This is a genomic window from Streptomyces sp. NPDC049887, from assembly GCF_040656535.1.
Taxonomy (GTDB): Bacteria; Actinomycetota; Actinomycetes; order Streptomycetales; family Streptomycetaceae; genus Streptomyces.
On sequence record NZ_JBFAMM010000007.1, the window covers coordinates 121,952 to 237,294 of the forward strand.

At 70.1% G+C, this 115,343-nt stretch carries 97 protein-coding genes and 4 pseudogenes (1 of these 101 cut by a window edge); 50 read left to right on the plus strand and 51 right to left on the minus strand.

Going from position 1 to position 115,343, the window contains the following annotated elements; all coding sequences use genetic code 11:
• Positions 1–113 precede the first annotated feature (113 nt).
• From AB0J10_RS11280 to AB0J10_RS11295, 4 genes are all read left to right on the plus strand, one after another.
• Entirely contained in the window at positions 114–1,370 is a 1,257-nt protein-coding gene (locus AB0J10_RS11280) for a glycosyltransferase (RefSeq protein WP_363060182.1), read from the plus strand.
• Positions 1,371–1,396: 26 nt separating this feature from the next.
• Complete coding sequence (locus AB0J10_RS11285; protein WP_363060521.1) at positions 1,397–2,998, plus strand: phospholipid carrier-dependent glycosyltransferase; 1,602 nt, start codon at positions 1,397–1,399, stop codon at positions 2,996–2,998.
• Between the two features lie 29 nt (positions 2,999–3,027).
• Complete coding sequence (locus AB0J10_RS11290; protein ID WP_363060523.1) at positions 3,028–4,221, plus strand: glycosyltransferase family 2 protein; 1,194 nt, start codon at positions 3,028–3,030, stop codon at positions 4,219–4,221.
• 71 nt (positions 4,222–4,292) lie between these two features.
• Positions 4,293–6,698, plus strand: a complete 2,406-nt coding sequence (locus AB0J10_RS11295; protein ID WP_363060525.1) for a galactose oxidase-like domain-containing protein — start codon at positions 4,293–4,295, stop codon at positions 6,696–6,698.
• Positions 6,699–6,882: 184 nt separating this feature from the next.
• On the opposite strand, the gene AB0J10_RS11300 is transcribed toward AB0J10_RS11295, so the two are convergent.
• Positions 6,883–7,560: a hemolysin III family protein gene (locus tag AB0J10_RS11300; protein WP_363060184.1), complete on the minus strand. Its 678-nt coding sequence runs from the start codon at positions 7,558–7,560 to the stop codon at positions 6,883–6,885.
• Between the two features lie 194 nt (positions 7,561–7,754).
• Between AB0J10_RS11300 and AB0J10_RS11305 the strand changes: the two genes are divergently transcribed.
• The gene (locus AB0J10_RS11305; protein ID WP_363060186.1) at positions 7,755–9,590 is read left to right on the plus strand and encodes a phosphoenolpyruvate carboxykinase (GTP); all 1,836 of its coding nucleotides are present in this window, start codon (positions 7,755–7,757) and stop codon (positions 9,588–9,590) included.
• Positions 9,591–9,872: 282 nt separating this feature from the next.
• On the opposite strand, the gene AB0J10_RS11310 is transcribed toward AB0J10_RS11305, so the two are convergent.
• The 3 genes from AB0J10_RS11310 to AB0J10_RS11320 all read right to left on the minus strand — a co-directional run bounded on the left by AB0J10_RS11310 (position 9,873) and on the right by AB0J10_RS11320 (position 12,769).
• Positions 9,873–10,172 carry a hypothetical protein gene (locus tag AB0J10_RS11310; RefSeq protein WP_363060188.1) on the minus strand — a complete coding sequence of 100 codons (300 nt, stop codon included), beginning with the start codon at positions 10,170–10,172 and terminating at the stop codon, positions 9,873–9,875.
• Positions 10,173–11,056: 884 nt separating this feature from the next.
• Positions 11,057–11,443, minus strand: coding sequence for a hypothetical protein (locus AB0J10_RS11315; protein WP_363060190.1), 387 nt, complete (start codon positions 11,441–11,443; stop codon positions 11,057–11,059).
• 114 nt (positions 11,444–11,557) lie between these two features.
• Positions 11,558–12,769 (minus strand): pyridoxal phosphate-dependent aminotransferase, encoded by a 1,212-nt coding sequence (locus AB0J10_RS11320; protein ID WP_363060192.1) that lies wholly within the window; start codon positions 12,767–12,769, stop codon positions 11,558–11,560.
• 147 nt (positions 12,770–12,916) lie between these two features.
• Here AB0J10_RS11320 and AB0J10_RS11325 point away from each other — a divergent pair, with 147 nt between their 5' ends.
• Entirely contained in the window at positions 12,917–13,549 is a 633-nt protein-coding gene (locus AB0J10_RS11325) for an alpha-ketoglutarate-dependent dioxygenase AlkB (protein WP_363060194.1), read from the plus strand.
• 118 nt (positions 13,550–13,667) lie between these two features.
• Here the strand turns inward: AB0J10_RS11325 and AB0J10_RS11330 are convergent, their stop codons facing one another.
• From AB0J10_RS11330 to AB0J10_RS11345, 4 genes are all read right to left on the minus strand, one after another.
• Positions 13,668–14,189 (minus strand): hypothetical protein, encoded by a 522-nt coding sequence (locus AB0J10_RS11330; protein ID WP_363060196.1) that lies wholly within the window; start codon positions 14,187–14,189, stop codon positions 13,668–13,670.
• Between the two features lie 255 nt (positions 14,190–14,444).
• Entirely contained in the window at positions 14,445–15,851 is a 1,407-nt protein-coding gene (locus AB0J10_RS11335) for a cytochrome P450 (RefSeq protein WP_363060198.1), read from the minus strand.
• On the minus strand, positions 15,848–16,090 hold the full coding sequence (locus AB0J10_RS11340; protein ID WP_363060200.1) for a DUF397 domain-containing protein: 243 nt from the start codon (positions 16,088–16,090) through the stop codon (positions 15,848–15,850). Before AB0J10_RS11340 ends, AB0J10_RS11335 begins: the two co-directional genes overlap by 4 nt.
• On the minus strand, positions 16,087–16,881 hold the full coding sequence (locus AB0J10_RS11345; protein WP_363060202.1) for a helix-turn-helix transcriptional regulator: 795 nt from the start codon (positions 16,879–16,881) through the stop codon (positions 16,087–16,089). The genes AB0J10_RS11340 and AB0J10_RS11345 overlap by 4 nt, the downstream gene beginning before the upstream one ends.
• A 105-nt stretch (positions 16,882–16,986) precedes the next feature.
• On the opposite strand from AB0J10_RS11345, the gene AB0J10_RS11350 reads away from it, so the two are divergent.
• The 3 genes from AB0J10_RS11350 to mptB all read left to right on the plus strand — a co-directional run bounded on the left by AB0J10_RS11350 (position 16,987) and on the right by mptB (position 19,956).
• The gene (locus tag AB0J10_RS11350; protein WP_363060204.1) at positions 16,987–17,508 is read left to right on the plus strand and encodes an ATP-binding protein; all 522 of its coding nucleotides are present in this window, start codon (positions 16,987–16,989) and stop codon (positions 17,506–17,508) included.
• A 12-nt stretch (positions 17,509–17,520) separates the two neighbouring features.
• A complete protein-coding gene (locus AB0J10_RS11355) occupies positions 17,521–18,174 on the plus strand; it encodes a hypothetical protein (RefSeq protein ID WP_363060206.1) in 654 nt (217 codons plus the stop codon).
• 198 nt (positions 18,175–18,372) lie between these two features.
• Entirely contained in the window at positions 18,373–19,956 is a 1,584-nt protein-coding gene (mptB, locus tag AB0J10_RS11360; RefSeq protein WP_363060208.1) for a polyprenol phosphomannose-dependent alpha 1,6 mannosyltransferase MptB, read from the plus strand.
• Positions 19,957–21,137: 1,181 nt separating this feature from the next.
• Here mptB and AB0J10_RS11365 read toward each other — a convergent pair.
• From AB0J10_RS11365 to AB0J10_RS11375, 3 genes are all read right to left on the minus strand, one after another.
• Positions 21,138–21,968, minus strand: a complete 831-nt coding sequence (locus tag AB0J10_RS11365; protein WP_363060210.1) for a glycoside hydrolase domain-containing protein — start codon at positions 21,966–21,968, stop codon at positions 21,138–21,140.
• A 742-nt stretch (positions 21,969–22,710) separates the two neighbouring features.
• Positions 22,711–22,896: a hypothetical protein gene (locus AB0J10_RS11370; protein ID WP_363060212.1), complete on the minus strand. Its 186-nt coding sequence runs from the start codon at positions 22,894–22,896 to the stop codon at positions 22,711–22,713.
• Positions 22,897–23,401: 505 nt separating this feature from the next.
• The gene (locus tag AB0J10_RS11375) at positions 23,402–23,611 is read right to left on the minus strand and encodes a hypothetical protein (protein ID WP_363060214.1); all 210 of its coding nucleotides are present in this window, start codon (positions 23,609–23,611) and stop codon (positions 23,402–23,404) included.
• A gap of 305 nt (positions 23,612–23,916) precedes the next feature.
• On the opposite strand from AB0J10_RS11375, the gene AB0J10_RS11380 reads away from it, so the two are divergent.
• Complete coding sequence (locus AB0J10_RS11380; RefSeq protein WP_363060216.1) at positions 23,917–26,199, plus strand: N-acetylmuramoyl-L-alanine amidase; 2,283 nt, start codon at positions 23,917–23,919, stop codon at positions 26,197–26,199.
• A gap of 211 nt (positions 26,200–26,410) precedes the next feature.
• Here AB0J10_RS11380 and AB0J10_RS11385 read toward each other — a convergent pair whose 3' ends face one another.
• Positions 26,411–27,694: an amino acid deaminase gene (locus tag AB0J10_RS11385; protein WP_363060218.1), complete on the minus strand. Its 1,284-nt coding sequence runs from the start codon at positions 27,692–27,694 to the stop codon at positions 26,411–26,413.
• Positions 27,695–28,341: 647 nt separating this feature from the next.
• Positions 28,342–29,736, minus strand: a complete 1,395-nt coding sequence (locus AB0J10_RS11390; protein ID WP_363060220.1) for a M14 family metallopeptidase — start codon at positions 29,734–29,736, stop codon at positions 28,342–28,344.
• A 181-nt stretch (positions 29,737–29,917) separates the two neighbouring features.
• On the opposite strand from AB0J10_RS11390, the gene AB0J10_RS11395 reads away from it, so the two are divergent.
• Positions 29,918–31,195: an Nramp family divalent metal transporter gene (locus AB0J10_RS11395; RefSeq protein WP_363060222.1), complete on the plus strand. Its 1,278-nt coding sequence runs from the start codon at positions 29,918–29,920 to the stop codon at positions 31,193–31,195.
• A gap of 147 nt (positions 31,196–31,342) precedes the next feature.
• On the opposite strand, the gene AB0J10_RS11400 is transcribed toward AB0J10_RS11395, so the two are convergent.
• Both AB0J10_RS11400 and AB0J10_RS11405 read right to left on the minus strand, forming a co-directional pair.
• A complete protein-coding gene (locus AB0J10_RS11400) occupies positions 31,343–33,040 on the minus strand; it encodes a glycoside hydrolase family 18 protein (protein WP_363060224.1) in 1,698 nt (565 codons plus the stop codon).
• Between the two features lie 168 nt (positions 33,041–33,208).
• Complete coding sequence (locus AB0J10_RS11405) at positions 33,209–33,655, minus strand: hypothetical protein (RefSeq protein ID WP_363060226.1); 447 nt, start codon at positions 33,653–33,655, stop codon at positions 33,209–33,211.
• A 640-nt stretch (positions 33,656–34,295) separates the two neighbouring features.
• Between AB0J10_RS11405 and AB0J10_RS11410 the strand changes: the two genes are divergently transcribed.
• The 8 genes from AB0J10_RS11410 to AB0J10_RS11445 all read left to right on the plus strand — a co-directional run bounded on the left by AB0J10_RS11410 (position 34,296) and on the right by AB0J10_RS11445 (position 41,598).
• A complete protein-coding gene (locus AB0J10_RS11410) occupies positions 34,296–35,156 on the plus strand; it encodes a hypothetical protein (protein ID WP_363060527.1) in 861 nt (286 codons plus the stop codon).
• A 112-nt stretch (positions 35,157–35,268) separates the two neighbouring features.
• Positions 35,269–35,979: a Flp pilus assembly protein CpaB gene (gene cpaB, locus AB0J10_RS11415; RefSeq protein ID WP_363060228.1), complete on the plus strand. Its 711-nt coding sequence runs from the start codon at positions 35,269–35,271 to the stop codon at positions 35,977–35,979.
• A 4-nt stretch (positions 35,980–35,983) separates the two neighbouring features.
• Positions 35,984–37,225 (plus strand): AAA family ATPase, encoded by a 1,242-nt coding sequence (locus AB0J10_RS11420; RefSeq protein ID WP_363060230.1) that lies wholly within the window; start codon positions 35,984–35,986, stop codon positions 37,223–37,225.
• A 182-nt stretch (positions 37,226–37,407) separates the two neighbouring features.
• Entirely contained in the window at positions 37,408–37,767 is a 360-nt protein-coding gene (locus tag AB0J10_RS11425) for a TadE/TadG family type IV pilus assembly protein (protein WP_363060232.1), read from the plus strand.
• Positions 37,768–37,769: 2 nt separating this feature from the next.
• Positions 37,770–38,156, plus strand: a complete 387-nt coding sequence (locus AB0J10_RS11430) for a TadE/TadG family type IV pilus assembly protein (protein ID WP_363060234.1) — start codon at positions 37,770–37,772, stop codon at positions 38,154–38,156.
• A gap of 63 nt (positions 38,157–38,219) precedes the next feature.
• Entirely contained in the window at positions 38,220–39,560 is a 1,341-nt protein-coding gene (locus tag AB0J10_RS11435) for a CpaF family protein (protein WP_363060236.1), read from the plus strand.
• A gap of 174 nt (positions 39,561–39,734) precedes the next feature.
• A complete protein-coding gene (locus tag AB0J10_RS11440; protein ID WP_363060238.1) occupies positions 39,735–40,676 on the plus strand; it encodes a type II secretion system F family protein in 942 nt (313 codons plus the stop codon).
• A 31-nt stretch (positions 40,677–40,707) separates the two neighbouring features.
• Positions 40,708–41,598 (plus strand): DUF5936 domain-containing protein, encoded by an 891-nt coding sequence (locus AB0J10_RS11445; protein ID WP_363060240.1) that lies wholly within the window; start codon positions 40,708–40,710, stop codon positions 41,596–41,598.
• On the opposite strand, the gene AB0J10_RS11450 is transcribed toward AB0J10_RS11445, so the two are convergent.
• Complete coding sequence (locus AB0J10_RS11450) at positions 41,553–41,900, minus strand: hypothetical protein (protein ID WP_363060242.1); 348 nt, start codon at positions 41,898–41,900, stop codon at positions 41,553–41,555. The genes AB0J10_RS11445 and AB0J10_RS11450 overlap by 46 nt on opposite strands.
• Here AB0J10_RS11450 and AB0J10_RS11455 point away from each other — a divergent pair.
• From AB0J10_RS11455 to AB0J10_RS11495, 9 genes and pseudogenes are all read left to right on the plus strand, one after another.
• Positions 41,899–43,320 carry a histidine kinase gene (locus tag AB0J10_RS11455; RefSeq protein WP_363060244.1) on the plus strand — a complete coding sequence of 474 codons (1,422 nt, stop codon included), beginning with the start codon at positions 41,899–41,901 and terminating at the stop codon, positions 43,318–43,320. The two genes, AB0J10_RS11450 and AB0J10_RS11455, sit on opposite strands and share 2 nt — an antisense overlap.
• 13 nt (positions 43,321–43,333) lie before the next feature.
• Positions 43,334–43,450: pseudogene (locus tag AB0J10_RS11460) on the plus strand (PT domain-containing protein); the annotation flags it as partial.
• Positions 43,444–43,752, plus strand: a pseudogene (locus AB0J10_RS11465) (hypothetical protein); the annotation flags it as partial. The pseudogenes AB0J10_RS11460 and AB0J10_RS11465, both read left to right, overlap by 7 nt.
• Positions 43,646–44,695: a response regulator transcription factor gene (locus tag AB0J10_RS11470; RefSeq protein ID WP_363060529.1), complete on the plus strand. Its 1,050-nt coding sequence runs from the start codon at positions 43,646–43,648 to the stop codon at positions 44,693–44,695. The pseudogene AB0J10_RS11465 and the gene AB0J10_RS11470, both read left to right, overlap by 107 nt.
• A 254-nt stretch (positions 44,696–44,949) precedes the next feature.
• Positions 44,950–45,183, plus strand: a complete 234-nt coding sequence (locus AB0J10_RS11475; protein ID WP_363060246.1) for a hypothetical protein — start codon at positions 44,950–44,952, stop codon at positions 45,181–45,183.
• On the plus strand, positions 45,183–45,767 hold the full coding sequence (locus AB0J10_RS11480) for a pilus assembly protein TadG-related protein (protein ID WP_363060248.1): 585 nt from the start codon (positions 45,183–45,185) through the stop codon (positions 45,765–45,767). Before AB0J10_RS11475 ends, AB0J10_RS11480 begins: the two co-directional genes overlap by 1 nt.
• Positions 45,768–45,798: 31 nt before the next feature.
• Entirely contained in the window at positions 45,799–46,392 is a 594-nt protein-coding gene (locus AB0J10_RS11485; RefSeq protein WP_363060250.1) for a hypothetical protein, read from the plus strand.
• Positions 46,392–47,054 carry an OmpA family protein gene (locus AB0J10_RS11490; protein WP_363060252.1) on the plus strand — a complete coding sequence of 221 codons (663 nt, stop codon included), beginning with the start codon at positions 46,392–46,394 and terminating at the stop codon, positions 47,052–47,054. The genes AB0J10_RS11485 and AB0J10_RS11490 overlap by 1 nt, the downstream gene beginning before the upstream one ends.
• Before the next feature lie 445 nt (positions 47,055–47,499).
• Positions 47,500–48,558, plus strand: a complete 1,059-nt coding sequence (locus AB0J10_RS11495) for a helix-turn-helix domain-containing protein (RefSeq protein WP_363060254.1) — start codon at positions 47,500–47,502, stop codon at positions 48,556–48,558.
• A gap of 56 nt (positions 48,559–48,614) precedes the next feature.
• On the opposite strand, the pseudogene AB0J10_RS11500 reads toward AB0J10_RS11495, so the two are convergent.
• Positions 48,615–48,857: pseudogene (locus tag AB0J10_RS11500) on the minus strand (AraC family transcriptional regulator); the annotation flags it as partial.
• Positions 48,858–49,070: 213 nt separating this feature from the next.
• On the opposite strand from AB0J10_RS11500, the gene AB0J10_RS11505 reads away from it, so the two are divergent.
• From AB0J10_RS11505 to AB0J10_RS11515, 3 genes are all read left to right on the plus strand, one after another.
• Complete coding sequence (locus AB0J10_RS11505; protein WP_363060256.1) at positions 49,071–51,422, plus strand: Tox-REase-5 domain-containing protein; 2,352 nt, start codon at positions 49,071–49,073, stop codon at positions 51,420–51,422.
• Between the two features lie 17 nt (positions 51,423–51,439).
• Positions 51,440–52,168 (plus strand): Imm52 family immunity protein, encoded by a 729-nt coding sequence (locus tag AB0J10_RS11510; RefSeq protein WP_363060258.1) that lies wholly within the window; start codon positions 51,440–51,442, stop codon positions 52,166–52,168.
• A gap of 69 nt (positions 52,169–52,237) precedes the next feature.
• Positions 52,238–53,398: a mannosyltransferase family protein gene (locus tag AB0J10_RS11515; protein ID WP_363060260.1), complete on the plus strand. Its 1,161-nt coding sequence runs from the start codon at positions 52,238–52,240 to the stop codon at positions 53,396–53,398.
• Positions 53,399–53,433: 35 nt separating this feature from the next.
• Here the strand turns inward: AB0J10_RS11515 and AB0J10_RS11520 are convergent, their stop codons facing one another.
• Positions 53,434–53,805: a DUF192 domain-containing protein gene (locus AB0J10_RS11520; protein ID WP_363060262.1), complete on the minus strand. Its 372-nt coding sequence runs from the start codon at positions 53,803–53,805 to the stop codon at positions 53,434–53,436.
• Between the two features lie 112 nt (positions 53,806–53,917).
• Here AB0J10_RS11520 and AB0J10_RS11525 point away from each other — a divergent pair, with 112 nt between their 5' ends.
• Both AB0J10_RS11525 and AB0J10_RS11530 read left to right on the plus strand, forming a co-directional pair.
• On the plus strand, positions 53,918–54,841 hold the full coding sequence (locus AB0J10_RS11525) for an A24 family peptidase (protein WP_363060531.1): 924 nt from the start codon (positions 53,918–53,920) through the stop codon (positions 54,839–54,841).
• A 350-nt stretch (positions 54,842–55,191) separates the two neighbouring features.
• On the plus strand, positions 55,192–56,688 hold the full coding sequence (locus tag AB0J10_RS11530) for a DUF2079 domain-containing protein (protein WP_363060264.1): 1,497 nt from the start codon (positions 55,192–55,194) through the stop codon (positions 56,686–56,688).
• A 363-nt stretch (positions 56,689–57,051) separates the two neighbouring features.
• Here AB0J10_RS11530 and mgrA read toward each other — a convergent pair whose 3' ends face one another.
• On the minus strand, positions 57,052–58,089 hold the full coding sequence (gene mgrA, locus AB0J10_RS11535) for an L-glyceraldehyde 3-phosphate reductase (RefSeq protein ID WP_363060266.1): 1,038 nt from the start codon (positions 58,087–58,089) through the stop codon (positions 57,052–57,054).
• 111 nt (positions 58,090–58,200) lie between these two features.
• Between mgrA and AB0J10_RS11540 the strand changes: the two genes are divergently transcribed.
• The 4 genes from AB0J10_RS11540 (at position 58,201) to AB0J10_RS11555 (ending at position 63,508) form a co-directional block, all read left to right on the plus strand.
• The gene (locus AB0J10_RS11540) at positions 58,201–58,962 is read left to right on the plus strand and encodes an isoprenyl transferase (RefSeq protein WP_269728657.1); all 762 of its coding nucleotides are present in this window, start codon (positions 58,201–58,203) and stop codon (positions 58,960–58,962) included.
• 579 nt (positions 58,963–59,541) lie between these two features.
• Positions 59,542–60,864 carry a PhoH family protein gene (locus tag AB0J10_RS11545; RefSeq protein WP_363060268.1) on the plus strand — a complete coding sequence of 441 codons (1,323 nt, stop codon included), beginning with the start codon at positions 59,542–59,544 and terminating at the stop codon, positions 60,862–60,864.
• Between the two features lie 392 nt (positions 60,865–61,256).
• A complete protein-coding gene (locus tag AB0J10_RS11550; RefSeq protein ID WP_363060270.1) occupies positions 61,257–61,958 on the plus strand; it encodes a transglycosylase SLT domain-containing protein in 702 nt (233 codons plus the stop codon).
• A 176-nt stretch (positions 61,959–62,134) separates the two neighbouring features.
• Complete coding sequence (locus AB0J10_RS11555) at positions 62,135–63,508, plus strand: AI-2E family transporter (protein WP_363060272.1); 1,374 nt, start codon at positions 62,135–62,137, stop codon at positions 63,506–63,508.
• Positions 63,509–63,677: 169 nt separating this feature from the next.
• Here the strand turns inward: AB0J10_RS11555 and AB0J10_RS11560 are convergent, their stop codons facing one another.
• Together AB0J10_RS11560 and AB0J10_RS11565 are read right to left on the minus strand one after the other, a co-directional pair.
• Positions 63,678–64,211 carry an alkyl hydroperoxide reductase gene (locus tag AB0J10_RS11560; RefSeq protein WP_026165483.1) on the minus strand — a complete coding sequence of 178 codons (534 nt, stop codon included), beginning with the start codon at positions 64,209–64,211 and terminating at the stop codon, positions 63,678–63,680.
• Between the two features lie 2 nt (positions 64,212–64,213).
• Positions 64,214–64,768 (minus strand): peroxiredoxin, encoded by a 555-nt coding sequence (locus AB0J10_RS11565; protein ID WP_363060275.1) that lies wholly within the window; start codon positions 64,766–64,768, stop codon positions 64,214–64,216.
• A gap of 138 nt (positions 64,769–64,906) precedes the next feature.
• Here AB0J10_RS11565 and AB0J10_RS11570 point away from each other — a divergent pair, with 138 nt between their 5' ends.
• A complete protein-coding gene (locus tag AB0J10_RS11570) occupies positions 64,907–65,884 on the plus strand; it encodes a LysR substrate-binding domain-containing protein (protein WP_363060277.1) in 978 nt (325 codons plus the stop codon).
• 185 nt (positions 65,885–66,069) lie between these two features.
• Here AB0J10_RS11570 and AB0J10_RS11575 read toward each other — a convergent pair whose 3' ends face one another.
• On the minus strand, positions 66,070–66,276 hold the full coding sequence (locus AB0J10_RS11575; RefSeq protein WP_363060279.1) for a hypothetical protein: 207 nt from the start codon (positions 66,274–66,276) through the stop codon (positions 66,070–66,072).
• Positions 66,273–67,166 carry an SPFH domain-containing protein gene (locus AB0J10_RS11580; RefSeq protein ID WP_363060533.1) on the minus strand — a complete coding sequence of 298 codons (894 nt, stop codon included), beginning with the start codon at positions 67,164–67,166 and terminating at the stop codon, positions 66,273–66,275. The genes AB0J10_RS11575 and AB0J10_RS11580 overlap by 4 nt, the downstream gene beginning before the upstream one ends.
• Positions 67,167–67,481: 315 nt before the next feature.
• Here AB0J10_RS11580 and AB0J10_RS11585 point away from each other — a divergent pair, with 315 nt between their 5' ends.
• Positions 67,482–69,776 carry a transglycosylase domain-containing protein gene (locus AB0J10_RS11585; RefSeq protein WP_363060281.1) on the plus strand — a complete coding sequence of 765 codons (2,295 nt, stop codon included), beginning with the start codon at positions 67,482–67,484 and terminating at the stop codon, positions 69,774–69,776.
• A 179-nt stretch (positions 69,777–69,955) separates the two neighbouring features.
• Here the strand turns inward: AB0J10_RS11585 and AB0J10_RS11590 are convergent, their stop codons facing one another.
• From AB0J10_RS11590 to AB0J10_RS11610, 5 genes are all read right to left on the minus strand, one after another.
• Entirely contained in the window at positions 69,956–71,419 is a 1,464-nt protein-coding gene (locus AB0J10_RS11590; RefSeq protein WP_363060283.1) for a catalase, read from the minus strand.
• Positions 71,420–71,535: 116 nt separating this feature from the next.
• Complete coding sequence (locus AB0J10_RS11595; protein WP_363060285.1) at positions 71,536–73,425, minus strand: ATP-binding SpoIIE family protein phosphatase; 1,890 nt, start codon at positions 73,423–73,425, stop codon at positions 71,536–71,538.
• Between the two features lie 410 nt (positions 73,426–73,835).
• The gene (locus AB0J10_RS11600) at positions 73,836–74,501 is read right to left on the minus strand and encodes a DUF402 domain-containing protein (protein ID WP_363060287.1); all 666 of its coding nucleotides are present in this window, start codon (positions 74,499–74,501) and stop codon (positions 73,836–73,838) included.
• A 71-nt stretch (positions 74,502–74,572) separates the two neighbouring features.
• A complete protein-coding gene (locus AB0J10_RS11605; RefSeq protein WP_363060289.1) occupies positions 74,573–75,979 on the minus strand; it encodes a class II fumarate hydratase in 1,407 nt (468 codons plus the stop codon).
• Positions 75,980–76,249: 270 nt separating this feature from the next.
• Positions 76,250–77,941: a fumarate hydratase gene (locus tag AB0J10_RS11610; RefSeq protein ID WP_363060291.1), complete on the minus strand. Its 1,692-nt coding sequence runs from the start codon at positions 77,939–77,941 to the stop codon at positions 76,250–76,252.
• Positions 77,942–78,175: 234 nt separating this feature from the next.
• Here AB0J10_RS11610 and AB0J10_RS11615 point away from each other — a divergent pair, with 234 nt between their 5' ends.
• On the plus strand, positions 78,176–78,877 hold the full coding sequence (locus AB0J10_RS11615; RefSeq protein ID WP_363060293.1) for a DUF1707 domain-containing protein: 702 nt from the start codon (positions 78,176–78,178) through the stop codon (positions 78,875–78,877).
• A gap of 136 nt (positions 78,878–79,013) precedes the next feature.
• Positions 79,014–79,364, plus strand: a complete 351-nt coding sequence (locus tag AB0J10_RS11620) for a WhiB family transcriptional regulator (protein ID WP_363060295.1) — start codon at positions 79,014–79,016, stop codon at positions 79,362–79,364.
• A 121-nt stretch (positions 79,365–79,485) separates the two neighbouring features.
• Here AB0J10_RS11620 and glpX read toward each other — a convergent pair whose 3' ends face one another.
• A complete protein-coding gene (gene glpX, locus AB0J10_RS11625; RefSeq protein ID WP_138053405.1) occupies positions 79,486–80,517 on the minus strand; it encodes a class II fructose-bisphosphatase in 1,032 nt (343 codons plus the stop codon).
• Positions 80,518–80,643: 126 nt separating this feature from the next.
• Here glpX and AB0J10_RS11630 point away from each other — a divergent pair, with 126 nt between their 5' ends.
• Entirely contained in the window at positions 80,644–81,198 is a 555-nt protein-coding gene (locus AB0J10_RS11630) for a DUF4245 domain-containing protein (protein WP_363060297.1), read from the plus strand.
• A 429-nt stretch (positions 81,199–81,627) separates the two neighbouring features.
• Here the strand turns inward: AB0J10_RS11630 and AB0J10_RS11635 are convergent, their stop codons facing one another.
• From AB0J10_RS11635 to xseA, 3 genes are all read right to left on the minus strand, one after another.
• Positions 81,628–82,218: a malonic semialdehyde reductase gene (locus tag AB0J10_RS11635; protein WP_363060299.1), complete on the minus strand. Its 591-nt coding sequence runs from the start codon at positions 82,216–82,218 to the stop codon at positions 81,628–81,630.
• 237 nt (positions 82,219–82,455) lie between these two features.
• Positions 82,456–82,737 carry an exodeoxyribonuclease VII small subunit gene (locus AB0J10_RS11640; RefSeq protein ID WP_363060301.1) on the minus strand — a complete coding sequence of 94 codons (282 nt, stop codon included), beginning with the start codon at positions 82,735–82,737 and terminating at the stop codon, positions 82,456–82,458.
• A gap of 103 nt (positions 82,738–82,840) precedes the next feature.
• Positions 82,841–84,052 (minus strand): exodeoxyribonuclease VII large subunit, encoded by a 1,212-nt coding sequence (gene xseA / locus AB0J10_RS11645; protein ID WP_363060303.1) that lies wholly within the window; start codon positions 84,050–84,052, stop codon positions 82,841–82,843.
• 408 nt (positions 84,053–84,460) lie between these two features.
• On the opposite strand from xseA, the gene AB0J10_RS11650 reads away from it, so the two are divergent.
• Positions 84,461–85,450 carry a 4-hydroxy-3-methylbut-2-enyl diphosphate reductase gene (locus AB0J10_RS11650; RefSeq protein WP_363060305.1) on the plus strand — a complete coding sequence of 330 codons (990 nt, stop codon included), beginning with the start codon at positions 84,461–84,463 and terminating at the stop codon, positions 85,448–85,450.
• A 118-nt stretch (positions 85,451–85,568) separates the two neighbouring features.
• Complete coding sequence (ppgK, locus tag AB0J10_RS11655; protein ID WP_269728636.1) at positions 85,569–86,312, plus strand: polyphosphate--glucose phosphotransferase; 744 nt, start codon at positions 85,569–85,571, stop codon at positions 86,310–86,312.
• 142 nt (positions 86,313–86,454) lie between these two features.
• Here ppgK and AB0J10_RS11660 read toward each other — a convergent pair whose 3' ends face one another.
• Positions 86,455–87,108, minus strand: a complete 654-nt coding sequence (locus AB0J10_RS11660; protein ID WP_363060307.1) for a DUF6542 domain-containing protein — start codon at positions 87,106–87,108, stop codon at positions 86,455–86,457.
• Positions 87,109–87,290: 182 nt separating this feature from the next.
• On the opposite strand from AB0J10_RS11660, the gene ychF reads away from it, so the two are divergent.
• The 4 genes and pseudogenes from ychF (at position 87,291) to AB0J10_RS11680 (ending at position 90,652) form a co-directional block, all read left to right on the plus strand.
• Positions 87,291–88,379 (plus strand): redox-regulated ATPase YchF, encoded by a 1,089-nt coding sequence (gene ychF, locus AB0J10_RS11665; RefSeq protein WP_363060309.1) that lies wholly within the window; start codon positions 87,291–87,293, stop codon positions 88,377–88,379.
• A gap of 955 nt (positions 88,380–89,334) precedes the next feature.
• A pseudogene (locus tag AB0J10_RS11670) lies at positions 89,335–89,451 on the plus strand (DNA-binding protein); the annotation flags it as partial.
• Positions 89,452–89,486: 35 nt separating this feature from the next.
• Entirely contained in the window at positions 89,487–89,873 is a 387-nt protein-coding gene (locus AB0J10_RS11675) for a hypothetical protein (protein WP_363060311.1), read from the plus strand.
• Positions 89,874–90,034: 161 nt separating this feature from the next.
• Positions 90,035–90,652 (plus strand): site-specific integrase, encoded by a 618-nt coding sequence (locus AB0J10_RS11680; protein WP_363060313.1) that lies wholly within the window; start codon positions 90,035–90,037, stop codon positions 90,650–90,652.
• 140 nt (positions 90,653–90,792) lie between these two features.
• Here the strand turns inward: AB0J10_RS11680 and AB0J10_RS11685 are convergent, their stop codons facing one another.
• The 7 genes from AB0J10_RS11685 to AB0J10_RS11715 form a co-directional block, all read right to left on the minus strand.
• A complete protein-coding gene (locus AB0J10_RS11685) occupies positions 90,793–91,146 on the minus strand; it encodes a hypothetical protein (protein WP_363060315.1) in 354 nt (117 codons plus the stop codon).
• Between the two features lie 440 nt (positions 91,147–91,586).
• Entirely contained in the window at positions 91,587–92,138 is a 552-nt protein-coding gene (locus AB0J10_RS11690; protein WP_363060317.1) for a hypothetical protein, read from the minus strand.
• 29 nt (positions 92,139–92,167) lie between these two features.
• The gene (locus AB0J10_RS11695) at positions 92,168–94,336 is read right to left on the minus strand and encodes a DUF6571 family protein (protein WP_363060319.1); all 2,169 of its coding nucleotides are present in this window, start codon (positions 94,334–94,336) and stop codon (positions 92,168–92,170) included.
• Between the two features lie 67 nt (positions 94,337–94,403).
• Positions 94,404–94,832: a hypothetical protein gene (locus AB0J10_RS11700; RefSeq protein ID WP_363060321.1), complete on the minus strand. Its 429-nt coding sequence runs from the start codon at positions 94,830–94,832 to the stop codon at positions 94,404–94,406.
• Positions 94,832–96,235 (minus strand): type VII secretion-associated serine protease mycosin, encoded by a 1,404-nt coding sequence (mycP, locus tag AB0J10_RS11705; protein WP_363060323.1) that lies wholly within the window; start codon positions 96,233–96,235, stop codon positions 94,832–94,834. The genes AB0J10_RS11700 and mycP overlap by 1 nt, the downstream gene beginning before the upstream one ends.
• Positions 96,236–96,252: 17 nt before the next feature.
• The gene (locus AB0J10_RS11710) at positions 96,253–97,812 is read right to left on the minus strand and encodes a hypothetical protein (RefSeq protein WP_363060325.1); all 1,560 of its coding nucleotides are present in this window, start codon (positions 97,810–97,812) and stop codon (positions 96,253–96,255) included.
• A gap of 30 nt (positions 97,813–97,842) precedes the next feature.
• Positions 97,843–98,265 carry a hypothetical protein gene (locus AB0J10_RS11715; RefSeq protein WP_363060327.1) on the minus strand — a complete coding sequence of 141 codons (423 nt, stop codon included), beginning with the start codon at positions 98,263–98,265 and terminating at the stop codon, positions 97,843–97,845.
• A gap of 362 nt (positions 98,266–98,627) precedes the next feature.
• Between AB0J10_RS11715 and AB0J10_RS11720 the strand changes: the two genes are divergently transcribed.
• On the plus strand, positions 98,628–98,786 hold the full coding sequence (locus AB0J10_RS11720) for a hypothetical protein (protein WP_363060329.1): 159 nt from the start codon (positions 98,628–98,630) through the stop codon (positions 98,784–98,786).
• A 1,259-nt stretch (positions 98,787–100,045) separates the two neighbouring features.
• Here the strand turns inward: AB0J10_RS11720 and AB0J10_RS11725 are convergent.
• From AB0J10_RS11725 to AB0J10_RS11775, 11 genes are all read right to left on the minus strand, one after another.
• On the minus strand, positions 100,046–101,446 hold the full coding sequence (locus AB0J10_RS11725) for a DUF6177 family protein (protein WP_363060331.1): 1,401 nt from the start codon (positions 101,444–101,446) through the stop codon (positions 100,046–100,048).
• On the minus strand, positions 101,443–105,441 hold the full coding sequence (eccCa, locus tag AB0J10_RS11730) for a type VII secretion protein EccCa (protein WP_363060333.1): 3,999 nt from the start codon (positions 105,439–105,441) through the stop codon (positions 101,443–101,445). The genes AB0J10_RS11725 and eccCa overlap by 4 nt, the downstream gene beginning before the upstream one ends.
• A complete protein-coding gene (locus AB0J10_RS11735) occupies positions 105,438–106,550 on the minus strand; it encodes a hypothetical protein (RefSeq protein WP_363060335.1) in 1,113 nt (370 codons plus the stop codon). Before AB0J10_RS11735 ends, eccCa begins: the two co-directional genes overlap by 4 nt.
• Before the next feature lie 10 nt (positions 106,551–106,560).
• On the minus strand, positions 106,561–107,925 hold the full coding sequence (locus tag AB0J10_RS11740) for an EsaB/YukD family protein (protein WP_363060337.1): 1,365 nt from the start codon (positions 107,923–107,925) through the stop codon (positions 106,561–106,563).
• 13 nt (positions 107,926–107,938) lie between these two features.
• Positions 107,939–108,211 (minus strand): hypothetical protein, encoded by a 273-nt coding sequence (locus tag AB0J10_RS11745; RefSeq protein ID WP_363060339.1) that lies wholly within the window; start codon positions 108,209–108,211, stop codon positions 107,939–107,941.
• A 34-nt stretch (positions 108,212–108,245) separates the two neighbouring features.
• Positions 108,246–109,106: an immunity 49 family protein gene (locus AB0J10_RS11750; RefSeq protein WP_363060341.1), complete on the minus strand. Its 861-nt coding sequence runs from the start codon at positions 109,104–109,106 to the stop codon at positions 108,246–108,248.
• Positions 109,107–109,118: 12 nt separating this feature from the next.
• The gene (locus AB0J10_RS11755) at positions 109,119–111,593 is read right to left on the minus strand and encodes a hypothetical protein (RefSeq protein ID WP_363060343.1); all 2,475 of its coding nucleotides are present in this window, start codon (positions 111,591–111,593) and stop codon (positions 109,119–109,121) included.
• A complete protein-coding gene (locus AB0J10_RS11760; RefSeq protein ID WP_363060345.1) occupies positions 111,590–111,979 on the minus strand; it encodes a DUF6507 family protein in 390 nt (129 codons plus the stop codon). The genes AB0J10_RS11755 and AB0J10_RS11760 overlap by 4 nt, the downstream gene beginning before the upstream one ends.
• A 53-nt stretch (positions 111,980–112,032) precedes the next feature.
• Positions 112,033–112,344 carry a pore-forming ESAT-6 family protein gene (locus AB0J10_RS11765; protein WP_363060347.1) on the minus strand — a complete coding sequence of 104 codons (312 nt, stop codon included), beginning with the start codon at positions 112,342–112,344 and terminating at the stop codon, positions 112,033–112,035.
• 23 nt (positions 112,345–112,367) lie between these two features.
• Positions 112,368–112,700 (minus strand): hypothetical protein, encoded by a 333-nt coding sequence (locus AB0J10_RS11770; protein ID WP_363060349.1) that lies wholly within the window; start codon positions 112,698–112,700, stop codon positions 112,368–112,370.
• Between the two features lie 772 nt (positions 112,701–113,472).
• Entirely contained in the window at positions 113,473–114,621 is a 1,149-nt protein-coding gene (locus tag AB0J10_RS11775) for a threonine synthase (protein ID WP_363060351.1), read from the minus strand.
• 190 nt (positions 114,622–114,811) lie between these two features.
• Between AB0J10_RS11775 and AB0J10_RS11780 the strand changes: the two genes are divergently transcribed.
• Positions 114,812–115,343, plus strand: partial view of a S8 family peptidase gene (locus tag AB0J10_RS11780; protein ID WP_363060353.1) — the beginning only. Its footprint extends 1,043 nt past the window's final position; 532 of the gene's 1,575 nt are visible here — the first part of the coding sequence; it begins with the start codon at positions 114,812–114,814; its stop codon lies beyond the right edge, outside the window.

Consider the following 115,343-nt stretch of genomic DNA (forward strand, 5'->3'; position numbering starts at 1 on the left):
TGCGGCGGGTCCGCGCTGCGGTCCCGCCGCGCCCGCGCAGGGGGGTTCAGGGGCAGGAGCGCGGTGGGCGAGGGGGCCTGCCGTGGCGGTCGCCCCTGTCGTTGGGGGGCCAATTGCTCACGTCCTTGTTCATCGGCGCCATCTCCTTGGCGCTCTTCTGGATGGCGGCGTTCACACTCTGGTGGCAGATGCACGCCTGGCGCACACCGGAGACGCTCGCTTCGACACGCTTCGAGAGCCCGGCGGGCACGGAGGGACTGTCGTTCTCCTTGCTGCTGCCCGCCCGGCACGAGCAGCTGGTGCTGGAACACACCATCGGCAGGCTGCTGGAGTCCAGCCACCGCGACTTCGAGATCATCGTCATCGTCGGGCACGACGACCCGGAGACCACGGAGGTCGCCGCGCGGGCCGCGTCCCGCGATCCCGACCGGGTACGGGTCGTCGTCGACACCCATGAGACCAAGAACAAACCGAAGGCCCTCAACACGGCCCTCCCGCACTGCCGCGGGGACGTCGTCGGGGTCTTCGACGCCGAGGACCAGGTCCACCCGGAACTCCTGGCCCATGTCGACCACGCCTTCACCGCCACCGGCGCCGACGTCGTCCAGGGCGGCGTCCAGCTGATCAACTTCCACTCCTCGTGGTACGCGCTGCGCAACTGCCTGGAGTACTTCTTCTGGTTCCGTTCCCGTCTCCACCTCCATGCCGCCAAGGGCTTCATCCCGCTCGGCGGCAACACCGTCTTCGTCCGCACCGACGTGCTGCGCGAGGCCGGCGGCTGGGACCAGAACTGCCTGGCCGAGGACTGCGACCTCGGCGTGCGCCTGTCCAGCCGCGGCAAGAAGGTCGTCGTCGCCTACGACGCCGACATGGTCACCCGGGAGGAGACCCCCGGCACGCTGATGTCGTTGCTGAAGCAGCGCACCCGCTGGAACCAGGGCTTCCTGCAGGTGTACCGGAAGAGGGACTGGCGGCAACTGCCCACACTCGGGCAGCGCATGCTCGCCCGCTACACGCTGATGACCCCGTTCATGCAGGCGTTCACGGGCGTGGTCATCCCCGTCAACGCCGCCGCCGCACTTCTCCTCGACGTGCCGGTCGGCGTCGCCTTCCTCACCTTCCTGCCGCTGATCACGGCGATGGTGACCTTCGTCTTCGAGATCGTCGGACTGCACGACTTCGGAACCCAGTACGGGCTGCGGGTCCGTTTCCCGCACTACCTCAAGCTCATCGCCGGCGGCCCCTTCTACCAGGTGCTTCTCGCGGGCGCGGCCGTGCGGGCCGTGTGGCGCGAGCAGCGCGGCCGCAACGAGTGGGAGCTGACCAGCCATGTCGGCGCGCACCTCACCCGAGAGGACGTCCCCGCGTGACCTCCACCCTCACGGCGGCGCCACCGGTGGCGGCCGCCCGCTCCGCCGATCCCGCGAGACGCCTCACCGTCCGGCCCGTCGTCCGCTTCCGGTCCTCCCGGCCCGACCTGCTGCTGTGCGCTGCGCTGCTGACCGCGATCCTCCTGGTGCAGGGCTGGAACATCCAGCACTTCCCGACCCTCAGCGACGACGAGGGCACCTACCTCGCCCAGGCGTGGGCGGTCCAGCAGGGCGAGGGCCTGGCCCACTACACGTACTGGTACGACCATCCGCCGCTCGGCTGGATCCAGCTCGCCGGTCTGACCTGGATACCCTCGCTCGTCGCACCGGACGCGATGACGGTGGCCACGATGCGCGGGGCGATGCTGCTGATCAGCGCGGCCTCCGCGGTCCTGCTCTACGTGCTGGCGCGGCGGCTCTGGCTGCCTCGCTGGGCGGCCGGGCTGGCGATGGTCCTCTTCGGGCTCTCGCCGCTGTCCGTGGTCCTGCAGAGGGAGATCTTCCTCGACAACCTCGCCGTGATGTGGATGCTGCTGGCGTTCTGCCTGGCGGCCTCGCCCAGCCGGCATCTGTGGCACCACTTCGGGGCCGGGCTCGCCGCCGCCACCGCGGTGCTCACCAAGGAGACGATGCTGGTCGTCCTTCCCGCGCTGCTGGTGACGATGTGGCGCTTCAGCCACCGGGACACCCGTAAGTTCGCGGTCACGGGCGCCGTCACCGCCTGCGCCCTGATCGGCTTCTCCTACCCGCTGTTCGCGCTCCTCAAGGGCGAACTGCTGCCGGGCGAGGGCCATGTGTCGCTGTGGGAGGGCATCACCTACCAGATGAGCCGGCCCGGCTCGGGGTTCGTCCTCAGCGAGGGGACCGGCTCGAACGGCGTGCTCCGGTCCTGGCTCTACTACGACCGGGTGCTGCCGATGGGCGGGCTCGCCGGCGCCGCGCTGCTCCTCCTCACACTCCGCTGGTCGGTGACCGCGCGGGCGCTCGCCGGGCCCGCGCTGGCCGTGGCCATCCTGGCGGCCGTCGCGATGCGCCCGTCGGGCTACCTGCCCGCGATGTACGTCATCCAGGCGCTGCCGTTCCTGGCACTGGTGCTGGCGGGCGGGGCGGCGAGTGTCGGGCACGCGGTGCTCAGCCGGTGGCGCCGTCCCGGAGAGGGACGGCCGCTCACGCTCGCCCGCCGGTCCGCGGCCGCCGTGCTCGCCCTCGCCGCGGCCGTGTACGTCGTGCCGCGCTGGTACGACGGCGACCGCACCGCGATGACGGCCGACGCCAACGCCCCGTACCGGGCCGCCGCGCAGTGGCTGAGCACCGAGGTCGACGAACCCGCCCGCACCCGGGTGCTCGTCGACGACGCCCTCTGGCTCGACCTGGTGCACGCCGGGTACCAGCCGGGGCTCGGGGCCATCTGGTTCTACAAGGCCGACCTCGACCCGGCGGTGACGAAGACCATGCCGCGCGGCTGGCGGGACCTGGACTACGTGGTCGCCTCGCCGACGGTCCGCCGCGACGCGCGCGATCTGCCCAATGTGCGGGCCGCGCTGGAGCACTCCACGCCCGTCGCCGTCTTCGGCGAGGGCGAGGACCGTATCGAGATCCGCGAAATCGGGGGAGCTGACCACACGTGACGAGCCATCACACACCTTCGGCCGATGGACTGGGGTTCAGTCCGGGAGCGTTCGAGGGCACGCTCGGCGAGACCGCGGGGGTCGCCGAACCGGCGGCCGTCACCGTGGTGATCCCGACCTTCAACGAGTCGGCGAACGTACGGGAACTGCTGCACCGGCTCACCGACTCCGTGCCGGCGCGGCTCCCCTGCGAGGTCGTGTTCGTCGACGACTCCTCCGACGACACCCCGGCGGTGATCGCCGAGGCGGCGCAGGACTGCCCCTTCCCCGTCACGGTCATCCACCGGGACTCGCCCGACGGCGGACTCGGCGGCGCGGTCGTCGAGGGGATGAAGGCCGCGGGGTCGGACTGGATCGTGGTCATGGACGCCGACCTCCAGCATCCGCCGTCCCTGGTCCCCGACCTCGTCGCCACCGGCGAGAAGGAGTCCGCCGACCTCGTCGTCGCCAGCCGCTATCTGCCCGGCGGCAGCCGCGCGGGGCTCGCGGGCGGCTACCGGGTTGCGGTCTCCCGCGGCGCGACCTGGCTCGCCAAGGGCCTCTTCCCGCGGGCCCTGCACGGCATCAGCGACCCGATGAGCGGCTTCTTCGCCATCCGCCGGTCCGCGGTGACCGCCGAAGCGCTGAAGCCGCTCGGCTACAAGATCCTGCTGGAGCTGGCCGTGCGCTGCCGGCCGGGCGGGGTCGCCGAGGTGCCGTTCGTCTTCCAGGACCGGTTCGCCGGCGAGTCCAAGTCGACGGCCAGGGAGGGCCTGCGCTTCCTGCGGCACCTGGTCGGGCTGCGCACCGCCGCACCGCTCGCCCGGATGGCCGCCTTCGGGCTCATCGGGCTCACCGGCTTCGTCCCCAACCTGCTTGCGCTGCACGCGCTGGTGACCGCCGGTCTTCACTATCTGCCCGCCGAGATCCTCGCCAACCAGTTCGGCGTGCTGTGGAACTTTCTCCTCATCGAGGTGCTGCTGTTCCGCGACCGGCGCCACCACCGCCACTGGGCCGACCGCGTGGGCCGGTTCGCGCTGCTCGCCAACGCGGACCTGGTGCTGCGGATCCCGCTGATCGCCCTGCTCGTCGGGCAGTTCCACCTGGCCGTGCTGCCCGCCACCACGCTCGCGCTGCTCACGACGTTCGTCCTGCGCTTCGCCGGGACCGAGGCGCTCGTCTACCTGCCGCGCGGAGGCCGCTCCACAAGGAGCCGTACCGGTACAGCAAGGAGCACCAGTTGAAGCCACCCGGACGTACCCGCAGACCCACCGGCCGTACCCGCAGGACGACCGCTCTGCTGGCCGTCGCCGCCATGACCGCGGGCCTGCTGCTCGCCGCACAGCAGCCGGCCACCGCGGGGCCCAACCTCGTCAAGAACCCCGGATTCGAGACACCCGGCAGCGGCGACATGCCCTTCTGCTGGGCCAAGTCGGGCTGGGGGGACAACGACTTCACCTTCACCACCACCGCGGACGCACACAGCGGCTCCGCCGCGATGAAGGTCGAACTGACCCGTCGGGTGGACGGCGACCGCAAGGCGCTCATCACGGAGTCCGCCGCCTGCGCCCCGCACGTCGTCCCGGAGCGCCAGTACGACCTGTCCTTCTGGTACAAGTCGACGACCCCGGACACGGCCCTCACCCTCTTCCGCCACGACACCACCGCCGGCTGGCAGTACTGGACCGACCTGCGCACCCTTCCCATGGAGGGGGACTGGACCCGCAGCGAGGTCCGCACCCCGGCCATCCCACCGGACACGGACCAGATCACCTGGGGCGTCTCCGTCTTCGGCACCGGGAGCGTCACCACCGACGACTACGCGATGGAGGAGGTCGCGCCGCCGCCACCCGACCCGGTGTGCACGGCCACGGCCGAGGAGTGCGCCAAGGGCCGGTGGGACGTCATGCCGACGCAGAACCCGGTGCGCTCGGTGCACTCGGTGGTGCTCCACGGGGGTACCTCCCAGGCCGGAGGCCCTGGGGGAGGCAAGGTGCTCCTCATCGCCGGCTCCGGGAACGACCCGGGGATGTTCGAGGCGGGCACCTTCACCTCCGCCCTGTACGACCCGGTGGCCGGGACGTACGAGAACATCCCGACGCCCGCGGACATGTTCTGCGCCGGGCACGTCCAGCTGTCCGACGGGCGGGTGCTGGTGATGAGCGGCAACAAGGGCTATCCGTCGGCCGACGGCTCGATCGGCTACCAGGGCCTGAAGGACTCGTACATCTTCGACCCGCAGACCGAGACCTACACGCGGACCAACGACATGAACGGGGGCCACTGGTACCCGTCGGCGACGATCCTCGGCAACGGTGACGTCATCTCCTTCGGCGGGCTGAAGGAGGACTCGACGGGCAATGTGACGGCGGAGAAGTTCTCGGCCGCCGAGAACAAGTGGCTGCCGCTCCACCAGGTCAACCAGACCTGGTCGTTCTGGGGCCTGTACCCGTCGATGATCCTGATGCAGGACGGCCGCCTCTTCTACTCCGGCAGCCATGTCTTCGGCAACGGCACCCCGGGCACCGGCGCCTCGATCTACGACTACGACGCCAACACCATCACCGACGTGCCGGGTCTGCGGAACAAGGACCAGCGCGACGAGAGCGCGAGCGTGCTGCTCCCCCCGGCGCAGGACCAGCGGGTCCTCACCATCGGCGGTGGCAACAACGAGACCAACCCGGCCGCCAACCGGCTCACCGACATCATCGACCTCAAGCAGCCGAACCCGCAGTACACGGCCGGTCCGCCGCTGCCTCAGGGCCTCGTCGACCAGGGCCAGGGCAAGCGAGCGCAGACCGGTGACGAGGGCAAGATGTTCGTCTCCGCGGTGCTGCTGCCCGACGGCAAGGTGCTGGAGACCGGCGGCGGTCTGCACGACCGGGCGGACCCGGTGTACGAGGCGTCCTTCTTCGACCCGGTGACCGACACCTACCAGGACGGCCTCGCGGCCGACCCGATCCCGCGCACGTACCACTCGTCGGCGTTCCTGCTGCCGGACGGCCGGGTGATGGCCGTGGGCGACAACCCCGGCAACGGCACCTACAACCACAACGTGTCGATCTACACCCCGCCGTACCTGCTGAAGGGCCCTCGTCCGCGCATCACTTCGGTGATCGACGGCGAGTGGCAGTACGGCGACACCCAGCGGATCACCGTGGACCGGCCGATCGCCAGGGCGGAGCTGATCCGCCCCGCCGCGGTCACCCACTCCTCGGACCCCAACCAGCGGTTCGTGGACCTTCCGATGAGCGTGGTGGACGACCGGACGATCGACCTGAACGTCACCAGCAACCCCAACCTCGCCCCGCCCGGCTGGTACATGCTCTTCGGCGTCGACGCCGCCGGGATCCCGTCGGTCGCCGAGTGGGTGCACCTGGGTGCCCCGCCCGCGGCGGCGCGGGCCGCGTACGACGCCCCCTCGGCGCACGTGCACGACTTCGCAGGGGATCTCGCCAAGTCCCCGAAGAAGAACGGCAAGAAGCGCGCCTCGGCCCCGGTCGGCTCGAAGATCGCGGGCTGTGACCGGCACTACGGCTCGGCCGGCGTCTGTGTGCCGCTCACCTTCCCGGCGCCGGTGAAGGCGACGACCAAGTCCCGCTGCGACTGGCTCACGGCGCACGGCTATGCCCGGCTGAAGGTCAACGGCAAGGACGACCCGCTCCGGCTCGACCCGGACCGGGACGGCCGGACCTGCGGGAAGGGGGACCTGAGGAGGTAGCCGGTCCTCCCGCGCCCGGAGGACGGCCCGTCCCCCGGGCGTGACGAGGGGACCGTCCAGGAGCGCGGCCGGGTCGTCCCGCCGGTCGCGCTCCGCCCGGTCGAGCGCGGCCTCGAGCAGGGCGGCCGCCACCGTCGGGCACCGGCCACCGACGTGTACGGTCCGTGGCGCCCCTCGGCCTCGCTCAGGCGTGCTGGTAGGCGACCAGGGAGATCCCCACGTAGTGGACGACGAAGGCGGCCAGGGTGAAGGAGTGGAAGACCTCGTGGAAGCCGAACCAGCGCGGTGACGGATTCGGCCGCTTCATCCCGTAGACGACCCCGCCGGCGCTGTACAGCAGCCCGCCGACGATCACGAGCACGAGGACGGCGATGCCGCCCTTGCGCATGAAGTCGGGCAGGAAGAAGACCGCGGCCCAGCCCATCGCGATGTAGCAGGGCGTGTAGAGCCACCGCGGCGCGCCGACCCAGAACACCCGGAAGGCGATTCCGGCAACCGCTGCCGCCCAGACCGCCCACAACAGCACCCGCCCGGTGGAGTCCGGCAGGAGCAGCAGGGTCAGCGGGGTATACGTACCGGCGATGATCAGGAAGATGTTCGCGTGGTCGAGCCGGCGGAGGACGGCCGTCGCGCGGGGGCCCCAGGTGCCCCGGTGGTAGAGCGCGCTCACACCGAAGAGCAGACAGGCGGTGACCACGTAGATGCCGCAGGCGATCCTGCCGCGGGTCGAGTCCGCGAGTGCCGTCAGCACGATTCCCGCGATCAGTACGGCGGGAAACATCCCCGCGTGCAGCCAGCCCCGCAACCGCGGCTTCACCGGCGGTGGATCGATCTCGTGCACGTCGGGCGGAGCTGCAGTCATGGCGGCATGCTACCTACGGGGCCGTAGGTGACGGACCCCGAGTGGCAATGCTCACGTGAGAGGTCCTCTGGACATATGGGCACCGGACACGGATGATCAGATGAGTGCGGTCGGCACCGGATGAGCAGCTACGAAGCATCCGGGTCGCAGCCCCCACGGGGCAACAACCTCAAACCCCTCTTTTAGGAGCAATCGTGGCGCGCGACATCGCGGCTCCCAGCACGGCACCCACCAACCACCAGGAACTGATCGCCTGGGTCGACGAGATCGCAGCTCTGACGCAGCCGGACAGGGTGGTCTGGTGCGACGGGTCCGAGGCCGAGTACGACCGCCTGGCCGAGGAACTGGTCGCCAAGGGCACGTTCCGCAAGCTGGACCCGATCAAGCGCCCGAACTCCTACTACGCCGCCTCCGACCCGACGGACGTGGCGCGCGTCGAGGACCGGACCTTCATCTGCTCCGAGAAGGAGGAGGACGCCGGCCCGACGAACCACTGGAAGGCCCCCGCCGAGATGCGGGACGTCTTCACCGGTGAGAAGGGCATCTTCCGCGGCTCGATGAAGGGCCGGACGATGTACGTCGTCCCCTTCTGCATGGGACCTCTCGGTTCGCCGCTCTCCGCGCTGGGCGTCGAGATCACCGACTCCGCCTACGTCGCCGTCGCCATGCGCACCATGACCCGGATGGGTCAGGCCGTCCTCGACGAGCTCGGCTCCGACGGCTTCTTCGTGAAGGCCGTCCACACCCTCGGCGCACCGCTGGAGCCCGGCCAGGAGGACGTGCCCTGGCCGTGCAACTCCACGAAGTACATCTCGCACTTCCCCGAGACCCGTGAGATCTGGTCCTACGGCTCCGGCTACGGCGGCAACGCCCTTCTCGGCAAGAAGTGCTACGCCTTGCGCATCGCGTCCGTCATGGCCCGCGACGAGGGCTGGCTCGCCGAGCACATGCTCATCCTCAAGCTGACCCCGCCGCAGGGTGAGTCGAAGTACGTCGCCGCCGCCTTCCCGTCGGCCTGTGGCAAGACCAACCTGGCCATGCTGGAGCCCACGATCTCCGGCTGGACCGTCGAGACCATCGGCGACGACATCGCCTGGATGCGCTTCGGCGAGGACGGCCGCCTCTACGCGATCAACCCCGAGGCCGGCTTCTTCGGCGTCGCGCCCGGCACCGGCGAGCACACCAACGCCAACGCCATGAAGACCCTGTGGGGCAACGCGGTCTTCACCAACGTGGCGCTCACCGATGACAACGACATCTGGTGGGAGGGCATGACGGAGGACACTCCGGCCCACCTGACCGACTGGAAGGGCAACGACTGGACGCCGGAGTCCGGCGTCCCGGCCGCCCACCCGAACGCCCGCTTCACCGTCCCGGCCGCGCAGTGCCCGATCATCGCGCCGGAGTGGGAGGACCCGAAGGGCGTGCCGATCTCGGCGATCCTCTTCGGCGGCCGTCGTGCCTCCGCCGTCCCGCTGGTGACGGAGTCCTTCGACTGGCAGCACGGTGTCTTCCTGGGCGCGAACGTCGCCTCCGAGAAGACCGCCGCCGCCGAGGGCAAGGTCGGCGAGCTGCGCCGCGACCCGTTCGCGATGCTCCCCTTCTGCGGGTACAACATGGGCGACTACATGGCCCACTGGATCAAGGTCGGGCAGGCCGCCTCGGCGCGGGGCGACCAGTCCAAGCTCCCGAAGATCTACTACGTGAACTGGTTCCGCAAGAACGACGCCGGCAAGTTCGTGTGGCCGGGCTTCGGCGAGAACAGCCGAGTGCTGAAGTGGATCGTGGAGCGCCTGGAGGGCAAGGCCGAGGGCGTCGAGACCGCCATCGGCATCCTCCCCACCCGGGAGTCCCTGGACACCGACGGCCTGGAGCTGGCCGACGAGGACCTGGACTTCCTGCTCAAGGTCGACGCGGACGTCTGGCGCGAGGAGGCCGCGCTGGTCCCCGAGCACCTCAACACCTTCGGTGACCACACCCCGAAGGAGCTGTGGGACGAGTACCGCGCGCTGGTGGCCCGACTGGGCTGAACCCCCACTCGGAGCTGAGACCGGGGCCCGCACCGTACAACGGCGTACGGAGCGGGCCCCGGCCTTTTCGGGAAGGAAGCAGCCAGGTGCGCTTCGGCCGTTCCCCCGCTGCGCGAGCCGGACCGCACGTGGTGCACACACATGTGCCGTGCCCGGACGGTGACGGGCACGGCACTGTGTGGACCGTCCGGCTACCGACGGTTAGCCGTGCCGGCTCTTGGCGATCTCTCCAGGAGCGCCGGGGAGGGCCCTGTCGCTCTGGCAGGTACTCATGGCGCGTGTCTACGGCTCTGTGAGCTCGACCCAGGGCTCGTCCCAGACGAAGGTGCCTCCCTGGATGTCACCGTGCGTCTCCCACACCTCGTTGTCGAGTGTGAGCACCTTCGCGTAGGCCGAGTTGCCCTGAGCGGTGATGGACACGGAGCATGGGTCTTCGGGGAAGCCGGTGTTCGGGGCTCCGTCGCTGATGTTCTGCCAGACGTAGGGCCCGGTGGCCTCGAAGGTGACCCCGTCACCGTCCAGGTCCACCCCGCCGTCGTGGGGACGCCGGCCGACGAAGTAGCTCCCGTCGGTGGTGAGCAACGCGCTGAACTCCTCGGAGGCGCTGGGTGCGTAGCTGTCGATGTCGACACACGCTCCGGTTCCGGGAGGTCCGGGAGGTCCGGGAGGTCCGGGAGGTCCGGGAGGTCCGGGGGGCCCGGGGGGCCCGGGGGGTCCGTCCTTGCCCCGGCACTTGTCTCCTCGGTCCAGCAGGACGTTGGGGCCCGCCTGGATATAGCACTTCTCGGCGTCCGGAGAAGCGTCTTCCGTGGATACCGGCGCCTCGTTGCTTGGCGCCGCTGCCATCGCAGGGCTGGTAAGACCCAACATCACGAGTGCCAGCGACGTCACCATGCCGCCGACGAGGCGTCTGCGCCCGTACGGTTGTGGGCCCAGCCCGGATCCAGTCCTGAACTCAGGACTCATAAAACGACCTTCCTTCTTGAGAACGACCTTTTCACGCGCGAGGTGAGTGGTGCAGTGCCTGCGTCGCCCAAAGGCTCAAGGGGTGAGCGTCGTCCGTGCTTCGCCACCCGGTCCGGAGGCCCTGCGGTGTGCCGTCCGCCATGATTCGGCCGTGTCTCGAGTGCGTGGTGACAGGCGCGCCGATCGATCGACTCATCAGCCGTGTCGCGACCGTCCGAACGGGTGGGACACCGGTGCTCGAAAACGCCCTCTGGGCTGCCTACGTGCTCGGGTCGCGACCGGCGCGAAGGTTGATCACTACATGAAGCCGCCTGCTCAGCGGAGATCCTGCGTCATCGGACGCACGCCGCGGCGGGGGCCTCAGACCGCACTGGGCCGGGGCCTCGGCTATGGGCGGCGGATGCCGTGCCGCGAGCCGCGGGTCGTCGGCTGCGTCATGAACGGCATGGTGAAAGGAGGGCGCCCGGTCCGCGCGTCTCGTGGCACGCGGACCGGGGCCGTCAGGGGGCGCCGACCAACCGCGTGTCGCGCAGGGCGGCGGTGTGCGCGTCCATCCGCTCGGCGGCGAGGATCGCGGCGGCGGTGTCGGCGCGCGAGGCGGCGACCACCAGGGCGCGCCCGGCGAGGGCCAGGGCGCGGCGGTGCAGGGCGGCCGGGTCGGCGTCGGTGCGTCCGGCATGGCGGACGGGCGGAGTCCCACGCAGCCGGCCGACCTGCTCGGCGATGCGCTCGGCATCGGCGAGCAGGCCGAGTTCGTCGGTGACGGCGAGGAGCGCGGCGAGATGCCCGGCGAGCTGGATGTCCAGCTCCTCCTCGCGGGTGCGATGGGGGAAGTCCGACTCGCCGGCCATCGAGTGCACCGACTTGGAGCGGATCGGTTCGTACATGGGACGGCCTCCTGCAGTAGCTCTGGAGCCATCCTAGCTTAGATCGCGTCTAAAGTTGAGTGGCGTCCGGAAGCTGGGGGTTCCGGATCGATCACGCCCCGGAGGCCCCCGCCGTCAGGGTTGGCTGTAGCCGTCCAGGAAGTTCCCGATCCGGGTGACCGCGTCCGCCAGGTCCGTCGCGTTCGGCAGGGTGACGATCCGGAAGTGGTCCGGTTCGTGCCAGTTGAAGCCCGTCCCGTGGACGACCATGATCTTCTCCGCCCGCAGCAGGTCCAGTACCATCTGCCGGTCGTCCTTGATCTTGTAGACCTGCGGGTCGAGCCTCGGGAACAGGTAGAGCGCGCCCCTGGGCTTCACGCACGTCACGCCCGGGATCCGGGTCAGCAGGTCGTACGCCGCGTCGCGCTGCTCCAGCAGTCGCCCGCCCGGCAGCACCAGCTCCTCGATCGACTGCCGTCCCTGGAGGGCGGCGGCCACCGCGTGCTGGGCGGGCATGTTGGCGCACAGCCGCATGTTCGCCAGGATCGTCAGGCCCTCGATGTACGAGGCGGCGTGCCCCTTGGGTCCGCAGACCGCGAGCCAGCCGCTGCGATAGCCCGCGACCCGGTAGTTCTTCGACATGCCGTTGAAGGTGAGGACCAGCAGGTCGGGCGCGATCGCGGCCGTCGGGGTGTGCGTGGCGCCGTCGTAGAGGATCTTGTCGTAGATCTCGTCCGAGCACACCACCAGCCGGTGCCGGCGGGCGATGTCCGCGAGTTGCCGCAGCATCTCGTCGTCGTAGACGGCGCCGGTGGGGTTGTTGGGATTGATGATCACGATCGCCTTGGTGCGGTCGGTGATCTTCCGCTCGATGTCCGCGAGGTCCGGCATCCAGTCGGACTGCTCGTCGCACCGGTAGTGCACGGCCGTCCCGCCGGAGAGCGACACGGCGGCCGTCCAGAGCGGATAGTCCGGCGCCGGGACCAGTACCTCGTCCCCGTCGTCGAGCAGTGCCTGCATCGACATCTGGATCAGTTCGGAGACGCCGTTGCCGAGGTAGATGTCCTCGACGGAGAGCGGGATGCCCTTGGTCTCGTAGTGGCTCATGATCGCGCGCCGCGCGCTCAGGAGGCCCTTCGCGTCGCCGTAGCCGTGGGCGTCCCCCACGTTCCGCAGTATGTCCTCGAGGATCGCCGGCGGGCACTCGAACCCGAAGGCGGCGGGGTTCCCCGTGTTCAGCTTGAGGATGCGGTGCCCGGCGGCCTCCAGTCGCATCGCCTCCTCGAGCACCGGGCCGCGGATCTCGTAACAGACGTTGGCGAGCTTGGTCGACTGGATCACCTGCATGACGTGAGCTTACGGGCCCGCCGCGGGACGCGCTCCGTGTTTTGGGACACCCTCGGGGTCGGCGGGGCCGGGGCGGGGGCCGGTCGGGAGGGCGGGCAGGCGCTTCTCGAATAGCTCATCTGTTCGGTTTCCCGGTACTCTGGAGGCATGCCGTCAGTCCATCTCCAGGCTTCGCTCTTCGACCAGACCGACGAGATCCGCCTCGGCCCGCTGACGGACGTCCGCCGCACGGTGCTCGGCCAGGGCGCCTGGCTCGACGTCCTGCCCGGCTGGCTGAGCGGCGCCGACGCGCTGTTCCGGGAACTGGCGGACGGCGTCCCCTGGCGCGCGGAGCGGCGGCAGATGTACGAGCGCGAGGTCGACGTGCCCCGGCTGCTCGCGTACTACCGCGAGGGCGACACGCTGCCCCACCCCGTCCTGGCCGAGGCCCGCGACGCACTCGGCGCGCACTACGCGAACGAACTCGGCGAGCCCTTCGTGACGGCCGGGCTCTGCTACTACCGCGACGGCCACGACAGCGTCGCCTGGCACGGCGACCGCATCGGCCGAGGCTCCCGGGAGGACACGATGGTCGCCATCCTCTCCGTCGGGACCCCGCGCGACCTCGCGCTCCGGCCCAGGAGCGGCCACGGCCCCACGGTCCGCAAGGCCCTCGGCCACGGCGACCTCGTCGTCATGGGCGGCTCCTGCCAGCGGACGTGGGAACACGCCGTGCCCAAGACCAGCCGGGCGGTGGGCGCCAGGATCAGCGTCCAGTTCCGGCCGCGCGGGGTGAACTGAGCGCTCGGGCGGGCCAGGGCGGGGATGACGGAAGGGCCCGTCGCCGGGGCCGGATTGCGGCGGGCGACGGGCCCTTCCTCTTCTCCTCCGCCCGGCCGGAACCGGGCCGCCGGGGCGGTCAGACGGGAGTGTTCGGAATCTGCGTGAACCCGGGGGAACATGCAGTGGCGATGTTCGCCGAGTTCAGGGGCGTGGCGTTCGAGACCTCGCACTGGGCCTGGTAGATCTTTCCGCTGCCGGCCAGCAGGGTGACGAAGAGATGACCGGGGTCTTCCTCCGTCACGGAAACGGCGGTGTCCTCCGTGCAGTCCGGAGCCCCGGGGACGAGCTTGAGGGGGATCCACTCTCCGAGGTTCCTGCTGTCGTTGAGGTAGGCGTCACCCCGCCGGTTCGTCGTCGCGCGGAACACCGTTTCGAACAGATCGGCGCCCGAATAGTCCACGACGGTGGAGCTGATGTCGCGCTCGGTGCGCTCGCAACGTCGCCCGTCCATGACGCCGATCCCGTCGAACATGTCATCGACGCGGATGATCGACACGGGGACTTCGTCCGCCGCTGCGGACGGTGCGGTGACGAGTCCAGCGAGGACGATCCCGGTCGCCGCAGGAATGCTTCCGACGGCCAAAGCAAGCTTTCTCATACTGCCCTTCCTCTCGACACGTGCGAGGTCCGGCGGACATGCGGGAGAGAGGGACGAGCCGGTGCACCTTCGAGCGAATGCAGACCGGCGCGTCGTCCCCGAGGGGGACAATTCCCGCACGACCTTCACGGCCTCGTCCGCCGTCGACTATCCGCGTCCGCGAGGGGAAGGTTCAGGCGCCGCTCCGAGCCGTCACTCAGGTGCACACTGCCCTGCCCCGAACGGGCCAGGGCAGTGCCGCGGCGGCGAGTATGGTCAGACGCGGCGCAGACGGCAGCGCGCCGGGCCCTTCGGGCGCAGGGTGATGCCCGCGTCGACCGGGACCTGCTGGTCCACCGCCTCCAGTTCGTACGCGCTCAGGACCATGGCGAGCGCGAGTACCGACTCCAGCATCGAGAAGTGCTGGCCGATGCAGGCGCGCGGCCCGCCGCCGAAGGGGAACCAGGCGTAGCGCGGGCGGTCCTTCTCCGCGCCGGGGGCGAAACGCTCCGGGTCGAAGCGGTCCGGGTCCTCCCAGTAGCGCGGGTGCCGCTGCGTCACCCACGGCGCCACGACCACGTCCGCCCCGGCCGGGATGGTGTGCCCGTCCACGACCGCGTCCGCGACCGCGCGGCGGCCGATGACCGGCGCGGCCGGATAGAGCCGCATCGCCTCCTTCAGCACCTGGGTGAGGTACGGCAGCGCGTTCAGGTCGTACGCCTCGGGCGTGCGGCCCCCCAGGATGCGCACGGCCTCCGCGCGCGCCCGGGACTGCTGCTCCGGGTGCCGGGCGAGCAGATGGAGCGCGAACGCCAGCGAGGTGGCCGTCGTCTCGTGCCCCGCGAGCAGGAAGATCAGCACCTGGTCCCGGATCTCTGACGCGTCCAGGGCCCCGTCCGCGGAGCTCTCCTCGGAGTTCTCCTCGGATCTCTCCGCGGATCTCTCCGCGGATCTCTCCGCCCGGGCGAGCAGTGTCAGGAGGTCGTCGCCCTTGGCCGCGTCCCCCTCCGCGCGCCGCTCCTCGATGATCCGGTCGCAGACCCCGTACAGCTCCTCCATCGCGGCCGCGGCCCGCCGGTTGCCGGGAGTGGGCCAGTCGCGGGGCGGGTTGACGGGGGAGTACCCGCGCCGCAGCGTGTACTCGCCGATGACCGGGAAGCAGCGCTCGACGACGGGCACGGCCGCCTCGACGTCCGTGCCGAACAGGATGCGCGCCACCGCCCGCAGGGCCAGCCGGGTCATCTCGTCGACGACGTCCACCGTTCCGTCGGGGGCGGTCGACCACCGGTCCAGGAGCCCGGCGGTCTCGTCGGTGACGGCGGCGGCGTAGCCGTCCACCCGCTTGCGGGTGAACAGCGGCTGCATCAGCCGCCGTTGCCGGAGGTAGTCCTCGTCCTGGCTGGTGAGCAGCCCGTTGCCGAAGGACTCCCGGACCTCCTGGTAGAAGGCGTTGTCCTTGCGGAAGTTGGCCGAGTCGGTCGCCAGGATCTGCTGGGCGCCCTCCGCGGAGAACACCGCGTACAGCTCCATCCGCAGTCCGGGAGGACCGGCGGTGAAGCGGACGACGTCGCCGTGCGCCCGGCGGGCGGCGAGATAGGTGCCGAGGGAGTCCCGCTTGAGGTCGAACATCGACCCCAGCAGGGGCAGACCGGCCGGACCGGGTACGCGCGTGCTCGTCGTCATGCCCCGACACCGCCGAGGAACCGCGTCCACGCGGCACCGGCAACGGCGAAGCGCGGGCCGTCCTCGCCGAGCTTGGAGTCGCGGATGTGGACGCTGTGGGGGCAGGCGGCCATCTCGACGCAGGCGCCGCCCTGGTCATCGCTGTGACTGGACTTGCGCCAGTCGAGGGCGACTTCGACGCAGGCGCTTCCCTGGTCGTCGCTGTAGCTGGACTTGAACCACGTGAGTATGTCGCTCATAGCTCGTCGGCCACCTTTCTGATGAACTCGGCTGAGTCCTCGACACAGAGGGCGTGCCTGCGGATCATGTCATGACGCTGGGTCAGCTCACTGATCTTGGTGTGTTCCGCGTAGAGCGCGCTGGTCGTCTGTCCTTCCGCGAAGGCGTAGCGCTCATGGTCGGGAGTCTCCAGCAGGACCAACGGGCCCGCCAGTGCCAGGCCGCTGCATCGGCCCATGGGCAGGGCCTGGACGGAGACGTTCCGCAATTCGGCTGCTTCGAGCAGTCGTAGGAGCTGTCGTTTCATCGGCTCGCCGCCGCCCACCATGCTGCGCAAGGCCGCTTCGTGCAGCACAAAGCTGAACATGGTGCTCGACCTGCGCGACAGTGCCTCCTGCCGCCGAAGCCTGGCGCCCACCCGCTCTTCGACCGTCTCGTCGTCCAGCGGCGGGCAGCTCTCGCTGATGAGAGCACGTGCGTACTCCTCGGTCTGAAGCAGCCCGGGGATCAACAGGGGCTCGTACCAGTGGAGCGCGATCGCCTCGGCCTCGATCGCCATGTACTCCTGCGATCGCGCCGGAAACGGCTCCGGCTTCAGGAACTCCAGCGCCGCCAGCAGCTTCCCCTGCGCCCCGCACATCTGGTCCGCCACCTGGAGCAGCCTGGCGCTCGGCTTGCGGCGCCCCTGCTCCATCGACTTCACCGTCTCGTACTCGTAGTTGGCCTCCTTGCCGAGCTCCTCGCGGCTGACGCCCGCCTCCGTGCGCCACAGTTTGATCTGGTTGCCGCAGTACCGCCAGGTCTCCGTCATGGTTGTTCGCCCTCCCCGTCCCAGGTGTACGCGTCGGGTACAACCACCGTGCGTACTCATGTCGTTACTTCATCAGGCCGGGGCGGCGCCAGCAGCGTATGAGCCATGAATCAGCACATCGAGTGGCGGCTGCCCCGCAGCCCGCGCAGCGCGGGCCGGGCCCGTGCGTTCCTGGCCGAGCAGTCGCGGGAGTGGAAGCTCCCCGACGAGGTGGCGGAGACGGCCGTGCTGCTGCTCAGTGAGCTAGTGACCAACGCCTGCCGGCACGCCCGCGTCCCGCCCGGCCGTGAGGTGCGGGCGCGGTGCGTGCTGGGGAGCGACGGTGTGCTGAGGGTCGAGGTGTCGGACGCGAGCGAGGTGCTGCCGTGCCCGCGTACCGCCGGACCCGGCGACGAGGCGGGACGCGGACTCGCGCTGGTCGCCGCGCTCGCGGACGCGTGGGGTGCCCACCCCCGGGAGTGCGGCATCGGGAAGACGGTCTGGTTCGAGATCGGCGACGGCGTGCGGGGGCGCTCCGGGTGTGCTGATCTGGAGGGAGTGGACGACGCGCGTCACGACCCGGGCCCGCCTCTCGGCGGGCCCTGGCCCGCCACCACGGTTCCCGCAGCCGTGGACGACGGGCCGTGACAAGGAGGAGCCATGTCCGACCCGGCGAAGCGTTCCCGGCACCTGAGCGGCATGCGCGACGAGCGCTATGGCGAGGTCGTGCTGATCTCGCCGGACGGGAACGGCGGCCTCAAGGGCGCCGTCTACAACACCTACGGCCTCAACGACTGCCCCCTCGACAAGTGGAACGCGCTGGACGCCGGCGCCCTGGCGGCGCAGTTCGGCGTCCCCGCCGTCTTCCTGAACGGCCCCCGGTTCTGGACGATCGACGAGGTCACCACGTACAACTGGGGCGACGTCGAGAAGTTCGACGGCCTGGAAGCCCGCTGGGCCGCCGATGTCCGCATCCCGCCGGGCGTCGACGTCTCCGCCGGTACGGGCAAGAAGCACTACGTGACCACCACGGTGGACCGGGACACCGAGTACGTGCTGAAGGCCGGCAGGCCCGTGTACGCGCTCGATGACTCCGACGGCCGGACGTTCGTGCTGCAGGCGTACTCCCACACCGTGGACCCGGGCCAGACGATGGCCTCCCTGGCCTCCCTGGGCGACCGGTTGCGGCTGCCGGACGGTTGGCGGTTCCGCACCCACACCCCGAACGAGGACATGCACGTCAGGACGGCGGACAAGAAGGCCACCGTCGTACAGGACGAGCTGGAGAACACGTACATGCTCCACGCCCGCTGAGCGGCCCCGGCTGCTGGTCGGCCCGGTCCCGAGTACGGTCCGTGAGCGGCCGGCGGACCCGCGCGGACGGCCCCGTGAGCGGCCCGCCGAACCCGCGGGCAAGAGCGCTGTAGGCTCGGCAGTCCTTGCGACCCGGCTGGGTGCCCGGCTGCGACCCGGCGCCGGCCGGCCGATCTGGTGGGGACGGACCTGCTGCTCATGTGGATGCGGAGTGCGGCCGGCGCGCGCCGGCTGGGTACGGCCGGGGCGCTGGCCGTGGCGGCCGGGGGTACGGTCGCCGGAGCCCTGCCGGTGCGCGAGCCATGGGGGCTGTGGGGCACGTATGGGTCCGTCGTGACCACGTCGGGCGCCGTCCTCGCGTACACCGGGCTGACGCTGCTGGTGCTCGCCTGGTGGGCGTACGGCAGGCTGCTCGCCGGTGGCCGGGGCCCGGGCGTCCGGTACACCCTCGTCACCCTCGGCTGGTGGGCCGCGCCGCTCTTGCTCGCGCCACCGCTGCACAGCGCCGACGTCTACAGCTACATCGCCCAGGGCGCGATGGTCCTCGAGGGCCACGACGTGTACGCGCACGGGCCGTCGGTGCTCGGCCCGGACTCGTCCGGAGCCGACGCGGCGGCGAGCGTCGGCGGGCACTGGACGGACACCCCGGCGCCGTACGGTCCGCTGTTCCTGCTGCTGGCGAAGGCCGTGGTGGCGGGTACGGGCGGCACCCTCGTGCCCGCCGTGCTCGGGATGCGGCTGCTCGCCGTCGCCGCGCTCGTCCTCGTCGCCTGGGCGGTGCGCGGTCTGGCCGTCGAGTGCGGGGCGGAGCCGTCCCGGGCGCTGTGGCTGGCCGTGCTCAACCCGCTTCTGCTGCTGCATGTCGTCGGCGGTGCGCACAACGACGGCCTGATGATCGGTCTCATGCTTACCGGGGTGCTGCTGGCGCTGCGCGGACGGCCGCTGACGGGCAGCGCGGTGGTCGCCCTCGCCGTGATGGTCAAGTCCCCGGCGGCGCTCGCCCTGCTCTTCATCGGGCTGATCGTGGTGCGCCGGGGCGAAGGGCCCTTGGCACGGCGCCTGGTGAAGGGCCTGACCGGATCCGCGCTGGTGGCCGCCGCCGTCGTGGCCGCGGCGTCCCTGCTCGGCGGCACGGGCTTCGGCTGGCTGCGGACGCAGAGCGTCGCCGGGACCATACACACGCCCCTGTCGATCACCAGTGACCTGGGGCAGGGCGCGGGTCTCGCGGCGCGGGCCCTCGCGGGTGCCGAACTCGACGCTGTGAAGGGCGCGGTGCAGACGATCGGCCTCGCCGCCGCGCTCGCGGTGATCGCCTTCCTCGCCTTCAGGACGGTGTCCCCGTGGCGCGGTCGCCGGCCTCTCGATCCGGTGTACGGCCTGGGGATGTCGCTGCTGGCGCTGGTGGCGCTCTCACCGATGGTGCAGCCGTGGTACCTGCTGTGGGGGACGGCAGCCGTCGCGGCGACGGTACCCGCTCGGGAGTCCCCGGTCGTCCGGGTGCTGATGGTGCTCTCCGCCGGGCTGGTGTACGAGACGGCCCCCTCGGGACACACCCCGTCGTACGGTTTCGTGCTGGGTGCGATCGCCTGCGCGGTGGCGCTCGTCGCCCTGCGGCGGGATACCGGGGGCCCGGGTCTCACCGGGCCCGACGGACCCGGGGGACGGGGAGGTGTCCAGCCGGGTGGCTTCGGCCCGGGCGTCACCGTGGACGGAAGCCCTGCCTCACCGGCACCGGCAGCCCCGCGCGCCCCGGGCCGTCCGCGCGCTTCCCGTCTCCGCTGACGGACGTGCCCCAGGGCGTCCCCCGGCTCTCGGGTCAGGAGGCGTCACCGCTCTGCCGGTGCTTCCTGCCGACGTACCCGACAGCTCCCCACAGGCCCAACAGGACGGCGGATCCGATGAGGCTCACGGGAGGGTGGGCGAGTGTAACGGCAAGAATCAGGACGATCATCGCCATGGTTCCCCAGTGTGAAAGAAGCGCCTGGTCGATCCTCAGCAGGAAACGAGTGGTGGCGTGTTGCCGTACTGGTTCTTCCCTCACGTTTACTCCTGCGATCGAGCCGAAGCTGATGGGGCGTCGGCCTGTTGGTCGGGTGTGATCGAGAGCGGGGGCGTGCGCGGCAGGCGCCTGCCGCGCAGGAGGATCTGCGGCTGCGCGTCGTGGAGGCGACGGGGTGGGGTCGGGTGCGGATGTATGGCCAGGCGGCGGAGATGTTCGGCTGGTTCAGCGGCCCATACGCCGCTGCATCATCCAATAGGAACCTGTCGGGCCCGGCTCGGCAAGAGCTGCCTTGCTTCGTAGGGCTGGTGCGGTCGTCGGAGTTCCCGTCATCCCCGCTCCCTGTCCATAGGTAGCCGGTCACGCGGTGGATCAAGGTTGAGGCAAGCGAGAGGCTATATAGGAAAGCAACGGTCGACCCGCAGGTAGTCTGCGAGCCGAACTACTAGACGTTTCCCTCAATGTGAGGACTTCTTTCGCCGTGCACGGCGAATATCGCGCTTGAGCGAACGGAATCCGTCGCGCAGGTTGATGTACTCGAGGAATGCTCCCACCGCTCTTGCGATTCCTCTCAGAGCACGCAGCGCAGAGCTCGCAATGTCCTCCATGTGCTCCCCTCTGCAAGGTAGATGGCTGCGCCGGCCGTGCGGCCGGCGCAGCCGCTTGGGTCAGGTGCGGCTACCGCGCCCTCGGTATCCGGTGTAGCGTCGGCAGACGTCTTGCCTCCCCCGGTACGTCAGTTGCGAGTTGCACTCTCGCAAGTACCGCAACTTTCGGATGTATTCGCGCGTGTAGCGGTACGTACCGTATCCGCCCCAGGCCATGCCGGCACACCTGGCTCCGGTTCGCCGGTTGCGTGAGCAGGTTCGGTAGGCACGCCGCAGGAGGGGTGGGCCGAATGAACTACTGACTCAGGACACGAGCGATGAACGCGAGGGCTCGATTGGCTTTCAGTAGCTTTCGGTCAGCCGACGATGGCGACCGGGGCGTCCCAGGCGTTGCGGTCGACGTTGATGGTGTGACCGCCCCGGGTCTCCTTGCTGTTGGCCTTGTACTGGTGGCCGCGGCTGTGGTCGGTGTACAGCTTCGGGTTCCAAGGCCAGTCCTTGGTGGTGGTCTCCTGGCCGTTCCACAGGGCGTACCAGAGGTTGCCCGGCAGGTCGGTGCGGTCCTTGGCGGTGGCGATCGCCTTGGCGCTGGAGGTGCTGAAGCCGTAGAGACCGGCGCGATAGGTCTTGGCGCGCAGGGTCTTGGTGAAGGAGCGGACGTAGGCGAGGGTGGCGTCGTTGCAGGCCTTGTCGGCGATGTCGTACGACTCCATGTTGAGGTAGATCGGGCTGCCGGGCTTCATCCCGAGCGCCGCGGCCCTGGCGATCGCGTCGTTGGCGTTGGCGGCCCCGACCGAGGTGGCGGTGGACGCGGTGAACCGCTCCTTGTTGAGGCTCTTCTGGCAGGGCGGCTGGGCGCCGACGTACAGGGGGATGATCCGCCAGCCGAGCGTGTCGACCGACTTCACCCAGGGCTTGGTGAGGTTGGGCTGGGCGCAGCCGCGGTTCTTGCCGCCGATGTAGACGGCGACGCCGCCGTAGTAGGCGTTCTTCTTCCAGGCTGTCATCGCGGCGAGCGAGGGCGCCGTGCAGGCGTCGAACGCCCGGCCGGTGTAGGTCTTCTGCGCGGGCCACGCGGGCGCGGCCATCGAGGTCTGCGCCGCGATCCCGGCACCGGCGACGACGGCGACGCCGGTCGCCGCCAGGGCGATGTAACGGGCCTTTTTGGACAACCGGTGCTTCGACACTTCCCCACCCCAAACGACATCGGACTCCGGCTCTCCGGAACCGCTCAGACTATATCGACAATGCGGAACCACCGCGACTAGCCAGGGGGCGCCTATGCTGCGGTGGATGCCTTAATAGATCGGTTGCTTCGGGCGAGATGCTGCGTGAATGAATCCTGCCGGATGATGCTGAACCTGAGAACAGGAGAACGCGGAATCCTTTTGGCGTGAGCCGAGGAGTCCGCGTGCGGGCCAGCGACATCGGCGCTTCATAGTGTCCGCATTTTGTCTCGTCCACGCCGCCCGCTGGCGCAACGCACGGCTCGCGCCCGCAGGGGCGTCTGTGCAGCGATACAACCGCAGGCGCGGAGAGATTCGCATGGAAAAGGAGATCGGTCTCGCATCTCGCAGGCATGAGTGGCGACAGGGGGCAGCAGAACTGCAGAAACTTCACAGCTCATGAGCCCGACACGTTCGCCAGGCTCACGAGCTTTCTCAGATGCCATTTTTGGCGGACAGCAGCGGATTTCTGCCGGCTATGGGTTCACCGCGTCCGCTCGCCCAGTACTGGCCGTCCTCACTTCGCCTCGTGATGCGCTCAAAGAACCAAGCGCCAGCAGGCGCGATGCATGGGCAGGTGAAGACTGCCGCCGCTGGGCCTCTCCCCGACATGGTCCGGAAGGCGATTGCAACCAGGAAGCCGAGTGCTCCCCGCGCTGAAAGATCTCAGTGACGATCCGGGCGGGCTCGCCGGACTTTAACCTCAAAGACTCTGCTGTTCTTGCATCCGCCGCGATTGGATCACGCGCCGGATTCCCTCGACTGCAAATCCTGTGCCTGCCAGGATGGCGAAGATCGAGTACGGGACGGTGATGATAACTTCAGACACGTAGAGAACCAGAAGCGCGACCCCTGCGGCGATGAATCCGCATGCGGTCAGTTTTTTCATGATGACTCCTCGGATGAGTGGATTGCGGGTCAAGGGGCAGGGGACTAGGCCCCCTTCCCCTGGACTGGATCGATTAACTGCATGCTCAGGTCATGGTCCTCCAGAACCGCATGTCCCGGAGGAGCGCCAGCCGCTGTACGTACTCGCCTATCGGCGGCGCCACCGAACGTGCCTGACATGCCCACCTTGATGGCATTGGTCCAGGTGTGGCCGAAGAAGCCTCCTGCGGCTCCCCGTCCGGCCGCCGCGGCGGTGCCTCTCCAGGTCCTTCTTTCTGAGCTGCCCCAGTAGCCCATGGCACCTACAGCGGCTCCGGCCGCCAGTCCGCAGACGATGGACACGGCCTCATCCCGGAGCCGCAGCCACGCCGACACCGATGGCGCCGACCTTCCAGACGGTGCGCCAGCCACCCCAGCGTACGAACCGAAAGTTGGTGGTCACCCGGGAAGCGGCGTCGGTGCCCGTGGCGCCGGGCGGCCGCTGCTTGATGACGCGGCCCTGCGTCTTACTCGTTGACCGTCCATGAACGGGCCGTCACCGAGGTGCCGGAGGACACCAGGGTGGTGCCGCCGGACTTCAGGTCGGCGGTGAGGTCGGTCCGTCGTAGCGGGTCGAACTCCTCCAGCTCACGGGTGCCAGTCTCGTCGTAGACCGACTTGGTGGCCAGCAGGTCGGCCCGCTCGGAGCTGTCGTCATGATTCCTCGGTCTCTTCATCGCAAGTGGGCACTGCCTGTGCAGTGCATGTGTGACCGTGCAGAGATCCAAGAGGGGCCCAAACCATCTCAACTGGCCTCTGCCAGAGTGGTTTTGAGCACCGAGATCGTGTGATCGACATCGACTTGTGATGAAGATCCGTAGTCCGCTGCCCGGAATCAGGACGTTCATGCCTCTTCGGCGCCTCCTGGGTGCAGGCGCCGGCGCGTGACGGTGTACGTTCTCGCTCTGCAGGGGAGGGGGTGCGGTCACGGTCGCACCCATATCGCCCATTGCCGGGCGTTTGTGGATGAGGGGTGGGCTGAATGAAGCGGCGTCGGCTATGGGGCACGGCGGCCACTGCCGTCGTAGGGCTGACCGGAGTGCTGGTCTTCCAGCAGGTGACCGGCGGTTCGGGAAGCGAGAGCCAGGCGGACGGCATGCCCGGCCCCGTCAAGGCCCAGTCCCGGACGGAGCGGCTGACGGCGAGCGACGACGGCCGCTCCGCGGCTCTGCCGCAGCGCGACACCGAGCGCTTCAGCATGCTGGGTGTGACGTGGACCGATCCCGCGGCGCGCTTCGCCGGTACGGTCGAGGTCCGCACCCGGTCGGTGGATTCCGGCGAATGGTCACGCTGGCTCCGGCTCGAGGGTGACAGTGGGCAGGGCGAGCGTGGTGCCGTGCGTGGTGGCACCGAGCCTGCCTGGGTCGGCGCGTCGAACGGTGTGGAAGTGCGCGTACGCGCTGGGGCGTCGACGACGTCCGGTCTTCCCGCGGGGCTGCGGCTGGACATGGTCGACCCCGGAAGCGGCAAGGTCACCGGAATGGAGCCGGCGGCATTCTCCGTCGAGGAGACCGAAGAGCCCACGCCCACGGACTCGCCGTCGGACGGGGTCGAGACCTCGCCCTCGCCGGAGGCATCTCCCAGCGGCGAGCCGCCGACCACTCCTCCCGCCGGCGAGCCCTCCGCGAGCGAGTCGCCGGCCCCGTCCGAGACGCCGAGCAGTTCCCCGCCGCCGTCCGAATCCGCGTCCGGGACGCCGAGTCCCACTTCCACGGTGAGCGTGCCGCCGGCGCCTCCGTCGACGGCGCCGCAGCCGCCGATCACGTCTCGGGCCGGCTGGGGTGCGGACGAGTCGATCAGTCCGGAGGAGCCGGGCTATCTGCCCGGCGAGAAGATCAAGGCAGTGGTGGTGCACCACACCGCCGAGTCGAACTCCTACACCTGCGACCAGGCCCCGGCGGTCGTGCGCGGCATCTACGCCTACCACGTCAAGCAACTCGGCTGGAAGGACCTCGGCTACAACTTCCTCGTCGACAAGTGCGGCACGGTCTACGAGGGCCGCAAGGGCGGCGTCGACCGGCCCGTGATGGGCGCGCACGCCTACGGCTTCAACTCCGAGACCACCGGCATCTCCGTCCTGGGCACCTACACCGACACCGCCCCCTCGCAGGCCGCCATGGCCTCCGTCGCGCGGATCGCCGCATGGAAGCTCGGCCAGTACGGCGTGGACCCGACCGGCACCACCACCCTCACCGCGGGCGCGGACGGCCGGAGCTACACCGGCAAGACCTGGGCAAGCGGCGCAAAGCTGTCCTTCCCGGTCATCCACGGCCACCGCGACGGCTACAACACCCAGTGCCCCGGCGACGCTCTCTACACCCAGCTCGGCACGCTCCGCTCCTGGGCCGGCGGGCCCGTCACCGGCCTGGCGATCAAATCGATCACGGGCGCCGGGGTGTCCGGGACGACGTACTACACCAAGGCGTCCGTGACCGTGAACTGGTCGGCCACCACACCGTCCTCGCTGATCTCGAAGTACGAGCTGCTCGTCGACGGCAAGGTCGCCGCGACCACCGCGGGCACCGCGACCTCCGCCAAGGCCACCCTCGCCGCCGGCACCCGCAAGGTCAGCGTCCGGGCCGTCCACCAGTCCGGCAGGACCGCCACCTCCGCCGCGGCGACCGTCGTCGCGGAGACCACCGCCCCCACCTTCTCCACCAAGCCCTCCCTCGCCCTGCGCACCGGCACCGTCAACACCACCGCCGTCCCCCTCACCCTCAGCTGGAAGGCCACCGACACCGCCGCGCTGAAGGAGGTACGCCTGACCGCACCCCTGGCCAAGACGTACGGCCCCTCCACGTACAGCGCCGCCCACACGGCGAAGTCGGGTGCGGCGACCACCTGGTCCATGACCGCCCACGACCAGGCCGGGAACACCGCCACCGCCGCGGTCACCGGCACCCCGGTCATCCTCCAGGAGACCTCGGCCGTCAAGACCGGCACCTGGACCACAAAGTCGTCCAGCAGCTACCTGGGCGGCAAGTCCTACTCCAGCTCCGCCAAGAACGCGAGCCTGAGCTGGACCTTCACCGGCAGGTCCGCGGCCTGGGCGGTCTCCCGTGCCTCCAGCTCCGGACAGGCGTACGTCTATGTCGACGGCGTCAAGGCAGCCACGGTCGACCTGAAGTCGTCCACCACCAAGTACCGAGACGCGATCTGGACCAAGACCTGGACCACCAGCGCCAAACACACCATCAAGATCGTCGTCGTCGGCACCAGCGGCCGTCCCACCATCACCACCGACGGCCTCGTCTACCTCAAGTAGCCGCCCGGCACGGCCACCCCGGTACCGCGCCCGTCGGGCCGGGGTGGCGAACGTGCACCTGCTGCCACCCCCGTCGCCGGTCGACGGGGACGCGGGTGTCCTGTGTCGGGGTTCCCGCGCGTGCGAGGGGGCCGTCCGCCGTGCCGGAGCGTGCCGTGGATCAGTGCGTGCGGGATGCAGGCCGAAGGACGGGCGGGGTCCGGAAGGCGGATCAGAAGAAGGTGCGGATGTAGTCCGTGACCGTGCCGTCCGCCTCGACCACCGGGATCAGCTGCCACTTGTCGAACGACGTGCACGGGTGCGACAGGCCCATCCCCACCCAGTCCCCGACCTCCAGGTCGGCGTCCTCGTCCGTCCGCAGCCAGGCGTGCTGGTCCGACAGTCCGGTGACGGCGATGCCGGCGGCCGGGCGCACCGACCCGTCGCGGGCGTCCCGGACGACCTGGGCCACGGGAAGGTCGAGGTCGTACGCGGCGTCGCGTTTGCCCGCGTTGGCGAACGCCTGCTGCCCGGAGGGCCGGGACAGGACCTGGGCCCAGAGCCGGAACGCCGGCTCCAGCGCGCCCTCTTCGGGCACCCGGTTGAACGGCGTCAGCTGCCTGTAGCGGCCGTCGTCGTGGGAGACGTACGCACCGGAGCGCAGCAGCCTGAGCACCGGGCGGGACAGTTCGGGAAGCTCCGCGAACACCTCGGCGACCGTGTCGAACCAGGCGCTGCCGCCGGCACTGACCACGATCTCGTCCGTGGCCGCGAAGCGGCCGTCCTCGTCCAGGGTGACGGCCAGTGAGACGAGCCGGTGCAGCCAGTCGCGCACCCGCTCGGGCGTCGCGTCCGGGACCTCGCCCTCGTAGCCCGCGACACCGACCAGCCGCAGGTTCGCCGCCGCGTCGACCGCGCCGGCGACGGCCGCGCAGTCGGCGTCGCTGCGGGCACCGGTGCGCGCGCCTTCGCCGGCGCCGAGTTCGACCACGACGTCCACCGGCCTGGCGGTGCCGCGCAGCGCCTCGTCCATCAGCTCCACTCCGCGCACGGAGTCGACGTAGCAGATGAACCGGAAGTCCGGGTCCCGCTCCAGCTCACCGGCGAGCCAGCGCAGTGCCACCGGGTCGACGAGTTCGTTGGCGAGGAAGACGCGCCGGATGCCGTGGGCGCGGTAGACGCGGAGCTGGTGCGGGACCGCGGCGGTGATGCCCCACGCCCCGCGTTCGAGCTGGCGGGCGAACAACTGCGGCGACATGGAGGTCTTGCCGTGCGGGGCGAACGCGAGGCCGTGGCGCTCGGCGTAGGTCTCCAGTACTGCGAGGTTGTGTTCCAGGGACTCCGCGGAGAGGGCGAGCACGGGAGTGGTGAAGCCACCGGTGAAGAGGTTGCGCCGCTGGGCGGCCAGCTCGCCGACGGTGAGGCCCTCGGCGTCCGGCGGGAGCGCCTTGAAACGGTGGTCGACGATCTCGCGGGCGAGCCGGTCGAGCCCTTCGACGGTGTTGTCGGCGGGCATGGTGTGCCTCCTCCGCATGGGGTTGCCTGCTGCGCGACGCCGGTCCGATCGTCGCGCAGCACGTTCGGACCGGCCGACACCCCGGCGGGGTGCCGGGGGCAGTGGACCCATCAGACCAGGCCGCGGCCGCCGTGGGCGCGTCAGGGGTAGGCGGACAGCACACTGGGCGCGGTGGTGTCGTGTGCCGGGTGTCGCCGGGGAGGCCCGGTTCCGTATCGGTTCTCGCGTCGCCGCCCTCGCGCACGCGGTCGGCACCTGGTCCGTACGCGGCCCGTGCCTGGCGGGTACGTGGTCGGCACCTGGCCCGTGCGCAGTCCGTGCCCGGTCGGCGCCCGGCAGGCGTCGAGGCCCGGAGCCAGGCCCACGTCCGGTTCGCCCCTGGCCGCTCCCGGACCGCCCCGTCGTCGGGCACTAAGACGACCCGCCCATGGACACTGGCGTGGGTGGCGTCCGGGAGGGGGGAAGGGCGCAGGCCCGGCGGAACCCGCCGGGCCTGCGCCGGGGGGGGCCCCCCGCCGCCGGCCCCCCCCGGGGAGGTGGGGTGTGGGGTGGGGGTGGGGGGGCGGCGGGGGGGGGCCCGGGCGCCGCCCCGGGCCCCCCCCCGGGGGCCCGCGCCGGTGCCGCCCACTCGGGCGGCACCGCACGGTTCAGGAGCAGTACTGCTGTTCCTTGCCGATCGACCGGTACATGCAGTCCGCGTTCTCCAGCAGCTGCAGCACCGCGTCGCGGTTGCGGCTCGTCTCCCGCTCGATCACCTCGTCGGGCGGGTAGAAACCGCCGCCGCCGAAGCCCCTCGGGTACATCTCGAAGGTGTAGCCGAAGATCTTCTGGCTGCCCCACAGCCAGTCGTCGATCGACCCGTCCGTGATGTACAGGTCGCTGGACTGCTCGGGGGTGTAGCCGTTGCTCGCGGCCATCTTCCGGCCCACCGCGGCGAAGGCGTCGCGGTCGTCCTGGGTCATGCCCGGGGCCGTGTCCGCCGTGGTGTAGCCGTACGGCCACAGCACCAGTTCGCTGTAGGTGTGGAAGTCGATGCCCGCCCTGATCTGCTGCCTGCCGCCGACGACGCGGGAGCGCACGAAGTCGGCGACGACCTTCACCTCGGGGGCGGACTCGGGGGCCCGGCCGCGGTAGGTCTCAGAGCCGGGCGAGCCGGAGGAGCCCCCGCAGCAGCCGAACTTGAAGTCCCAGTTGCGGTTCATGTCCGTACCGATCGCCGACGACCCGGAGTTGGGCTGCCGGTTCTTGCGCCAGCTGCGGTAGGAACCGGTGGCGATGTCGTACTCGCCGCCGTCCGGGTTGAGGTCGGGCACGATCCAGATCTCACGGCCGTTGACGGCGTTGGTGACCCGGGAGTCCGAGCCGTAGTCGTCGCCCAGCTCGCGCAGCAGGTAGAGGGCCATCTCCACCGTGAGGTGCTCGCGGGCGTGCTGGTGGTGGGTGAAGAGGACCTCGGGCTCGTTCTCGTCGATGCCGACGTTGTCGCTGATTTTGACGGCGATGATGTCCCGGCCCTGGTACGACTTGCCGATCACCCGCTTGCTCATGATGTCCGGGTGGGCGGCGATGCGCTGGTCGATCTCCGCGTTCATCTCGGCGTAGTTGTGGTACCGGGAGTCCGCGGACGGGAAGTCGAACGGCTCGGCCGAGGCGCCCACCGCCTTGCGGGACGGCGGCGCGGGCAGCGCTTCGAGGCGGTGGCCGAGGGCGCGGAGCCGCTTGGCCTGGGCGGCGTCGGCGCTGACGACGACGGTGTGGTCGTGGACCTCGTCGATCGAGACGCCGGTGGCCGCGACGGCCGTGCGTTCGGCGACGGTCGACGGGCCGTGGATCTCGTACTGCCGGGTCTGCTCGTCGGCCGCGGCGGCCGTGGCGGCTGCGGAGCCCACGGGTTCCGGTGCCGGTGAGGCGGTCGCCGTGAAGGGCACCGCCACGGCGAGTGCCAGCAGGCCGGCGAGGGTGGCGGACCGGGTGGCGGACCTCCGGTCGCGGCGTCTGCCGGTGCGGCCGGGAGTGCCGATGCCGCGTGTGCGAAGTCGCATGCTGTCTCCTGGGTGGGGAGTGTGGGGGTGGCTGGATGCGACGTGCGGATGTGCTGCCGGTTTTTCTGGTGTGTCGGGCACATGGTCGGGGTATGGCATGCCCCGGTCAATAGCACATGCCGGTCACGGGTTGGCTGAGGTACGGGACGCGCGGCACGAACGGGAAGGCAGGACCACACGCATGGCGGACACGACGGAAGAGCGAGAAGGACGGGCGGCGGCCCCGGTGATGCGCAAGGCGAGTTGGCGCCACATCGGCCCGGGCATCGTCGTCGCCGCGACCGGCGTCGGCGCGGGGGACCTGGTCGCCACCCTGATCGCGGGCAGCAAGTTCGGCTACACGCTCCTGTGGGCGGCGGTCGTCGGCTGCCTGGTGAAGATCTCACTGGCGGAGGCGGCCGGGCGCTGGCACCTCGCCACCGGCCGCACCCTCTTCGACGGCTGGCGCAGCCTCGGCCGCTGGACCACGGTCTACTTCATCGGCTACGTCGTCGTCTGGGGCTTCGTCTACGGAGCGGCCGCGATGTCGTCCAGCGCGCTGCCGCTCGGTGCGCTCTTCCCCGATGCGATGGGTCTCAAGTGGTGGGGCGTCCTCTGCGGCCTCCTCGGGCTCGCCTTCGTCTGGTTCAACCGGTACGCCGTCTTCGAGAAGGTCATGACGGTCCTGGTGGGCGTCATGTTCGTGGTCACCGTCTATCTGGCGGTGCGTGTCGCGCCGAACCTGGGCGACGCGTTCGCCGGGCTCGTGCCGGTCCTCCCGGAGGGCTCCCTCGTCTACACGCTCGGTCTGATCGGCGGCGTCGGCGGCACCATCACGCTCGCCGCGTACGGCTACTGGGTCAACGCCAAGGGCTGGAAGGACGCCGGCTGGATGAAGGTCATGCGGCTCGACAACCGCGTCGCCTACCTCACCACGGGGGTCTTCGTGGTCGCGATGCTCTTCGTCGGTGCCGAGCTGCTGCACTCCTCGGGTATCGCGATCACCAAGGGCGACAAGGGCCTGCTGGACCTCGGCACGATCCTGGAGGACCGCTACGGCGCCGCCACGGCCAAGCTCTTCCTCGTGGGCTTCTTCGCCACGTCGTTCACCTCGCTGATCGGTGTCTGGCACGGCGTCAGCCTGCTGTTCGCGGACTTCGTCGCCCACTACCGGCCGTCGCTCGCGCCCGCCGGGACACCGCGCGAGAAGTCGCCGGCGTTCCGGGCCTATCTGCTGTGGCTCACCTTCCCGCCGATCTCGCTGCTGTTCCTCGACCAGCCGTTCGGTCTTGTCATCGTGTACGGAGTGATCGGGGCGTTCTTCATGCCGTTCCTGGCGCTGACGCTGGTGTGGCTGCTCAACTCCTCGCGTACCCCGCGGGAGTGGCGAAACGGGATGCTGAGCAACGCCATGCTGGGCGTTGCGGGGCTGCTCTTCGTCGTGCTGTGTGTCCAGCAGGTGCGTGAACTCCCCTGGTGAGGGAGCCCGTCCGAAAGGCGGCAGCGCCACCGGTGGGGACGGTGGCGCTGCCTGTCCGGGGAGGACGGATGGCGGACGGGTGAGGGCGGGTGCAGGACCGCGAGGACGGGTGGACCGCGTGTGGTACCCGCGACCCCGCGCCCGGGGTCAGGGCAGGTTGTGCACGTGCGGTCCAACCGCGTTGGACCAGGCGCGGCCGGCCGTCGCGTCCCAGTTCGTCGACCAGGTCATGGCACCGCGCAGGGTGGGGTACGTCCGCGAGGGCTTGAACGAGCCGCAGTTGGTGCCCCGGGTGAGGCAGTCCAGCGCGTTCTTCACGATCTGGGGATCGACGTAGCCGCTCCCGGCACCCCGGGTGGAGGCCGGCACGCCGATCCCCACCTGGGACGGGTCGAGTCCGCCCTCGAGCTGGATGCAGGCGAGCGCGGTGAGGAAGTCGACCGAGCCCTGGGAGTAGACCTTCTGGTCGCAACCGAGCATCGAACCGCTGTTGTAGTACTGCATGTTGACGACGGTGAGGATGTCCTTCACGGCGAGGGCGGTCTTGAAGTACTCCGTCCCGGTGTTCTGCATGTCGATGGTCTGCGGCGCCATCGTCAGGACCAGCGAGGGGCCCGCCTTCTGCGACAGCCGGCGCAGGGCCTTCGTCAGATACTCCGAGCTGATGCCGTGTTCGAGATCGATGTCGATCCCGTTGAAGCCGTAGCTCTGCATCAGGGCGTGGGCGCTGTCGGCGAAAGCCGTCGCGGACGCGTCGCTGTTGATGGTGACGTTGCCGCGTTCACCGCCGACGGAGAGGACGACCGACTTACCGGCGCTCTTCTTGGCGGCGATATCGCTCTTGAACTCGTCCACGGACGCGTAACCGACGGCCGGGTCCAAATTGAACACGATCTGGCCGGCGGTAGCGGTCGAGTCGGCGAACGACACCGCGATGATGTCGTACTGCGGCGACACGTCCCGCAGCTTCTGCACTGTCGCGCCGTTGTCGAAGTTCTGCCAGTAGCCGGTCAGCGCGTGCTTCGGAACCGCGGGGTTGCCCGGGGTGCCGCCGCCGGACGTCGTCGCGGTCACCGCCGCAGACTTCGCCGACTCTCCGGCGGCGTTCGTGGCGGACACCTGGAACTGGTAGGACGTCGAGGCGGCCAGCCCGGTCACGGTCGTCGAGGTCCCGGTGACCGACTGGACCCTGGTGCCGTTGCGGTACACGTGGTAGCCGGTCGCTCCGGACGAGCCGGACCAGCTCAGCGCCACGGAGGACGAGGTCACCGCGCCTGCGGTGAGCCCGCCCGGGGCCGGGGGCACCACCGGGTCGGGGTCGCCGCCGCCGCCCCCGTCGGGCCCGAACACCGAGATGTCGTCGGCGAAGTAGGCCGGCTGTCCGTACCAGCCGTGGGTGTGGACCGTCACCGACGTGGTGCCCGCGCCGGTCGTGAACGTGGTGCTGAGCTGGGACCAGCCCGAGCCGCCGGGCGTCCAGACCGACACGTCGGTCGTTCCCGTCCCGCTCGCGCCGAGGTACACGTACGAGCCCTGCACCCAGGCGCTGAGCCGGTACGTCGAGTTGGGCTTCACGGAGACGGTCTGCGAGCACTTCGCGTTGTCCTGCCCGGAGGGCGTGCCCCTGAGCGCCGAGGTCCCGCCGTGGACCGGCGACGACACCACGGCTCCGCTCCCGCCGGAGCACGTCCAGTTGGTGAGTCCCGACTCGAACCCGGCGTTCTTCGCGTTGTTGACATCGGCGGCCAGCGCGGTGCCGGCCCCACCGGTCAGCCCGAGCCCGGCGCCGACGGCCAGCGCCAGCACTCCGCCGAGCCATCTGCGTCTGCGTGTGGTGCGGTCCACTTTGCTGCCTCCGTGGGGGAGTTGGGGAGGAGGTACGAAAACGGTGGCCACCGCTGGCCCCAAGCTGGTCCAGACCAATCGGGTTGTCAAGACCTCTGGCGGAACCCCGTATACGAAAGCGTGCCGATCCCACGGGACCGGGCACCTCCCCCGGCCGCCCGGCACCCCTCAGTCGTCCTCCTGCAACCGGTCCGCCGCACAGCCCGCGACACACCCCACCGCCAGGACGGCGTTCGACATCGACAGTCCCTCGGCGGACAGCCGCTCCCAGTGCAGGCCGATGTCCAGCAACTGGGCCGCTGTCGGTACGGTGAGCGCCGCCGTCAGGTGCCATGGCGTCGAGTCCCGGAAAGGGGCGCGATGGATCCGCGCCGCCGCCCAGACGGCGAGCCCGACGCACAGCGCGTTCGGCAGATGGATCAGCAGCAGCCGCCCGCCGAACGTCTCCATCCGCGCGGCGGTCGCCAGGTGCTCGTACACCACCCTCGCCAGCACGTACTCCGTGAAGAGCAGGACGACGACCCCGGCCGCCCAGGCCCGCGCCAGTGCGAGCAGTGCAGCTCCGGGCCCCTCGTCCTCCCGGGCGGACGCCCCGGGGGAGCCGTACCTCGTCATCGTCCTCCGCCTCCCGTCGGCGGCCCACCGCGCGGTGCGCCGGACACCGGCACTGCCCGACCTGCCCTGCCCACCCGACCGCGACCGATCCGAGATCTTCTTCGGGGCGTCGCCGGGGCGTCGCCGGGTCGTCGCTTCATCGCTGCCGTGGCGGCGGCGGTGAACCGGCTGCGCTCGGCCCCGGGGTCGCGGCCGCGGGCCCGATGCTCCCACTGACCGGAACCGGACGGTACGGATGCCGGGCGCCCGGGGCATGGGCCCTGGGGCCCCGATCCGGGCCCAGACGGAGGCTTGGGCCCCGCCCCGTGCCGATCGGGGGCGGCGCGCGGGACATGCGGGCAGGAGTGGCGTGGGGATGCGAAGGGCCGAAGTTCCGAATAGCGAGGAAACGATTCCCGAAATCCCTTCGCTGATGCAGGAGTTAACCTCTGGCGGCTTCGTCCGCTTTGACCGGTGAGTATTGCGTGAGGGTTGGGTTGCCGGGTACCGAAAGCTGTTCTCCGAACCTGTTGGACGTGGATAAAGTGCTGATGCAGGAGAAGGCTGATGCAGGAGAAGCACGAAGAGCAGGGGAACTGCGGTCGCCGTCACTGCGGTGGCCGGAGCCGAACGGGGAATCAGCGTGCCGACCGCGATTGCTGTGACCAGCGCCGACCTGGTGCTGCCGCCTACGGACAGCCATACGCCCACCGCCGCGCTGCTGCACCCCCCGGACACCCAGCCGCTGGATGCGGCACTCGCCGACATGCAGGTCCTGGTGGAGCAGCACGGCTATGTGATCGCCCTCTACCCCGCCTCCGTCCCCGCCGCCCACGAGCGCAGACTCCACGCGGTCCGCTCGGTCCTGGAGAGCGACCGGATCGCGCTGCTGAAGCTCGATCTGCCGCCGCTCGGGGTGTCCGTGCTGGTCCGGCAGCTGCGCCAGCTGTCCGTCTGCGACTTCAGCGCCGGAGTGGTCGCCTCCGCCGCCCGGCTGCTCTCCCACTACATCCACGCGGGCGCCCTGCTCAACTCGGTCACCAAACTCGACCGCGTCCCCGTGAGCCTCAAGTCCCACGCCAAGTCGTGGGTTCCCGGCTCGCAGTTCGGCGTCGTGGCCAACCCCGGCCCCCAGCTGGTCAGAATCGGCCACGGAGAGCTGACCGGACCCGAGTTCGCCACCCAGTTGCTGGTGGCCAGGGGGCAGCTCCAGTCGGAATGGGTCAGTACGACGCTCGCGCCCGCATGGCAGGTCCAGGGAATCCAGGAGACCGCGCTGCCGGCCGATTCCCCGAGATGGTGGGGCACTCCACGGATGATCGAATTCGCCGCCTTCCTCCCCGACATCTCCGTGATCTACCAGCTGGTTTCCTCGGTACGACGGGAGGTGTGCACCTGGTGCGGCATCGAACTCATCGGTGACCGCTGCGGTTTCTGCTCGGCCCCCCTCGCCCCGGCCGAGAACCGAACGCATCCCACGGGTGTCCTAGGCGAAGGAACACCGATGCACCACGGGTCGTAGTGCGCCGCCGGTGCGGTGGGCGCGGACCGATGGCGGCCCCGCCGTATGCGCGCCCCACCGCACGTACCAGTCCGCTCATCAGCCCACGTCTTCCATCGAGGTTGCCCCGTTCATGAATTCGCGCCAACGCCGCGGCGTCATCCTGCTGCTCCTCTCGGTCCTGTGTGCCTTCGGCGCGTTCGCCGGTGTGCTCTCGGTGATCAGCGACGTGAATTCCAAGGTCGGGCCCGAGGTCGCCGCGTACCGGGTCAAGTCCGACGTCGCTCCGTACCAGGCACTGCAGCCGAACCAGTTCGAGAAGATCACCATGCCGAAGCGCTGGCTCTCCGAGAACGCGGTGACCGACGTCTCGGTCGTCGACGGGAAGGTGGCCGTCACCCAGCTCAAGAAGGGCTCGCTGCTCCAGGACGACATGTTCGTCAGGCGCCCGGCCCTCGACCGCGACGAGCAGGAGATAGCCATCATGATCGACGCCGCCACGGGCGTGGCGGGCAAGATCAGGGCCGGCGACTCCGTCAACATCTACGCCACCTTCGCCGGTGACGACCAGGGCGGGGCGAAGGCGCAGTCCCGCGTCATCGTCCCCAACGCGCGGGTCATCGACGTCGGCCGGCTCACCGCACTGGAGCCCAGGGAGGACGACAGGCGGGGCGCGCTGCGCGAGGCCGTCCCGATCACCTTCGCGCTGAACACCAAGGACGTCCAGCGCGTCGCCTACGCCGAGTCGTTCGCGGTGAACGTTCGGCTGGCTCTGCTCGCGGACGGCGGTTCGACCCAGCTGCGCCCGGGGGAGGGTACCTACACCCTCGAAGGGGACAAGTGAGAGAATGACGACCAGAATCCTCCCGGCCGTCGGTGACGCCGACGCCGCCCGGTCCATCACCACCCTGCTCAGCCAGCTCCCGGAAGCGGAGCCGGCGGGGCCGGTCGGTGACTCCACATCGCTGATCGACACCCTGGCGCGGCTCGCCGCGGAGTCCGTGGACGAGCTCCCGGAGGTCGTCCTGGTCCACGAGCGGATCGGTCCGGTGCCCGCACTCGAGCTGATCCGGGAGGTGGCCCTGCGCTTCCCCGCGGTCGGGGTCGTCCTGGTCACCGTCGACGCGAGCCCCGGCCTGTACTCGGCCGCGATGGACTCCGGCGCCCGCGGCCTGGTCGGCCTGCCCCTCTCCTACGAGGAACTCGTCCAGCGAGTGCAGGCGGCGGCCGCGTGGTCGGTCGGCGTACGGCGCCATCTGGGCTCCGGCGGCGACGTGTTCACCGGCCCCGGCGGGACGGTCGTCACGGTCAGCGGTGCCAAGGGCGGTGTCGGCACCACGCTCACCGCCGTCCAGCTCGCCCTGGCCGCCGCGGCCGGCGGGAAGACCGTCGCCCTCGCCGATCTCGATCTGCAGTCGGGTGACGTCGCCTCGTACCTGGACGTCCAGTTCCGGCGCTCGATCGTCGACCTCGCGGGCATCCAGGACATCTCGCCACGCGTCCTGCAGGACGCGGTCTACGCCCACGAGACCGGAATCGGGCTGCTGCTCGCCCCCGGCGAGGGTGAGCGCGGCGAGGAGGTCACCGAACGCTCGGTGCGCCAGATCGTCAGCGCCCTGCGGAACCGCTACGAGGTCGTGGTCGTCGACTGCGGCAGCCATATGAACGGCGCCAACGCGGCGGCGATCGAGATGGCCGACACGGCGCTGCTCGTCACCACACCGGACGTGGTCGCCGTACGCGCGGCCAAGCGCATGGTCAGGCTCTGGGACCGGCTCCAGATCCGCAAGGCGGAGGAGACCGTGACCGTCGTCAACCGCTACGTGCGCAACACGGAGATACAGCCCCCGCTCATCGAGCGGATCACCTCCACCCGGGTCTCCCGGGTCGTCGTTCCCGCCAACTTCAAGGAACTGCAGGCCCTCGTGGACGCGGGCAGGATGCAGGACCTGGAGACCAGGTCCACCGTCAAGCAGGCGCTGTGGGGACTGGCGGGGGAGCTGGGACTGGTGAAGGCGAGCGAACCGGCCCAGAAACAGGGAAGGTTGAGGGGCGACCGGGGTGCCCTGGGCATCAGGAGAAGGTCCTGAGGGGCCGGAGACCGAGGGGGCGAGTTGAAGCGATGCACATCGTGGCAGGTACGGACCGGAGGTTTACCGACGGGCGCCCCGCCGACCGGCGTCGCGCCGGTGTGCGGGGCGCCGGGGGCCGGGTGACGGGCCGGAGGTCCGGGCCGGCCGGCCGGAGGCGTGCCCTCGGGAACCGGAGCCTGATGGGGGACGACCGTGGGCAGACCGCGGTGGAGTTCACCGGGATGGTGCCGATCGTCCTGGCGACGCTGGTCCTGCTCTGGCAGGCGGCCCTCGTCGGGTACTCGTTCTCGCTCGCGGGGAACTCGGCGGACGAGGGCGCCCGGGCGGGCGCGGCGGCGGGCGGGGGTGCGGCCCAGGCGTGCGAGCAGGCGGCGCGGAAGAACCTGCCGGACTCCTGGGAGGCCAGAGTCAGCTGCCCGTCGTTCGGCGGCGACCTGTACGACGTGGAGGTCGACGTCGTGGTCCCGGTCCTCTACCCGGGCTTCATCGATTTCTCGTTCACCGCACCCGGGCGGGCCTCCGCCGTGTGGGAGGGCTGACCATGCGGAAACCCGTCCATGGGCGGCGGCTCGGTGCAGGCGGGAGCCGCGACCGGGGTCAGACCGCGATCGAGTACCTCGGCTGGCTCCCGATCCTGCTGCTGGTCGCACTCGCCGCGATCCAGCTCGGCATCGCCGTGTACGCGGTCCAGCAGGCGGGGACGGCGGCACGGGCGGCGGCGCGGACCGCGTCGATCGACAACGGGAGCGGAGCGCAGGCGGGGAAGGCGGCGATGAGCGACTGGCTGGCCGAGGGGACGGACGTCGACGTAAGCATGGCCGGTGACGAGGTGACCGCCACCGCGCACGTCGACATCCCCTCCCTCATCCCCGTGTTTGCGTTCGACCGTGCCACCCGTTCCGCGACCATGCCCGTCACCGACCGCTGACCACCGCCCTCCGGCGCCACCGGGCACGCCGTCCGGTCAATCCTTCGAAGGAGTCGAGCACTCATGAGCCTCCGGGCGCGCATGAACAGTCCCGAACCGGGCCCCGGTCAGGGGTCGGACAGCCAGCTCGTCGGGATCTACCGCGCCAAGCTCCTGGAGGAGATCGACCTCGCGGAGATGTCCACGCTGCAGGCCGCCGAGCGGCGCGCGCGGCTGGAACGCGTGCTGGGCCACATCATCAGCCGCGAGGGGCCGGTGCTGTCCTCGGTCGAGCGCTCGCAGCTGATCCGTCGGGTCGTGGACGAAGCCCTCGGTCTCGGCATCCTGGAGCCCCTGCTGGAGGACGCCTCCATCAGCGAGATCATGGTGAACGGACCCGAGCAGGTGTTCGTCGAGCGCCGCGGCCGGCTGGAACTGCTGCCCATGCGGTTCAGCTCCAACGAACAGCTCATGCAGACCATCGAGCGCATCGTCTCGACCGTCAACCGCCGCGTGGACGAGGCCAATCCGATGGTGGACGCCCGGCTGCCCAGCGGGGAGCGCGTCAACGTGATCATCCCGCCCCTCTCCCTCAGCGGCCCGATCCTCACGATCCGGCGCTTCCCCCGCGCGTTCACGCTCCGCGAGATGATCGAACTCGGGTCCCTCGACGACCAGATGACGGTGCTGCTGTCGGGCCTCGTCCGGGCGAAGTTCAACGTGATCGTCTCCGGGGCGACCGGCACCGGCAAGACCACGCTGCTCAACGCGCTGTCCGGGCTCATCCCCGACGGGGAGCGGATCGTCACCATCGAGGACTCGGCGGAACTCCAGCTCCAGCAGAACCACGTGATCACGCTGGAGAGCCGGCCTCCGAACGTCGAGGGCAAGGGGCGGATCACCATCCGCGACCTGGTCCGCAACTCGCTGCGCATGCGCCCCGACCGGATCATCGTCGGTGAGGTCCGAGGCGGCGAAACGCTTGACATGCTCCAGGCGATGTCCACGGGTCATGACGGCTCCCTCGCCACCGTCCACGCCAACAGCGCGGAGGACGCGCTGATGCGGCTGCAGACCCTGGGCTCCATGTCCGAGGTCGAGGTCCCGTTCGTGGCGATCAAGGACCAGATCAACAGCGCGGTCGACGTGATCGTCCAGCTCACCCGGCACGCCGACGGCTCCCGAAGGATCACCGAGATCGCCATCCTGGACTCCCACGGCAGGGAGGAGTACCGCATCGTCTCGGTCTGCCGGTTCAACGCCCAGCCGATGGCCGCCGACGGTCTGATCCACGGTTCCTTCGAGTACCTGCCGCTGCCGCGACGGGTCGCCGAACGGCTGTACATGAACAACGAGCCGATCCCACCGGCCTTCGGCGTCGCCGACTCGGAGGACCAACTCACGCTGCGCAGGGCGGTGGCATGAGTTCCCTGATCCTGGACGCGCGTTCCCTGAGCCTGGCGCGTTCCCTGATCCTGGACGCGCGTTCCCTGAGCCTGGCGCGTTCCCCGAGCCTGGCGCGTTCGCTCCGTCAGGCGCGTCCCGCGAGCCCCGCGCCGTCCCCGACCGCGACCGCGACCGCGACAGAAGGTGCAGACCGTGGCTGATCTCCCGCTCCTGACGATCGGCGTCACCCTGCTCGCGTGCGTCCTCGGCGTCATCGGCGTGCACGTCTACTCCGCGGGCAAGGCCCAGCGCCAGGCGCTCGTCGACCGGATGTCCCAGACGGGGCAGATCGCCCTTCCCGCCGGACGGCGGCGCCGCTTCCGCTGGGTGGACCGGCGGCTGCGCGGCACCGCACCCGGGAAGCGGATCGAGCGCAAGATCGCCATGACCGGTCTGGACCTCACTCCCGGCGAGTACGTCGTCTACGCGATCGGGGTCCTGCTCGCCGTCTACTTCACCATAGGGGCCGTCTTCGCACCGTTCTTCGGCGTCCTGGCCGCATTCATCGGCCTCTGGGGCGCCAACGCCTTCCTCAACTGGCAGCGGGCCAAGCGGACCGAGGCGTTCATCAACCAGCTCCCCGAGTTCACCCGCGTCCTCGCCAACGCCACCCAGGCCGGACTCGCGATGCGCACCGCGCTCGCCATGGCCGCCGAGGAACTGGACGACCCGGCCGGCGAGGAACTCATGCGCGTCGCCGACCAGCTCGCCGTGGGCCACACCCTGGACGACGCGCTGGGCGAGCTCGCCGAGCGACTGCCCTCCCGCGAACTGGTCGTCCTCGTCACGACCCTCGTCCTCTCCAACCGGGCGGGCGGTCAGGTCGTCAGCTCGCTGCGCAACCTGACCGAGACGCTGGAGGAACGCAAGGAGACCCGGCGCGAGGTCACGACCCTGCTCTCGCAGGTGAAGGTGACCGCGCTCGCCGTCCCCCTCCTCGGACTCAGCTTCCTGCTGATGATCAACGCCATACGTCCGGGCGCCCTGGACAAGATGACCGCCTCGGTCGTCGGCCAGTTCGCCGTCGTCATCGCCTTCGGCATGTACGCCGTCGGCTTCTTCCTCATCCGCCGTATGTCCCGAATCCGGGTCTGAGGATCGGACCAAGGGAACAGGGGAACTAGCCATGGGACTTCTGCTGGCGGCCGTCGTCGGCCTCGCGGTGTACGGGGCCTTCCACGGCATCCGGATGTACCGGGCCGACGCCAAACTGCCCGGCGACCTCGCGGTGGCACTCGAGGTCGGCTCGACCCGCACCACCGCGGTCGGCTCCGGAATCGACCGCATGGGCATGCGCTTCGCCCCGACCGTGCTCTCCATGATGGGGCCGAAGCGCGTCGACGCCCTGCGTCGCAGGCTCGACATGGCGGGAAACCCCGGCGGTACGACCGTCGACCGCTACGCAGCCCGACGCGCCGTCTACGGCATGCTCGGCGCGGCCGCAGCCTTCTCCCTCGTCCTGCGCGGGCAGCCGGTCATCGGCCTGATGGCGCTGGTGTACGGACTCGTCTGGACCGATGTCGTCCTGCGCGCCGCCATCCGCCGCCGGCGCAACGACATCGAGCGCACCCTTCCCGACTTCCTCGACGTGCTGGCCGTCGTCGTGTCCGCGGGGCTCGGCTTCCGGCAGGCGCTGGAACGGGTCGCCGAGAAGTACAAGGGACCGTGGGCCGACGAGCTGCGGATCACCCTGCGCCAGATGGACATGGGCGTCAGCCGGCGCGAGGCGTTCGAGCAACTGCGCAAGCGGAACTCGTCCGAGCAGGTGTCGATGTTCGTCACCGCGCTCCAGCAGGGAGAGGAGCTCGGCGCCCCCATCGTCGACACGCTCATCCAGATCGCGACTGACATGCGGCGTACGGACGCGCAGAACGCCAGGCGCTCCGCCTCCAAGGCCGTCCCCAAGACGACGCTCGTGGTCACGATGGTCATGCTCCCCGCGACCATGATCCTCATCGTCATGAGCTTCTACTACGGCTCCGGGGTCGACTTCGCCGACATCCTGAGCGGCACCTGAGCGGGCCTGCGGGACGGGAGGCCCGGACGGACAGCGGGGGCGGCCCGGGAACCTACCGGCAACCCGAGCACGAGCACGAGGACGAGTACGGGCACGAGCACGAGGACGAGGACGAGTACGGGCACGAGGACGAGTACGGGCACGAGGACGAGTACGGGCACGAGGACGAGTACGGGCACGAGGACGAGTACGGGCACGAGGACGGGCACGACCACGAGTGCGACGGCGGAACCGCACCGGCGGAGCACCACCGGCACCACCGGAACGACAGCACGAGGACCGGAACAGGAGGTGACCCACATGGGCCTGAGGATCCCCGTCCCAGGAAGCGGCGGCAGCACCGGACGATCCCGAGGCGGGGCCGGGGACGGCCCGCGCGGCCCGGCCGCCGACGAGATCCGGGGCGGCATCGGCGGGGGAGCGCCGGCGCAGGACGCCGCCGACGCTTCCCGGCACGTGCCGCCGCTGCCCATCCAGGTCAACGCCCTCCAGGCCCTCTGCCGTCAGGTCTTCGGCTTCCGCCTGGCGACAATCGCGCTGGCCACCCCGTTCGCCCTGGACAACACCCGGCCGGGACTCGGAACCTGGCTCGTCGGCTCGGCCGTGATCGTGACCTTCATGGTGTCGTACATCCCCCTGAGGGACTGGGAGCGCTTCGGCCCGTTCCTGCTCCGGCATCCCGCGCTCCTCGCGGTGGACTCTCTGTTCGGCGCGCTGCTCCTGGCCACCGCCTCGCCCGAGTCGATCCTCGCGTACGTCACCCTCTGCACCCCACTGCTCGCCGGGCTGGTCTACGGCTGGCGCGGGGCGGCGGTCTTCGCCGTGCTCCAGTCGCTCATCATCGGCGGCGCGTTCGCCGTCAACCCGGACGTGAGCGCCGGGCTCGGCGATCTGCTGCTCCCCGGCCTGTGCGTCATCGCGGGCGCGGTCGGCAGCACCCTGCGCAACCTCGTGCTCGGCTTCGGCAGCGCCACCCAGGCGCTCACCGAGGCCCGCGCCCGTCTTGCCGTCAACGAGGCGGTGGAGGGGGAGCGCGCCCGCCTGGCCCGGGAGATGCACGACTCGGTGGCCAAGACGCTCCACGGGCTGGCTCTGGCCGCGGACGGCCTGGCCGCATCCGCGGACCGCATGGACCCGCCCACCGTCAAGCACCAGGCGGAACTCGTCGCCCGCTCGGCGCGTCGGGCCGCGGCCGAGTCCCGCGAGCTGCTCTCGGACCTCCGTCGTCAGTCAGGTCTCGACGGCGGTGTCGACGTACTGGCCGAACTGGCCGCTCGCACCGAGGACTTCGCCCGGCGGCACGGCGTGGAGGCCCGCTTTCGCCGGCTCGGCCGGGCCTCCGTACCGGCCGTCCCCCAGATCGTCGCCCGCCAGGCGCTCACCGTCGCCTCGGAGGCCATGGAGAACGCCCACCGCCACGGGCGGCCCACGTACCTCGACGTCTCGGCCGGCGTGGTGGGCGACGTCCTGCGCATCAGCGTCTACGACGACGGCAGGGGACTGCCGCCGGGCACGACACTCGACGGCCTCCGCCGTGCGGGCCACTTCGGCCTCGTCGGCATGGTGGAGCGCGCCGCGTCGGTCGGGGCCCGTATCCGCATCGGGCGCGGACGCCACGCACGGGGCACGGAGGTACGGCTCGAACTTCCGCTGACGGCCATCTCCCCGGTGCCTCTGGACGCGCTCCAGGGACAGCAGCGGACGGCTCCGCTCCTGAACTGAACGGCGTTCGCGCCTGGTCGACCGACCGTCGGCCGGCAGTCAACCCAGCTACCGACCGTCCGTCCGACCTTTCGACCGACCGACCTTTCGACCGACCGACCAGCCAACCGATCGACGGACCGCCCAACCGCCCAACCGCCCAACCGACGGACCGACGGACCGACCGCCCAACCGACCGACCGACCGACGGACCGACCGACGGACCGACCGCCCCGTCCCGAGTGCCCGACCTTCCCCGACAACCGCCCCACTCCGAGAGGAGGCCGCAACCATGCCGGACGACATCTCCCGTACATCGGGGCAGCAGTGGACACAGCAACCGCATGTGTCACAGCACACGTCCTCGCATGCCGCACCGCTCACCTCCGACCATTCCTCCGGACCGTCCGCCTTACCCGCTCCCCGAGGAGCGGCGGAGTCGGCGTCCGGTGACTTCCCTGCCCTGCCCGCCCCCGTCGTCTCCGCCCCGACGCTCCGGGTTGTCGTCGCCGACGACAACCCGGTCGTACGAGCAGGTCTGACCGTGCTGCTCCAGGGCCGCCAGGACATCCATGTCGTCGCGGAGGCCGCCGACGGACGCCAGGCGTACGACGCGGCCGTCCGGCACCGGCCGGACGTCGTTCTGCTCGATGTGCGCATGCCCGGTGTAGACGGAATCTCCGCCCTTCCGCACTTGGTCCGTCTCGCGCCGGTGCTGATGATGACGTACAGCCGCGAGAGCGAGATCGTGCACGAGGCCCTGCGCCTCGGCGCGGGCGGCTATCTGGTCCACGGCGAGTTCACGGCGGACCAGCTCGTCGCCGCGGTCCGCGACATCAAGGAGGGCCGGGCCTCGTTCACGTCCTCGGCCTCCAGTGCCCTGCTCGCCGCGGTGCGTGGTACCACCGGGCTCCCGGATCAGCCGGCATCACCCCTGCCCGACGATCTGGGCACGGCGTTTGGCGACCCGAGGTACCAGCCCTCCAAGTCTGCAACCGCACACGACACGAGTCGGTCATCTGTCTACACATCATCAACAAATCAGCAGGTGAGTTCAGTTGCCAGTCATCCCACCCCGCAGCAATTAGATGTCCCCTCTTCGCTTTCGCAAGCGAATGTGGCACATTCTTCTGTAGGGCAGGCCCCCGCAGGGGTCGCCCCGGGGCCGGGCTCCGGGGGGCTGCTGACCGAGCTGAGCCAACGGGAGGTGGAAGTGATGGACCTGATCACGTCGGGCATGACGAATCAGCAGATCGCCGCCACCTGCTTCATCAGCCAGAAGACCGTCAAGAACCACATCAACCGGATCTTCGCCAAGCTGAACGCCGGCAGTCGGGGCGAGGCCATCGCCATCTGGCACGGCCTGGCCCGAAGGGGGCCTGCGAGCCATGGCTGACACGCCCGGGACGACGGGCGCGATCGGCGTGGCCGCAACGTGGTGCACGACCGGGACGCCCGGACGATCGAGGACCCAATCCCAGGAATGGGCCCCCGGCTGGGCCCTGAGGCCCATGCCGAGAGGAGTTCTCCCCCCGTACGTTTCCCATGTCGCCAGCGAGACCGGCCAGGAGGAAGCCGGAAGCGCGAGCGGCGCCGAGGACTCGTACGAGTCGGCCGGCAAGCGGCCGGCCGGACCAGGAGGGGAACACCATGTCGAACATCACTCTCAAGGCCGCGACCAACGCCCGCGTCTACATCGGCAGCTGGGCGAAGACGACCGCGGAGGCGATCCAGCGCCGCGGCGACAAGGGCCAGGGTGCCGTCGAGTACGTGGGCGTGATCGTGCTGGTCGCGCTGATCATCGCGGCGCTGGTGGGTTCGGGCGTGGCGGAGTCCATCGCTACCGGTCTGTCGAACACGGTCAACGAGATCATCGGCGGCTGATGCAGCTCGATGTCCGCGAGAAAGGGCAGGTCGCTCCCGCCTATGTGGTGGTGGTAGCGAGCCTGCTCTTTCTCGCGCTTGCGTTTTTCGCGGTCGGTCAGGCCGGCGCCACACGCAATGGCGCGCAGACGGGCGCCGATGCCGCCGCGCTTGCGGCGGCCAAGCAATCTCGGGACCAGTTCGAGCTGGAGCTGCTGGCCACCCCCAACCCGGCGCTTCTGACGGCGATCTTCAATCTGGGTCAGTTCGGAAGTTTTCGGGGTTGCGAGGCGGCCTACCCCATGGCACAGCAGAACGACACCGTCGTGAAGCCGGGGGGCTGCAGCCCGGCTTTCAACGGCGGTTGGGCGTTCACCGTCGAGGTCGAGACGAGGAAGCCGGTCGGGGACACCGTCCTGCCGGGGACCGAGACGAAGAAGGCGACGGCCGGGGCCACGGCCGAACTCATGTCCCGATGCCTCTACAAGCCGGTCCCCAAGCCGCTGGGGACGTTGACGTGCGAGGGGACGGTTCCCTGGTTGGTGGGCGAAGGTCCTCCGCCGGACGGGCCTGACCTCTTCGACATCCGGCTGACCGAGAACTGACCGCGAAACGAACGCAGAAGGAATGACACGCATGAGTATCCGGCCCGGAGTGACCACGCGCAGGGCGGCGACCGTCGCTCTCCTCGCGACAGGGCTGACCCTTTCGCTCACCGCCTGCGGTGGGGACGACGGAGGGTCGGCGAAGGACAAGGGGAGCAGTTCGGCGCCTGCGGCCACGGGGAACAGCAAGCCCCAGAACGACGGCGGCAACAACGTGCCGGATACCAGCAAGACGCTGGCAACCATCAACGGCACCAACGGCTTTCAGATCATCGTCCACACCGCCACCCGTGAGGACGGCGGTTTCCTGACCGTGACGGGAGCCATCAATAACACCAGCGGAAAACGGGCGGTCGCCCCGATCGAGTGGAACGGTCAGGAGAACCAGGTGCGTCGCACGGGTCGGTCACTCGGTGGGATCACGCTAGTCGACAAGGTCGGCAAGAAGCGTTACTACGTCCTGCGCGACACGGAGGGCTATCCGCTGACGACCACCGGGATCTTCAACGTCGATGCGGGTGCGTCGGTTGCATTCTTCGCCCAGTTCCCGTCACCGCCTGACTCGACTTCCCAGGTCGACATCCAGGTTCCGGCCATGCCCACCGCCACGATTGAGATCTCCTGATGGCCGCCACCATGTCCCGCTCCCGCAGGGCCGCGGCATCAACCCTCCTCTCAGCCGCGCTCGTCGCCGGCATGCAGTTCACCGTCGCCGGTGGTGCCTGGGCCGATGAGACGCCCGCCCCGGGGACGCCGCCGGGTACCGAGTCGACCTCGCCGCCGCCCGAGGTCGACGGGAACTCGCCGGGCCTGAAGCTCCGCGACGGCGCGACCCTCGCGCCCGCCCGGGTGCTCGACATCGTCTCCGTCGTCGAGTCCGAAGGCGGTGAGGAGCGCCGTGAGGAGACCAGCTCCAACCTGAAGTTCGCGCTGCAGGCGGAGGTGCTCTTCGGCAAGGACAGCGCCAAGCTCTCCGGCGCCGCCAATGCCCGTATCGCCGAGATCGCGTCCGAGATCCGCAAGCAGGGGGCCAAGAAGGTCCGCGTCTTCGGCTTCACCGACAACCTCGGCTCGGCCGCGCACGGTGACGTGTTGTCCAAGCAGCGGGCGGACGCCGTGCACAGGGTGCTCTCCCAGCAGTTGGCGGGCTCGGGGATCAGTTACGAGATCCGTGGCTACGGCGAGCAGTACCCGATCGCCGACAACAGCAGTGAGGAAGGCCGCAAGAAGAACCGCCGGGTGGAGGTCTCCTTCCCGCGCGGCGAGGGTGGCGCCTCGCAGGGCTGAGGCCGGGGCCCGGCGCACTGGGTTCCGCTGCCGGCTGCTCGAAGTCCCGTGGTGGACGTCATGCCCGACGTCCACCACGGGACTTCCCGCGTCGGTCGCCGCGAAGCAGCGGCAGGCGAAGACCGGACCTGTCGGCGCGGGCGAGGAGGACCGAGCCCGCCCGCCGGCCGGCCCACGGCCGTCAGTCGTGGCCCGGCAACCGAACCCGGCTCCCCCGTTTCCCGGTTCCGGCAGGCAGTGTCTCGCTCTTCCTCGCCCTCCCCCGCGTGGCCCGATCCTCCCAGCCTCGTGGCGGCGTACGCATTGCCGATCACCGGCAATATTTACGTATCCTTGATGCCGGACGTCGTTCGCCGGGCGTCAGCCGTCTCTGCTCTCCGGAGCCGATCCGGACGCCGGCAGCAGGAATCGTCGTCGGCGTGCCGGCGAGCGGGGGGAATCGATCATGACCGTGCAGGAGACCGCGTCGTATCTGGAGGGGTACGCCGAGGCGCTGGCGGGGGCCTGCGCCACCGGCCGGAGGCTCACCCGCGACGAACTGGCATCACTCCGCGGCCAGGGGGAACGGGCCGCGGAGGCGGGTATCGGACTGCGCACGATGGTGCACGCCCACCTTGCCGCCGCCCGGGCGATACGGCCGGGACTCACGGGGGCCGCGGCCGACCACCTCCTCGCGGCGGTCGAGCAGGCCGTGGACGCCTTCGCCGAGGGCCACGAGCGTGCACAGCGTCTCGCGGTGCGCCAGGAGGAGGCGGCCCGCCGTGAGTTCGTCGACGACCTGCTCTACGGTCGCAGCGACCTCGGCCGGCTCGCCGAGCGGGCCGTACGCTTCGGGCTGCTGCTTTCCCACGCCCACGCGGTGGCCGTCGCCCAGGGCCCGGAGCCGTACGACGACGGCCATCCCCTCATCCGCCGGATCGAGACCTCGCTCGTCGCCCGCTTCGGGGACCGCCGCATCCTCCTGACCACGAAGGACGGCCGGTTGATCTGCATCGCGCCGGGCGACCAGTCCGACGTGCTCAACCACTTCGCCAAGCAGGCGTACGGGGCGACGGGTGGCGGCCGGGTGGCCGTCGGACGCCCCCATCCGGGCGCGGGCGGGGTGGTCCACTCCTACGAGGAGGCGCTGAACGCCCTGGACCTGGCCGACCGCATGGGCCTGGACGATCCGGTGCTGCTGGCCTCGGACCTGCTGGTGTATCCGGTGCTGACCCGCGACCGGCAGGCGATGGCGGACCTTGTGCTCAGCGTCCTCGGCCCGCTCAGGGACGCCCGCGGCGGGGCTCTGCCGTTGCTCGACACGCTCACGGCGTACTTCGACGCGGGCTGTGTGGCGGCCGAGGCGGCCCGCCGGCTCAACCTCAGTGTGCGGGCGCTGACCTACCGGCTCGACCGCATCCACAGGCTGACCGGCGCGGATCCGGGTGATCCCGTGCACCGCTACACCCTGCAGACGGCGGTCATCGGAGCACGTCTGCTCGACTGGCCGCGCCGGGAGGTCTGAGGCGTCAGAAGGCTGCACCGGGCAGTTCCGAAGACCGCTCCTCGGCCCTGGAGCGCCACCCGTTGGGCCTGCTCACCCGCGCGCCGTGGGGCCATGACGATCATCCGGGCGGTTCGGGAAGCCGTCGCCGCGCCGTGGTCGCGGCGGACCGTGTGCGGACAGAGGTCGCGTCCCGCCGCGATTCCCGCCGAGGTGAGCGTCCGGCCGTCGTCGACGAAGAGGACGCCGGGATCCACCTCCACGTCCGGGAAGTCCGCGGCGAGCCGGCCCGCGAACGTCCGGTGCGTGGTCGCCCTGCGCATCCGGTCCGCCGCCCCGGGCGGGTGCGGGCCCAGTCGTACGTGCTTGCGGACTTTGGGTCCACGGGCCCATGACCGTTCTTCCTGGGCGGCCCTAGCCTCCGGAGCATGGCTGCAACCGGTGGGGGAACGGCGGGAGTTGCGCCTGCGGGCGCTTCCGGAGGGATGGGGACGGGGATGTTTCCGCCCGTCCGGGGGAACGGGCGGCAGCCCATGCCGCGGGCCGTGCAGGCCGTGCTCGTACTGCTGCACGCGCTGTTCGGGCTCACGCTGCTGGGGGCTCTCGGTCTGCTCGTGACGGCCGCGGCCGTGGACGGGGTCGACGGGGAACTCCTCGGTCTTCTGGTGTACGCCGCCGCTCCGGGAGTGGCCGGATTCCTGCTCGCGCTGCGGGTGTGGACCGGTGGTGTGTGGGTGCGGCGGGCGCTGCTCGCGGTGCAGGCGTGGCTGCTGTTCGGGGCGCTGAGCGCACTCGTCGACGGCAGTGGCCGGGGGCTGACCCAACTGCTCGTCCCCGTCGCCGTGATCGTGCTGCTGTTCCGGCCCTCGGTGCGCGAGTGGTTCCTCCTGCCCGGTACGCGCCGGGTCGAGCGGAGGCCCCTGAAGCTCGCCCGCCTCATCAGGTGGCGCAGGGACGGCGGCCAGACGGCCACCGAGTACGTCGGGCTCATCGTGCTCGTCGCGGCCGTCGTCGTCGGACTGGTCGCCACCGGGGTCGGCGGCCGGATCGCCGGAGGGCTGCGGTCCGCGGTCTGCGAGATCACCGGCACGGCGTGCGGGGGTGACGACGGCGGCCCGGCGGACGTCGAAGCCGGCGACGGCAGCGGCACCGGTGCCGACACCGAGGGCACGCACGGCGGTACGGGCGGCTCCGGCGGTGCGGATGGCGGTGCGGACGGCGGTGCGGGCGGTCCCGAGGGCACGCACGGCGGTACGGGCGGATCCGGCGGTGCGGACGGCGGTGCGGACGGCGGTGCGGGCGGTCCCGAGGGCACGCACGGCGGTGCGGACGGCGGTACGAGTGCCAGTGGCGGCACGGGCGGCACGGGCGGCCCCGGCGGTGCGAACGGCGCCACGGGTGCCACGGGCGGCACCGGCGGGACCGGGACGGCCGACGAAGCGGTCTACGACGAGGACGACGAGACCGACGAGACGGGCGAGCCGGGTGTGCCGGACGACGGCCTCGACGACGTCGACGGCGGGGACGCCGGTGACGGTGAGGACGACGGCGAGAGCTGCACCTCCGGGATCGGCGCCTTCCTCTCCTGCGGTGCCGAGCAGGTCGGCGGCTTCTTCGAGGGCGTCGTCGTGGACGGCCTCTGGGGCGACATCACCGGCACGTTCGAGACGATCCTCAATCCCGGCGAGGCCTGGGAAGGCATCAAGGACTACGGATCCCAGCTCGGCGACCAGTGGCTCGGAAACAGTGCGGGGGCGGGCGACAGGTGGTCCGAGGGGGACTACCTGGGCGCCCTCTGGGACTGGGGCTCGGCGTCCGTCAACACCGGAGTGACCGTTCTCGACGACGTGTTCGTCGGGGACGAGGTCCGCGACACGTGGAACCGGGGCGACGAGGGCCAGGCGGTCGGCACGGTCCTCTGGAACGTCGGCTCCCTCTTCATCCCGGGCTACGGCGAGGCGAAGCTCGTCGGCAAGCTCGGGAAACTGGGCAAGCTCGGGAAACTCGGCAAGGTCGGCGAACTCGCGCAGAAGGCGTCCGAGGCCGCGGCGAAGGCCCGCAAGGCGGCCAGGGCCGGCGATGTCGACGGCGCCGAGCAGGCCGCCAGGGAAGCGCAGCGGCACGCCGACGACGCAGCCCGGGACGCGGGACTCACCGGCTGCACCATCGGGATGGGCGCGCGGACGCACATCCCGTACGGCGGCGGGCCGGGCGTGCCCGGCAGCGGCACCGGAGTCGTCGCGGGCGGACCGACCGCCGTACCGGTCGCGCTGTTCGCCGGCAAGTGCGACGAGGTCGACCCGGAGAAGAAGCAGGCCGCCGAGGAAGCCGCCGAGCAGGCCGAGGAGGCGCGCAAGGCAGCCGAGGCGGCCAGGCGCAAGGCCGGTCTGGAGCGGGCCCAGCAGCAGCCGAAGCCGCCGTGGTACGAGAGCCTGAAGAACCCGCGCGCCGGTACCAAGGACGGCGGCGACGGGAAGTGGGAGCGCATCAAGCCCGCCCTCTTCAGCTACGAGTCCGAGATGGGCGCGCGCTACCAGGAGCAGATCTCCGGGGTGAACCGGGGCAAGGAGTACCAGGTCCCGCTCGACGAACTCGACGGCAGGCCCGTCAACTTCGACGGTTGGGACTCCGCGAAGGGGACCTTTCTCGAGGCGAAGTACGGGTACCGCAGCCCGAAGTACTACGACGCCGACGCGGGGGAGCTGAAGCCCGACATCGCCAACCGCTGGGCCAAGCAGGCGCAACGGCAGGTGGACGCGGCCCGGGGCAAGCCCGTGGTGTGGCACTTCTCCGATCCCGACGTGGCGGACGCGGCCCGGGAGATGTTCGAGACCCGGGGCATCGACGTTACGGTGGAGTCCACCCCGAGCAACGTGGTCGGCTGAGGCAGAGGGAGCACGTCGTGCTGAACGTCGTCGTCAACGGATTCTGGGGAACGCGCCGGGAGACCGCCGGGCAGGTCGCCGAGCGGTGGGCGGACACCCTCCGGGCCCTCGAATCCGTTGACGGAGCGGCTTTCGGCGCCTGGCGCGAGGCGACCGACGACGTGACGACCGCGCCTCCGCTGCCGGCGTCCGCGCCCGCGCTGGCCGACTACATCGAGCGGGAGAACCGGGAACCGGACGCGGAGAAGATCGGGTTCACGACGTCCGTCCTGACGAGCAACCCGGGAATGCCGCGGGTGACGGTGGCGATCCACGCCGGCGGGACGTCGGAGTACGTGACGAACTCCGTCGCCGTGACGTTGCGCTCGCGCGCGCTCGACGAGTCGGTGCCCGTGTGCCGGCGCACCGCCGACGTCCTGCGGATCATCGCCGAGTCCTGGGACGTCGACTCCGGCCAGGCCGCCACCCGGGCCCAGTTCACCGCGGTGAGGACCGAGTTCGGCCTTCCGAACTCCGCCCCCCGCTTCGGCCGCTCCGGCTATCTGTCCGCCGGGCGTGCGGCCCTGGCCCCGGAAGGGCTGCCTGGCACGTACACGCCCACCGCGCACGACGGACTGGTCATCGACCTCACCCGGGGAGGGGAGGAGGATCCGGCCGTGGAGACGATCCTCACGGCCAACCGGGTCCTTCGGTCCGCCGGGGCCCTGCAGGAACTGCCCGTGCCGTACGACCGCGCCAAGTGGTGACCCCGTCACAGCAGGCCGTCCCGGCACCGTGAGCGCGGTCACTGCCACCCCGCGGCGATAATCGTGCGCATGTCCGACCAGCCCGCTCCCGAGCCGCGAAGCACTCGTCCGCACGGGGCGCCCGTCCCGCCCGGGCCCCGCGGTGCCGCCCCCGCACTCCTGGGGTACGCGGCCGTCCGGGTGCTGGGGATGGCGATCCTCGCGGTGGCCGCCGCGGTGCAGGGCAAGGACGCCCTGCACCGGTTGAACGGGCGCTGGGACTCCGTCTGGTACGTCAGGGTCGCGGAGCACGGATACGGGTACGACGTGACGCTCCCCGACGGCAGTGTCCACTCCGATCTGGCCTTCTTCCCGCTGCTGCCCGCGCTGGAGCGGGCGGTCTCCGAGGTGCTGCCGGTCGGCGCCGCCACGGCGGGACTGGTGATCGGCTGGATCGCGGCGTTCGCCGCCGCCTGGGGTGTCTACGCCGTCGGCGCGCAGGTGGCCGGGCAGCGGGCCGGGGTGCTGCTGGCGGTGCTGTGGGGCGTGTACCCGACCGCCTTCGTGCAGTCGATGGCGTACACCGAGACGCTGTTCACCGCGCTGGCCGCCTGGTCGCTGTACGCCGTGCTGACCGACCGCTGGATCACCGCGGGGACGCTCTGCGCACTGGCAGGGCTCACCCGGCCCTCGGCCGCCGCGCTCGTCGCCGCCGTCGGGGTCACCGGGCTCGTGCGGCTGTTCAGGAGGGACCTGACGTGGCGGACGGTCGTGGGCGTGGTCGTCGCGCCGCTCGGATGGCTGGGGTACGTCGTCTTCGTGGCCGTGCGCCAGGGCAGCCCCACGGCATACTTCGACGTCCAGGCCGCGTGGGGCAACAACATCGACGGCGGGGTGGCACTCGCCCGCTTCGTCGGCGCGCAGTTGAGCGGCCCCGCCCCGCTCGCCGGCATCGGTCTCGTCGCCGTGATCGGGCTGCTCCTCTGGGTGGTGTGGCTGTGCGTGAAGCAGCGCCAGCCGCTGCCGCTGCTGGTGTACGCAGCGGGGATCGTCGTCATCTCACTGATCGGCGCCGCGTACTTCGGCTCCCGCCCACGGCTGATCATGCCCGCCTTCCCGCTCTTGCTGCCCGCGGCGGTCGCGCTGGCGCGGCCGGCCCGCCGGACGACGGCCGCGGTGGTGGTGGCGCTCCTCGCCGTCGCCTCGGGGGCTTACGGGGCGTTCACGCTGCTCGGTTCGGGACCGCCCTGAGCCGGTGCTCCCGGCCCCGGCGTGACGCCCACGGGTCAGGGCGCCCCGCGACCCGGCCCGCAGATCGCGAGCCGGACGCCCGGCCGCACGCCCCACTGCGCCATCGCCCCCGCCTCGGCCTCCAGGACATGGCGGCTGCGCAGCCTCGGCAGCCCCAGCCGCCCCGGGCGCATCGTGTGGACGTCGAGGACGCGCAGTTCCCTGTCGAGGTACGCCACGTCGATGGCGAAGCGCATCCGGAAGGTGTGCACGCTCGTGCACGGCGTCAGCATGAGCGCGCCGTCCAGGCCGTCACGGCCCAGCAGACCTCGGTACCGTGTCCCGTACGACGCGGCGACCAGCAGCTCGACCGGGTCCTCCCGGCCGGGGACCGTCAGCGTGCCCTTGCCGTCCTGCCATCCGCCCATGTGCCCTGACCGTAGTGGGAGTCGGGTCGTCATGGGCCCCGGACGCCGGAGAGTGGGCCCGTGGGCCCATGACCCCTGGGCCTCGCGGTCCTAGGGTCGGACCGTGGAGTACGTGCGCCTCGCGCTGATCGCCGCCGCCGCCCTCTGGGGGGCCGCGGCCGGGGTGTTCGTGCTGCGCCCCGCCTACCGGATGTCCGTCGAACCCGAGGATCCGTGGCGGGACGCCTGTCCCGCCGGTCATCCGATCACCGGGCCCGTGCAGGGCTGGCTGGGGACGGCCCGCTGCACCGGCTGTGCGGTGCCGCCCGGGTCCGTGCCGCCCGCGCCGGTCGCCGCCGGGGCGGCGACCGGGTCCGGCGCGCACGAAGTGCCGGGCGAGCAGGGGGCGGCGGACCGGCCGGGCACGAACGAGCGGGGCGGCGCGGGAGGGCCGGCAGCCGTGGCCGAGCGTGGCGGCAGGGGCTCGCCCGTCGCCGCCGTCCGGGAGCCGGTCCCGTACCGGCCGTCGTCCGTCGTGCCCGTGGTCGCCGCGCTCGCCTGCGCCGCGCTCGCCGCGGCCGTCGGGCCCCGCCCGGAGCTGGCCGCATGGCTGCTGCTCGCGCCCGTCGCCGTACTGCTCGCCCTCGTCGACCTCAACGTCCAACGGCTCCCGGACCGGTTGACGCTTCCGTTGGCCGCCGCGGCGGCCGTGCTGCTCGGCGGTGCGGCGCTGCTCCCCGGTGCCGGGGGATCATGGCCGGTCGCGCTGCTCGGAGGACTTGTGCTCGGTGCCGCGTACCTCGTGCTCTTCCTGGTCAACCCGAACGGCATGGGGTTCGGCGATGTGAAGCTGGCCCTGTCGCTCGGGGTGGCGCTCGGCTGGTACGGCTGGGAGGTGCTGTTCGTCGGCGCCTTCGCGGGGTTCCTGCTGGGAGCGTTCTACGGGCTCGGCCTCGTCGTCCTCCGCGGGGCGGGGCGCGGGACGGCGATTCCCTTCGGCCCGTTCATGATCTCGGGAACGCTGATCGGGCTGCTGCTGGGGGCGTTGTCCGTCTAGTCGCGACCAGCTCGGTCCCGACCGGCTCGGCCCCGACCGGCTCGGCCCCGAGCCGCGGGTCCGACCGGCTCCTGGGGACGACCGCCACGGTGCCGCGATGCGGACGGCACGGGGCGACCGCAGCGCACCGGTCGGGCCCCACGCGCGCAGACACGTCCGTCGTGCCGGGACGCGCGCCGGGGGCCGGCCGTCGGCGTCCGGGAAGGGGCGATCCCGATGTCCACGACGACCGTCACGAGGTCCACGGGTGACCGCCACGAGGGGGAGATCCCAGGTCATGTGGACGGCGCTGCCAGCGACGGCCTCTAGCATGCGGACGTATGCGGACATTCTTTGACAATCTAACGGTCTTGCGTGCGCAGACGAAGCCGCTCCCGGCTTCCGCGGACGCCCGGCCGGCGGAAGGTCCCGCCGTCGCCCTCCTCCCCTGGGGCTGGGCGGCGGTCCTGTCCCTGCTCTACGCGACCGTCGCCGTGCGCCGCCACCAGCTCCTGCGCACCACGGGGTACGACCTCGGCATCTTCGAACAGGCCGTACGCGCCTACGCCCAACTCCAGGCCCCCGTCGTCCCGTTGCGCGGCGAGGGCTTCAATCTGCTCGGCGACCACTTCCACCCGCTGGTCGCCGCGCTCGCCCCGCTCTACGGGCTCTGGCCGTCCCCGCTCTGTCTGCTCCTGGCCCAGTCCGTCCTCCTCGCCGTCGCCGTCGTGCCGCTCGCCCGCTGGGCGGTGCGGACGCTCGGCCGCCGCGCCGCGCACGTCGTCGCCTTCGGTTACGGCGCTAGCTGGGGCATCGCCTCGGCGGCCGCCTTCGACTTCCACGAGGTGGCCCTCGCCGTACCGCTCCTGGCCTTCGCCCTCGAGGCGCTCGGCCGGCGACGCTGGGGGCGGGCCGTCGCCTGGGCCGCTCCACTGCTGCTGATCAAGGAGGACCTGGGGCTGACCCTCGCGGCGGTCGGCGCGTACGTGGCGTGGAAGGGGCCCCGGAGGCTGGGGATCGCGACGGCCGCGGCCGGGCTCGTCGGCAGCGCGATCGAGATCAAGCTGCTGCTGCCCGCCTTCCACCCCGGCGGCGGGTACGCCCACGGGGGCAACCTCACCGACGGGCACGGCTCGCTCCTGGCCACGATGGCCTTCGCACCGCTCGACGCGCTCCGTCCGGACGTGAAGGCCATGACGCTCGTGCTCGTCTTCGCCCCGAGTGCCCTGCTCGCCCTGCGGTCACCGCTGTCGCTGATCGCCGTGCCGACGCTCGCCTGGCGGATGCTGTCGGAGAACGCCTTCCACTGGGGGACCGCCTTCCACTACAGCGCCGTCCTGATGCCGGTGGTCCTCGCCGGGCTCGTCGACGCCCTCGGGCGCTACCGGCGGGCCGGCGATCCGCTCGCGGCCCGCCATGTCCGCGCCTCCCTGGTCACGGTCCTGGCCGTGACGGTGGTCATGCTGCCGTCCTTCCCGCTGGCCCAGCTGGCGCAGCGGGCCACCTGGCGCACCACCCCCCACGTCGAGGCCGCCCGTGCGCTGCTGCAGCGGATCCCGGACGGGGCGACGGTGGCCGCCTCCAACCGGCTCGTCCCCCAGCTCACCTCCCGGTGCGACGTCGTGCTCTTCCCGACCTGGCCCGTCGAAGGGCATCTGTACGAGTACGACCGGAAGCGGCTGCCCAGGCCCACCGCGGAATGGATCATCCACGACGCACAGGCCCCGGAGGCGTGGCCGTACAAGACGGGTCACTGGCCCTATCCGCCCGAGCAGCAGCAGGCCGAACTCGACGCGGCACAACGGACGTACGGCTACGAGCGCGTCGCGGCACGCGAAGGCATCACCCTGCTGAGGCGCACGCGATGAGTGCCGGCGGTCAGGGTCCACCCCGGGCGGCGTCCACCGCCGGGATGCCGTCCGCTCGCCGCCTCCTGGCCTGCTCGCCGCCCGCGGGCCGGTTCCTCCCCCGGGCGCGTCAACCGGGTGCCCCATCCCCGGGGTCCCCCGTGGGGAGTACGGCCGGGGCCGGGAGCGGCGGCCCGGTACGGCCCCTGCCCAGGCCCTTTCCCCTTCCGTACCGCAGTCGTGCGATTTCGGAGAGTAGTTGCGGCATGCCGCGGCACGCGCCTGCCCTCACGAAGGGTTATGGTGGAAACCCCCCCTCGGGCCGGTCCGTATCCCCCCCACGGACCGGCCCGTTTTCTCTGCCCGCGGCGAGCGGGCGGCGGATCAGCTGCGACCGGCCCAGATGTTCGTCCCGGCGGTGTCCACCGCGAAGACGTCGATCTCCTTCAACTCCTCGCCGGTGAGCGGTGCGGCCTGCAACGCGGCCACGTTCTCCTCCAGCTGCCCGACACTGCTCGCGCCGATCAGCGCCGACGTCATCCGGTCGTCGCGCAGCACCCAGCTGAGCGCCAGCTGGGCCAGCGACTGACCGCGCCGCTGGGCGATCTCGTTCAGGCCCAGCAGCCGGCGCAGCACCTCGTCGGAGAGCAGGCCCGGGTCGAGGGACTTGCCCTGCGCCGCCCGCGAGCCCTCCGGGATGCCGGTGAGGTACTTGCCGGTCAGGAGCCCCTGGGCGAGCGGCGCGAAGGAGATGCAGCCCATGCCGGCCGCCTCGAGCGTGTCGAGGAGCCCGTCGTCCTCGGTCCAGCGGTTGATCATCGAGTAGGACGGCTGGTGGATGAGGGCCGGGACGCCCATCTCCTTCAGCAGCCCGGCCGCCTCGGCGGTCTGCTCGGCGTTGTAGGAGGACACGCCCGCGTAGAGCGCCTTGCCCTGCTGGACGGCGGACGCCAGGGCGCCCATCGTCTCCTCCAGCGGGGTGTGCGGGTCGAAGCGGTGCGAGTAGAAGATGTCGACGTAGTCCAGACCCATCCTCTTCAGGGAGGCGTCCAGGGAGGACATCAGGTACTTGCGGGAGCCCCATTCGCCGTAGGGGCCGGGGTGCATCAGATAGCCGGCCTTGGTGGAAACGATGAGTTCGTCCCGGTACGGGGCGAAGTCCTGGGCGAACAGCTTGCCGAAGTTCAGCTCGGCCGAGCCGGGGGGCGGCCCGTAGTTGTTCGCCAGGTCGAAGTGCGTCACTCCGAGGTCGAAGGCGCGGCGCAGGATCGCCCGCTGCGAGGCGAGCGTGCGGTCGTCGCCGAAGTTGTGCCAGAGGCCGAGGGAGATCGCGGGGAGCTTGAGCCCGCTGCGGCCGGTGCGGCGGTACTCCATCGAGTCGTAGCGGTTCTCGGCTGCACGGTAATAGGGGGAGTCGTTCACGCTTCCCTCCCTATCACGGACTTGTGACAGACCGGGTTGGGTGCGTTCGGCCGCTCCGCAGTAGTGTGACGGGCGTCGGGGGTCAGCCACAGCACGGAGGGGTTAAGGACTGTGAACCTGCGCGACCTGGTGTACGGGCTCTACGCACGCCGGGTGGAGGGCCGCCTCGACCACGCCCAGGTGCCCAAGCACATCGGCGTCATCCTGGACGGCAACCGCCGCTGGGCCAAGGCGTCGGGCGGCACGGCCGCGGAGGGACACCAGGCCGGGGCCGACAAGATCTCCGAGCTGCTGGGCTGGTGCGCCGAGACGGACGTCGAGGTCGTCACCCTCTGGATGCTGTCCACGGACAACTTCGACCGTCCGGAGGAGGAGCTGCGTCCGCTGCTCGGCATCATCGAGAACACCGTGCGCAATCTGGCCGCCGACGGCCGGTGGCGGGTGCACCACGTGGGGACCATGGACCTGCTTCCCGCCAGGACCCAGTCCGTCCTCAAGGAGGCGGAGCAGTCGACGGTCGGCGTCGACGGGATACTGGTCAACGTCGCGGTCGGTTACGGCGGCCGCCAGGAGATCGCGGACGCGGTGCGCTCCCTGCTGAACGAGCACGCGGCCAAGGGGACGACCTTCGAGGAACTCGCGGAGATCGTCGACACCGACATGATCGCGTCCCACCTCTACACGCGCGGACAGCCCGACCCGGACCTGGTGATCCGCACGAGCGGCGAGCAGCGCCTGTCGGGTTTCATGCTCTGGCAGAGCGCCCACTCCGAGTACTACTTCTGCGAGGTCTTCTGGCCGGCCTTCCGCAAGGTCGACTTCCTCCGCGCCCTCCGCGACTACGCGGCACGCCACCGCCGCTACGGCGCCTGAGGGCGGGAGGCCCCGCCGGAGGCAGTCCGGGGACGGTCCGATCGCCCGGGAAGTCCGCGGCCCGGTCGCGCCGCCGCCCGAGCGGCGTGCATCCCCGTTCGCGACAGGTCCCGGGCGTGCGTCCCCGTTCGAGTGCGTGCGGTCCCGCACCGCGGTGGAGCTCCGTGGTCGGGTGGCGGGATCTTGACGACCGGTCGCACGTTCGGTCCAGGGGCAAGGAGCCGAACGGGTGGCGTTCGCGCGTCCGTGGGCGCGGCCCCGGGCGTGGTCACCGCATGTTCATCGACGCGTCGTCATATGCCATGGCATGGCCTTGCTTGTTCGAGGGAATATCCCTGACAGGTCGACATCCGGACACCCGCTCCGGATGCCGTTCTACAGCGCGCGGCACCGAGCCGCTCGCCCGGGAGGCCCTTTGCGCCAGGACGACCGTGCGGCCAGCACGGAAGGAACGGGGGGCCGGTGCCCGGCCCGTGCATCGTGGCCGGACACCGGTCCCGTCCCCTGCCTTTCGGTGGGGAGACCCCCAGTCCGCGACGCCGTCGCACCCCGATCTCAGCCGAGGGGGTACGTCCTTCCGTGGTGAACAGCACAAAGCGCCGCATGTCCGACAGGCGCACCTACGTTCTCGACACCAGCGTCCTGCTGGCCGACCCCAACGCCGTCTCGCGTTTCGACGAGCACGAGGTGGTGCTCCCGATCGTCGTCGTGACGGAGCTGGAGGCCAAGAGGCACCACCCGGAGCTCGGTTACTTCGCCCGGCAGGCGCTGCGCCTGCTCGACGACTACCGGGTCCGGTACGGCCGCCTGGACGCACCCCTCCCGATGGGCGACCTCGGCGGCACGCTGCGCGTCGAGCTCAACCACTCGGACCCCGGGGTGCTTCCCGCCGGCTACCGGCTGGGTGACAACGACTCACGGATCCTCGCGGTGGCACGGAACCTCCAGGCGGAGGGGTACGACGTCACCGTCGTCTCCAAGGACCTGCCGCTGCGCATCAAGGCGTCCTCCGTCGGCCTCCTCGCCGAGGAGTACCGTGCGGAGCTCGCGGTCACGGATTCCGGTTGGACCGGTATGTCCGAACTGGCCCTGTCCGCGGAGCAGGTGGACATCCTCTTCGAGGAAGAACACCTGTACGTGCCGGAGGCGTCCGATCTGCCCGTCCACACCGGGCTCGTCCTCCAGTCGGAGCGGGGCAAGGCCCTCGGCCGGGTCGCCTCCGACGGAAACGTCCGGCTGGTCCGCGGCGACCGTGAGGCCTTCGGGATCCGCGGCCGCAGCGCCGAGCAGCGCATCGCCCTCGATCTGCTGCTCGACCCCGACGTCGGCATCGTCTCCATGGGTGGCCGGGCGGGCACCGGCAAGTCCGCGCTCGCGCTCTGCGCCGGTCTGGAGGCCGTCCTGGAGCGCCGGCAGCACCAGAAGGTGATGGTCTTCCGGCCGCTGTACGCGGTGGGCGGGCAGGAACTGGGCTATCTGCCGGGCACCGAGGCCGAGAAGATGAGCCCCTGGGCGCAGGCGGTCTTCGACACGCTCTCCGCGGTGGCCGGCCGCGAGGTCATCGAGGAGGTCCTGGGCCGGGGCATGCTCGAGGTGCTGCCGCTGACCCATATCCGCGGGCGCTCGCTGCACGACGCGTTCGTCATCGTCGACGAGGCGCAGTCCCTGGAGCGGAACGTCCTCCTGACCGTTCTGTCCCGTATCGGGGCCAACTCGCGGGTCGTACTGACCCATGACGTGGCGCAAAGGGACAATCTGCGTGTCGGCCGGTACGACGGGGTCGTCGCCGTCGTGGAGAAGCTGAAGGGTCATCCGCTCTTCGCGCACGTCACGCTCACCCGGTCCGAGAGGTCGCAGATCGCCGCGCTGGTGACCGAAATGCTGGAGGACGGGCCGATCTGACGGGAGCTGTCCGGCTTGGGAGTTGACGCCGCCCGGCGAAGCGAAGGAGCTTAGCCGGGCGGCGTCGTGCCGTGCCGCTCTTTCCAGAAAACTCCTGGGACAAACGAGGTGTGAGCTTTCACACGCAGCCATGAATTGCCTTGCGGCATCGGCTTCCGGCAGAGTCTGGGTTCCGTCAGGCCCCGCATACGGCACAGCTGCACCCTCAGGGGCGCGGCACCACACAACTCCACAGACGCCGCCGTATGCCGCCCGAGCACCACGCGGCACTCCCGCAAAGGAGCGCCCACCGGGCCCGTGCCTCCCGTGACCTAGCAAGAGGGAGTGCCAGTGTCAGGGGCACGATTGCGCCCGCGAGGTCACCTGTGCGGGCGATGCTGGAAGGAAACCGTGTGAGCCGGATCTCGGTCCGGGGATTCGCAGTGGCGTCCGCCACCGCAGTCACCACTGTCGGCGCCGTCGTGGGTGTTGCCTCGGGCAACACCGTGCCCGCGAACGGCGACAACCTGGAGACGACCGCGGCGGACGCGACGCTCCTTGCGGACATCCCCGTCGGTGAGCAGGCCCAGGTTCAGGTCGCATCCCTGACCCAGCAGGCCGACGCGCAGGCGGCCGCCGCCGACGCGGCCGCGAGGAAGTCCGCCGAGGAGGCGGCTCGCGTCCAGGCCGCCAAGGACGCCGAGGCGAAGAAGGAAGCCGCCGAGGAGAAGGCCCAGCGCGAGGCCGAGGCCAAGGAGGCCGAGGAGCGCGCCAGCCGGTCGGCCGTCCGTGACGCCTCCAGCTTCGCGACGCAGTCCTCGTACAGCGTCTCCGAGGTCCAGGCGATGGCCCGCCAGATGGTCCCCGGCGACCAGTTCCAGTGCTTCAGCAACATCGTGGACCACGAGTCCAGCTGGAACTACCGGGCCCAGAACCCGTCCTCCGGTGCCTACGGCCTCGTCCAGGCGCTGCCGGGCTCCAAGATGGCGTCCGCCGGCGCGGACTGGCAGACGAACCCCGCGACCCAGATCAAGTGGGGCCTCAACTACATGAACGACCGCTACGGCAGCCCCTGCGGTGCCTGGTCGTTCTGGCAGGCCAACAACTGGTACTAGGCCGACGGTCGGTACCGGCCCGACAACCGTTACCAGACGGACAACCGGTACCGACCGGGCCCCGGATTCCGGGGAGTTCCGGCCGCTCGACCCCGCTGAGCCCCTCACCGTCCGACGGTGGGGGGCTCGGTGCGTGTACGGTCGGGGCGGACCTTGGGGGGAGAGGGAAGCACGAGATGTCGAAGACGCCAGCTTGGCTGGGTCGGCTGGGGGCCGGACTGTCCCGGCTCGGGGCACGGTTGGAGGAACGCCGGGCCGCCGCCGCCGCGGACAACGACAACGGCATGGGTGACGCCGATCTCGGCGAGGTGAACCCGCCCGAGCACGTCCCGCCGCCACCCGCGTACGCCCCGGCCGTTCCGGCGAGGCCCCATCCGGTCGAGGCCATCCCCTGGGGCATGAGGGTCGCGGCCGAGGCGGGCTGGCGGCTGCTGGTCCTGGCGGGAACGCTCTGGGTGCTGATGCGTGTCATCAGCGCGGTCCAGCTCGTCGTGCTCGCCTTCGTCGCGGCCCTGCTGGTCACCGCGCTGCTGCAGCCGACTGTGGCCCGTCTGAGGGGTGTCGGCCTGCCGCGAGGGCTCGCCACTGCCGTCACGGCGATCCTGGGCTTCGTCGTCATCGGTCTCGTCGGCTGGTTCGTCGTCTGGCAGGTGATGGACAACCTCGGCAATGTCGCCGACCGGGTCAAGGACGGTATCGAGGAGCTGAAGCGCTGGCTGCTCAACAGCCCGTTCCATGTGACCGAGCGCCAGATCAACGACATCGCGAACAACCTCCAGGACACCATCGGCACCAACACCCAGGAGATCACCTCCGCCGGGCTCGAGGGCGTGGGCGTGATGGTGGAGATCCTCACGGGGATGCTGCTGGCGCTGTTCTCGACCCTCTTCCTGCTCTACGACGGGAGGCGGATCTGGCAGTGGTCCCTGAAGCTGGTGCCCTCGGCGGCCCGCCCGGGGGTCGCCGGCGCCGGTCCGCGCGCCTGGCGGACGCTGACGGCGTACGTGCGGGGCACGGTGGTGGTCGCCCTCATCGACGCGATCTTCATCGGACTGGGCATCTACTTCCTCGATGTGCCGCTGGCCGTTCCGCTCGCCGTCTTCATCTTCCTGTTCTCCTTCATCCCCCTCGTGGGTGCGGTCGTGTCGGGGGCTCTCGCGGTCGTCGTCGCGCTGGTCACCCAGGGCGTGTTCACCGCCCTGATGGTGCTGCTGGTGGTGCTCGCCGTGCAGCAGATCGAGGGGCACGTGCTGCAGCCGTTCATCCTCGGCCGCGCGGTTCGTGTCCATCCGCTGGCCGTCGTCCTCGCCGTCGCCACGGGAGGTCTGACGGCGGGGATCGGCGGCGCGGTGGTCGCGGTGCCGCTGGTCGCGGTGACGAACACGGTGGTCACCTATCTGCGCGCGTACGGCCGGGGCCAGGTGAGCCGGATCGGTCCCGCTCCGCACGGGGCGACGGTGGTGGATCTCGCCCCCACCCCGCCCCCGACCCTGCCCCCGGCCGCCGCGAAGCCCGAGCCCCCGCCCCCGGAGGACGAGGAACGCAGGTGATCACGTGGTCGAGGACGCGAGGCGGCTGACGGCCCGGGTCGAACAACCCGCGTGACCGGACCACGGGGCGGGCCGGCGCGCTTCCTCCGCGTACGACGAGGGCGCCCCGCCCGGCTGCAAGCCGGGCGGGGCGCCCTCCTCACGTACCGGCCGTCCGGCCGGGACGCCACTACTCGGCCAGAACGGCTTCCGCGTCCAGCGTGGTGCCGACGGCCTGGATCACCGAGGCGATCTTGAAGGCCTCCTGGATGACGTCGCGCTCGACGCCCGCCTTGCGGAGCACCTGCTCGTGCGAGTCAAGGCACTGGCCGCAGCCGTTGATCGCGGAGACGGCCAGCGACCACAGCTCGAAGTCGGTCTTCTCGACGCCGGGGTTGCCGATGACGTTCATCCGCAGACCGGCGCGCAGCGTCCCGTACTCGGGGTCCGACAGCAGGTGCCGGGTCCGGTAGAAGACGTTGTTCATCGCCATGACCGCGGCGGCCGACTTGGCGGCGGTGTACGCCTCGCCGGACAGGTTGGCCTTGGCCTCGGGCTCCAGCTCGCGCAGCACGATCGGCGAGCGGGAGGCGATCGCGCAGGCCAGGACCGTGCCCCACAGCTGCTGCTGCGGGAGGTCGCTGTTGCCGATCACCGAACCGAGGTTCAGCTTCAGGTCCTTGGCGTAGTCCGGCAGGGCGGACTTCAGTTCATCGAGGGCCATGCTCACTCACCGGCCAGCAGCTTGACCGGGTCGAGGGTGTTCTCGCCCTTGGTCCAGTTGCAGGGGCAGAGCTCGTCGGTCTGCAGGGCGTCGAGGACTCGCAGGACCTCCTTGGGGTTACGGCCGACGGAGCCGGCGGTCACCATCGTGAACTGGATCTCGTTGTTCGGGTCGACGATGAAGACGGCGCGCTGGGCGAAGCCGTCCTCGCCCTCGATGCCGAGGTCGCGCATCAGCTCGTGCTTGGAGTCGGCCAGCATCGGGAAGGGCAGGTCACGCAGGTCGTCGTGGTCCTTGCGCCAGGCGTGGTGGACGAACTCGGAGTCGCCGGAGAAGCCGAGGACCTGGGCGTCGCGGTCGGCGAACTCGTCGTTCAGCTTGCCGAACGCGGCAATCTCGGTGGGGCAGACGAAGGTGAAGTCCTTGGGCCACGCGAAGACGACCTTCCACTTGCCCTCGTAGGACTTGTGGGTGATCTGCTCGAACTCCTTGCCGCTCTCCAGCGAGACGCAGGCGGTCAGCTCGAAGGTGGGGAACTGGTCACCGACAGTGAGCACACGCTCTCCTTGCAACAGGAAGCCCCTCGTGAGGGCCTCCGGGGGGTTGGACGGATCTCCACCCTGGCACAGAGTGCATTGATCAAAGAAATAGCTAGACTGGGTCGCCGTGATCGGAGGTAGTTATCAGTGGTGGCGATGAACGGGTTGAATCGGGGCAAACAGCCCACGCTGGCTCAGCTTCGAGCCTTCGCCGCTGTCTCCGAGCATCTGCACTTCCGGGACGCGGCCGCCGCAATCGGGACGAGTCAGCCCGCGCTGTCCGGGGCCGTGTCCGCGCTGGAGGAGGCACTGGGTGTCCAGCTGCTGGAGCGTACGACGCGAAAGGTCCTCCTGTCGCCGGCGGGGGCGCGGCTGGCGGTCCGGGCCAAGGCGGTCCTCGACGCCGTCGGCGAACTGCTGGAGGAGGCCGAGGCGGTGCGTGCGCCGTTCACCGGGGTGCTGCGGCTCGGAGTGATCCCGACCGTCGCGCCGTACCTGCTGCCGAGCGTTCTGCGGCTGGTCCACGAGCGCTACCCGGAACTCGACCTCCAGGTCCACGAGGAGCAGACGTCGTCGCTGCTGGAGGGCCTCTCGGCGGGCCGGCTCGACCTGCTGCTCCTCGCCGTCCCCCTCGGAGTGCCGGGAGTGACGGAACTGCCGCTGTTCGACGAGGACTTCGTGCTGGTGACGTACGACGACCACTGGCTCGGCGGCCGCGAGGGCATTCCGCGTGACGCGCTCCGGGAGCTCCCGCTGCTGCTGCTCGACGAGGGCCACTGCCTGCGCGACCAGGCCCTCGACATCTGCCGGGAGGCGGGCCGCACCGAGGGGGCACCGGTCACCACCACCGCCGCCGGGCTGTCCACCCTGGTCCAGCTGGTCGCGGGCGGACTGGGCGTCACCCTCCTCCCGCGCACCGCGGTCCAGGTCGAGACCGGCCGCAATCCGGCCCTGGCCACCGGCTACTTCGCGGACCCGGCACCGGCCCGGCGCGTCGCCCTGGCGATGCGCACGGGCGCGGCCCGGCAGGGCGAGTTCGAGCAGTTCGCGGGCGCGCTCCGGGAAGCGCTGGGGGATCTTCCGGTGCGTGTGCTCCACGACGGTTCGCGGTGTCCGCAGACCTTCCGGCCCTAGCGGCCGCGGCAGGGCGAGGAACGTCACCGGGAGCACCGCGCCGACGCCGGTGGACGTCATGGACGTGACGCCGGCCCGGTCGACGGCCGGCCGCCCGTGCCGTCGACCGCCGCCGATCCGGTGCCCCGCTCCCGTACGGCCGGTGGTCCCGGAGGGCGGGCGCCCTCCGGGACCACCGGCTACTCCTAGGACGGCGCCTTCGGCGGCCGTCCGCGGCGGGGGATGGGCTTGACGCCGCCGGGCAGACGGCCCGACTCCGACAGTGCCCGGCGCAGCAGGAACTCGATCTGCGCGTTGGCGCTGCGCAGCTCGTCCGACGCCCAGCGCGCCAGCGCCTCGTACACCGCCGGGTCGAGCCGCAACAGCACCTGTTTCCGCTCGGGAGGGGTCACTGGTAGAGCGTGCCCGTGTTCAGGACGGGCTGTGCGGCTCGGTCTCCGCAGAGCACCACCATCAGGTTCGACACCATCGCCGCCTTGCGTTCGTCGTCCAGCTCCACGAGGCCCTCCTCGGCGATCCTCGACAGCGCGGTCTCCACCATGCCGACCGCGCCGTCCACGATCTGCCTGCGGGCGGCGACCACGGCCCCCGCCTGCTGGCGCTGGAGCATGGCCGAGGCGATCTCGGGCGCGTACGCGAGGTGGGTGAAGCGGGACTCGACAATGTGGACGCCGGCGGCCTCGACCCGTGCGCGCAGTTCCAGGGCGAGCTTCTCGGTGATCTCCTCGGCGTTCCCGCGCAGCGACAGGCCGTCCTCGTCGTGGGCGTCGTACGGGTACTCGATCGCGATGTGCCGCACCGCCGCCTCGGTCTGGGTGGAGACGAACTCCCGGAAGTCGTCCACCTCGAACATCGCCTGCGCGGTGTCCTCGACCTTCCACACGACCACCGCGGCGAGCTCGATCGGGTTGCCGTAGGCGTCGTTGACCTTGAGCACCGCGGTCTCGTGGTTGCGGATCCGGGTGGAGATCTTCGCCCGGGTGGTCAGCGGGTTGACCCAGCGCAGTCCGTCCGTGCGGATCGTGCCCCGGTAGCGGCCGAAGAGCTGCACCACACGTGCCTCGCCCGGCGCGATCATGTTGAGCCCGCACATCGAGAGGCCGGATGCGGCCACCACGACGATGCCGAGCGCGACCAGTGCGGCCGCCGCGGCCGTCCCCGCCGCTGTGGGACCCGTCACGATCAGTGCGATGCCGGCCGCGAGTCCGGCCAGGGCGAGCAGTAGGGCCAGACCGCCGCCGATGCTGTGCGCGGCGAACTCCCTGACCTTCGGCGCGGGCATCTCGGGTACTTCGTCGTGGCGCAGGGATGTGCTGGTCACAGGCATTCTCGTCCCCCGTTCGGCGGGCCGCACCGGCGACCCGACTAGCTAGCAATGTGATTACACATTATCTGAACCGGCAACCCTGCGCACCCCTCGTGAGTCGGTTCCTTGTGAGACGGGTGCTGATTGTCACGTCCGGAAAAGACCGGATCGGTCGTCCTTTGTCTGTACGACCGGTGTTAGCTTTCTGAGCTGATCTGGCGCAGAGCGCCGGGGTACGGCACGACCAACGACCAACGACGAGCGCGGAACAGAGAGCGGAGCGACCAAGCGATGGGCCGAGCGGAAGCGCGGAGAACCCGGCAGCGCGACGCGCGCCGGGCGGGCAAGGCCGGGGGCATACGGCGCTTCCTCACCTGGCGGAAGCTGCTGGGCACCTTCTTCACCCTCTGCCTGCTGGGCATGGGCGCGCTCTTCATCGTCTACCTGCTGGTGCCGGTCCCCACGGCCAACGCGCAGGCCGAGAAGGAGAGCAACGTCTACAAGTACAGCGACGGCTCCCTCCTGACCCGTACCGGCTCCGTCAACCGCGAGATCGTCGGCCTCGACAAGATCCCGGACGACGTCGAGAAGGCCTTCGTCGCCGCCGAGAACAAGACCTTCTACAAGGACTCCGGCGTCGACCTGAAGGGCACCGCGCGTGGTGTCTTCAACACCCTGACCGGCGGGGGCAAGCAGGGTGGCTCGACGATCACCCAGCAGTACGTCAAGAACTACTACCTGAACCAGGACCAGACGGTCACCCGCAAGCTCAAGGAGCTGGTGATCTCGCTGAAGGTGGACCAGCAGAAGGACAAGGACGAGATCCTCGCCGGCTACCTGAACACCAGCTACTACGGGCGCGGTGCCTACGGCATCCAGGCCGCGGCCCAGGCGTACTACCGCAAGGACGCACAGAAGCTGACCGTCGCCGAGGGTGCCTACCTCGCCGCCCTGCTCCAGGCCCCGAGCCAGTACGACTGGGCGGTGGCCTCGCCGACCGGCAGGAAGCTGGTGAGCGAGCGCTGGAACTACGTCCTGGACAACATGGTCGGGGAGAACTGGCTGGACGCGTCGGCGCGTTCGGCCCTCACGTTCCCCGTGCCGAAGGAGCCGAAGGCGGCCCCGGGCATGGAGGGGCAGACCGGTTACCTCGTCAAGGCGGCCAACGCCGAACTCGCCAGGCGGGGCGTCAGCGAGGACCAGATCGAGGCCGGCGGCTGGACTATCACGCTCAGCATCGAGAAGAAGCGCCAGAACGCCCTCCTCAAGGCCGTCGGCGAGCAGCTGGAGGAGAAGCTCGACCGCGAGGGCGACACGCGCGACGCGACCGTCCAGGCGGGGGCGACCTCCGTCGACCCGAAGACCGGCAAGGTCGTCGCCCTGTACGGCGGGGTCGGCGCGACCGAGCACTGGATCTCCAACGCCACCCGGCGCGACTACCAGCCCGCGTCCACGTTCAAGCCCATCGTGCTCGCCACCGCGCTGGAGAACGGGGCCGAGACCCAGGACGGCCGGCGGATCGGCCTCGACACGATCTACGACGGCGACAGCAAGCGCCCGGTGGAGGGCAGCGACACGCCCTTCGCGCCGGAGAACGAGGACGACCGCAGCTACGGCCCCGTCACCGTCCAGAGAGCCACCAACAGCTCGATCAACTCGGTGTACGCCCAGATGATCGTGGACGTCGGCCCCGGCAAGGTGAAGGAGACCGCGGTCGGCCTCGGGATGCACGACGGCGAGGGCTGGCCGGTGCGGCCGGCGATGTCGCTCGGCACGATGGGCGCCTCGACCTGGGACATGGCCGCGGTCTACGCGACCCTCGACAACCACGGCGAGCAGGTCGTGCCCTCGATCGTGAAGGACGTCAAGCACCGGACCCGCGAGGCCGGAGCCGCGCCCGAGGGCGGTGACCGCGTCATCAGCCGGGAGGCCGCCGACACCGTGACCCATGCCATGACCGGCGTGGTGCGGAGCGGCTCCGGTCGCAACGCCCAGGGCGACTACTCCGCGGCCGGCAAGACCGGTACCTCGGAGAACAACCGCTCGGCCTGGTTCGTGGGGTACACGCCCGAACTGGTGACCGCGGTCGGGCTGTTCGGGGAGGACGCCAAGGGCCGCCAGGTGACCCTGACGGACACCATCAACGAGGGCCGTGCCAACGGCGGTGGCGTGCCGGCCATGATCTGGCGCCAGTACACCACCGGCGCGCTCGGCGGCGGCTCGGACGAGCGGTTCGACCTGGAGCTCATGGAGCCGGTGCAGGAGCAGCTCCCGGCGAGTCCCAGCGGATCGCCCTCCGAGAGCGAGGAGCCGGAGGAGCCCTCGGACGAGCCCTCGCGGTCGGAGAAGCCGGACGACCGGCCGAGCAGTTCACCCGACCCGACGCCGTCGGACGACGAGTCCACCGGCACGGGGGACTCGACGGGCACCACGGAGGGCACCGACAGCGGTACCACCGAGGGCGGCGGGACCGACTCCGGCACCACGGAGGGCGGAGCGGGTGACGGCGGAACCGACTCCGGCACCACGGACGGGACGACGACGGGGACGACGGCCGGCGTACGGCCCCGGCCGCAGAACACCTGACGAGTGTCGTGCGATCCCCGGCGGGCGCCTGACGACGGCGACGGGGTCTCGCCGAGCGCACCGCGGCCGACGCCGGGCGCCGGCCCCGCCGGGGGGCAGCCCGAACGAGAAGCGAGCCGCAGGACCCGGAAGGGCCCGGAGCTCCGGGCCCTTCCGGGGGGCCGCACGGAGGCGGGCCGTCAGCCTCCGTTGACCTCCTTGGAGATCCGGTCGCCGATCTCCTTGTCGATGTTGCGCCAGTACTGCACCGCCCGGTCCAGCACCGGCCGCGAGACGCCCTGCTTCAGATGGCCGCTGACGTTCGACACCAGCCGCGAACGGGCGGCGTCGTCGAGGACGTTGCGGACCATCGTTCCCGCCTGGCCCCAGTCGTCGTCCTCGCGGTGCGGCTTGTACGCCTCGCGCACCATCTCACCGGCCGTGGCCCACCCCGCGGGGTCGCCGAAGCGCGCGAAGTCCGCGTCCGGGCCGCCGTAGGAGTTCGGGGCGTAGGGCCGCGCGGCGTACGACGGCGCATAGCGCATCGGGCCGTCCTTGGCGTACGAGTTCACCGGTGCGTGCGGCCGGTTGGGCGGCAGCTGCGCGTAGTTGGGGCCGATCCGGTACCGGTGGGTGTCCGGGTAGGAGAACAGCCGGCCGAGCAGCATCTTGTCCGGCGACGGCCCGATGCCCGGAACCATGTTCGACGGCTCGAAGGCGGCCTGTTCGATGTGGATGAAGTAGTCCTCCGGGTTCCGGTTCAGCGTCATCCGGCCCACGTCGATCAGCGGGTAGTCCCCGTGCGGCCACACCTTCGTCAGGTCGAAGGGGTTGAACCGGTAGTCCGCGGCGTCCTCGAACGGCATGACCTGGACCTTCAGGGTCCACGAGGGCGCGTCCCCGGCCTCGATCGAGTCGTACAGGTCGCGCCGGTGCTTGTCCGCGTCGGAACCGGCGAGTTCGTCGGCCTCCTCCTGGGTGAGGAAGTCGATGCCCTGGTCGGTCTTGAAGTGGTACTTCACCCAGAACCGCTCACCGGCGCCGTTGATCCACATGTAGGTGTGCGATCCGTAGCCGTTCATGTGGCGGTAGGTCTTGGGGATTCCCCGGTCGCCCATCAGCCAGGTGACCTGGTGCGCCGACTCGGGGGAGAGGGTCCAGAAGTCCCACTGCATGTCGTTGTTGCGCAGCCCGGTGGCCGGGTGGCGCTTCTGGGACCTGATGAAGTCCTGGAACTTGATCGTGTCGCGTACGAAGAAGACCGGCGTGTTGTTGCCGACCAGATCGTAGTTGCCCTGCTCGGTGTAGAACTTCAGTGCGAAGCCGCGCGGGTCGCGCCAGGTGTCCGGGGACCCCTGCTCGCCGGCGACCGTCGAGAAGCGGGCCAGCATCTCGGTGCGCCTGCCCGGCTGGAACAGGTCGGCCTTGGTGAACTGGCTCACGTCGTTGGTGACTTCGAAGAAGCCGTACGCGCCGGAGCCCTTGGCGTGCACCACCCGTTCGGGGACCCGCTCCCGGTTGAACTGGGCCATCTTCTCGATCAGGTAGTGGTCCTGCAGAAGGATCGGGCCGTCCGGCCCCACGGTCAGCGAGTGCTCGTCGCTCTCCACCGGGATGCCGTGGTTGTTCGTCGTGTACGGCGCTTTGGGGGGTGACTCGGTCACGAGCGTCCTCCCGTCCATCGAGGGAATGTGGTCGCATCGGCCGTGTGCCCCAGTCAACTCCTCACATGCGAAGGCGGCAACATTTGGACCAGGTCCAGTTCTCGCCCCGATCGGGGTTACGCCTGGGTGGCCAGCTCGAACCACACGACCTTGCCCGTGGACAGCCGCGTCGCCCCCCACCGTCTGGCCAGCCGGTTCACCAGGAACAGCCCGCGGCCGCCCTCGTCCGTGTCCCGGGCCCGCCGCTGGCGCGGCAGCTGCGGGGAGTCGTCGCCGACCTCGCACCGCAGCACGTCGGTGCGCAGCAGCCGCAGGGTCACCGGCCGCTCCGCATACCGCACGGCATTGGTCACCACCTCGCTGACCAGCAGTTCCACCGAGTCGGACAGCTCCTCCAGGCCCCAGCGTGCCAGCGCCCTGCGGGCCAGCCGACGGGCCCGGCCGGGGGCGGAGTCCTCGGGCTCCAGGAACCAGTAGGCGACGTCACTCGGAGCGATCCCGTCGAAGCGGGCCGCGAGCAGCGCGATGTCGTCGTCCCGGTCGCCCGGGCCGAGCATGTCCAGCACGTCGTCGCAGAGCGCCTCCAGCGGCGGCGAGTGGTCGGGGCCGGTGAGCTGCGCCGTCGCGGCCAGCCGCTCCCTCAGCTGCTCGATGCCGGTCCAGACGTCCCGCAGCCGCGACTCCACCAGCCCGTCCGTGTACAGCAGCAGCGTCGCCCCGGCGGGCGCGTCCAGCTCCACGGCCTCGAAGTCCACCCCGCCCACGCCGATGGGGGCGCCCGGCGGCACCCGCAGGACCTCCGCCCGGCCGCCGAGGTGCAGCAGTATCGGCGGCGGATGGCCGGCGTTGGCGATCGTGATCCGGTGCGAGACAGGGTCGTAGACCGCGTACAGGCAGGTCGCCATGCGGTCGGTGCCGAGCCGCTGCGCCTGCTCGTCGAGGTGGTGCAGCACCTCCTGCGGAGGCAGGTCCAGACCGGCCAGGGTCTGGGCCGTCGTCCGCAGCTGGCCCATGATCGCGGCCGAGGTCATCGAGTGGCCCATCACGTCGCCGACGACCAACGCGACCCGGCTGCCGGGCAGCGGGATGGCGTCGTACCAGTCGCCGCCGACCCGGGCCGTCTCCGCGGCCGGGAGGTAGCGCGAGGCCAGCCGTACGCCGGTCGGCTGCGGCAGCCCCTCGGGCAGCATCGTGCGCTGCAGCTCGTCCGCGATGTACGCCTCACGGCCGTACAGGACCGCCTTGTCGATGCCGAGCGCGGTGTGCGTCGCCAGCTGGGCGGCCACGAGCAGGTCGTCCGGCTCGAAGGCAGGCCGGTCCGGACGCCGCAGGAAGATCGCGGCACCGGTGACCCGGCGCCGGCCGCGCAGCGGGGCCAGGATCGCCCGCTGCCCGGCGGGCAGCGTCTTGCCGTCGCCCAGCAGCTCGGGCAGCGCGGCCCGGGCGGCGGCCGAGTCGCCGAATACCGGGCGCACACCCCGCAGCACCTCCGCGAGCGCACCGCCGGCGATCACCTCGCACAGCTCGGCGGCCGGCGCCACGTCCGCCGGGGGGCCGAGCACCGGCACCTGGGCGCCGCCGATCAGGGCGCCGTCGGTGTCCTCATCGGTTAAACGCAACCGGTCGGTCCGGCGGAGCCGCAGCACGAACGGCGCGACCGGCCGCTCGTCCCCCACGGGCAGCGGATCCCGCAGGTACACCAGGATCGCGTCGGAGAACGTGGGCACCGTGGCCCGGCACAGCCCGAGCACGATCTCGTCCAGGTCTATTCCGCGGGCGATCCGCCGGGTCGCCGCCCCGACGAAGCGCAGCCGGTCGCCCTCGCGGCGCGCCAGGCCCGCGGGATCCCGGGGCGGCTCCGGGGGCGCGGGCGGCTGCGGAGGGACCGCGGCGGGCGCGGCCGGCAGGGAGGCATGGGCGGCGGCCTCCTGCCGCGGCCGGGTGCGCTCCTGCGGCCGGGCAGCCACGGGCTGCCGGCCTTCGTGGGAGGTGGGGTGCTCCGTCACGCCTGGGATTCCGTCCGTCCGGGCCGGTGGTGCGAGGCTGGGAACCGTCCTGCCGATCCTGCCGGGCACGGCACGACCGGCACGGCGGGTCCCGGCGCCTCGGGTGCCGCTGTGCGCCTCCGGGGGCGGTGACGATGGTGGCTGAGCCGCGGTTCCCGGGGCCGTCGGGCGAACGCACCCCCGGCCCGGGACGGCAGCGCCCCTGGAAGGTCGATATAGCCCTTACCCAATCCGGGCGAGGCGTCGACAGATCGGGGGAGATCCGGGCACACATCCGGCACGGTTCGGTCCCCCTTGTGATGACTTACGGTCAGTTTTTGTGCTGCGCTCAATCGTTGATGCGATGTGGCCTTGCGGAGGACGATCCTACGTTTGAACCCCGGGGGCGCATCAAGGGTCTCACGGCGTCGTCATGCGGACGTGGGTGCGGGGGTCCGATTCCAGTCGGCCGGAAGCTCCGGTACAGGCCAGCGCGGGTCGGGCCGCCAGCCCTCCCAGCCGTCGCAGTACGGCGGCCCCCAGTCGCCGATCACCTCGACCGCCTCCAGCCCGGCCGCACGCACCCGCCGCGCCTGTTCCTCGCCCATCAGTCCGGCCGTACGCGCCTGCTCGAACTCGTCCTCGTCCAGCCACTGCCAGCTGCGGTCCGGCTGCACGGCGATGTCCAGAAAGTGATCCTCGGAGTCGACCCCGCCGGACCAACGCAGATGCGGTTCCTCCAGGTTCACGTACCAGTTCCTGAACCGCCAGCCTTCTTCCCAGAAGAGCCACACCGACCACGCGTCGCCGGGTCTGGCGAGCTTCAGCACGCCCGTCCCGGACCAGCGGGCGCGTACGGTCGTCCGGGGCACCGTGTACCGCGTGACGAGCGGTTCGTGGTGCACGGGCGTCCCGTCGGCGAGCACCGGCTTCACGCACTCGGTGCCCGGGGCCATCCACACCGCCAGCAGCTCCTCGGTGTCCCGGACCACGGTCACGGGTCTGCAGATGTGCACGTCGGAGGAGCCGTTGCCGCGATACCGCCAGAGGATCTGCTCCCCCGGCGCCCAGTGCCCAAAGCCCGCCGATCCCGTCATGCAGAGATCCTAGTGCCGCGCCCTGCGGGCGCCGACGGGCCGGCAGGGGGCCTGCGGAGGCCGGCGAGCGCCTAGGGACGCGTCATCCGCAGCACGTCCAGCGCCTCGTCCAACTGCTCGAGCGTGAGCGCGCCGCGCTCCACGTACCCGCCCTCCAGCACCACTTCACGGATCGTCCTCCGCTCGGCCAGCGACTTCTTGGCCACCTTCGCGGCCTCCTCGTACCCGATGTACTTGTTGAGCGGGGTGACCACGGAGGGGGACGACTCGGCGTACTCGCGGGCCCGCTCCTCGTCCGCCGTGATGCCGTCCACCGTGCGGTCGGCGAGCAGCAGGGACGCGTTCGCGAGGAGCCGCACCGACTCCAGCAGGTTCTTGGCCATCACCGGGAGCATCACGTTCAGCTCGAAGTTGCCCGCCGCGCCCGCCACCGCGACCGTCGTGTCGTTGCCCATGACCTGGGCGGCCACCATGAGGACGGCCTCGGGGACGACCGGGTTGACCTTGCCCGGCATGATCGAGGAACCCGGCTGGAGGTCGGGCAGCCGGATCTCGGCGAGCCCGGTGCGCGGGCCGCTCGCCATCCAGCGCAGATCGTTCGAGATCTTGGTGAGTGAGACGGCGATCGTCCGCAGCTGGCCGCTCGTCTCGACGAGCCCGTCACGGGCGCCCTGTGCCTCGAAGTGGTCGCGGGCCTCGGTCAGTGGCAGCCCGGTCGTCCGCGCCACCTCGGCGATGACCGCAGCCGCGAACCCGGGCGGTGTGTTGATGCCCGTGCCCACCGCCGTACCGCCGAGGGGGAGTTCGGCGAGCCGGGGCAGCGATGCGTTCAGCCGTTCGATCCCGTACCGGACCTGCGCCGCGTAACCGCCGAACTCCTGGCCGAGAGTGACCGGTGTCGCGTCCATCAGGTGCGTACGGCCGGACTTCACCACTCGGGCGAACTCCCCGGCCTTGCGCTCCAGCGCCCGTGCCAGGTGCTCCAGGGCGGGGACCAGGTCCCTCGTCACGGCCGCCGTCGCGGCGATGTGGATCGAGGAGGGGAAGACGTCGTTGGACGACTGCGAGGCGTTGACGTGGTCGTTGGGGTGCACGTCGAGGCCGAGGCGCTCGCTCGCCAGGGTGGCCAGGACCTCGTTCATGTTCATGTTGGACGACGTCCCCGAGCCGGTCTGGAAGACGTCGACGGGGAAGTGCTCGTCCCAGCGGCCCTCGGCGACCTCCGCGGCCGCCTCCTGGACGGCCCGGGCGATGTCCTCGTCGAGCACGCCGAGCTCCGCGTTGACCTTGGCGGCGCCTGCCTTGATCCGGGCCAGTGCCTCCACATGGGCGCGTTCCAGCCGTTGTCCGGAGAGGGGGAAGTTCTCCACCGCCCGCTGGGTCTGGGCGCGCCACTTGGCGTGTTCCGGCACCCGCACTTCCCCCATGGAGTCGTACTCGATCCGGTGACGGCCTGCGTTCTCGCTCGCGTCGGACATCCTCAAACCTCCTGGAGACGGTCAGCACGCCCATGGTTCCGTGTATTCCCGAGCGCGCCACCGGCCAGTAGAAGCCCTCGACGGCACCGGACCGGGGAGGCGGCACCGGGCCGGGGAGGCGGCACCGCGCGGTAGCCGCGCCACGCGGACCGGAGGCGGCGCGGGACGCGGAGGAGGGCCCCGCCGCCGGGGAGCGGCGCGGCCCTCTCGGGTGCTGCGGTGTGCGTCGGGGGACCCTCCGGGCCCGACGGTCGGGAACCGGACGCGGGCTCAGGCCAGGCCGGGGCCGCGGACCGGGATGGTGGTGAAGGTCGGCGCGGGCGCGGGGTCCTGGAAGAAGTCGCCGCCCTTGTCGTCGACGACGATGAAGGCGGGGAAGTCCTCGACCTCGATCTTCCAGACGGCCTCCATGCCGAGCTCCTCGTACTCGACGACCTCGACCTTCTTGATGCAGTCCTGCGCGAGGCGAGCCGCGGGGCCTCCGATCGAACCGAGGTAGAAGCCGCCGTGCTCCTTGCAGGCGTCCGTGACCTGCTTGCTGCGGTTGCCCTTGGCCAGCATGACCTTGGAGCCGCCCGCCGCCTGGAACTGCTCGACGTAGGAGTCCATGCGTCCGGCCGTCGTCGGGCCGAAGGAGCCGGACGCGTAGCCCTCCGGGGTCTTGGCGGGTCCGGCGTAGTAGACCGGGTGGTCCTTGAGGTACCGGGGCATCTCCTCGCCGGCGTCCAGCCGCTCCTTGATCTTGGCGTGCGCGATGTCGCGGGCCACGACGAGCGGGCCGGTGAGCGAAAGCCGGGTCTTGACCGGGTACTTGGTCAGCTCGGCGAGGATCTCGTCCATCGGCTGGTTGAGATCGATCCTCACGACGTCGCCGGCCTCGTCGAGGTGCTCGTCCGTCGTCTCCGGCAGGAAGCGCGCCGGGTCCGTCTCCAGCTGCTCCAGGAAGACGCCCTCGGCGGTGATCTTCGCGACGGCCTGGCGGTCGGCGGAGCAGGACACGGCGATCGCCACGGGGCAGGAAGCGCCGTGCCGCGGGAGCCTCACCACGCGCACGTCGTGGCAGAAGTACTTGCCGCCGAACTGCGCACCGATGCCGATCTTCTGGGTCAGCTCGAAGACCTTCTCCTCCAGGTCCCTGTCCCGGAAGCCGTGACCGAGGGCCGAGCCCTCCTCGGGCAGCTCGTCCAGGTAGTGCGCGGAGGCGTACTTCGCGGTCTTCAGCGCGTACTCGGCCGACGTGCCGCCGACGACGACGGCCAGGTGGTACGGGGGGCACGCGGCGGTGCCCAGCGAGCGGATCTTCTCCTCCAGGAACTTCATCATGGAGGTCTCGTTCAGGACCGCCTTGGTCTCCTGGTAGAGGAAGGACTTGTTGGCGGAGCCGCCGCCCTTGGCCATGAAGAGGAACTTGTACGCGCCGCCGTCGGTGGCGTACAGCTCGATCTGCGCGGGCAGGTTCGAGCCGGTGTTCTTCTCCTCCCACATGGTGAGCGGGGCCATCTGCGAGTAGCGCAGGTTGAGCTCGGTGTAGGCGTCGAAGATGCCCCGGCTCAGCGCCTCCTCGTCGCCGCCCTCGGTCAGGACGTTCTGCCCGCGCTTGCCCATGACGATCGCCGTGCCGGTGTCCTGGCACATGGGGAGCACGCCGGCGGCCGCGATGTTCGCGTTCTTCAGCAGGTCCAGCGCGACGAACTTGTCGTTCGACGAGGCCTCGGGATCGTCGATGATCTTGCGCAGCTGGGCGAGGTGGGCCGGCCGGAGGTAGTGCTGGATGTCGTGGACGGCCTCCTCGGCGAGCTTGCGCAGTGCCTCCGGCTCGACCTTGAGGAACGTACGCCCGTCGGCCTCGAAGGTGGAGACGCCTTCGGTGGTCACCAGGCGGTAGGGCGTGGTGTCCTCGCCCAGCGGGAGCAGATCGGTGTACTCGAACGCAGGGCGGGTCGGACGGGAGACAGGGGGCATTGCGGCCATTCCTCACTCGGCAGACGGCGGCTGGCATCCATTGGCAGCGCGCCCACAAGCGTAAGACGCCCCCTGCCGTCCGGGCTTGTGAGGTAAGGCTCAGTTGGCGTCGGGGGCGTCGGGGGCGTCGGGGCGCGACGGGGGCGTCGGGGCGGGACGGCCCGGGGCGACGGATTGCGGGGTGTCGCACGCGGCCACTAGTCGCGATCTATCGCGTTTCGCTAGGGTGTTGGTGTGGACCTCGACAAGCATGACTCAGCGGCCCCCGGCCGCGGACAGCCCCAGAAGCCGGTCGCGCCCGCCGGGCCCGCGGACCTCGCGGGGGCGATCCGCGCCTCCGACGCGGATCGCGACAGGACCGCGGACATCCTCCGGGAGGCGCTGGCCGAGGGCCGGCTCGACGCCGAGGAGCACGCCGAGCGGATCGACGCGGTCTACCGGGCCAAGACCGTCGGCGAGCTGGAGCCGATCGTCCGCGACCTGCCCGCGAGCGGGTCGCCCCGTCAGGAGCCCGCCCCGTACGCGTACGGCCCCGAGACCCCCGCCGGCCCCGCCGAGAACCTCGTCGCGGTCTTCTCCAGCTCCACCCGCAAGGGCCGCTGGCGCGTCGGCGCCCGGACCCAGGCGTTCGCGCTCTTCGGCAACATCGAGATCGATCTGACCGAGGCCATGTTCGGCCAGCGGCTCACCGTCATCAACGCGACCTCGATCTTCGGGAACGTGGAGGTGCGCGTCCCCGAGAACATCTCGCTGCGCGGCAGCGGCACCGGTGTCTTCGGCAACTTCGAGGTCGTCACCCTGGAGGCGGCCGACCCGGAGGCCCCGGTGGTGGTCGTCAACGGCTATTCCGTTTTCGGCAATGTGGAGGCCAAGCCGAAGCGCGGCAAGCGCATCGCGGACCTCCATGACCGGCTGCGCAAGCATCTGGGGCACTGACCGGCGGGTGCGCGCGAACGGCCGTCCGCAGTTCCGGCGTTCGGAACCCGGGGCCACTCAGTGCATAGGCTCGCGTACAGCGGGTAGGCCTTGCTGCATCGTCTCTCGCTCGCGAAGCCGTCGTCAGGAGTAGACCGTGCTGCAACTGCCGCATCAGTCCCTGCAGGTAGCCGTTCCGCCCCAGCGTTCTGCCGCTCGGGAAGACCAGGACGCGCCCTGGCACACGGAGGCGGTGTGCCGCCGGGACGAAGCCGGGCTGTTCTTCGCGCCCTCCAAGGAACCGACGGCCGCGCGGCTCTCGCGCGAGGACGCCGCCAAGCGGGTCTGCGCCCGCTGTCCCGTCATGGTCGAGTGCCGGGAGCACGCGCTGCTCCAGCCCGAGCCGTACGGCGTGTGGGGCGGCCTGACCGCGGCCGAGCGCAGGGTGGTACTGGCCCGTCGCCGGCGGCGCGAGACGGAGATCAAGAACGCGGCGTCGGCGGCCTGACGGAGACCGCGGCACCCGGGCACACACGGAGAGGGGTGCTCCCACCGCACATGGGGGCGCCCCTCTCGCTGTGTCGTGTCCGCTTCCGCTGTCCTGCGGGGCGCGGCCTGCCCGCTGCGTCCTACTTGGCGCGGTCGAAGTCGATGGCGCTGTAGGCGCGCAGTTTCGACAGCCGGTGGGTCGAGTCGATCTGCCGGATCGTGCCCGACTTGGAGCGCATGACCAGCGACTGCGTGGTCGCGGTCGCGGAGCGGTAGCGCACGCCGCGCAGCAACTCGCCGTCGGTGATGCCGGTCGCGACGAAGAACACGTTGTCACCGCTGACCAGGTCGTCCATGAGGAGCACGCGGTCCAGGTCGTGTCCGGCGTCGAGGGCGCGCTGCCGCTCCTCCTCGTCCTTCGGCCACAGCTTGCCCTGGATCGTGCCGCCGAGGCACTTGATCGCGCACGCGGTGATGATGCCCTCCGGCGTGCCGCCGATGCCCATGAGCATGTCGACGCCGGTGCCCTCGCGCACGGCCATGATCGCGCCGGCGACGTCGCCGTCCGAGATGAACTTGATGCGCGCGCCCGTCTCGCGGATCTCCTTGACGATGCCCTCGTGGCGGGGGCGGTCGAGGATGACGACGGTGACGTCCTCGGGGGAGGAGTTCTTGGCCTTGGCGACCCGGCGGATGTTCACCGAGACCGGGGCGTTGATGTCGACGAAGTCGGCGGCCTCGGGACCGGTGACCAGCTTGTCCATGTAGAAGACCGCGGAGGGGTCGAACATGGTGCCGCGGTCGGCGGCCGCGAGCACCGCGATCGCGTTCGGCATGCCCTTGGCGGTGAGCGTCGTGCCGTCGATCGGGTCCACGGCGATGTCGCACTCGGCGCCGGTCCCGTCGCCGATCCGCTCCCCGTTGAACAGCATCGGGGCTTCGTCCTTCTCGCCCTCGCCGATCACGACGACACCGTTCATCGACACGGTGCTGACGAGGGTGCGCATTGCTTTGACGGCCGCGCCGTCCGCGCCGTTCTTGTCGCCGCGGCCGACCCAGCGGCCGGCGGCCATGGCGGCGGCCTCGGTGACCCGGACGAGCTCCAGGGCGAGGTTGCGGTCCGGGGCCTCGGGCGAGACCTCGAGCTGGGACGGAAGATGATTCTCGGTCATCGGAGCGCACCTTTCTGTACGACGACGGCCGGATGGAGAGAGGGTGCTGCGACTCTATCGGTACGTCGACAAATTGAGCAGAGGGGTCCACGTTTGAGCAGGCAGCCCTGATGCGACCATAGTGCGGTGGCAGGCAAGCGAGGCAACCAGACAGTGCGCGGAATGATCCAGTCGATGACGGTCATCTGCGCATTCGCAGGCGTCATCTACTTCTTCATTCCGCACGACGACTCCCTGGACCCGATCCGGCCCGTCGACTACAGCGTGGAGCTCACGACGGCACGCCGGGCGGCACCCTACCCGGTTGCGGCCCCGGCCGGGCTGCCGGCGGGCTGGAAGCCCACCTCGGTGACCTTCCGGCGCGAGGACGGCCATGCCTGGCACATCGGGTTCCTGGACCCGGACGGGCAGTACGTGGCGGTCGAGCAGTCCACGGAACCGCCGAGGAAGTACGTCCCGAGGGTCACCCGGCAGGCGGCCCCGACCGAGCGCACCCAGCAGGTGGGCGGGGAGCCCTGGCAGCGCTGGGAGGGCCCCAAGTACGACGCGCTGGTCCGTACCGACCAGGGCTCCACGACCGTGGTGACGGGCACGGCCTCGTACGAGCGGCTCGCGCAGATGGCCGCGGCGCTCGACTCGCGGTCCGGCGCCTCGCCGTCGCCTGCTCCGTCCGCGTCCTGATCCGGTGATCCGGGACGCTCGGCGGCCGCCGGCCCGATCGGGGGCCCGGCGCGCCGTCGCCCGTCACGGCCGCCGAGCGGGCGTGCCCCTCGGCCCCGCGTCCGGGTCCCGCGCCACCGCCGCGCCGCCCTCACCCGTCCCCGCCCGCTAGACCGTGCTCACCGCCCCGGCCGCCCGGTAGCGCCCGCCCGAGTCCCGGCCGCCCGGCGCGGTGGCGACCGGGCCGGCCCCGGGCGGGGTGCCGTTCGTCCACGGTCCGGAGTGCCCCAGGCCGGTTCGCCCGCCGCGTACCGGCCCCTCCGGCCGCGGTTCCGGCCGCGGTCCGGTTCCTCGGGCACGACGAGGCCGCCGCACCGAAGCGGTGCGGCGGCCTGCTGCCGCGGGGCGCCCCGGCAGCGGCGGACGGGCCCGCCGGGAGCGGCGCGGCGGTCAGACGGTGGTGACGACCTCGTCGAACGCCAGTCGCGGCGAGCGCGGGAACGAGGCGCCCTCGCCGGGCTTGCCGATGTTGACGACCATCAGCGGGGTGTGGTCGTCGTCCAGGAACTCCTTCTGCACGCCGGCGAAGTCGAGGCCCGTCATGGGGCCCGCCGCCAGCCCGGCAGCGCGGACGCCGACGATGAAGTACGCGGCCTGGAGCGAGGCGTTCAGTGCGGCGGACCGCTCGCGGACCGGCCGCTCGGCGAAGAACGCGTCCTTGGCCTGCGGGAAGTGCGGGAACAGCTCCGGCAGCTCCTCGTGGAACTCGTTGTCGGCGGCGAGGATCGCGACCAGGGGAGCGGTTGCGGTCTTGGGCCGGTTGCCCTCGGCCATGTGCTGCACCAGGCGCTCACGGGCCTCGGCGGAGCGGACCAGCACGACCCGCAGCGGCGACTGGTTGAAGGCGGTGGGGCCGTACTTGACCAGGTCGTAGATCGACTGGACCTGCTCCTCGGTCACGGGCTCGTCGGTGAAGGTGTTGGCGGTGCGGGCCTCGCGGAAGAGGAGGTCCTGGGCGGCGGGGTCGAGAACGAGGGACATGCTGCTTGCCTTCCGATGAGCAAAGAGGATCGAGCTGAGCCTCACCGTACGAGCGGAATAGATGAAGATTCAACTATCCGACCTCTTGGGTGAGGTAAGTCACTCAACTTTCAATAACTCAACGTTCAACTAAATCGGGTCCGTGGTTATGCCCGCCCCTGCCCGTGAACGGCGCAGCGCCCCCGCCGTCCGCGCCAGATGCCGGTGCGGCGCCCCGGCGGTGGCCCGCGCGGAGCCTCAGCCGGACGCGTCGCTCTCGTCCCGGCCGCCACCGGCACCCGCCGCGTCCGGAGCCGCCCCGCCCCGGGGTTCGCCCCGCTCCGTCAGCGCCGCGTCCAGCCGCGCGCGGGCGCCGTCGAGCCAGCGGCGGCAGACCTTCGCCAGCTCCTCGCCGCGCTCCCACAGCGCCAGGGACTCCTCCAGCGTCGTGGCGCCAGCCTCCAGCCGGCGTACGACCTCGATCAGCTCGTCCCTCGCCTGCTCGTAGCCGAGCGCTCCCTCGTCGGTCCTGGCCGCCATGTGATCCACCCTCGATTCCGCCTGTCGTCGTCCGGCCGTGCGCACGCAGGCCGATTCCCCCGGGGCCGAAGCCGCTCCCCGTCCCGCCGTCCCGCCGTGCCGCTCAGCCGCCCGTCACCCGGACCCGGAACTCGCCCTCGGCGACCCTCGCCCGCAGCTCCTCGTCCGCCGCCACCTCGCCCGCCGCGCGCACCACCGTGCCGTCCTCGCGCTGCAGAACCGCGTACCCCCGTTCCAGCGTCGCCGCCGGCGACAGCGCGACGACGCGCGCACGGGTGTGGGACAGCTCGGAGTCCGCGCGGTCCAGCAGGTGCCCCAGAACCCGTCGGCTGCGGGCGACCAGGGCGTCCGTCTCGTGCTCCCGCTCCTCCACCATCCGGTGCGGATGCTCCATCACGCGCCGGTGCAGACAGTGCCGCAGGCCGCGCTCCTCGCGCTCCAGCAGGCCGCGGACCGTCCTCAGGGCGCGGTCCCGCAGCCCCTGCACCCGGTCCAGCTCCTCGCCGACGTCCGGGACGACCTTCTTCGCGGCGTCCGTCGGCGTCGAGGCCCGCAGATCGGCCACCAGATCGAGCAGCGGGGAGTCCGGCTCGTGCCCGATCGCGGACACCACGGGCGTGCGGCAGTCGGCGACCGCGCGCACCAGCTGCTCGTCCGAGAACGGCAACAGGTCCTCCACGCTGCCGCCGCCGCGCGCCACGACGATCACGTCCACGCCGGCGTGCTCGTCCAGCTCCTTCACCGCCTGGATCACCTGGGGCACGGCGCGCACGCCCTGCACGGCGACGTTGCGCACCTCGAACCGGACGGCGGGCCACCGCCGCCGGGCGTTCTCCAGCACGTCCCTCTCGGCCGCCGAGGCCCGGCCGCAGACCAGGCCGATCAGCTGTGGCAGGAACGGCAGCGGCTTCTTGCGCTCAGGCGCGAAGAGCCCCTCGGCGCCCAGCGACCGCTTCAGGCGCTCCAGCCGGGCCAGCAGCTCTCCGATGCCGACCGGCCTTATCTCGGCGGCCCGGAGCGAGAGCTGCCCGCGCGGGGCGTACCACTCCGGCTTCGCGTGGACGACCACCCGCGCGCCCTCGGCAACGACGTCCGCGACCGCGTCGAACACCTGTCGGTAGCAGGTGACGCTGACCGAGATGTCGTACGCGGGGTCGCGCAGCGTCAGGAAGACCACCCCGGCGCCGGGACGGCGCGACAGCTGGGTGATCTGCCCCTCGACCCAGACCGCGCCGAGCCGGTCGATCCACCCCCCGATGAGCCGCGACACCTCGCCGACGGGCATCGGGGCTTCGGCTGACGTAGTGAGACCCATGCCCGCGAGCGTAACGGCAGCCTCCGACACGCCCGGGCCGACGGCACCGCGCCCACTGCGCCGGCCGAAGGCTCCGGTTCCTTCCCGCCACGGACGGTTCCGCGGTGGCCCGGTTCCCGCCGCCTGGGATCCGTGCGGCCCGCGCCGGCGGCGGGGCGCGCCCGGCCCCGTCCGGGCCGTGACCGCCGCGTCCGTACGGTCCGGTCCCGCGCCGCGGACGGTTCCGTACGGCCCGTCCGGAGCCCCGCGTCGCGCCCCTCCCGGCGCCGGGGCCGGCTCCGGCGCCCGGCATGGGAGCCTCCGTCCTCGTACGTCCCGCCCTCCCGTGCGGATCACGGCGCCTGGTCGCGGACCAGAGCCGGTCTCAGCCCCGTGGGCGATCGTTGGGCCGTCAGGCGCGCCCTTACGATGGGGGACATGACTGCAACGAACGCCCGCCGCGTCCTCCTCGCCGCTCCCCGTGGCTACTGTGCGGGCGTGGACCGTGCCGTGATCGCCGTGGAGAAGGCCCTCGAGCAGTACGGCGCGCCGATCTACGTCCGCCACGAGATCGTCCACAACAAGTACGTCGTGCAGACCCTGGAGAAGAAGGGCGCGATCTTCGTCGAGACCACGGAGGAGGTCCCCGAGGGGTCCATCGTCATGTTCTCGGCGCACGGCGTGGCCCCGGTCGTCCACGAGGAGGCGGCCGAGCGGAAGCTGGCCACCATCGACGCGACCTGCCCCCTGGTGACGAAGGTCCACAAGGAGGCCGTGCGGTACGCGAAGGACGACTTCGACATCCTCCTCATCGGCCACGAGGGCCACGAGGAGGTCATCGGCACCACCGGCGAGGCCCCGGAGCACATCACCCTGGTCGACGGTCCCCAGGACGTGGACAAGGTCGAGGTCCGCGATCCGTCCCGGGTCGTCTGGCTGTCCCAGACCACGCTCTCCGTCGACGAGACGATGGAGACCGTCGACCGGCTGAAGACCAAGTTCCCGCTGCTGGTCTCCCCGCCGAGCGACGACATCTGCTACGCCACCCAGAACCGCCAGATCGCGGTCAAGCAGATGGGTGCCGAGGCGGACCTGGTGATCGTCGTCGGCTCGCAGAACTCCTCCAACTCCAAGCGGCTCGTCGAGGTGGCCCTGGGCGCGGGCGCCCGCGACGCCCACCTCGTGGACTACGCGCACGAGATCGACGAGACCTGGCTGGAGGGCGTCTCGACCGTGGGCGTCACCTCGGGCGCGTCGGTGCCGGAGGTCCTGGTCGAGGAGGTCCTGGAGTGGCTGTCGCAGCGCGGCTTCGAGGACGTCGAGATCGTCAAGGCGGCCGAGGAGTCGATCACGTTCTCGCTGCCGAAGGAGCTCCGCCGCGACCTCCGTGCCGAGGCGTCGTCGCTCGTCGAGGACTGACCACCCGGGCGAGGAGTGGGGCCCGCGGCGCTTCCGAGGGGGCGCGGCGCCAGGGAGGTCCGGCGAAGGTCCCGTCGTCGGGGAGTGACGGTCGGCCCTTCCTCGTAACGTTGTGTCCATGAACGTCTTCGGAGTGGACATCGGCGGATCGGGGATCAAAGGCGCCCCCGTGGACCTGGACCGCGGCGACCTCGCCGAGCCCCGCCACAAGGTACTCACCCCTCACCCGGCCGCGCCCGAACCCGTGGCCGACTGCGTGGCGGAGGTGGTGCGGCACTTCGGCTGGTCGGGCCCCGTGGGGGTCACCTTCCCCGGGGTGGTCACCGGCTCCGTCATCCGTACGGCCGCCAACGTGGACAAGAACTGGATCGACGTCGACGCCGCCGAACTGCTGCGCGAGCGGATCGGCCTGCCGGTGACCGTGCTCAACGACGCGGACGCGGCCGGAGTGGCCGAGATGACCTTCGGTGCGGGCAAGGGCCGCAAGGGCACGGTGATGCTGCTGACCCTCGGCACGGGCATCGGCAGCGCGCTCTTCCTCGACGGCAGGCTCGTGCCGAACACGGAGCTCGGCCATCTGGAGCTGAACCACCACGAGGCCGAGAAGCGGGCGTCGACCAAGGTCAAGGAGGACGAGGGGCTGAGCTGGGAGCACTGGGCCCGCAGGGTCCAGAAGTACCTGGCCCACCTGGAGATGCTGTTCTCGCCCGAGCTGTTCATCATCGGCGGCGGTGTGAGCCGCAAGGCGGACAAGTTCATTCCGCTGCTCCACCACATCCGGGCGGAGATCGTTCCCGCCCAGCTGCAGAACAACGCGGGGATCGTCGGCGCGGCGATGACGGCGGCGGCCGAGCACGGCTGACGGGCCCGGTCCGGCCGTGCCGGCGGGGCGGCGACCCGGCCGGCCGGGACGGCAGACGCGAGGAGGCGCCCGTCACCCGGGCGACGGGCACCTCGTCGTCCGGCGGCCTGAGGTGCCGGGCGGCATCAGGTGCGGGGCGTCCTCAGGCCCGGCGCGGCGGCCCGGACGGCCGGCGGGATCGGCGCCGGGTCGTCATCAGCCGGATCTTCCGCACGGTCGCGATCAGCCCGGCGACGAGCGTGCCCCCGTACAGCCAGCCCGCCTGCACGGCCAGCGCGGTGACCACGGCCATGATCTGGACGCCGATGCCTCCGGACCCGCCGGTCCCGTCCGAACCCCCCGTGATCGGGAGCAGCCCCACGGCGAAGGCGATCGGCACGCTGATCGGCGCCGTGACCAGGTCCGCGCTCCGCACCCAGAACGCGGTCAGGGCGCTCACCGGCAGGAACAGCACCCCGTACACGACGGCCGAGCCGTCGAAGAGCAGCTGGTCGAGCGAGCCGATCACCAGCATGAGGACGCAGACGAACAGTCCGGCGCCCAGTCCGGTCAGCCGCGGGTTCGGCAGTCTGCGCAGGGCGGCCACCAGCGGGGGGCCCTGGCGCGCGGGCCGTGCGCCAGGCCGCTGCCCGGGCCGTTGCGGGGTGTCCGCCCGGCCCGCCCTGCCGGGCCGGGCCGTGACCCGGTACACCGAGGCACCCTCGATGAGGGCGCCCTTGGAGAGGGGGGCCTGCTGCGAAAGAGGGGCCTGCGGCCGCGGCTGCCTCGACGGGGTACCAGTCCTTTGCTGCTCCACGTGACCAACGTAGGTCGCGATGTGCGATCAGTACGTCACGGGACACGCCCTTTGGGTGAGCTTGGTCAAGAGTTCGAGACATCGCACGCGTGACGTACTCCGGCGGGCCGCCCGTAAACTGGGGGATCGGCCCACTCCCGGGCCCGGCCACCAGCCAGTCCTCACTCCAGGAAGTCGCCAACGTGTCGCTCACGATCGGAATCGTCGGTCTGCCGAATGTCGGTAAGTCGACCCTGTTCAACGCCCTGACCAAGAACGACGTGCTGGCGGCCAACTACCCGTTCGCCACCATCGAGCCCAACGTGGGCGTGGTCGGCGTCCCCGACGCCCGGCTCGGCAAGCTGGCCGAGATCTTCGGCTCGCAGCGGGTCCTGCCCGCGACGGTCGACTTCGTCGACATCGCCGGCATCGTCCGCGGCGCCAGCGAGGGCGAGGGCCTGGGCAACAAGTTCCTGGCGAACATCCGCGAGTCCGACGCCATCTGCCAGGTCATCCGGGCCTTCAAGGACGAGAACGTCGTCCACGTCGACGGCAAGGTCTCACCCAAGGACGACATCGAGACCATCAACACCGAACTGATCCTGGCCGACCTCCAGACCATCGAGAAGGTCCTGCCGCGGCTCCAGAAGGAGTCCCGGATCAAGAAGGACGTTGCACCGAAGGTCGCGGCGGTCGAGGCGGCCAAGGAGATGCTAGAGAAGGGCGACACCCTCTTCTCCCAGGGCATCGTCCAGGGCTCCGAGAGCGCGGAGCTCCTGCACGACCTGCACCTGCTCACCACCAAGCCGTTCCTCTACGTCTTCAACGTCGACGAGGACGAGCTGACGGACGACGCTTTCAAGGACGAGCAGCGCGCACTGGTCGCCCCGGCCGAGGCGATCTTCCTCAACGCCAAGCTGGAGGCGGACCTCGCCGAGCTCGACGAGGAGGACGCCATGGAGCTCCTCCAGTCCGTCGGCGCCGAGGAGCCCGGCCTCGCCACGCTGGCCCGCGTCGGCTTCAACACGCTGGGTCTGCAGACCTACCTCACTGCGGGCCCCAAGGAGTCCCGAGCCTGGACGATCAAGAAGGGCGCCACGGCCCCCGAGGCGGCCGGTGTGATCCACACCGACTTCCAGAAGGGCTTCATCAAGGCCGAGGTCATCTCCTTCGCCGACCTGGTCGAGACCGGCTCGGTCGCCGACGCCCGCGCGGCAGGGAAGGCGCGCATGGAGGGCAAGGACTACGTGATGCAGGACGGGGACGTGGTGGAGTTCCGCTTCAACGTTTAGTGCCTGCCATAGCATCGATGTGGCGATCTGGCAAACGTGCAGGTCAGGCGGGGTCGGTCCCATTCGGGGTCGGCCCCGTCGCTGTATCCGGTGCTGGATCCGTGCTGGATTGAGCTAACGGGGCATTCCGGGACAGGGGCGTATCCGGCTGCGGAATCCGTCGGCTGGGGCGTTGAGGGATGGGCGGGACTGGGAGGTGAGGTTTGTGTTGTTCGTCCGGAACTCCGGTCGTGCAGCAGACCCGTCAGTGGTGGCGGTACGTCGCAGCTTCCGCGATGCCCGCCGCCAGGGCATCCCGCTCGCGGTGATCCAGCACGAGGACGTCCTGGTCTTCACCCGACCGGGACCACGACAGGCACGAACCGAGACGACGCAGCACAGCCGGGGCGCATCGGCGCGCCCGGCCAGAACCGCCCGCACAGCGGCGGCATGCCGCTCCCGTACCTGTACGCGAGGCGGCGACCGTGGCGGTCACTGAGCGGGCCGACCCGAAGACGACGCGCCTGAGACTGTCGGCTTCACACCCTCGGAATCTCCGCCGTGCTCGGCCGCACGACCGCCGCACGCACCGGGACCGACCGGGCGCCGCGCGGCTCCGTCTCTGTGGCACGCAGGCATCCCCCTGCCGCAGTTCGCTCGTCGCGGAGGCCCGGCTCAGCGAAGGCATGCGTCCCGCGTTCCGCCGCCGTGCCGAAGCAGGCCACGGCTGGCGGCCGTCACTCATGCCGCGTGTCAACATGCCAGTCCACGGCCTTGACGACACGCCCGAGACGGAGCGTCCATGGTCGACGCCCGGCACGGCATCTGGTTCCGCATCACGTCATGCACTGCTGCCCGAAAGCCCGACAACGAGAGGTACGACCGTGCACCCGCACGGGGCGGTGTACGTATGACGCGAGGCGGAAGCAACCGGCTGCTGACCGTGGAAGAGGTCGCGGCGTGACTCAGAGTCAGTGAGACCACCGTCAGGAACAAGTACCGAGCCTGGGGGATCAAGCCCCAGAAGGTCGGACGCCTCCTGCGGTTCCGCGAGCGCGACATCGCCAACTACTTAAACCGGCACTACGGGTGAGACCGTGTGCCACAGCGAATAAGGAGCGAGAGCCGTTGGCCACCGTCTACCAAAGATGCAAGAGCGACAAGCGGAGTGTCCACTACCCCTGCACCCTCCCACGGTGCGGGCACGCATGGACGGTCCGCTACCGCGAACCCGGCGGAGCGGAACGCCAGCCGAGCTTCGAGAAGAAGCCCCAGGCTGACGCTTTCGCACCGAAGCTGGAGCACGACAAGTACAAGGGCCTCTACCTCGACCCCAAACGCGGCGAACTCACCCTCGACGCATACTGCACCGAGTGGCTCGAGCGCCAGGTCATCAACGACGCCACGTACCGCAACTACGAGAGCTTCATCCGGAACCACCTCGCCCCCACCTCGGCAGCAAGACGATCGCCGGTGTACAGCGCAAGGACATCGAGGCTTTCGTCGCAGCCGTGAGCAAGAAACTCGCCGCCAGCACCGTCTGTGACCGGATGAAACTGGTCACGCACATCTTCCAGACCGCGGTCGAGGAGAAGTGACGGACAGACGACCCCACCGACGGGGTCAAACTCCCCCGACGCGCGACCAACGCGGTTGACGAGGATGTGATCCCGACCTTGCACGAGGTCGATCTCATCGCCAAGCAGATCTCCCCTCAATACCGGCTGACCGTGTACCTGCAGGCAGGGGCGGGACTGCGTATCAGCGAGACCCTTGCCTTCACCGCAGACTGCCGCCGCTCCGACTTCCTCCGCGTACGCCGCCAAGTCAGCTCCAAGGCGCACCGCGGCGACTGTCAGACCCGGTTCGTCCCGCTCAAACACCGGGCCCAGGGGGAGTACAGGGACATCCCCCTCCCTCCGTTCCTCGCAGAGGAGATCGACGCCCACCTACGGGAGTGGGGAACGGTCACATCGTCCGGCTTGGAGGTCCTGTTCGCACCACCGGAGCGGGCCAAGGGCACCATGCCCACCGCGACGACGTACACCTACCACTTCAGAAAGGCGCTGAAGGACGCGGGCATCGTCAATCAGAAGGGGAGGGCGAAGTACACGCCGCACAGCCTGCGCCACTTCTTCGCCTCCACCGCCCTCGCCGCCGGCATCCCCATCCATGAAGTCTCCCGCTGGCTCGGCCACAGATCGATCAAAACCACGGTCGACGTCTACGGGCACCTCGTCCCCGCATCCTGGGACCGCTGCCCCGCCCTACGCCCCGAGGCGCCAAGACGGTAACAGCATCAGAGATCCGAGAACGACAGCCTCTACGGGCGCAAGTTGACGGCGTCGCACTACGAACCCGCCAAAATGACTCGCAGCCGCAATTCACGCTTCATGATTCACATACAGGAAGGTGGGAGACGGAAGGGTTTCCTTCACCTGCACCAGGCTTTGGTCAGCTCTGGAATGTAAGACCGCATGAACCGTTCCATGCCTGCCCGGCGATCGGTCACGTCCTCGGGATTCTTCGCCCCGTCACCGACTTCGATCTTCAGTCGAAGGTGCGTGTACGGAAAATTGGGCATCTCTTCCTGAGGCTGACCGGGTTTTGGCTGGCACTTCATCATTGCTGCGGCGCCGTCATCCGCTACTCCCGCACTTGTCGCGACCCCATTCAGTGAGATTCTCCTGAAATTCTTAAACTCTTGTTCCCAGTATTCTGCAGAGTTATCGACCCCATTGTCTCGCAAAATAGATATGCCCAGTTCCCTCTTCTTGTCGATCACCACCCAGCAAGTCTGGTGTTCGGAATCATTTGCCCCGACCTCTATGGCTTTTCCCTCCTTCCCGGGAGGGATGATCGGCTTCAGGGCGGACCTGTCGACTCCGATGCCACAGATTTGCGGAGGGATGGCATAGTCGTACCCCGGTTTGCCGCTTGAGCATCCGGACGAGAGGAGAACGGCAGTTCCGAGCATGCCGTAAAGATGGCTACGTTTTATTTCCCTCACCTGCCAGGCCACGTGCGGTGCTATTTTCATCATTTATGGTGCCGTTTATTTTGGTGATCGCACTTTGTGTTCTGTCAAGTGAACAGGCCAACACCCGCTACGAGTGGGAAGCCCTGCGGTCAACGCGAAAAATCGACTCGATCGGCTGATTGTGGACAACTGAGTCATTTCCATTCTCGCGCCGCGCCGTAACTGCACCGGAAACGGCTGTCGACGAGTCACATGCACCATACTTTGGTCAACTCTGGCACGTACCCGCGCAAGAATCTTTCGATATGTGCACGCCACTCTTCCATGTTCCCTGGTTCTTTGATCCCGTCTCCAGCGTGAATTTCTAGGGCCAGGTAGCCATACTTCCCTTCTTTGCTTTCTGGGAACTCGTACTGGCGCTGCCCAGGTTTAGGTGTACATTCCATCCAGGCGACGGCGCCGTCATTACCAACTGCCGCGCTCGTGACACCCTCACCCAGGGAGGGAATTCGTTCCAAATTGATGTATTTATCGCCTGCCTTTTCTGCGATGTCGAGCTCTCCGCGCTGGCGAGAAACCGAGACTGCCAGATCGGGCCTTTTGTCAACTATCACGCCGCAGCTTCGACTTTCACCGGGCCTCGACAGGCTTTCGCTGGAGTCCACTCTGACCGATTCCCCGGGAGGAAGTAGCGGCTTCACGTCTGACGGCGCAACGCTAACGCCGCAGATTTTTCCCGGAATGGCGTAGTCATATTCGGGATTCTCGTCCGCGCAGCCAGCGAGGAGCAGTGCAGTCATGCTAAGTGTCGTGACCTTGAGGTGTCGCATTACGATCCCTTGCCTGCCAGGCGGCGAGCGGCCGCGTTTCCGTTGTTGGCCGCATCGTCGATTGTCTCATTGGAGTCCCATAGATCCTCACGCTCTGCTGCCTGGGGATTTTCGTTCCGCCAGTGCTTGACCAGTTCTTCGAGTCGCCCCTCACGGTCTGTGCCAGTGGCCATGTTCTCCCGCGCCTGCCCGCTGTCAATTCTCGCGATCTCTTCTTCAAGCCACTTAGCAGTAATGACGTCGACGCCACGCTGGGCCGCGTCGCCTGCGTGCGGAATGAAGTTCACAACGCCACCCCATGTGTGGTAATCCCACTTGGCTTCCCATGTGGCCTCACTCTTGGCGCCGTCCACGTCGACCTTAAGCCCCTGATATCGGGCCTCCTCGAGGAACCCGATTGTGCGGCCTGCCCTTTGCAAGGGTTGCTCATCTCCTTCCTTGCCCGTATTGATGTCGTGGACGATCTCGCGGTTGATGCTGTCCTGGAGCGTGCCGTAGGCAAACTGGTCACGGGAGATCTGTTTCGCCACCTCAAGCACTTGCGCCCGGTCCAGAGGGCTCTCTCCGGCGTTGTGCGCACTCGTTGCGGCGTGTACGTCATCGCCGTAGTTGCCCATGACCATCGCCATAGGCGTGCGCAAACTAGGCGGGAAGTCGTTTCCCTCGGCGGAGAGATGCTTCAGGGCGTTCTCGAACACGCGGTTGTTCGCGTCGGTGTGCTGGACATAGCCGCCGCCCGAGTTGTTCGGGTCGATGCCCGTCGTACCGGCCACCAGTGCCGCGCCGAAGCCGGCCCTGCCCTGTGCGTCCTCGATGTCCGAACTGCGAAGGGGGTCGCCCCAGATGCTGTCGGGGTCGTGCGGGTTGCGCATGTAGGGATGCCCGTCGACAACGTCCCAGCCACGTTTCCGCGTCAGGTACTCCAGTCGGTCGTTGCCCTCCTTCTTGTCATCATCCGGATGGGGATCGGAATGGGGGTCAAGGAAGGCTGCCGATGCCTCGGGGTCCTTGCTCATGATCCCGAGAAGGCCGTCGAGGGGGTCGTTGGCGAACCACTCGTCCCGCGACGTGACGAACTTCTTGGAGAGGTCCCAGTTGTCGTTGCCCTTGTCAGCCTTCTCGGCGGCGATCAGATCGTCACCGAGGTCGTGCATGAATCGGTCAGAGTATCCTTCCCCGTGTTGCATCAAGGTGACGAGGGATTGGTACCCACGGACCTTCTCACCCTGCCACTCGTACCGTTTCAGGCCGGCTTCCTTCATACCGGCGTGGAAGTCCCTGTAGAACTGGGACTTCGAATCTTGCGTAGCCGTGGCCAGCGCGTTGGCGAGCCCTCGCTCAGCTCCCAGGTAGTGCTGCTTGTTCCCCGTGTCCGACTCGTAGGCGAAGGTGTTGAGCTGGTTGGTTATCTTGATGGTGCCCTCTGGACCCAGGTGGTTGAGCACCGTCTGGCTGAACTGCTTGTCGCCGGAGTTGTCGCGCATCAGTCGCGCCCACTCCTCCGGGTCGGCAGGCTTCTCTCCCGCCAGGATCTGGTCCGCGTACTTCTTGGCCTCGCGGGCCTCTACCAGTTCGATGTCGCCGACTGCGCCGGCATTGAAGTCGTGTGCGATCCCACGGGCGTTGTCGAACATCTCCTGGAAGCCGCTCTTGATGCCCGCGGCATCGTGCAGTGCCAGCTTCGCACCCTGGTCCGCGTCGTCGACCGCCTGCACCGCGGCGGCCACGGCGGCCGTCCAACTGGCCTCATGGGCGGCGCGCATGACAGCGTCACCGAAGATGCCACCCGTCTCGCCCTTGCTCTTGCTCGTGTCGAGATGAGCCCGGCCCTTGGCGTCGATGTGGATGTCGGCGGCCTTGGCCGAGTCCACCAGGTCCCGAACGGCCCTTATTCGGTCCACGAACTGCCCGTGGATGTCACGCAGGATCGCAGCAATGGCCCGGGCCTCCACGGCAGCGGCATCGAACTGCTTGCGCGTCGCCGTGAAGCGCGAGTTGGCGGTGGTGGCACTGTCGCCGACCCAGAGGCCGTCCGTCGTCACGCCCTGAACACTGTTCTCATAAAGTTGCCCCAGGTCCTCGAAGCCGTCTGCCATCTGGTCCCATGAGACAGCTGCGGTCCCCAGCGGGGTCAGCCGGATGGTCACGACGTCCTCGTAGGTAAGCATGTCCGCTCCTTCAGGTCTGCTGGGCGCGGGGCTCGCCGCCACTACGCAAGCCCTCCGATGGTCGAGGTCAGGCGTTGCGTCGCGGGTTCGGCGCAGGCGGCGGAGCAATCTGCGCCAGGGAGCTCTCCACGCCGTGGTCGACGTACTGGAAGTCCCTCCTCGTCTTGCTCAGCGCCACCCGATCCTGCGCGAGCCGCATCTTCAGGCTCTTCACCTGCAGGGCCCACTCCTCATGCGCGTCCTTCAGGCCCGCTCCCGTCGCCCAACCCTTGAACTCCCGCTCCGCCGCATCCGTGTCGTCGTCGGCATGCACACCCGCCTTGTCCAGGCCAGGGCCTATGTACTTCACCAGTGCCTCGATTGCCCCGCGCTTGCCCTGCGAATTGGTCTTGAGGTCGGCCGTGCCGGCGGCACCACCCGTGCCGTTCAATTGCATGCCGCTGTCATGACGCGCCGCCACCTCGGCCTTGATCTGTTCCCACTCGTCCCAAGCCATCAGGTTCCCCCGTACTCATTGCGGTCTGTGATGTGCGTCGGTTGCGCCAAATCATGACTCCGGGGCGCTGTTGGCCCGTGTGCGTAGTAGGCCTGATGTCCTCCGTACTGGGGCGGGACAGCGGCTATCGCGGATGCTGCATGGGTGCGGCGGCGGTTGCGGAGCACCGCGACAGCGATGGCAGCGCCGAGTGCGACGGCCGCACCGATGGCGGCGGCGATCCACAGGCAGGTCGCGCTGCTCTCGTCGTTGGATGCCGTGGGTGCGGCCGTAGACTGGTCGGCGCCTCCCACGGGGCCCGACGCTTCGGAGGCCTTCGAGGACGGGGACTTGGCGTTCTCGTAGGTGAAGTCGGGGATGGGGTACTTGTCGGTGGGTCCTGGGTCGCCAGGGGTCTTCAGGGCGATGCGGGGGCGGATGACGCCGTAGCCCACGACATCGTCGCGGCTGAGACCCTTGTCGTTGCCGCTGGCTGTCTGCATCAGGACTCGGAGGACCTGGTTGTTGGTCCAGTTCGGGTGTTGGGACCAGATGAGGGCGGCGGAGGCGGAGGCGAGGGCGGTCGCTGGGCTGCTGCCTGTCCCTCCGCAGATCTGGGTGCCCTCCGGGCATGCGCGCACGATCTCCTTGCCAGGTGCGGCGAGGTCGACTTGCGGACCGAACTGGGAGTTCTCCAGTGGTTTCGCCTTCTGGTCGACGCCGGCCACTCCTACGACCCCCGGTGTCGCTGCTGGGTACTCGATGGCGTTCGTGACGTTGCCGCTGTTGCCGACCGCAGCGAAGATGAGCTTGCCGTTGCCGATCGCGTACTTCACGGCAGCGGTCAGTTCCGGGGTGCCGACGTTCTTCTTCCCTGGGGTGTTCGCGCTCCCCATGGAGATGTTGATGACCTTGGCTTCGGAGTCCGCCGCAAACCGGATGGCTTTGGCCAGACTCTCCGAGTACCGGCGCCCTGAACTCTCCGTGGCGAAGCCACCGGTGGCATAGGGCATCTTGATGGGGAGAATCTTGGTGCCGGGAGCCAGCCCATGCGATCCGTTGGCCTGGCCCCGTGCTCCCGTCGCGGCGATCAGTGCGGCCATGCCGGTGCCGTGACCGGCCTGGTCCGTATGCTCATTGCCCTTCAGCCCTGATAGGTCCATGCCGTCCTGGACCTGGCCGCGGAGGTCCGCCACGTTCCTGTCGACACCGGAATCAATGACGGCAACCGTGACGCCACGACCGGTGGTGGCTTCCCACATCTCTTCGGCGTGCATCGCATCAAGGTGCCACTGCCTGTCCCGGATGGTCTCAGCGTGCGCCGGGACCGTGGCGATGCCGGCCAGCATCAGGGCCACGGCGGCCGACATGGCGTGGCGGAGCCTGGCTGGTTGCCTGGTGCTGGTGTGCATCTCGTACCTCATGTGAATTCCCGGCATGATCAGTCGATCACCGGGGGGACAATTCGGCGGCCATTCTGCTTCCAGGTCTCTTCGTCCTCGGCAAGGTAGTCGGGCCGGCTGCTTCCTCGCTCGCCACGACGATGTGAGGAACGGTTCTGACCTGGCGGTGGAACAGCCGATCCGCCATGTCCAGCACCTGCGGCACCGTGCGCGCCCGCACCCGTAGGCGTGCCGGACACGAGTCCGGTGCCGCCTGGGGTGAAGGGGCGGTAGCCCTGTCTGCCGGCCTGCTGGGGGCTGCTGCCCCCGACGATGCCGCCCGTCTCACTGGCGTAGCGGCGCCCACCGGGAGCAGGGGGGCCTGGTCTTGCGCCTCCAGCCCCGGCACCGGCGGTGGGGTTGTACCCCATCGGCCCTCGGGTAGATGTTCCCTCGCCACCGATGACCATGCCGCGCGGAATCCCGCGCGCCGGGCTCTCGGCGCTCGGGGGGACAGGCCGCCCGCCGACGATGCCACTGTCACGGGGCAAACGCCCTGCGCCACCGGAACCCGGCTGTCCCAGCCCAGGCAGCACCGGAGGCCGGACGCCACCAGCACTCGGGCGCCCGTTCACGGGTGGCACGGGAGGCGAGGAAGGCTTGACCGTGCCACCGCCGAAGGCGGGAGGAAGCACTCCCGGCGGCATGCCGCCTGCGTCAGGACGCCCCCCCGGCGGCATGGTGCCCGTGGGCGTGGCTGGAGACGACGGCGGAGCTGCTGGCAAGGTCGCGAGACCGTCAATCTCCATGTGCACCGGGCGCTCGCGTGCTGCTGCGGTGGCCGCCGTTCCGGGCTGTCCGGACTGCTGCAACGCGGTGCTTCCCGAATTCACGTACGAGGCAGCCGGATTCTCTGGAGGCGCTCCGGCGCCTCCTGTTCTGGCGCCGTCCTGGCCCGCAAGGTCTTGCTGTCCCCCTGGGTCACGCCATGTGTTCCCTTCCAAGTACATCGCCGGTGGCGGAAACGTCGGCGGCGTCACCGCGTTCACCTGCTGCGCCGTGAACTCGTACGTCTGCGCCAGCTTCCGCAGCCGCTGAGCCGCCTCCCACCGCGCCGCGTCGATCCGGCCCTGCGCCGCAGCCGCGTCCGACGCGGCTCGCTTTGCCGTGCCGCCCGCGTCCGTGTCCATGCGATGGGACGGGGCCTCGGCGAACGCCTTCGCCTCCTGCGCCTTGCGAAGATCGGCCTGCGCATTGGTCGTCTCCGTGATCGGAGGCATCGCCGCCTTCGCCTCGGCGATGGCCTGCGAGATCTCCTCCATCCAGCGCGCCGCGCCCTTGCTGTACTCTCCCAGGCGCAGCGTCGCACTGGCCGTCTGGCCGCCCCAGTTGCGGAACGCGTCACCGCCCTCGCCGTGCCAGGGTAGGTTCGTCACGTACTTCTTCAGGTCCTCGCCGATCTTCGTGACCGCCGAGGAGGCCAGTGCCAGCTTCGTCGCCAGGTTCGACGCACCGGTCGGGCTCGCCGACGCGAGCAGCGCCGCGAGCTGCTGGTGCGTCATCGCCTCGAAGTCCGTGCGCTGAAGCCGCGGCGCCTTGCCCCCCGTTCGCTCAGCCATGTCCCGCCCCTGTCCATGCCGCCGTGGGCATCAGAAGCCAGTTTCCTTGTCCTGTTCCTTCTTCGTAGGTGCGGCCTCGACGAACGGGTCACGCTCCCGGTCGTAGTACGACTCCACCTCGGCGTTGACCGCCCTCATACGGGCGCGGATCTCCTCGTCGACGTTCTCATAACCCACCTGGGACGAGTGAACAGCCAGGCCCATACCCTCGATCTGAGCCCCCAGCGCCTTGGACAGCTTCTCCAATTCGTCATGGACGACGCTGTACGAGTCGAAGAGGAACTGAGCCTCGCCGAAGTCGCCGGACCCCAACTGCCCTCGGGACAAGCGGCCCACCCCCATCTTCCCCGGGGCTGCCTCGGAGCCGTCGAGTGCGACCAGCAGATCATCGACCCTCTTCTTGAAGGTCTTCATCTTGTCGGCCTCGATCGCCAACGCTGCCTGCGGGTTCACCGCATAGAACGTATCGAACGACGTCCCGGTGTCCGGTGACGGCACTCCGTCTCCCTCGTGCGCCACAGTGGCCCCTCCCCGTTCACCCACGCACCAACGATCATTCTAAACCGGGAACAGGCCCTCCTTCACAGCAGCAACTGTGCCAAAGCGCAGGTCCTTTACGCCAAGTTGTACCGGCGCGACTGTGCCACAAGCGCGGGTCACCGCTGCGACTGGAACGTCCTCGCTCCTGCTGGACTGGCCGCTGCAGATAGCGGCCGTGTTCTCCTGCAAGACCATCGTGCTCGGCTCGATCCGCGACGATGGCATGGTCTACGGGGCGGTCCAAGAGGGCTCGGCCGCCAGCGACGCCGAAGCGGTTGTCGCCCAGCTCGACCTCAGCACCGGCACCGGCGAGCCCGAAAGTCCTCGGCGCGGGCATCGACATCCCGCACTACACCAGCGTGAACGGCTCAGGCCTCTTCGTCACCCGCGACGAGGACAAGAACGTACGGATCTCACTGCGCCGTGAGCGCTGACGCGACCTCGTTCGTGGGACGTCGAGTCCGGCGATCGGCCCGGCGGGCCACCCGCTGCGCTCGCCTCGGGTGAGGAACCGCAGCGTTTCTGCGGCGCGGCAGGGCCGGCGCCGGTCGTGCGGCCCTCGACGCCGCGCCCGCCGAAGATCGGTAGCTGATCCGGCCTCTCCGAACGGTCCTGCGTAGTATCGGCCCGCATGCTGGATCCACGCTGGATCGTGCCCCGCGACGGGTGATCGCCGCAGGTGACAGCGCTGTCGTTGACGTTCCGCTTCAACGTTTAGTCCGCGTCCTGACATGGACGTGGTGATCTGACGAACACACAGCTCAAGTGGGGTCGCCCCTATCCGGGGGCGACCCCGTTGCTGTACCCGTTGCTGGATCCGTGCCTGACCTACTGACGTCTCGTCATCTGTCGTCACCCCTGGCTATCCGCACCCCTGCTGGATCGGAGCTGGATTCAGCTGACGGAGTGTCAGTTGGATTGGCTGATGTCCGACCGTGAAATCCGTGGACAACGGGTCGCTGCGGGGAGCCGAGGGTGCTGGATCGGGAATGCTCGACCTGGCGGTTCGTCGCCTTTGGCCATCACTCGTCGGCTTTTCGCTCGCAGGCGCCTGATGGTTCTACACTGCTCGCCGCCGTCAGGTGTCGGGCTGAAGCATCGCAAACCGGACCGGTTGCTTCGATGGCAAGGCGGGCACCCGCCCCGTCCACGGTGCGTGTGGCCAGCGTTGTCTTGGCCAGTCTGGGGGGGCAGCGCCTCGGCGAACTTCAGGCCGCCTACAGCGCGCCAGTCGATCTCGGGTAGGACCAGGCCTTCGTGTGCCTGGGCCATGGAGTTCGCCCAGTCCTTGCGAGTGAGGTCGTCCCGTAGCCGGATCCAGTGGGCACTGACGCGCCGCTGAGGTGAAACGGCGGGCAGCAGGGGGGGGCGGCGAGCGTGGCGTTGGCGCGGTGGCCGGCCCAGGTCCACCAGTGGACATCCCCGTCCGGGCGCGGGCGATGACGGTACCCCCGGGTGCACGCTATCCAGGTGCTGCGTCACCGAAGGATGTCCCGAAGAGCAGTCCGGCACCGGGAAAGTCGACCGGGAGCCGGCGAGGGATCTGCTCCAGGCTCCACGAGGTCGTCCCGCGCTGTCCTGTCACTGTCGGCGGCCGTGGCACTGTTCGATCCAGCGCACCTCCGGGCCAGGGATCTCGCTGCCGTCCACAGCGGCGACCATGCCTGCAATCCAAGAAGTCCAGGTGGGCTGGTCAGGCTCTTCTCAGATGCTTGGTGAGCTGCTGGAGCCTGGTCCAGGCATGAGCGTCGGTGCCGTCGCCGAGTGGGTAGTGGAGGGAGGGTTCGCCGGCGGGGCCGAGTTGGATGGGGGTGAGGTTGAGGGGTGGGCGGAGGGCGTGGGTGAGGCCGATGTCTTTGATCGCTTCGGTGCCCAGCGTGAATGAGACGGGGATGGGTGGAGTTTCGAAGTGCGGGGGCACGGTCAGGTCTCGGCGGGCGGCTCGGAGTGAGGTGAGCATGGAGGTCAGGCCGTGCCCTGTGGTCAGCGTCCTGGCGAGGGGCTCGAGCGCGTCGAGGGGTGGTGTCTCGTCTTGGCCGTAGCCGAGGGTGAGGGTGATGTTCTCCTCGACTCCGGCGGCGGTGCGGGTGACGCTGACGGTGGCCAGGGCTGGTTGGTCGGGGTGGCCGACGGCGATCAGCCAGGTCGGGCGGGGTGCCCGGTTGCGGGCGAGGTCGGTCAGCCGGCGGGTGGACCAGGGGAGGTTGACGGGTTCGGCGGTGCTCCAGCCGGCGGGTGGGGCACCGGTGAGGGTCTGCCAGGCGGTTTCCAGGGCGCGGCCGAGGACCAGGTCTTCGTCGGCGGGGTGTTGGGTGCGCAGGGAGAGGACGAGCTGGCGTTCGTCGGTGGTGGTGGCGGTCTTGAAGGCTTCGGCGACGGAGGCCGAGCCGTTCTCGTCGAGGGTGGGTGTGAAGGTGCCGCCGTGCCAGTGCAGTACGGCGCCGGAGAGGCCGTCGTAGTAGCCGCAGTCGGGGTCTTGGATCACCCAGCGGTTGGGGTGGCCGCGCAGCGCGGTACGGGTGGGCAGGGTGAGGCGGGTGGTCGGTGGTGTGACGATCTGCAGGGCGCGTTCGTTGTCGGTCGTTGTCCGCAGGGCGTCGGAGAGCCAGCTGGTCATGGCGACGACGGAGCGGTCTTGGATGATCACGGCCGTCTTGGTGGTGAGGACGTCCACAGCCGGGGCTGACGTGGGCGGGGCGGGGATGGCGGTGATGTCGGACTTGAGTGGGACGACGTCAGTGGAGGCAGCTTCCGGGGGCCAGACCGATCCGTTGAGGACGGTGGCGAGGCGTCCGGCGAAGGAGCCCGCCAGCCGGCCGCCCTCCGCGACGGCGGTGGAGGCGCGGGCCTCGGTCCACCAGACCGGGCTGTCCGGGAGGCCGGGGCCGAGGAGGCGGGTCGTTTCGCCGGGCACCTGGATGAGGAGGGGGGCTTCGACGGAGACCAGGGGACGGCCGTCTGGGGCGCAGAGCTGGATGACGGCGCCGTCGGCCAGGGTGTTCACGCCGAGGTCGGGGCCGCCTGCGTAGAGGCCCGCGAGAAGCGTGCTCAGGTCCGGCATCTTCGGTGTGAGGGCGATGACGTCCTTGGTCACGACGGCTCGGTCTCTTCCTCTGCTTCGTCTGCGAGGGCGGTCTGGATGAGCTGGTGGGGGCGGCCGCGGCGGACCAGGGTGCCGCGGCCGGTTGGCTGCGTGGAGGCGTAGAGGCCGGGAAAGAGCTGGCCTTCCGTGCGGTCGCCGGTCATGACGAGGGCGGCGGTGCCGGTCTCGCGCAGCGTGGTCAGCAGCGGTTCGTACAGGGCGCGGGAGGATCCGGCGACGCGGCGGGTGATGACGAAGTGCAGGCCGATGTCCTGGGCCGAGGATACGTATGGCAGGAAAGGGGCCAGGGGCTGCTGGCCAGCGGTGGTGAGGATGTCGTAGTCGTCGATGAGGATCACGATCCGCGGGCCGGTGAAGGCGGGTTCGGTGGTGAGCGCGTCGGGGTCCGCCGTCTCGGGCAGGCGTTTCTCCAGCTCGGTGGCGATACCGGTGGCCAGTGCGGCGGCGAGTTTCGCGTTGTGGGCGTAGCCGCCGCGGTAGGGCTCGGGAACGGCGCCGCGCAGGCCTCGGCGCGGGTCGAAGACGCCGAAGACCAGCTCGTCGTCCGCGTGACGAGCGGTGAGCTGGGCGGCGATGAGCTTCAGCAGGTTGGTCTTGCCGCACTCGTTGTCACCCAGGATCAGCAGGTGCTGCTCGGTCTCGAACAGGTCCAGCAGGACGGGGGCGAGCGCGTCCTGGTCCACGCCGATGGGGATCTTCTTGGGCTCTGCGGCCAGGGGCGGGAGTTTCGCCGCGGGGAGCCGAGTGGGGAGTACCCGGATCGGGGCGGCAAGATCGCCGTGCCAGGCGGCGCGGATCGTGCGGGCGGTCCTCTCCAGGGTGGCTGCGAGGTCGCCTGCGTGCGGGTTGCCGTCGATGCGGGGCAGCGCGACCTGTCCGAAGAGCTTGGCGTCGGTCAGGACCCGGCCCGGGGTGTCGGCGGAGACGGTCTCGGACAGTTTGCGGTCGATGGACGAGTCGGCCGGGTCGTTGAGGCGGAGTTCGACGCGGGTGCCGAACATGGACTGGGTGGCGATGCGGACATCGTTCCAGCGCAGCATGGCGGAGACGATGTGGATCCCGTACCCGCCGCCGCGCTTGAGCAGGTCGGCCACGGCGTCGTCAAGGTCGGCGAACTCGTCGCGCAGCGCGCCGAATCCGTCGATGAGCAGCACGACGTCGGTGGAGCCGAGCTGCGGCAGCCGGCCCTTGGCACGCAGGTGGCGCAGCTGGTCCACCGAGTCGATGCCGTGCTCGCGGAAGAGTTCCTCGCGCTCGGCCAGCATGGCGCGTACCTCGGCCACGGTGCGGGCGGCTCGTTCGTGGTCGGCGCGCCCGGCGATCCCGCCGACGTTCGGTAGCCCGGCCAGCGCGGACAGCCCGCCGCCGACCAGGTCCAGGCCGTAGACGGCGACGTCGTACGGGGTGTGCGTGAGGGCCAGGGAGAGCGCGAGGGTGCGCAGCAGGGTGGTCTTGCCGGACTGGGGGCCGCCGATGACGGCCGCGTGGCCGCCGGCGACGGTCAGATCGAGTACCCATGGCTGCTGCCACTGCCTTGCCGGGTCGTCCAGGATCCCCAGGGGGATGCGCATCGGGCCGTCGCGGTGTGTGAGACGGAGACCTTCGGAGTCGGCCTGGAGAGGCCCGGCGGCGGTGTCGAGGGTGACGGCGTTCGGGAGGGGCGGTAGCCAGATCCGGCGCACGGGAGGGGCGGCGGGGGCGAGTTGGCCGACCATCACCGACATGACGGTGGGCCCGGTCTCCCGTTTGGTGGCGGCGGGTTCCTCTGTTGCATCCGCCTGTGGCGCGTCGAGTGTGTTGAACGTCGGGTAGGGCCAGGCGAGTGGCTCGTTGTCCTTGTCTTCCTTGCGGAGTGTGGGACCGCGGTAGGCGCCCGAGACGTACCCTGCCTTGAAGCGCTCGTATGTCGAGGTGTCGACCTTCAGATAGCCGAAGCCCGGTAGCGGCGGCAGGTGGAAGGCGTCCGTGCTGTCCAGTACCGTGCGTGATTCGTCGGCGGAGAAGGTGCGAAGCCCCAGTCGGTACGAGAGGTACGTGTCCAGGCCCTTGAGCTTGCCGCCCTCGATGCGCTGGCTGGACAGCAGCAGATGGACGCCGATGGAGCGCCCGATGCGGCCGATCGACAGGAACAGGTCGATGAAGTCCGGTTTTGCGGTGAGCAGTTCACCGAACTCGTCGATGACGACGAACAAGTGCGGCAGCGGCTCGAGATCCGGGCGTTCGGTGGCGCGCAGGGCGGCGTAGTGCCCGATGTCGGCGACGTTGCCCGCGTTCTTCAGCACCTGCTGGCGGCGCTTGACCTCCCCGGCGAGGCTGGTGTGGACCCGCTCGACGAGCCCGGCCTGGTTCTCCAGGTTGGTGATCACGCCGGCCACGTGAGGCAGATCCGCGAAGGGGGCGAAGGTGGCGCCGCCCTTGTAGTCCACCAGGACCAGTGCCAGGTCCTCGGGGGAATGGGTGGTGGCGAGAGCGAGGACGAGGGTGCGCAGCAGTTCACTCTTGCCGGAGCCGGTCGCGCCCACGCACAGCCCGTGCGGGCCCATGCCCAGTTCGGAGGACTCCTTGAGGTCCAGCAGCACCGGCTCGTTACGGTCTGTCAGCCCGATGGGAACGCGCAGGAAGTCCCGCTCGCCTCGGGGCGCCCAGAGCCTGGACACATCGAGTGCGGCCGGGTCCTCCATGCCCAGCAGTGCGGGGAAATCGACGGGACCGGCTGCCGTGACGCCCTCGGCGGCGGACTCGGCTGACAGCCGCAGCGGCGCCAGCATCCGGGCCAGCCCCTCCGCACCGGAGGCGCTCACGGAGTCACCAGTGCCGTGGGCCAGCCGGCCTTCGGACGTGCGCAGATCCTCGACACTGACCCGGTCGCCGTCGACGCTGATGCGGACGCTGACCTGGTCCGGCTCGTGGACCTGCTGCTCCAGCAGATGCAGCACGGTCACGCCCATCTCCGTCAGGCCGACGGCCGTGTCCGGGCCGGGCAGTTCGGCGGCCGTCCTGCCGTATGCGTCGCTGACGACGAGGAGCCGGTCGGTCATGCGCAACGCGTCCTTGCCGGACAGACCCCGGCGGACTTCCGCGGCGTACGAGGCACGACGTCGCAGATCCTGGCGCAGCAGCCGGCCCAGCTGGGCCAGACTCGGGGCGATCCGACGGGCGGCGACCGGACCGTCCCGCTCGACCGGATCGAGTGCATGAGGGAGCCATTTGACCCACTCCCACTCGGCAACGCTCTCACCGGGCACGCTGACGGCGATGGAGACATCGTCCGGCGCGTGCGTGACCGCGGCCTGGAGGAGCAGCGCGCGGGCCACGCGCAGCACCCCGTCCCGGTCGCCGACGACGCTGACGTTCCCCGCCCGGTCGAGCGGCACGGTCAGCGGGAATTCCGTTGACGTGGCGAACCGGCTCTGCAGCGCGCGGGCCTCGTTGAGCATGAAGGGGTCCGGCGGAGTCATCACGCCACCGGAGTTCTGCCCGATCACGAGGTCCTGCACCGGTACGTCACCGATTCCCACACGTACCCGCAGGAAGTCCGCGTCCAGGCGGCGCCGCTCCCACAGCCGGGCCGGGTCGCGCACCACGTCGTAAAGCGCCTCGGGCGCCGGACCGAGCAGCCGCGCCTGCTCACGCCGCTCCCGTTCACCGGCCCCGAGCTCCTCGCGCAGTTCCTCCAGGTACTCCAGATAGCGCTCGCGCTGGGTGCGCCGGGTGCGCTGGGCCTTGCCCCGCTGGGAGAGGAACAGTGCGACGGCGCCCAGCAGCGCGAAGACGAGCACGACGGCGCCGACGACGGCGAACTGGCTGTTGCGGATGACGGTCATCATCACGACCGAACCCATCACCCCAGCCATGGGCAGCAGTGCGGTGGCCGCGTTGCCGATCTTTCCCTCGGGCAGGTTGGGCGGGGCCTCGATCGTACGCGGCTCGGGGGAGGCGAGCGGGCGGGTGGAGCGCGCGGGCCGGTGGATCAGCTGCTGGGTCATCGCACCCGCACCGCCCGGTGCATCGCTTCGGCCGCCAGCCGGATGGCGGCATCACGGGTGGCCTGGCCGAGCATGGCGGTGTGGATGGGGCCTCCTTGGGCCAGATGACGGTCGTAGGGGAGAGCGATGACGGGCACCCCGGTCTCGCGCAGATGCGCGCTCGCCGCCTTGACGTCGAGAGTGGCGTCGGGGGAGTGGGCGGTGAGCGCCACCACGGCGGTGGCCAGCGCGGAGTGCGGTAGTTGCGCGAGCCAGTCCAGGACCACGCGGGTGCCGTTCACGCCCTCCGCGGTCATGGGGGCGACCACCACGCGGGCGTGCGCGGTGTCCATCGCGGTGCGCGCGACCTCGCCCGGCAGAGTCTCGCAGTCGACGACGGTCACCGCGAAGTACCGACGCAGTGCCAGAGTCACCGTGCGGTACGTCCTTATGTCCAGTGGCGCTCCGACGCGGCCCTGGCTCGCGGGCAGCAGCCAGCCGCCGTCCACCACGGGCACCAAGTAGCCGGTGATGTCGGTCAACTGCATGTCGGGACTGAGGATGTGCGCGAGATCGGAGCAGGACCAGCGCACCGACTCCGCTCCCATCCGCACCGGGAGAGTGCCCAGCGCGGCATCGGCCTCCAGGGTGAGCACCGGGTCGTGCCGGTAGTGGTTGAACGTCCGGCCGAGCAGGGCGGACATCGTGGTCTTGCCCACGCCGCCCCGGATGGAGGTGACGGCGATGACGCGCCCGGTGGTGACCGGCTGCTGCAGCTCCTGGGCCAGGCGGGTCTGATCGGCGACCTCCTGCCCGACGGAAGCGGTGAGCTTGCGCAGCGCCTGCCCGGTGCGCCGGGTCACCGAGTCCCCGTGCTGCGGGTTGCCGAGGGCCAGGGCGAGCCGCGGGTCCACAGTGGGCACGGACTCGGGCGTCGGCATAGGGGTACGCGGATTCCGTACACCCCGGTGCACAGGCTGTGTACTCGGGGCGGACTCCGGAGGCGGGTCGTGGTGTTCCGCGGGCGGTTCGGATCGTACGAGGCGCGCAGCGGTCCGATCTGCCTCAGATACGGGAGTCCCGCCCAGCTCCCGCAGCACGTCGCGCTGCCAGTCCCTCCCGTGAGCCATGCCGCAGCGCCTACGCGAAGGTGCCGAGCAGGCGCCCGTACACACCGAATGCCCCGATGATCAACGGGAACAATGCGATGACGCCCACCGACTCGAGAACGTCCCCGGCGCGGCGCAGTCGCACCCGCACATGCTCGGCCGGTTCCACCGCCAGAATCACCAGGGGCAGCACCGCCAGCACGCCGAGCGTGACCAGCGGCCCCACGACGCCCGCATGCTCGAGCCACACCACGATCAGCCGTACGGTGACCACACCCGATGCCACCAGCAGCGCCACGACCTCGGCGATCAGGGGAAAGGCCCGGGCCCGCAGCGCGAGCACCACCGCAGCGACGACCGCGAGCAGGACGGTCCACATCGACGGTGCCCGCAGCACGAGTAGCCCGGCCGCGGCCGCTGAAGCGGCCAGCACGACCGTGGCCAAGGCCAGCCCTCGATGCGTGGCCGTCAGCGCAGTGGTCACCTGATAGCGGCTCACGGACACCCCGCCCGTACGACGGTCGTCCAGCCCGGACAGCCCTGACGCCATCATCGCCAGCCGCGGCAGCAGGCCCAGCAACACGATCGAAACGACCGCGAGAAGGGCCCCGGTTCGCCCCTGCTCGACCGCGCTCCCCGCACCCTGCTGCAGCCCGGCGGTCACTTCCCACAGGGCAACGCATCCACCGGCCGCCGCTGCACCGATCAACGCGCCGCGCCCCAGCGGAGAAAACCACCCCAGGAGCAGCAGGACCAGCACCAGGACCGCCGCTACGCCCGCCAGCCGCACCGAGGCCGACCAGGCGTAGGCATCCGCCGATGTCCACATCCCGATGCCACCCAGCATCCCGCTCGCGACGATCAGCGTGGCGGCCAGCCCGTACTGCCGCGCCCGGCCGAACAGCACAGCAGCGAACGCTGAAACGGCGGCAATGGCGAGAAGGACGCTCCCTGCGTGCGACGATTCGAACTGACCCCGCGCCAGAACCCCAGTGACGAGCGCCCAGCCGACGGTCGTCGCGCCGGCGACGACACGCCGCGCCGCGGGCCTCCACCGCCACGCCCGTACGTCCAGATCGTCGGCGACCTCGTCGGTGACGTCATGCACGACCGGCGCGGACGGCGCATCCTCCACCCGCACCAGGCGCAGCACCGCACCGTCCGGCACACCCGCCGACTCCAACGTGCTGTTGTGAGCGAGTGCCGAGCCATCCGCGGTCACCAGGTGCCGCAGCTCGGGCCGAGCCGTCACTCGGTCGTCCAACAGCCGCATCACTGACGGCAGAAGGAGACCCACCGGCTCCTGGGACGGGAGAACGAGGTCGACCCGCCGCTGCGCACCGACGAGAGTGACCCGGCTCAACGCCGTACGGCTCACGGACCCCGCAGATATCACGCGTTCGAACCTATCATCGAGCTGAAGGCGCTACGGAAGGCGACGAATAGGGCTGCACCGAAGAACCGTACGGGCCCTGCCCGATCAACCGGTGGGAAATGAACGACCAGCCCACGCAGCCGGCACACAGAACGGCCGCGATCACCACCCCGGCGAACACCTTCCCCAACCGCTCGTCCAGCGACCGCCGCTGCCGCTGGGCGCCGAACACCAGGGCATCCCTCAACCGACGGCGCCGTACCGACACCGACTCCAGCAGCTGACTGTCGTAGTCCTGAGCCCCCATGGCTACCTGTTATCCCCTACGTGTGCCCGCCCTGTCACGTCTCGAACTCGCCCAGCCAGGCACGGTTGAGCAACTCACCAGGCAGGTAGTCCGACTCGACGCCGATCGGGAAGCCCGCGTCGTAGGCCAGGCAGGCGATGGCGAGAGGGCCGAGGGCCAGACAGCCCTCAACGCTCTCCTCCCGTTCCTCTGTGGCCGTCCAGTACGCCTTGTGCAGCTGAAGGGCTTCCATCAGCGCCTGGTTGAAGCCGTCGTGGTCCTTGCGCAGGAATCGGTGAAAGAGATTGATCGGCTGGTAAAGGATCTTCTCAAGCAGATCCTTTTCAGTGATCCGTGCCACGTCAGGATAGGACGACTCAATCGCCGCGCCCAGCTTGTCGACCAGTCCCGGCCGTTCCAGCCAGTACGCCTGCAGGGCATCCACCCAGTGGTAGATGTATTCGTCGTACTCGGCGCCCGAGGCGCGCAGTAGATCGAGCGGGACCTCGCACAGCTGGGTCATGCGGTTTTGATCGCGGCACACGATGGCGAACCAGAACGCGGTGATCCAGTTGCCTGCATCCGCGTGCGACTGGGGACCGGTGGCCGGGACGGTACGCAGTTCGTGGTTGACACGGCACTGGATGGTGCCCTCGGTCCTGGTGGCTGCGGCGAACATGGCCGAACCCACCTGCATCGCCGAGACCACGGCTTCCCAGGTGTCGATGCCGGAGGCATCCGGGTCGACCGCCAGGCGTGCTTGCACGTGCAAGACGGCCTTACTCAATGCGATGTCAAACATGCGAGGCGACTGCGCCAGCCTGCCGAATGTCCTGGCCGCTCCTTCACCGAGGGACTGCGCATACGCCTCGTCATCAGGTCCGGGGCTGCCGTGTCGAGGCACCTTCACCGTCACCAGGCTCTCCCGTCACCCAATGTCGAACTTCTGCATGGTGTAGCCAGCATACTGTCCGGCGTTGACGTTCCCCTTGACCAGAATGTAGTCCAGTTTGCCCAGGTCAAGGGCCTCCTCGAGCTCGTCGGCCAGCCTGGTCTCATTGGGGTTCTTTCGTCCTCGCTTGTGCATCTCCCGGATGATGTCCATGAAGTACTCGCGGGTTCCCTGCGAGACGCGGCGGCCGTTCGGCAGATTGCGCGCCCCCAACTGCGTGCTGACGCTGCTCTTCGCCTCGATCACCACATAGCCGCCGTCTTCGCGCCGCCACACCTGGTCGAATTGGTCGTTGCCGTTAGCCGGCCCGTCGAGCCTCTCTATCGTCGCATTCGGGTAGTGCTGGGGAACCACATGATGCTCGGCTATGGCCTCGCCGTAGGCCTCACCGGACTCCGACATCTGCTTGTGCAGTGGCTTGTGTGCGCCGTCCGCGGCGTCTACGGCAGCCTGGTTCGCCGGGGTGTCGTGGGCTGCGAGTGCTTTCTGCGCGTCCTTCAGCCGGCCCTCAGCCAGTTGGTCGGCGGCGATAGCCCTGTGACGTTTTTGCGCCGCGTCGTCGAGCTTGGTGAGAGCATCCGGACCCGCGGCTGCCCGGGTACCGAGGACGGGGTCTCCGAGGAGCTTCGGAGGAATGGGTGGCGGGGCCTCCGATGCCGCGATCCACTTCCCGGTCGCCGGGTCCTTCACCAGCTGAGGCGGAACGAACCCGCTCTCGTCGGTCACTTTCGTGCTGAGCCGGTTGCCGTTGACCTTGTAGTACTTCTCGAAGTACCCCGGCTCGGTATTGGCGCGGTTGACCTGGTGGCGCATGACGTCCCTGGGGTCGGTCGCGCCACTTCGCCCGCCGCCGGTCGCGCTGCTACCGCCACCACGCTGCTCAGGAACGTGACCGCCGGAGCCCGTACCGCCGTGGCCGTCGCCGACAGGACCGACATGGGACCTCGACGTCCCCGAGTCGGCAGCATGCCCGGCCCCGGTCCCGCCCGGGGCTGCGCCCGGGCTGTGAGGCGCCGCGCCGCTGCCACGGTTGGTTGGGGTCTCATGACCGGCTTGCGGGGGCAGGTTCTCGCCTGCGTGAGCGGTGGCCCCGGGCGTCCGGGAGCTCGCGCCGACTCCGGCGAGCTCGTGCTGCCTCGCCGGAGTCTGCTCCGGTGTGGTGCGCGCACTCGCCGACGCTTCCTGGCGCGGTGCGTCACTGACGACGTTGCCGTGCTTGTCGACGGGGATGAACTGTCCGTCCTCGACGATGACTTTGGAGCCGTCTTCGAGCTCCAGCACGCTGTTGAGACGTGGCGAGTCACCTGCGCCGGCGAAGCCGGCACGAATGTTCGCCGTCACATCCGAGATCTTGGGAAGAGCACTGACGGCCTTCCCTGACACCTTGAGCCCTGCCACGACCGGATCGATGTACTCGCCGATCTTGGCCGCGGTGGCAGCGGTCCTCGCTCCCGCGCCGGCCTTGCCGCCCTTGGAGGCGGCGGCCAGCGGCCCGGCGCCGAGTGTGAGGACGTTGAAGACGACGGTCGCAGAAGCGCGGGCGGGGTTCTCACCCCACATGTCCCAGGCGACCAGGGACTTGCCGAAGTCCTTGGCGGCCTGCTTCTGCCGGATCTCGGTGGCGCTCTCCTCGTCCGGGCCGATCGCCCAGTCCATGAACGCGTCGTACGGAGTGATGGTGTACTGGCCGATGCCGCTGACTATGTCGCCGAGGTGGCTCCAGGCGTCCCCGGCCGCATCCGAGCCGTTCCAGCCGACCAGGGTGCCCAGCCCCTTGATGCCGCCCACGATGTTGTCGATGACCAGGCCGTCCCAGAAGAAGCTCTTGGCCCAGTAGCCGACTTCCCACGCGTGGTGGGACTCGCTTTCCGGCGTTCCCCAGGGCAGTTTCTTGGCCTGCTTGAGTACGTCGGCGTCGTAGCCGTACATCACGGTCTTGCTGTTCGACGTGTGACTGCCGTCGTCGACCACGAACTGGGGCCCACCCACGACCGCCGAGATCTTGCTGGCGGCCCTGCGCTCGGCCTCACGGAAGGCGCTCTCCGCGGCGGCCACGCCGTCCATGAGCTCCTGGTGGCGCTGGATCTTGTCCTCGTCGTACGTCCACTCGTCGTCGCCCTGGACGCCGTCGACGAACGTGATCGCATCCGACTTCAACTGAGCCAGGCGCTGGGCGAGCGGGCGCGCCTCCACGGAGAACGTGTCCAGCGCGTCGGCGACCGTCTCCAGCTTCGCGGCGAAGGAGTCGGCCTTGTCCATCACCGGCCGCGTCGTGGCGAACAGGTCGTCGGCCTCAGGCGCCGTGTAGAAGGCCTCCAGAGACTGGAAGCGGGAGTGCACGTCCTTGCCGCCGTTGCGAATCCCGATGGCGTCGCTGCGCAGTCCGGAGACGTCCTTCTCCAACTGGTCCAGATCGCCGGTGAACTGCGAGATGCCGGTCGGCTCGATCACCTGCCACCGCCCTGCTTGCCACCGGTACCCGGAAGATCGACCTTCGGGGCGGCAAGGGCCTTGTGCTGACTGGTGGCGGCCATGTCCAGATCCCCGAGGACGTAGTACGCGGTGGCCTCCCGGGCTCCGTTCACGGACTTGGCCGCCCGCGCACCGAGGAACAGCACGTCCGGCGCGGTCCTCTCCACGAACAGCGCCAGTGCTGCCCCGATGGCGCCGGTCGGCGCGGCTCCGCTGTCCGCGCCGCTGATGGTGCCGGCCGACGCCGCCGCGCTCTCCATGTTCGTCCCGTACGACTTGACGTCCTTGGCCACATCGTCCATCGCGTCCTTCACGAGCGACGTCACGAACTCGACGCCGGACGACGAGATGTCCCACGCAGGCATGCCGATCCCCCCGTTACAACCCAGCAACTTGCCGCTACCGCAGTGCGCGCCCGTCAGCCGATGTTGTCGACCGCCGCACGGGCCCTGGCCAACGTGGTCTGCGCGGTGCTGTCGTTCTGCTCCAGCGTGGTGCGCACCAACCGGATGATGTTGCGGACCTCGTTGGCGGCGCGGTTCCAGCGGACTTCCTTGCCGTGGTACTCGTCCGACACGCCGTCGGCCTGGTAGTCGGCCATCGCGGCCTTCACCGCCCGGTCACGGTCACCGAGCACTCGCTCCAGGTTCCCGATCACGGTCTGCAAGCTTCCCTGCACCTCGGTCGAGGCGCCGGTGTCGTAGGAGCGGCGGTCCTGGTTCTGTCCCATCGCGAAGAGTCCCCCTCGTTGCGTTAGCGTGTGCCGAACCGGGCGGCGTCGAAGTTGGCGGCGCCCATGTTCTTGTTGGCGTTGTCCTCCTGCTCCACGTCACCGCTGCCGAAGGCCTCGTCCATCCCCGCCTGACCGCCCAGGATCGAGCTCAGCGACCCGTTCAGCGCGTCCGTGATCTCGTCCGCACGTATCTTGAACGAGTCGAACGCGGCCTTCCCCGCACCGTTGAACTTCCCCTCCAGCGGCTCCGCAGCAGCGATCAGCCACTGGATCAGCGTGCCCAGGTCGTCACTTGACCCGATCGTGCTCTTGCCGAGATTCGCCAGGGTCGTCGACCCCATGTCGAACTTCACGCACCCGCCCCCGTGTCAATCATGTCGTGCGCCGGGACAGTTCAGTCCCTCGGCATCACAACGTTCCCGTACACACCAGCTGTCACAGCGTGTCGAACATTCTCTCCCATGGGGCGTTGCAGGCGCAACGCGACCGGGACTGAGGTGGCGTGATCCATGCCATGAGACGCACGAGGAAAACATGGTCCTTCCCTCGGCTGGGTCCAATTCGTCCTCGAGAGCATCTGTGACTCCTGCAGGCCAGAGTCCTGCAGGAGTCACACGTAAGGTCTGACCGGTACTGGCCGGGGCAGTGTTCTCCTCCCGCGGCGGTGGAGGGGCAGTGGAGGGCGCCGAGAACGGCGATCGCGACAGCTACTCGGGCCCTCCACGCACACCGCGAGCACGAACGTCTCCATGCACCGCAGCCAGGTGATCATCCCTGCGAAGGGTCCATATCCGATGCGGGGTCAGAGCTATGACGCTGTTTCGGCCATTGGCGGCCGGCGAGGGAGCAGGGGCGCCCCCAACTCCTACGGCTCCCTCGCTGCTGGGGTGACGGACGGACGCAGAGCGAATCCGGCCAGGGCCGCCGACCGGGCCTCGGGTGGTTGGTACCGTCGGCCGAGGCTTGATCGTCGGGGAGGGGCAGCGAGGCATGCGGGCGGCGAGGGCGATGGCCGGGGCTGAATGGGGCTCGCACCGGTTCACCGATGCTAGCGTCGGATCGTCGCTTCGGGCCGCGACTGGTACAACGCGACCGCGTCCGTCTTGAACTGCTGCGGACAGTTCTTCATTCCAGTGTCTCGTGTGTCCAAGATCCGGGGTCAAGGTCCACCCCCGTCTTCGCCCCGGCCCCGCACAGCGGCACCACCGCCGTGCGGTCCTCCAGGCCGTGCGCCTGGATCGCCGCCCAGCAGGCCGCGCCCGTGGGCTCGACGAACAGGCCGCGGGCGGCGAGGTCGAGTTGGGCGGCGCGGATCCGGTCGTCCGTCACCGTGTGGAAGGTGCCGCCGCAGGCGCGTACGGCGGAGAGGATCTGGCGGGCTCGCGGCGGGGCGGGGATGGCGATGCCCTCGGCGAGGGTGGGCGCCGCCTCCACCGGGGTGATGTCGTCTGCCCCGGCGCGGAAGGCGCGGGCCAGGGGTGCGACCGCGGCCGTCTGGACCGCGACGAGCGCCGGCCGTTCCGTGATGAGGCCGTGGGTGTGCAGTTCCTCGACGGCCAGGTGGGCGCCGAGCAGCAGGGTGCCGTTGCCGACGGGCAGGACCAGTACCTGGGGCAGCCTGCCGCCGAGGTCCTCCCAGATCTCGTACACATAGGTCTTCGTGCCGTGCAGGAAGTACGGGTTGTGGACGTGCGAGGCGTAGAAGACGCCGTCCTCGTCCGCGGCTGCGCGTGCGGCGCGCGCGGCCGCCTCCCGGTCGCCGGGCACGAGGTCCGGACGGGCGCCGTGGGCGGCGATCTGTTCGATCTTCTTCGGGGAGGTCGCGGCCGGGACGTACACGGTGCAGTCCAGTCCCGCGCGGGCGCTGTACGCGGCGATCGACGTGCCCGCGTTGCCGCTGCTGTCGGCGATGACGCGGCGCGGCTTCAGCCGGCGGGCGAGCGCGGCGAGCATGACCGCGCCGCGGTCCTTGAAGGAAAGGGTCGGCATCAGGAAGTCGAGCTTCGCGGTGACGGTGGCGGTCAGGGGGACCAGCGGGGTCCGTCCCTCGCCGAGCGAGACTGCTCCGGGGCCGCCGCCCGTGGCCTCCGTCGCGGCGAGCGGCAGCGCCTCCTCGTACCGCCACAGTGAACCGACCCTGCCCGTGAGGGAGTCGAGGGGAACGGGCGTCGCGGCGAAGTCGAGGTCCCAGGGGCCGTGGCACCGGGGGCAGCGCCAGCTGAGCGACTCGACCGGGGAACGTACGTCGCACTTCGGGCACTGATAGTTCGTCATGTGATCCAGCATCGCAGTCATGTGGCACGCGTGTTACGGGCCGTCCCAACTCTTGTGGGATTCCTATGGATCAGCCAATCTTTCGGGACGGCAGTGGCGCGGCGATTCGGCGGTCACCCACCACTGGCATTGTCATGCCCCTGTCGCATACCCCCACGACAACGCACCACTAATGAGGAGGACCCCTCACATGTCCGTGATGCGTAACTCGCGGCGAAGACTGTCCGCGGTCAGTGCGACAGCCGTCGCCGCCCTGGCACTCGGTGCCGCCTCCGCCCTCCCGGCCACCGCGGCAGAGCCCGCCCCGGTGGGCGTGATCGAGAACGCGGGCGCCCCCGGTGCCATCGCCGGCAGCTACATCGTCACCCTCGACGAGTCGGCCCCCGACGCCGGATCCAAGGCGGGCAGGGAACTCGCCGCGGAGTACGGCGCCAAGATCAAGAAGACGTACCGCTCCGCCCTCAACGGATACGCCGTCGAGCTCTCCGAGGCGCAGGCCAGGAAGTTCGCCGCCGACCCCGCCGTCGAATCCGTCGTGCAGAACCGGGTGTTCACCATCTCCGGCACCCAGCCGAACCCGCCCTCCTGGGGCCTCGACCGCATCGACCAGCGCGCGCTGCCGCTCGACCAGAGCTACACCTACCCCGACTCCGCGGGCGAGGGCGTCACGGCGTACATCATCGACACCGGTGTACGGATCACCCACAACGACTTCGGTGGCC

Excerpts from the sequence above, each read along its gene's own strand:
- AB0J10_RS11610 (WP_363060291.1), bottom strand. The coding sequence starts at position 77,941 with ATGCCCCCTGTCTCCCGTCCGACCCGCCCTGCGTTCGAGTACACCGAT.
- AB0J10_RS11455 (WP_363060244.1), top strand. The coding sequence starts at position 41,899 with ATGGGCCTGAGGATCCCCGTCCCAGGAAGCGGCGGCAGCACCGGACGA.
- AB0J10_RS11745 (WP_363060339.1), bottom strand. The coding sequence starts at position 108,211 with ATGGGGGCTCAGGACTACGACAGTCAGCTGCTGGAGTCGGTGTCGGTA.
- AB0J10_RS11425 (WP_363060232.1), top strand. The coding sequence starts at position 37,408 with ATGGGGGACGACCGTGGGCAGACCGCGGTGGAGTTCACCGGGATGGTG.
- AB0J10_RS11505 (WP_363060256.1), top strand. The coding sequence starts at position 49,071 with ATGCCGCGGGCCGTGCAGGCCGTGCTCGTACTGCTGCACGCGCTGTTC.
- AB0J10_RS11445 (WP_363060240.1), top strand. The coding sequence starts at position 40,708 with ATGGGACTTCTGCTGGCGGCCGTCGTCGGCCTCGCGGTGTACGGGGCC.
- ppgK (WP_269728636.1), top strand. The coding sequence starts at position 85,569 with ATGAACGTCTTCGGAGTGGACATCGGCGGATCGGGGATCAAAGGCGCC.
- cpaB (WP_363060228.1), top strand. The coding sequence starts at position 35,269 with ATGAATTCGCGCCAACGCCGCGGCGTCATCCTGCTGCTCCTCTCGGTC.
- AB0J10_RS11315 (WP_363060190.1), bottom strand. The coding sequence starts at position 11,443 with ATGTACGAACCGATCCGCTCCAAGTCGGTGCACTCGATGGCCGGCGAG.
- AB0J10_RS11600 (WP_363060287.1), bottom strand. The coding sequence starts at position 74,501 with ATGACGGGATCGGCGGGCTTTGGGCACTGGGCGCCGGGGGAGCAGATC.
- AB0J10_RS11330 (WP_363060196.1), bottom strand. The coding sequence starts at position 14,189 with ATGAGAAAGCTTGCTTTGGCCGTCGGAAGCATTCCTGCGGCGACCGGG.
- AB0J10_RS11300 (WP_363060184.1), bottom strand. The coding sequence starts at position 7,560 with ATGACTGCAGCTCCGCCCGACGTGCACGAGATCGATCCACCGCCGGTG.
- AB0J10_RS11735 (WP_363060335.1), bottom strand. The coding sequence starts at position 106,550 with ATGGCTCACGGGAGGGACTGGCAGCGCGACGTGCTGCGGGAGCTGGGC.
- AB0J10_RS11355 (WP_363060206.1), top strand. The coding sequence starts at position 17,521 with ATGTCCGACCCGGCGAAGCGTTCCCGGCACCTGAGCGGCATGCGCGAC.
- AB0J10_RS11395 (WP_363060222.1), top strand. The coding sequence starts at position 29,918 with ATGGCGGACACGACGGAAGAGCGAGAAGGACGGGCGGCGGCCCCGGTG.
- AB0J10_RS11560 (WP_026165483.1), bottom strand. The coding sequence starts at position 64,211 with ATGGCCCTCGATGAACTGAAGTCCGCCCTGCCGGACTACGCCAAGGAC.
- AB0J10_RS11490 (WP_363060252.1), top strand. The coding sequence starts at position 46,392 with ATGGCCGCCACCATGTCCCGCTCCCGCAGGGCCGCGGCATCAACCCTC.
- AB0J10_RS11690 (WP_363060317.1), bottom strand. The coding sequence starts at position 92,138 with ATGACTGCACTGCTCCTCGCTGGCTGCGCGGACGAGAATCCCGAATAT.
- AB0J10_RS11650 (WP_363060305.1), top strand. The coding sequence starts at position 84,461 with ATGGGGGACATGACTGCAACGAACGCCCGCCGCGTCCTCCTCGCCGCT.
- AB0J10_RS11375 (WP_363060214.1), bottom strand. The coding sequence starts at position 23,611 with ATGAAGAGACCGAGGAATCATGACGACAGCTCCGAGCGGGCCGACCTG.
- AB0J10_RS11555 (WP_363060272.1), top strand. The coding sequence starts at position 62,135 with ATGTCGAAGACGCCAGCTTGGCTGGGTCGGCTGGGGGCCGGACTGTCC.
- AB0J10_RS11325 (WP_363060194.1), top strand. The coding sequence starts at position 12,917 with ATGCCGTCAGTCCATCTCCAGGCTTCGCTCTTCGACCAGACCGACGAG.
- AB0J10_RS11635 (WP_363060299.1), bottom strand. The coding sequence starts at position 82,218 with ATGTCCCTCGTTCTCGACCCCGCCGCCCAGGACCTCCTCTTCCGCGAG.
- mycP (WP_363060323.1), bottom strand. The coding sequence starts at position 96,235 with ATGAGGTACGAGATGCACACCAGCACCAGGCAACCAGCCAGGCTCCGC.
- AB0J10_RS11640 (WP_363060301.1), bottom strand. The coding sequence starts at position 82,737 with ATGGCGGCCAGGACCGACGAGGGAGCGCTCGGCTACGAGCAGGCGAGG.
- AB0J10_RS11435 (WP_363060236.1), top strand. The coding sequence starts at position 38,220 with ATGAGCCTCCGGGCGCGCATGAACAGTCCCGAACCGGGCCCCGGTCAG.
- AB0J10_RS11695 (WP_363060319.1), bottom strand. The coding sequence starts at position 94,336 with ATGCTTACCTACGAGGACGTCGTGACCATCCGGCTGACCCCGCTGGGG.
- mptB (WP_363060208.1), top strand. The coding sequence starts at position 18,373 with ATGTGGATGCGGAGTGCGGCCGGCGCGCGCCGGCTGGGTACGGCCGGG.
- AB0J10_RS11480 (WP_363060248.1), top strand. The coding sequence starts at position 45,183 with ATGCAGCTCGATGTCCGCGAGAAAGGGCAGGTCGCTCCCGCCTATGTG.
- AB0J10_RS11700 (WP_363060321.1), bottom strand. The coding sequence starts at position 94,832 with ATGGCTTGGGACGAGTGGGAACAGATCAAGGCCGAGGTGGCGGCGCGT.
- AB0J10_RS11495 (WP_363060254.1), top strand. The coding sequence starts at position 47,500 with ATGACCGTGCAGGAGACCGCGTCGTATCTGGAGGGGTACGCCGAGGCG.
- AB0J10_RS11430 (WP_363060234.1), top strand. The coding sequence starts at position 37,770 with ATGCGGAAACCCGTCCATGGGCGGCGGCTCGGTGCAGGCGGGAGCCGC.
- AB0J10_RS11380 (WP_363060216.1), top strand. The coding sequence starts at position 23,917 with ATGAAGCGGCGTCGGCTATGGGGCACGGCGGCCACTGCCGTCGTAGGG.
- AB0J10_RS11420 (WP_363060230.1), top strand. The coding sequence starts at position 35,984 with ATGACGACCAGAATCCTCCCGGCCGTCGGTGACGCCGACGCCGCCCGG.
- AB0J10_RS11390 (WP_363060220.1), bottom strand. The coding sequence starts at position 29,736 with ATGCGACTTCGCACACGCGGCATCGGCACTCCCGGCCGCACCGGCAGA.
- AB0J10_RS11335 (WP_363060198.1), bottom strand. The coding sequence starts at position 15,851 with ATGACGACGAGCACGCGCGTACCCGGTCCGGCCGGTCTGCCCCTGCTG.
- AB0J10_RS11385 (WP_363060218.1), bottom strand. The coding sequence starts at position 27,694 with ATGCCCGCCGACAACACCGTCGAAGGGCTCGACCGGCTCGCCCGCGAG.
- AB0J10_RS11760 (WP_363060345.1), bottom strand. The coding sequence starts at position 111,979 with ATGCCTGCGTGGGACATCTCGTCGTCCGGCGTCGAGTTCGTGACGTCG.
- AB0J10_RS11520 (WP_363060262.1), bottom strand. The coding sequence starts at position 53,805 with ATGGGCGGATGGCAGGACGGCAAGGGCACGCTGACGGTCCCCGGCCGG.
- AB0J10_RS11585 (WP_363060281.1), top strand. The coding sequence starts at position 67,482 with ATGGGCCGAGCGGAAGCGCGGAGAACCCGGCAGCGCGACGCGCGCCGG.
- glpX (WP_138053405.1), bottom strand. The coding sequence starts at position 80,517 with ATGACCGAGAATCATCTTCCGTCCCAGCTCGAGGTCTCGCCCGAGGCC.
- AB0J10_RS11370 (WP_363060212.1), bottom strand. The coding sequence starts at position 22,896 with ATGAAAAAACTGACCGCATGCGGATTCATCGCCGCAGGGGTCGCGCTT.
- AB0J10_RS11345 (WP_363060202.1), bottom strand. The coding sequence starts at position 16,881 with ATGACGGAGACCTGGCGGTACTGCGGCAACCAGATCAAACTGTGGCGC.
- AB0J10_RS11515 (WP_363060260.1), top strand. The coding sequence starts at position 52,238 with ATGTCCGACCAGCCCGCTCCCGAGCCGCGAAGCACTCGTCCGCACGGG.
- AB0J10_RS11605 (WP_363060289.1), bottom strand. The coding sequence starts at position 75,979 with ATGTCCGACGCGAGCGAGAACGCAGGCCGTCACCGGATCGAGTACGAC.
- AB0J10_RS11350 (WP_363060204.1), top strand. The coding sequence starts at position 16,987 with ATGAATCAGCACATCGAGTGGCGGCTGCCCCGCAGCCCGCGCAGCGCG.
- AB0J10_RS11710 (WP_363060325.1), bottom strand. The coding sequence starts at position 97,812 with ATGGCTGAGCGAACGGGGGGCAAGGCGCCGCGGCTTCAGCGCACGGAC.
- AB0J10_RS11295 (WP_363060525.1), top strand. The coding sequence starts at position 4,293 with ATGACCGCGGGCCTGCTGCTCGCCGCACAGCAGCCGGCCACCGCGGGG.
- AB0J10_RS11580 (WP_363060533.1), bottom strand. The coding sequence starts at position 67,166 with ATGCCCGCGCCGAAGGTCAGGGAGTTCGCCGCGCACAGCATCGGCGGC.
- xseA (WP_363060303.1), bottom strand. The coding sequence starts at position 84,052 with ATGGGTCTCACTACGTCAGCCGAAGCCCCGATGCCCGTCGGCGAGGTG.
- AB0J10_RS11570 (WP_363060277.1), top strand. The coding sequence starts at position 64,907 with ATGAACGGGTTGAATCGGGGCAAACAGCCCACGCTGGCTCAGCTTCGA.
- AB0J10_RS11765 (WP_363060347.1), bottom strand. The coding sequence starts at position 112,344 with ATGGGACAGAACCAGGACCGCCGCTCCTACGACACCGGCGCCTCGACC.
- AB0J10_RS11450 (WP_363060242.1), bottom strand. The coding sequence starts at position 41,900 with ATGTGGGTCACCTCCTGTTCCGGTCCTCGTGCTGTCGTTCCGGTGGTG.
- AB0J10_RS11475 (WP_363060246.1), top strand. The coding sequence starts at position 44,950 with ATGTCGAACATCACTCTCAAGGCCGCGACCAACGCCCGCGTCTACATC.
- AB0J10_RS11405 (WP_363060226.1), bottom strand. The coding sequence starts at position 33,655 with ATGACGAGGTACGGCTCCCCCGGGGCGTCCGCCCGGGAGGACGAGGGG.
- AB0J10_RS11775 (WP_363060351.1), bottom strand. The coding sequence starts at position 114,621 with ATGACGAACTATCAGTGCCCGAAGTGCGACGTACGTTCCCCGGTCGAG.
- AB0J10_RS11485 (WP_363060250.1), top strand. The coding sequence starts at position 45,799 with ATGAGTATCCGGCCCGGAGTGACCACGCGCAGGGCGGCGACCGTCGCT.
- AB0J10_RS11340 (WP_363060200.1), bottom strand. The coding sequence starts at position 16,090 with ATGAGCGACATACTCACGTGGTTCAAGTCCAGCTACAGCGACGACCAG.
- AB0J10_RS11320 (WP_363060192.1), bottom strand. The coding sequence starts at position 12,769 with ATGCAGGTGATCCAGTCGACCAAGCTCGCCAACGTCTGTTACGAGATC.
- eccCa (WP_363060333.1), bottom strand. The coding sequence starts at position 105,441 with ATGACCCAGCAGCTGATCCACCGGCCCGCGCGCTCCACCCGCCCGCTC.